We start from the raw sequence: 97148 nt of genomic DNA on the forward strand, positions 1-97148 counted from the left end.
ACCGCGAACGTCTTCCGCTTCGTCACAAGGAATGCACGCCCTTGCCCATACCTGCTTCTGAGGCTTCCATCACGATTTCACCCAACGACGGATGAGCATGAATGGTTGCAGCTATATCCTCCAGAGTACTGCCCATTTCAATAGCCAAGCCGATTTCTGCAATCAGATTGGCAGCCTCGATTCCTACAATTTGCGCTCCAATGATAAAACCCGTGTTTGCTTCTGCGATAACTTTCACGAAGCCCTCCCCTGCATGCAAAGAAAGCGCTCTGCCGTTGGCAGCGTAGGAAAACTTGCCTGTCTTCACTTTGTAATTTTGCTCGACGGCTTCCTTCTCCGACAGACCGATTGTTGCGATTTCCGGATCGGAAAAAATGACGGAAGGGATAGCCTTGTAATCAACTGCACTTGGATGACCGGCAATAGCCTCCGCCGCCACTTTGCCCTCATATGAAGCTTTGTGCGCAAGTGCAGGTCCCTTCACCACATCTCCGATTGCGAATATGCGTGGATTGGACGTCCTGCCTTGGCGGTCCACGTCAATGAAGCCTTTCTGATCAACCTGCACATCCGCGGCTTCCAGGCTCAATGGATCGGTATTCGGCTTTCTGCCAACGGCCACAAAGAGGTAGTCCGCATCCATCTTCTTCTCTTCTCCCGAATGCGTATAAGTAAGTGTCACGCCGCCTTCCGCCTCATACGCCGCCTTGGCGCTTGCGCCGGTAATGATTTGCATCCCGTTCTTCTTCATTTTCTTCTCGACGATAGAAGCAAGTTCGGACTCAAAAGTAGGCAAAATATGCGGAGCATATTCCAGCAATGTCACTTTCGTACCAAACTTTGCAAACGTTTGGCCCAATTCAACGCCAATATATCCGGCGCCGATGATCGCCAAGCTTTGAGGAATCTCTTTCAGCTGAAGGATTTCCTTCGAAGAAACAATCCGATTACCGAACGCAAATCCCTGAAGCTCCACCGGTCGGGACCCTGCGGCAACAATGCAGTGTTCAAACTTGACAATTTTCGAGCGGTTGCCGTCATCGATCCGAACTTCATTCCCGCTCTTGAATTGCGCCCGGCCTTTCACATAGGTAACTTGGTTGCCGCTTAATAAACCTTCGACGCCGTTTTTCAGCTTCTGAATGATTCCATGCTTCCATTGCTGGACTTGAGCATAATCGATGGAAACGGACTGGGCTGCGATCCCCATCTTGTTATGCTTTGAATTCACAAATAACTCATACGTTTTTGCTGCTGAAATTAGCGCCTTTGAAGGAATGCAGCCGCTGTGCAGACAAACCCCGCCGGGCTCGTTCTCGTCTACGACAGCGACGCTTTTTCCTAATTGCGAGGCCCTGATGGCTGCAACGTAACCGCCGGGGCCGGCGCCGATCACCAAGACATCAACGTGATCCGGGCACGATACCGATTCGCTCACTTGAAATTCACTCCTTAACGGCTCTTGCGTTTCCGCAGCATAATAGATGTACCCGACAACGAATGGAATCGTTAACAGGCATGAAACCCGCCATAGCCAAGTGTGGTCATATCCTGGATTGTAATTTTATCTCCAGCCAGGATTCGGGGTAGAAAAACGTCGAATGATGTATAGGGATCATGCATCACACAGCCAGGCAATCCTAGTATAGGAATTTGATCGTAGTAGGAAACAAGCAGCATCGAGCCTGGCAGCATAGGGGTTCCATAACGGACAATATCCGCCCCTATATTTTTAATGGCCAACGGGGTCCTGTCGTCGGGGTCGACGGACATTCCCCCTGTTACTAAGATCAGATCAACGCCTTGATTAAGAAAATAGGTTATTTTTTTCTCTATTTCCTCAGATTGATCGGGGGCAAAGCATTGTTCCACGATTTCCGAACCGAAGTGTTCAACTTTCTGTTTGACCACGGGCCCAAATTTGTCTTCAATTCGTCCTTCATAAACTTCGCTGCCCGTAGTGACTACGCCAACCTTTAACGAACGGAAAGGAATCACTTTTGCAACATAGGCGTATTTTCGACAAATCGACTCTACTTCTCTGACTATACGCTTCTCGATCATAAGAGGAATGGGTCGAATCCCGCCGAGGTGCTGATTCTGCTCAACGGGTCGATTCGTGAACAAAGTCGAAAGAGCTATGCCCTGCAGTTCATTAATTTCATGAACAGCTTTTGGGTTGATCTTAATAAGACCTTGTATCTCGCTCTTAAACGTCATTTTCCCTTCTGAAGGTCCCACGGCATAGACGTTTTCCCCCGCTATCGCATCTGCCATCTGCTGGGCTGCCTCATCCTCATGCGCGTACTCTTCAGGTATATCTAATGTATATATGTGGCCTTTTCCAATATTCAATAAATGGGGAATGTCGGTCTCCCTGATGACGTGACCTTTCTTAAATAAACGCCCCTTGAATTTTCCCGGTATAATTTGGGTGAGATCATGAGCAAGCACCATTCCAATTGCATCTTCAACTTTAATTTCTCTTACAAAAGCATTCGTGCTCAATTGGAAAAACCTCCTTGAACGGTGCTCAGGTTAAATCCGGGTTCATACTGTATATTTGATTCAGATCTTCCTGAGTATCGATATCAAATCCCCAGACGGATTGTTCAAAGTGAACCGTTTTTAACGATTTTGAATGGGACTTTATGATGGATCTCCCCCCTTCATCGCCTTGCAAATGTTGAAATTGCGGATATAGCTCGGCATCAAATACAATCGGGTGTCCGTCTATGCCCTTGTATTGAGGCCTAACTATACGAACCCCTTCGCTTCGATGTCGCTTGTAAGTTTCAAGCAGCTCTTTCACCACGATATCCGGGACCAGCGGTTGATCCGCCAAAAAAATCATCGCCGCCTGAGTCCGATCGGATACAACTTCAATTCCCATTCGCAACGAAGTCGACATGCCTTGGGAATAGAGTTCGTTCGAATAGATTTCTACATTTCTTAAATCATGAATGGATTGTTGAAATGAGCTCGTATGTTCGCCGCTAATGAGTACAATGGGCTCCAATCCAGCGCGAATCGCTTTTTCTACCGTATAACGAAATAAAGGTTTGCCGCTTAAAGACAGCAGCAGCTTCGGCTGACCCATTCGTCTGGACATTCCGGCGGCAAGAATAACGGCACCCAGGTTAAGCATGGATTTTTGCCCTTCCATGCAGCGGTGCGGCATTGCGATTGTTTCGGAGACTCATGAGCTGTGACACAATACTAACGGCCACTTCATCAATGGTTTCGGCGCCCAAGTCCAAGCCGACCGGGGAATAGATCGGAGCCTCTGACATAGGCAACCCTATATTGGCAAGCATTTGCTCCGTTCGCGATAAAGGCCCCAGAACGCCAACGAACTTCGGGCGACTATGTAAAGCAAGCCGTAAGGATGCTTCGTCTCGGTTTAAATGATGATTCATAATGACCCACCAGCCATCCGGAAACATGGACGGATCGGCAGCATCAGGTTCCATAACGACATGCTGCGCGGAGGGAAAGCGATTGATATTGTTAAAGCTTTCTCGCGGGTCCAATACGGTTACGGCAAATCCGGCTTTACTTGCTAGATCGACTACAGGTACGGCATCGTGTCCGGCGCCGGTTACGATCAGACGTTCGCTAGGACGAACCGTATCAATAACAAAACGGCGTCCTTCCACATGCATCACCTCAGCCCGAGTTCTGCTTCCGGCATGCAGAATAGCTTGCTTGCGTACAGCAGTCGGGAGCGAGGCTGTATCCCCAAATTCCGTGTCTTCACCCACAAAGGCAGCCCGTGTTTCCCCGGTACACTCCAGGATGTACGTAATTCGTGCCTCTTGATGGATCCAATAATCAATCTGCGACCAGAACGAATCTGCAGGATCGACCGGGACGATCAAGATTTCTTGAGCCCCTTTGCAGCCAATGCCTAAACCCCACAGCTCATTTTCCGTTAAGTCATACTTGACCGTTAGCGGAACTTGGTCCTGAATCGCTTTCTCGGCCCAACTGAGCAGATCCCCTTCCAGGCATCCACCGCTTAAAGTCCCACACATGGTGCCATCCATGGACATCATCATTTTCGCTCCAGGCCTACGATATGCGGAACCGATAACCGTAATGATCATAAGCATCGCCGCCTGATCCCCGCGTTCCCATGACTGCCTGATCTGCTTAAACACCTTTTTGAACTCTTCGATTTGTGACAATACGGTGCCCTCCCCGCTGCTTCCCGCCTGGATTCAATGTTTACTTGAAATCCGGAATCGTACGGTAACCTAACCGCCTATGTGAAACATTTCAACTTTTTTCTTGTTCAACTCCAGCGTGTTGCTCAGGCGCATTTCTGAATACCGGTCTTCTCTATGTTTCCATACCGTCATAATATGCTCTTTGATCCCGTCATCATCTACCCCTTCCCTCAGCAGCGTACGAAGATCCGTACCGTGAGCACCGAACAAGCACGTATACAAAGACCCTTCGGCGGAAAGTCTTGCCCTTGTACATGTCGAGCAAAATGCCTGCGTAACCGATGAAATAAAACCAATCTCCTGGTTCGATCCAAGGTATCGATACCTGCTCGCCACTTCGCCAACGTAATTCGGCTCCAGAGGTTCAAGCGGCATTTCACGGTGAATCAGCTCTACTATTTTTTTACTCGGCACGACGTGATTCAATCTCCAGCCGTTACTGTTTCCTACATCCATAAACTCGATAAATCGTACAATATGTCCTTTTTCACGGAAATAACGGGCCATAGGCAAAATATCCTGCTCGTTGATACCATTTTGTACAACCATGTTAATTTTGATTTGAAGGCCCGCGCGCGCAGCTTCGTCAATCCCTTGCAGTACAGGCCCTACTCGAAAGCCTTTGCCGTTCATTTGGCCAAACCGTTCGTCATCGAGACTATCGAGACTTACGGTAATTCTTTTTAATCCAGCTTCTTTGAGCTCCCCTGCGTATTTGGCCAGAAGCGAACCGTTAGTCGTCAGAGAGATGTCCCGAATCGATTGAACTTGGTTCATGTGCTGGATTAATTGAGGCAAATTCGGTCTAAGTAACGGTTCACCGCCGGTAATCCGAATTTTCTCTACTCCTAGATCAGCAAATAGATGGACCAATCGGATGATTTCCTGAAAACTAAGAAGTTGATTCCGGTCAAGGAACTTATAATCGGTTCCAAAAAGCTCTTCAGGCATACAGTAGCGGCAACGGAAATTGCACTTGTCGGTAACGGAAATTCTCAAGTCACGCAGCGGCCGGCTTAAACGATCCCATACCTTGGTGTATGCCATATGTAGAATCACCCTTGTCTCCATTCATAGTTTTGAAAAGAGAGGCCTCCAAGGAGGCCCCCACCTTTCCGGTATACAGTTTAGGTTGCCGGTTCGACCGTTTTCATTTTTTGCGCAGCTTCGATGACGGAATCGACGATGTTCTGGTACCCGGTGCAGCGGCATATATTTCCGGATATCGCTTCACGAATCTCGTGTTCTGAAGGGTTAGGATTCTCGGCAAGATAGGCGGAGACGGTGATTACAAATCCGGGCGTACAGAACCCGCACTGTAACCCGTGCTTCTCCCGGAAGGCCTCCTGAATAGGATGAAGCTGTTCGGGCGAGCCCAACCCTTCAATCGTAGTCACCGATCGACCGTTTGCCTGTACGGCCAAAGTCAAGCAAGACCGGACGGCCTCGCCATCCAGCAATATCGTGCAAGCGCCGCAAACCCCTTGTTCGCATCCTACATGGGTGCCTGTCAGCCCCAATTCCTGACGAATAAAATCGGACAGCAAAGTGCGGACATTGACTTCCCGCTCGTATTTGACTCCATTGACCGTCACAGCGATTTTTTGTGTAGTAACCGCCTCAACCATTTACTTCGCTCCCTTCAATTGTTCGTAAGCGATCTTTAATGCTCTGACGCTTAAAATGGCCGCCGCTTCTTTCCGGTATTCGGCACTGGCGAGTTCCGATACTCTCCGACCTTGAATACCGGAAAGCTGCTTGATAAACGCCGCCTTTTTATCCGCTTCCAGATCCGGATTGACTTCAGCTTCGATGTCTTTCTGGAGTTGTTCAACCCGTTCAAGATTGAACGTTAAGCCGCGTAATTTCTCCACAGCCCGGACACGGTAAGGCACGCCTTCGCCGCTCACATTCCCCAGAGCTACCCGCACATCGGTAACGGTTTCCTTCTCGTCCAGTTCAAGCGTGGCGGCTGCGGACACGATCGGGATATGGCCGTGACGCCGGGTCACTTCCAGGAAGGAATAGCCGGTATGGCTCGAAAGAAGCGGGAAACGGATTTCGGTCAACACTTCATCCGGCTTGACAACGGTGGTGAAATGGCTTTGAAAAAAGCCGGATGCCGGGACGATGCGTTCGCCTTGCGGTCCTGCGATGACCATCTGAGCGTCGAGCAAACGGGCAACGACTCCGTATTCGGCACCCGGGGCGTTTTGCACAAGGCTCCCGCCGATCGTCCCGCGACTGCGAATCTGAAAATGGGCGATATGCTCAACGGCTTTCCGTAAAATAGGGCAATGTGATGCCACAAGCTCGGAACGTTCAATCGTGCGATGGCGAGTCAGCGCTCCGATGGCCAAACTATCGGAGGTTAGCCGAACATAGTCCAAATCGGTAATTCCATTAATATCTACAATATATGAGGGTTTGGCTTGACGCATATTCATTTCTTGAAGAAGACTCTGACCTCCGGCAATAATGCAGGAATCTGCTCCGTATTTTTGCAAGGCATGAATGGCGTCGCTTACACTGTTCGCTACCACGTATTCGAATGGAGCGGGTTTCATCTTGGTTCACCTGTCCTTCCCGGATAAGAATTCTAGAAATTGGCTAAAGCCGGCTTCGCCGTTTCTTCTTAATGCTTGTCTCCAACAGGGACTCCTTCCGCATACTTCAAAAACTCTTCGTAGTCATGGGAAGGAAGAATAAAATCAGCATCCCTCTTGATCTTCTTCATCGCCCGGTATGTGGCTTCCAAATCGTAATACAGGCCCGGCGGAATCGCCTTGTTGACGTTTTGCTCCACTTTTCGGGCGATATCCCCCAAAATAACGGCGTTACCCGTAGAAGTTTGGACGTAGACGGCTTGACTTCCAGGGGTGTGCGTATTGGCGAATAATACGCATTTGACGCCCGGAGCAATTTCTTCATCCCCCTCGATCAAGCGGACTCTGGACCATAACGGATCAATTAATTCTGCAATGTCTTTACGATCGTAGAAGAGGGCGCCGCCGCCGAATTCGAGCTCGGGAGAAACCAGGGGCGCTGCCGCCGCCTGCAATTCCGTCCGCTGAATAATGAATTTGGCGCGGGGCAGCAGCCCGCATCCCCCCGCGTGATCGTAGTGGAGGTGTGTGAGAATGACCGTTTGGATATCCTCCAAACCGAAGCCGTACTTGGATAGCTGCGCCTGCAGCGTCCATTCAGGCTTGGATCGATGCGGCCCCAGACCTTGTAATTGCACACAACGTTCCGCGTCCCGAAACCCGGTATCGACCAGAATGGGTTCTCCTCCGTGCAGCGGTACTAACAGCCATGCCGCAATCGGAACGCTTATAAGCGATTTTTCGCGGGACAGCGACCAGAACGCGTCCAGAACTTGAGGCACATCGGCTTCTCCGACAAGCAAAGGGTATATTTTCCAATCAGGAGTTGACATAAGCGTATCTCTCACTTTGTTTAATCCATTGCACAATTTTCTCAGGCGAAAGCGGCAAATCTTTCACTCTTACCCCGAATGGTTCCAGCGCGTCCTCCACCGCATTGGCGACGGCGGCAGGCGACGGGATGGCCCCGCCTTCCCCCATCCCCTTCGTGCCTAGCGGAGTAAATGGAGAAGGACATTGAATATGATGGGATTTGATATCCGGCACTTCCATGGCTGTCGGACACAAATAGGTTTGGAAATCAAGATTGAGTAATGAACCGTTTGCATCATATTCCAAATCCTCCATTAAGGCGCCCCCGATTCCGTGAGCGATCCCGCCGGCAATTTGTCCGTCGATGATCATGGGGTTGATAATGGTTCCGCAGTCGTGGGAAACTACAAATTTTTCGATTTGAATTTGCCCCGTCTGAATATCCACTTCAACGACCGCAATGAACACTCCGGTCGGATGGGTCGTATACAGATTGACCCGGCCGTACTCGTCCGGTTCCCATTTGACCACTGGACTCGTCCATGTGTACGTGCATTCCAAATTCACGTCCAAACCTTCGGGAATCGTCCCGTATGGCCCCGGCCACAGATGAATTTTATTTCCAAGCTCTTTGAGGCTGATGGATTCCTCCGGCGAGCTGCTTCCTCTTTTTCTAATAGAACCGTTGTACATTTCAAGCTCGGCCGGATCGATACCGAGCAGATGGCCGGCAATTTTGATTAATTTATCCCGGAGCAGCTTGGCTGCTTCATGTACGGCCGATACGGTGAACGTTGCTCCGCGGGATGAGAACGGTCCCAATCCGTAAGGAGTGACATCGGTATCTCCGTACAAGAACGTAATATCATAAATGTCTACATTCATGATGTCCGCTACGACTTGCGGCAGTGTGGTTTCAACACCCTGTCCAATATTTTGATGACTCGTCAGGATTTGAAAACCTCCCTCCGGCGTCATACGGACCGTAGCCGCCTGGAAACCGTTGAAGATCCCGTTAAAAACCGCTGCTCCAGAAGGCTCGAGCATGGCTGAAATTCCGATTCCTATATATCTGCCCTGCTTGCGCAGTTCCTGTTGCCGTTCTTTCAATTGGTCGTAACCGACCTTCTCCAAAGCCAGACTCATTAATTGATGGAAATCGCCGCTGTCATAAATCGGGCCGGCAATATTCTGGTACGGGTATTCATCCTTCGTAATAAAATTGCGGTTGCGTAATTCGATCGGAGAAATTTTTAGACGCTGGGCCACAATATCCATCATGCGCTCCATAGGGTAGCTCGCGATATCCTTGCCGTAGCCGCGATGGGCGCCATAAGGTCCTTTGTTGGACACGACTCCAACAACTTGGCAATCATAAACAGGAATTTTATAGGCTCCCGGAAAATACGACCCGGCTACCAGCAGGGCGGGCGTACCCGGTCCATGGCAAGTTCCGTCAATCCCAATGTTGGCATACAGTTTGGCTTGAAGACCCGTGATCTTATAATCCTTGTCCAGACCAATCTTCAGCGTGCAAGAATAATCGCGCGATTGCATGCCGGACAACAAATTTTCCACCCGGTCTTCGGTCCATTTCACCGGCTTGCCCAGCATTCGCGCCATGATGCAAACGATGATTTCGGCATCGGCCTGTAATTTGGTCCCATATCCCGCCCCCACATCAGGCGCAATCACTCGAATATTGTGCTCAGGCATATTTAGCGTTTGGGCGATCAAGGTACGTACCTGATGCGGAGCTTGTGTCGAACAGGTGACGGTCATTCTCTGGGAACCGGGGTTGTAATCCGCAATACATGCGCGTGATTCGATCGGGGTCCCGGTATAACGGCTGTGAGTGATGGTCTCTTCAAAGACGTATGCCGAATTCTTGAAGGCTTCCTCAATGTCGCCGATGGTGCTTCTCCAATCCTGTTGGAGATTATGGCCCCATTCTTCATAGAGAAGCGCAGTAGGCTTCAAGGCGTCTTCGATCGTCACGACCGCGGGAAGAGGATCGTATTCCACTTGAATTAACTCCACCGCATCTTCCGCAATATACCGGTCAACCGCCGCCACTACAGCGACTGCCTCGCCAACAAAGCGGACCTTCTTGTAGGCAATCGGATACACTTCCGGCACTTTATTGGCGATATCGATCGTCGTCGCCAATTTCCCCGTGTACTTCAGCGATTCTTCACCCGTCAGAACCGCTACGACACCGGGCAATTTTAGGGCTTGGCTGGTATCGATGCTTCGAATATGAGCATGAGCATGGGGACTTCTCAAGATCGCCAAGTGAAGCATGCCTTTCACTTCAATGTCATCCGTGAAACGGCCATAACCGGTTAACAATCTCGGGTCCTCTTTACGTTTATAACTGACTCCCAATCCAGTTTTCGTTTCTGTCATGACAATATCGCCTCCTCAGAACTTATATTTAAATTCCTGATCCTGATGACCTGCCGGCCATGCTCAGATGGATAGAACAAGGTACAATCTACCTCTCCATGTAAACGGTTGCATTTTGCATTGAAAGACAGTTCCGTTAGTCTTTCAAGATGATTTCCAGAGAATCCATCAGGCAGTCTAACGGATGAAGCTACGATACGCTGCATTTACAATATGGATCTGATACTTGGAACAAATCCCAGCCTCTGGGAAATTCTTGATCCCGCTTCCATTAACTCGCGGGTTAATTCGTTCTTATTTTCTATCATGCGGGAAGCAGGACCACCCAGACTAATCGTCCCCACCGACCGTCCGGTGTAGTTATAGATGGGTACCGCATAACAGGTTAAGCCCACTTCGATTTCTTCACGGTCCATGGCATAACCTGCTATGCGTATGTTTCTTAATTCCTCATGAAATTGTTCAAGATCCACAATTGTATTTGGTGTATATCGGGTCATCCCTTTTTCTTGAATAATCCGATCCACTTCTTCTCTTGAATAAGTGGACAGGATGGCTTTGCCTACGGCCGTGCAATGAACAGGCCTCCTCATGCCTAGCTCAGCCCTTATACTAATAGATCTTGAACCCTCAATTTTATAAAGGTAGACGGTTTCACCGCTGTTATAGGTCGCAAGAAAAGAAGTTTCCCCGGTAATCTCTGATAATTCGCGCAAATGTCGGGAGGCGACTTCTACGATTTGCATTTTATGCAGTCCTAATACTCCGATCTCCAGCGTCTTCAAACCAATCGAATATTTTTCAGTATCCGGATCGAATTGAACGTAATTCCGGTTTTTTAAAGTTTCCAAGAGTCTGTAGATCGTAGTCTTAGGTAAATCGACCTCCTTCACTAATTCCGCAAGAGCTACTCCTTCTCCCTTCTCGGATACCAATTCCAAGAGGATTAAGGCGCGCTCCACGGTAGAGTTGACCTGTTGATGCTCAGTCCCTTCCAAAATGACAATTCTCTCCCTTCATGATTAATGGCTCTAAGGTATGTAAGCAGGTTATTAACGTGTGAACAAATGGAACGACGTTCCATTTGTATAATATAACAGGCGAACAAAAAAGTCAATACATGCTACTCCTGCCATATACCACCTTCCTAACACATCGGCGAGTGCCGCTACTCGCCCAACCTTCCGCCAGGTGCGATCACGTCTGATTGATGATAAAACGCTTACATAAATGCTTGTTTTTAATCATCAGCCCCTCTTTACATGGTATACGTCGAAATCAAGCCGTGACAACTTAATTATTGGAACGACGTTCCGATGGAACGCTGTTCCAATAAAAGAATATAACATGGAATCAGGTATGTCAACACATTTCATTTGTGAATATAGTATGACTTTCGCCTCCTTTAGAAATAATTTCCGCATGTTGTAACTAATCTGGCTCGTGCAGCGTCATAAGGAAGAATAAATGAATATATTAGAGGCGGTGCTTGACAAATGAAAATGAGTTGGAAGTCTTTTGTAAGCGGGATGGTTTTAGGTTCCGTCCTATTTTCCGGTATTTCGTATGCCGCTCCCAAAGTGGTAAAGCTGGTCGTTAACGGCAATGACATTCATTCCGAGGTCGCTCCACAGATTATTGACGGCAGTACCATGATCCCGGCAAGAGCCTTGGCGGAAGCCTTGGGAGCCCGCGTATTTTGGGACGAAGACAATCAAACTGTAGTTGTTGAAAATGAGGAATATCGCCGGCTGCAGCGGAAACAAGCCGACATCAGCGAGCGGGATGCCGCAGGCTTAGCGGCAGATGCGCAGCATCACTTCTGGCAAATGATGATCGGCGGAGGCGGCGATCATAAAGATGGTTCCTTTGACGTCAAAGGGAATGATTACCGGTGGATGGGCACTGAATTGGATACAAAGACTAAGTATATCGAATACCTCGAGCTTCTGTATACGCCTGAACAAGCCCAGGCCTACTGGAAACAGCAAACGGAGAACGGGTCCATTGTGGAAATCGAAGGCAAACTGGCTCAGCCTAACGCTGACGGCGGAAGCCGGATGGAATGGGAGAACGCCCAGGCAACATTCATTCAAGAAGGCAACGGAGTAAAGACCTTCCGGTTTTCTGTGCCGATCGAAGATTCGTTCGAGGTTAAAGAAATAAAATTACGCTTTGTTGAAGGAAAGGGCTGGCGCATTGATGAGCCGGTGGACACGATCCGGTAAACCAACGGACCATCCATCCGCTTCTGCCGGGGTCACCCGGTCCAGCCCCTTTCCGATTGAAAATAGGAATGATGGGAACAGACATAGTTTACATATTATATATTATGCAAACTATGTCTTATTTCAAACTTCAAGGTACCGGAAAACCTGTCAATCAGTGGCTGACGAAGGGCTGCGACAACCGCCGAATAAAATACGCATCCTCAAGGCTCGGTCTTTCCTGCTTAAATCCGGGCGGCGGGAGCTCCCCGATCATCCGAATATGCGCCTTTCCTTCCCGGATGGAGCAGCGGACAAGATTTCGTTCCTCAATCCCGGCCAGCTGCTCCGCAGCTATAATGCCGGAGTAGACGTTCAGCGGCAAGCCTGCGGTCCACTCCTTCTGCGTTCCGTGAAAACAAACGCGTCCTGAATCGAGCAAAAGAATCCGATCCGCCCTTTGATCCCACTCCCCCAGCTCATGCGTCACGACGACAACGAGCCGATCCGCCGCATATTGGGTTAGTAATGCCATTAAACATTTACGCTCTAAACTATCCAGGTGGCTTGAAGGCTCATCGAGCAGCAGCGCGAGGGGACGGCCCAGACAAGCCTGCGCTACAGCAACGGACTGCTTCTGCCCCTGGGACAGTCTCCCGATAGGCTTACGGGAGATGTCTTCGATGTGAAGCTTCTTTAACCATTCCCCCGTCTCGCTAATATCTCCCAAGCCCTTCAAGCCGGCCATATATTGCAGAAAGCCCCGCGGCGTCATGTCCTCGTACAGCTCCATCTCGGATGGAGCAAAACCGATATTCCGCCTGATGAGGGGAAGATGCTCTTTCACGGTCATCCCCCCATACCTGATTTCACCCGAATCCGGTTCAATGCCGGTGGAGAGAAGCTCCAGGAAGGTCGTTTTTCCCGAGCCGTTGCGGCCGACCACGACCGTCATGCCGCTCTCCAGCGTAAGGTCATCGATCGCAAGGTCAAAGTCCGGGTAGCGTACGCGAACGTTTGTCATATGAATCATCCGTTGTTCCTCCTCTCCGTCAGCTTATATCTCATACCGGTACAATTTAGCGCTAATCCGGTAGCTGTACATGAGCAGCAGGCAGCCTGCGGCCAATCCGAGCAGCTCCAGGATGGAGGTAAGCGTTGTGGGAACGAATTCGTTAAAGCGGAGCCATTGTTCCCCCGCCAGAAGCATCGCCCAAGCGCCTACGCCAGCGGCAAAGCCGTGCTTTATCCCCCGCCGAAAGGCAACGTAAGCCAGAAGCCCTCCGATCAACAGCAGTTCGCTTAACCAGCGGAGCATGAACGACAGTAAAGACAAGGAAGCATCCGTGCTCAAGACCAGGTACACCGAACCGATCAAGCCGAGCAGTGTCGTCATTCCGATCATAAGCAGAAGCCGGATTAGCATCAATAGGGCCGGTGGAAAAGGCGTGACACTCTCCACCATACGCATCTTCGGATTCCACGTCCGGTAGCCATACAGCAGCGAAGCGAAGAAAAATAACGGCAGGGTCTTTCCGTACAAATTGGAGTCCAGACCCGGCGTACGGTTCCATAGACTGCTGCTCAATGTAAGCAGGACGAAAGCGATAAGGCTGATGATCCAAAACGCTTTACCGAATGTTTGCACTTGCAGCAGGCATTGACGCCAAAACGTCGGCTTGTGCCACACCGCCGGGTTTTCCCATTGCGAGGCATCCTGTTTCTTCCTTAACAGCTCAAACTCAGGCTGCAGCTTGGCCAAGAGCCTCGCCGTATCCTCCATCCGCGGAGCTCGCGCCACATAACCGGCCAGCGGTTCCCTCAGCTCCCGTTCCAATGTATCTAATTCCAGATCGTCGATCGGATGCGTTTTTTTAGGTCGCGCCATTTCCGGTCCCCTCGCTTTCCGTAATAAATGCTGGGCTGGTGACCAGCTTTTTTCTCAGCTTTCGAAGCGCATAGTACAATTGTGATTTAACGATACCGAGCGGCTGATCCACGACCTCGGCGATCTCTTGAAGCTTGAGATCTTGAAAAAAACGCAGCAATACAATATCTCTCTGGATATCCGTAAGCTGATCCAACGACTGAAGCAGTTCCTTGCGGGTTTCCTGACGCTCGTAAATTTCAACAATCGACGGACGGACGTCCACAGGGTCCGGAAGATCCGGCTGCAGCTCTTTTGTTGAGCGATAACTCGGGCTGCGCCAATAGTCCACACACAAATTTTTGGCGACCCTGTACATCCAGGATCGGACCCGTTCGGGCACGCTTCCTTGCCGAAGCTGCCGCAGCAGACGGATGAACGTCTCTTGGACCAGATCCTCCGCCTTTTCCGTATTTCGCAGAGTCCGTTCCAGATAAGACAACAACGGACCATGGTATCGGTGAACGAATGCTTCGAAGGCAGCTTGGTCGCCGTCTGCCATCCTTCGAACGAGCTGCTCGTCTGTAACCAAGCCGTGCCCCTCCTCTCTATTCCAGTTCATCGTGCACGATCCACCGCTCTCTCCGGTTAGCGAGTATGATCGTGAAGCCAACGATCGCAATGGCCGCGGCGGCATGCATCCACCGATTGGCAGTAAAGGTTGCCTCCGGGGGAATATGATGCGTAAACAAAGCGCCGTGCCCCAGAAGCCTGCCTTCCGAAAGAACCTCGGCCAGCCATAGGGCGAACCCTGCCGCGGCGCCGCTGTACAACTTTTTGAACGCCAGTATGAACAGCAAAGACAGCGCCGTCATGGACATATAAGCAGGCCAGGCTTGAAGCAGCAGTTGCAACCATCCGGCCTCCCCGCGCGTGCTTCCGCCGCCTGCATAGGAGAAGATTTCAGTACGAATCTGCCCATACCTGCAAACATACGACCCGACCATCCCTCCATGCAAGGCAAGCAGTGTCGCCGAAATGAGCAGCAGCTTGCGCCATATCATACGAGGGAAGGAAACGGGGAACGTAGCGTAAATTTCAAGCGTACCCCCGAGCTCCCGTTGAAAATAAAGGGTGCAAACCATCGGGACGAGCGGCAAAAACGCCATCTCGTTGTAGGTTGTCATATTTTTGGGAATCTCGGGATCGCCTAACCAAATCGAAATATGGAGGAGCAGCAGGTACAGGGCGGGAACCGCCGCCATCGGGGAGTACAAGCCTTTAAGATCAGAGATCATTTTACTCATGCTTAGCGCCCCCGCTCCAGGCTTGCTCCCAATCGCTCGCTTGTATGATCGGATAGCGGTAGGCCCATTCCCCTTCAATCGAAAGTCCTTTGCTGTAGTAATTGTCCAGCACCCGCTTCACATGATCGAGCCGTCCCTCGCGAATAGCTTTCTGCACCGCACGATCGACCGGATCGCCTGCTGCCTCTCTCCCGGCTCCGACCGGAAATCTCGGATACAGCAGCCCGGCGCCAAGCGACGCTTCCTCTTGTCTCTTCGGATGTTCCGCCTGGTATACTTGATAAAATGCTCGGCGAATCGATCCGACCAGCGAGCTGCCAGGGCCTTCTCCGGGAAAGCCTATCCCTGCATTGCGGTCGCCGAACAACGAAACATGAACCATTTGAGCCAATTGAAAGGCGTCTAAATTCGTATGCAGCGATTCACTGAATACAAACCGGTTTCCCGCAGCCTTATGAATGGAGCGTTCTTGCTGCGCAGCGACCATATGAAGCGGCATATACAGCATCGCTTCCGGCTTCGGAAGCGGCTTGCTCAGCCAGGAATCGTAATAAGCCATAATATCCGAGTAGGCTTTCAGAAATTTCTCCGCCTCGTGTTTATTGGCGGGAGAAGTTAGGATCGCCATCGTCTCGCCGGGTATTCGGATCTTCGTTAAATGACCCGCAAACAGCGTCACCCCGTTCGTTTTGTCTTGTTTGAACGATTGCGTGAAGTCTCCCTGTTCCGGCTGCTTGCGGATCGTACCGAACAGTTCCCCGGTAAATCCTGTCAGTTTCACGTCAAAGTCGGCCAGCAGCTCGTGCCCAGCTTCATAACGGTCGCGAAACGTTCCCGGCGTATCCTGTACGTAGAGCACCTGCTTGCCCGGTATCGGATACCACGCAAGATGTGAAGGCAAATAAACAAGATCCCCCCGCACAAATCCGTTCACCACCTCGCGGTAGCTGGATGCCGGGTACCAGTTAAAGAGCTTGCCCTCATATTCGAATAAAAGGGTTTGACGAGCGGGTCCGTCTTCAAGCGCGGCCCGGTCGAATGTTACGAGATCCCCTGTTTGCTTCGCAGGAACCGGTTTGCCGTTGACCGAAAGCTTCTTCAATACAAAGTCCCGGTTCAGTGTAAACGTCATGGACGTTCCGTCCGTTTGTGGCGGAGCGTCGAGCTGAACCGCCGCCGTTACGTCAAGACGATCGTCAGGGTACCGATGAACCGTCAACTCGTAGCTGCTCACGGAAAAACTGGATTCTCCGTACGAAGTGCGGTCCGCATAATCGGGAGGCGCATCCTGCAGCTTCTTCTCATAAGCGGAGAAGCGTTCCTGCCACATGGCTTCATAAGGAACGAAAGCCAAGACGGAAGCGAGCAGCGCGAGCAGCATCGCGGTGACGGATGAACGGTAAGCGCCGCTCGGCCGCTTTTTATGAATGAGCATGACAACCGTCGCCAGCATCCATAATGTAAAACAGAGCACAAATCTCCGGGACAGCCACAATTCCTCACTGAGCAGGTACGGGCCCCAGACGTCGTTCTCCCATAAGGAATTCGTAAAGAATTGGCTGAGATGAAACGTTTTTAAGTCATACAGCCCGAGCCGGGAAATCAGAAACACATCCAAGAAAAACGTGCCGAATATCCAGGCGCAAAAGCCAATCATATAGCAAACCCGATTCGGTATAAGAACGGCCAGCAGCATGGCCAGCGCCAGCGTCACCATGTAGGAAACCGTATACTGCACCGCGAAGAAGCTTAAGTGGCTTCGAAGCTCCGAAACCGGCAGCTCGGCCAAGATCCCGAACCCCGCATATACCGCGGCTATAGCGAAGGTGAACAAGCTTAAATAAAGCAGCCCCGCCGTATATTTAGCGGCAATGAATGCAGAACTCGATACCGGCAGCCCGCCGCTCCATTCGTAGGAAGGCCTGACTATATCCTTCCGGATCAGCAGCATGCCGATCAACATGGCTATGCCCAAACTAAGCGTGTGCTGCAGCTTGTGAAAATCATAGGCATAGAGATATATATTTTGCGAGACGTCCGGCTCAATCGCGGTCAACGTATAGGCGAACCAAAGACCGAACAGCGGAGGCAGCGGCCACAACAGCCGGTTCGTGAACAGCAGCCGGCATTCCAGTTGAAGCTGGCGGCTCCATTTACGCATGGCGCACACCTCCGAGCAGCGCCAGGTATCCGTCTTCAAGCGTGGGCTTGACCGCCGCGGCATAAAGGCCCGGACATGATGCAGATACCACCCGGCATACGATCCCATGCTCCGTACGGCTTGTCGAGACGATCTGCGACGGAGAGAAAGCGGCGAATTCCTGCTCAGATACTTCCAACTCCCAAACCGAGCCTTCGGCATAGGCCCCCAATTCGTGAACGGAACCGGTTAACGCGACCTCCCCGCGATTCAATACGGCAAGCTTCCGGCAGCTCGTTTCGATATCGGCCACAATATGCGTAGATAAGAGGACGGTGCGGTCTATGCTGAATTGGGTGAGCAGGTTGCGAAAGCGGACGCGTTCCTCCGGGTCGAGCCCTGCAGTCGGTTCATCCACAATAAGCACTCTGGGGCTGCCGAGCAGCGCTTGAGCAATGCCAAGACGCTGCTTCATACCGCCGGAGAACGTTTTGACCTTGGACTTCCCCTTGTTGGCCAAGTTTACCTTCTCCAGCAAATGCTCAATTTCTTCTTTCCGTTTGCGCTTGTCGTCCAGCCCCTTCATGACGCCGACGTAATCGAGAAATTCGAAGGCGGTCAACTGCGGATACACTTGAAAGTACTGCGGCAAATAGCCGAGCATGCCGCGGACCCGATGCGGTTCTGTCAACGGAACTCCATGCAGAAGCACGTCCCCTTCCGTCGGATGAAGAAGCGTTGCCAGGATGCGCATGAGCGTCGTCTTGCCTGCGCCGTTCGGCCCGAGAAGCCCGAACATACCGTTTTCGATAGACAGGTTAATGTGCTGAAGGGCCCATTCGCCATTCTTGTATTGTTTGGAAAGATTGCGAATTGTAATCATCGGTAATCAACCTCATAGCTTTCATTTTTTTGATGACGGCCGGTTCATCATTTTATATAACGAGATGACTGGGCAAAAGGATGAAAGCTATTTTAATCTCGCGGGCGCAAGCCAAACAAACGTAGTCGGACCGTACCGCAGCAGTCCGACTACGTTTGTTGGTGCTGACGCACTTGTTTATGCGTTTCAGAAGGCTTCGGCCAGCAGTTCATAAGAGCGAAGCCGCTTCCGGTAATCCGGAATCATCGTGACGATGATGAATTCATCCACACCGTACAACAGCGACAACTGCTCCAGCCGGGCCTTCACCTCGTTCGGCGTCCCGACCAGCAGCTTACGGTCTGCGAGCGGAGACGGCTCCAGCGTGTCGCCCTCGTTGCGGAACAAGGCGTCGCCCGCCCCCGCGAGCTGCTTCGCCTCGTCCTCCGTGTCGGCACAAACGACACCTAAGGCAACGATGGCGCGGGGTTCGGGACATAGGCGGGAAGGAACGAAAGCTTCCCGGTAAGCGGGCAAAACATCCTCCCCGGCCAAATCGCTCATGAATTGGCCGAACACGTAGCCCGTTCCAAATTCGGCGGCGTATGCCGCGCTCTTACGGTTCGTTCCCAGCATCCAGGGCTCGGGCGTTACGGGCGGAGTCGGCCGGGCGGTGACCGGCTCCCCTTCCCATTCGTAGTTCCCTTGCAGCAGCTCGGTGATTCCGCGCAGCGATTCCGGCAGCTTCCGGACATTCTCAAGGAAGTTGCCGCTCAGCGCCATACTCACGTGAGCCGAACCGCCTGGCGCCCGGCCGAGGCCTAGATCCACGCGCCCCGGGTATAGGCTGGCGAGCATGTGAAACGACTCGACGACTTTCAACGGTTTATAATGCGGCAGCAGCAGCGCCCCTGAACCGAGACGAATGCGTTCCGTCCGCGCTCCGATATGCGCCAGCAGCACTTCCGGGGATGTGCACGCAAGCCCCGGCATGTCATGATGCTCGGCGACCCAGTAACGGGTATAGCCGAGCCGTTCTGCGGCTTGAGCAAGCTCAAGCGCTTGTCCCAGGGCATACGAGGCATCCGCCCCGCCGAACACGGGCACCAGATCCAATACGCTAAGCTTCAAAGGTTGTAGGTTCAAAGGCTGTATGATGGATGACCCCTCCTGTTTATTTAAACCGTAGTCTTAACCGGTATTCGTACAAACGATTAGCTGTATTGTAACTGTTCTAACACGATTTGATCAAATAGGCAAGTTTAGAGACCGAGACAAAATCCGCACATACTGGACAAACGAACAAGCGCTCGGAGTAGGTCCCACATATACAGGTAATGTATTGAAAACTTATCCGACGAGGTGAATGTACAATGCATTGCCCGAAATGTCCGGCTAGTCAGATTTTTGACCCGCCTAGAGTGATTTTCCAAGATTTTTTCCACCCGCAGGTTGTGGAAATCGTCCACCCCATCGAGATCGTCAACCGGCATCATTGCGTCCCCGTTCCTCACCATGTATTTACGTTTACGGTTAAAGATGAATTTTGCCCAAGCCCGGGTATTGGCCCAGGTCCACTGGGCGTAGCCGCAGCTCAAGTCAAAACCCGCAAGAAAAAAGCCCCGAAATGATCATGGAGCTGCCGAAGGTCAAGCTTTAATCAACATGACTAAGCAGGAACGTTTGTGCGCTTAGCCGCAGCACAAATGTTCCTGCTTTAAAGAGAAAGAAGCCTGTGTACCCCGATTGACGCCCTCTGCCCTTCCCTTTCCGATGCCTGGGTCCACAACGAAGCCAGAAGTACCCTTCGAGGGGTCTTCGCATTACATAGCGTGACACAGTTGTTCTCAAATTGTGCTGATGGCTCGGTTTACGTCCGACTGGACGGCGGATTTCCCGATAACTGATGCGATGCCTAGGTATCGGTTTCTCTTAATCGGGTCGCTCGGACCAACCCGGACGCGAGCTCAGGCAGAAGCTGCGCCAAGCCAGGCAGCAGCCGGGGCAGAACGGGTGCGTCGAACAGCCATTGAAGCCAACGTCCCCACCGTAGGGGACGCTTGAATTCCCGATGAATGGACTGCGTGTATTCCCGCTCCCAACGGGAAAGTGAAATTTCCCCGCGCAGATAGCGGTCGGCAAGCGGCGTACACAATCGGGCCGAACGCAACGCCATCGACATGCCGTCTCCACAGAGCGGCGGGAGCATGACTGCCGCGTCGCCTACATGGGGAATCAAATCCCAGGCAACCGGCTTGCGGTTTAGATTCACCGGGGCAACCGCCGCCTGCGTACCGGGGACTGGAACGGCTTGCTTCAGCTTTAAGTAAAGCTTCGGGTTGGCGCGGGCCGCGGCGTCAATCATTCCCACAATCGTTGGGTCGGCGCTGCGAGAAGCTTGCCGTTTCAGCAGGGCCGCAACGTTGACGAGTCCGCCTTCAATGGGCGATATGCCCAGGTAACCTCCGGGGAAAAAATAAAGCTCGACCACCTGCTCCATGTCGATCCCCCGATAATGGGATTTCACGCCAATATATGAATGCTTGGTTGAACCGGCCGAGCGGTAACCCGGAAGTCCCGCCCGCCGATTGGCACCCCATGCAGCGATAACCGCGCGAGCCTGGTAGGTGATACTTCCCTCCGCCTGTATCGTCTCCAACGAATATCCCCTGTCATGGGGATACACGGATTTAACCGCTGCAGCGGTCTGCACCTGTACGCCTGCGCCTAGCGCAGCGTGATGGAGAGCCGGGTCCAGCGAATGGCGGCTCACCCCGAGAGCCGTGCCGGGCAGAGGAATGTCTATGGCATCCCCCTGGTTGAAGATTAAGCGTGTCCGGTTAATCAAGCTGGGGTCAAGCGCTTCAACGTGGCTGCGCAACCCAAACGCGTTCAACATCTGTCGGGATTCAGGGGAAAGAAACTCGCCGCAAACCTTATGCCGGGGAAACCGCTGCCGGTCGATTAATACCGTATCCCACCCTCTGTCCGCTAAAGCTTTGGCCAAACTGCTGCCGGCGATCCCCGCGCCAACAACCGCTACATCCCGGATGCGATCCTTCATCCTATTCAACTCCGTCGATGGAATGAGCTCTTCTTGTTCCGATGACGACTACATACCGAAATAACGGCCTCCAGGCATAGAACATGTCCGATACGCCCAGCGCATGCTTAAGTTCCTTCCAATCCGCCGCACGAAACCCTTTGGCTACGGACAACGGTCCGTCTTTTCGAATATACCGGTTATTGGAAATCAATCGCGCCGTAAGCCATACCGCGGCCCACGGGAGCCAGTGCCGATGAATGTCATTGATCACAACGCCCAGCCGGGATGCCTTACACATGCTTGCTACAACCTTGGGCAGCTCGCTTGCCGCAAAATGATGGACAAACTGCGTCCCCGTCGTCACATCCGCACTTGCCTCCGGCAGCTCAAACAAATCACGTCTGATGACCCGTACCCGCGGTTCGTCATGAAAGAAGAGCCTTGCCTCTTCGCAAGCCTCTTCGGTGATATCCACCAACGTGACGCTGAGATCGATCCGGTTCACATCCGCCCATCTCAGCAGATGCTTATTGACATCCCCCGACCCTGCCCCGATATCCAGGATGGATAAGCGGTCCGGTTGGCCCGCTTCCGTCCATAATCGCCGCACGCCGTACAGCGTAGGCGCGGCGGCGGCGAAGATCCGGTTCAGCACGCGAAGATGCTGCAAGGCTTCGCGAAGCTCGGGCCCCCCCATAGACAAGTCATCCATCAACTCGGGCTCTTCGGTCCGCTGACGAAGCGCTTTACACATAGGCACCGCCTGCAAGCTGTTCCTGGATACTGGCGGACGGGACATAAGCGAACTTGATCATCTCCGCGGTCAGACCGGGACCGAAGGCGAGGGCTATCCCGTTCGCTGGTCCGGAGCCGAGGACTTGCAGCTCCCGTCTCATCTCGTTAAGCACGAACAAGATGGTCGCCGAAGACACATTCCCATACTCGCGAAGTACGGTTCGGCTTGAGCGGGTTTGCTCATGGGTAAGCCCCAACTTGTCTTGCAGCGTATCAACAATCCCCCGGCCGCCGGGATGAATTGCCCATAAATCCGGCTTGATCTCTCCGTTCAAAAAACGCTCTACTTCTGCCGGTATCATACGGCCTATCAGCTTGGGAATGTTGCTGGAAAGATAAAGATCAAAGCCATAATCGCCTACTTCCCACACCATTTCTTCGGAGGAGTCCGGCAGCAGGACGGAATGAGGTTCATGTAACCGAAAGATCGATCTATGGTGAGGTCCGGCGGTACCGACAATACAAGCCGATGCTCCGTCGCCAAAGAACGAAGCGGCGTATAGGTGCTCCCGCTCGCTGGAAGGCTGAATATGCAGCGTGCATAACTCCACACACACAATTAATACGTTGGCGGACGGCTGGCCGCCCACAATTTGCCTGGATAGGCAAACAGCCTTCAAGCCCGCCGCACAGCCTAAAAAATGAAGCGCAATCCGGTTCACGGTGGGAGCGAGTCCCAGCTGGCGGACTAATGCGGTATCCATTCCCGGCAGGAATTGCCCGGTGCAGCTGACCGTGATCAGATGGGTAATATCCGAAGCGTCCATGTCTCCATCCGAGAGGGCCAGTCTCGCAGCTTGGAGTCCCAATGGAACGGACTGTCGCTTATAGGTTTCCATACGCGCTTCGGTCGTCGGCACATCTTTGTTGGATGTTCGCGGCAAATAACGGCAATCGGAGGCGGACTCCAGCAGGTTTGGTTCACAAGTGTAACGGGTTTCCACTCCGCATTGCTTGAATATTCGCTTTGCCCAGCGCGCAGAGTCGGGCCTATCCTTCAATGCTTCAGCTAATCTTTGAGCAGCTTCGGCTTGTTCGATGCGATAACCCGGCACAGCGGTACCTATTCCCAAGATCGCAATGATTGGATCTGCGTATTCCATTTCCGGCCTCCATCCCCTCGTGCCATGTTCAATAACATCGTGATAATGACGGATAAGCTGCATGCTTTCCTATGTGTATTCATGCCATTTGCACATTATGACGGTTCTGGTTCCATCTTACGAAAAAAGGCAGCCCCTGTAGTCGGAGCTGCTGATCCATCATTTTACTCGCTCATATATCCAATGCCCTGCCAGAATGGACACGCCTAGAATAAGGTTGAACCATCCGAGTATTTGCGCGACTTTATGTTCCTTCCACATCTTCGCTTGCGCATATCCTTTCACATCAAATTGCAGAATAAACCAACCCGACAGCAGGAGCAAAAAAATCGTAAAATTTTCATAGCCGATCGCAAGGCCCGTAGCCATTGTACCTCCCCCTTATTTTGATGTACGAAAGTCCCTCGCAGCTAGGTAGCCTTCATCCCGATTCGGCGAACATGGATGTTGACCTTGACCTCGACTTGAAGTTCCTTGTATACGTTTTGCCAGGCTTGCTTCGTCTTCACATGCTGGTTCCAATAGGCCGGATTTTTGGCCCTCACGTATTCGCCGAATCCGAAGATGTCGGAGCCTTTCTTCTGGGTATCCGCGATGAATCGCTGATAGCCAGTCAGCAGCTGCGATTCTAGCTGCTGTTCAATTTCATGGATGACGTCATTGCTGAGCTGAACCGATTCGTTCGATTTACTCAGCAGGTTGCCTTCCAGGGAAATCGTGACGTTCATGACGGGCTTCCCGTTTAAGATCCGTACTTTCTTCGTTGATTTCCGGCTTCTGACTTGATACATGAAGTAGTCCCTGGTGCCCGGCACTCTCACGAACGATTGCCCGCCGGCCAGACTGAGGCCCGTGATTCCCATGTATAGCGGAACCTCGATAGGTTTGGAGATGCCAACTAATTTTTCCCCTCTGAAGTAGGCCATGCCGCTAATCTGTATATTTTGTTCCTTCTTCAGTTCCACATACGGCAAAAATCCCTCTCTCCCCTTGGAAGAAGAAGCACTCCAGAAAACGCCTAGAAAATCGTTAGGGAACCGTCCCATCTTGACCGCTTGATCCATTGTTGTCATGAGATAAAGGGAAGGCACACGTTCAAGCTGCGGCGAGGCAAACATAATATCCGAAGCTTCTTGCTTGCAAATGAACATCCAATTCAATCTGCGCACTTCCGGATTACGCCGAAAGTAATCGTTCAAGTTCTGCATGCCGAGTCTGGCCACGGCTTCGGATACGACGATGATGCGAAGATGGCCGAAAAACAACGGCGGCGAGACCCGCTGCTGTAAAGCATTGACGGCATCATCGATGGTAAACCCGACGGCATCCACGACCCAAACCGTCCTTTTTCCTCCGCCCCCGCTTTCTCCAGGTCCAAGCGGTATTCGACCGGGGACGGCGATCTGGACGGTAACCTTCACCATACCGGTATCCGAAGCATGAATCTGTCCTTTCAGGTGAGATATTTCCTCGTCCACCTTTTTCTCCTCCGGATCGGCAGTATCAATGCCAATGCCAAGCACGACGGCCCGCTCCTCAATCTCCTGACGATCCCAGCAGCCCGTGAGCATCGGAATCGTCAGCAGGAAGACGAGCAGCAGGCTAGCCGTTTTGCTCTGTCGGCATACGGTCATGCATCTCCCCCCTCTTCCTTCGGATTACCGCGACCAGCAGCAGGAACATCGGATAGACGATCGTGATCAACAATCCGAACTGTCCGACCCTTACAATAATCTCGTACATATGCAAGATGTTCTGTGGTATCATGGCCAGCACAAACAGGAAGGGCAATATAAATAAGGAGAGCATCTTCTGGTCGCGCAGCCGGAACAGCCTGCTAATCGCGCGGATGGTTAAATAGTAGCTGGAGAACAGCGTTGTAAAAACCGCGGTTACCCAAACCGCAAGAAAGGCCGCGTCCAAGCGTTCAAGAATATTTCCGGGCAGCGCTGTGGTTTTGGCCAGCTCCAGCGTCGGCCATAACAACAGCTTCGTTTCTTCCGGACCGAACACCCCGACCGCTGCGGTTACGATACTGAAATACAGCCCCCCCGCAATGATCATGCCCCAGACGCTCGCCTGCATCGCTTTCTCCGGACGGCGCATGGCTGGAATAACGATCGTATGAATGAAGGAGCCCTGAAACAACCCCGCAATCGTCAACATGCCCGACAGCATGCCGTGGGGCTCGTTGCCCCAAAGAGGCTGCAGATTGGTAAGCTGCGCGTTCTTGAGCGATAACGCCACGATCAGGATACAAGGGAACACGATCAGCGGCAAATAAAAATGATGAATATAGGTAAAGGTCGTCTGGTTGTTTCGTGACGACAGCGTCGCGAGCAGCAGCATGACAATAACCGTAACCTCAAGCGGTGTTTTCCTTAATACGGAAGTGATCACCACCTCCCCGAATTCGCGTGCGGCCAGAGACGTAAGCAGCGAGAAAAAACCGATGATCAGGATGCTGCCAAGCCATGCCGGCCATCTGCCCAAGACGACTTCACTGTATTGAATAATCGATTGATTCGGAAAGCGCATACCGAGCTTCGTCACGGTCCACAAGCCTGTGAAGGCTAGCAAAATACCGAGCAGCGTGACGAGCGGCGCTCCGGTGTCGGCGGCACGAGCCGCAAATAGTGGAAGCGGCAGTACGCCAACACCGATGATGGTGCTAATCAGTACCGCGGTCGCTTGAATGACGGTCACTTGGCGTGGATACTCCATCTGCTTCCCCCCATTTCTCGTTCCCGACTTTTAGCGGATCCAGCGTATTGTGATAAGGTTGATCCAGTTTTTCTTTGACATCATCCCCGAGCCGATTCTGATTGGGCGGATGCAGGAGCGCAGGACGTTTTTTCATTGACCACAGCGGAGCCCTCATCGCCGTGTCCTTCATCCCTTCAAAATTGCCAGGCACGATCGGGCTCAAGTAAGGCACGCCGAACGAGCGGAGGGAAAGCATATGATTGGCAATGAGTATTAATCCGACCATAACGCCGTATAGACCGAACATCCCGGCCAAAACCACAAGCGGAAACCGCAGCAGGCGAAGCGCCAAAGCCGCATTGTAAGCGGGCGTCGCGAAGGAGCCGATAGTCGTGAGCGCAATCGTAACGACCGTGATGGGGCTGACAAAACCGGCCGCGACAGCCGCTTGTCCGATGACAAGAACGCCGACAATCGACAAGGCCCCCCCGATTTGCTGAGGCAGTCGTAAAGTCGCCTCCCTCAACACCTCCATCGACGCCTCCATAACGAGCACCTCGACCACCGAAGGGAAAGGCACGCCCGCACGCCCGCCTGACACGGCAACGGCGAACTCCGTTGGGATCAGCTCCGGGTTGTAGGAAATAATCGCGACATACAAAGAAGGTGTAATCAAAGAGAATGCAAGCGCGAGCAACCGGGCCAATCGAATGAAGCTGACCATGACAAACCGCTCCGAGTAGTCCTCGGTCGTCTGGTAAAACTGGCTAAATACCGTCGGCGCTATTAAGGCAAAAGGCGAGCCGTCCACCATGATGATGACGCGGCCCTCCAGCATATTGGCCACCGCTTTATCGGGCCGCTCCGTATTTTGCACCTGAGGAAACGGGGAATAATGATTATCCTCGATGAATTGCTCCAAATAGCCCACATCCAGCACGCCGTCAATGTCAATGACGGCCAGCCGGTTCTGAACTTCCTGGACGAGAGCGTCGTTCGCGATTCCTTTAAGGTAGCAAATCGCCACCCGTGACTTCGTAATCCGGCCGATTTTTGTCATTTTTATACGAAAGTCCGGCGTCGGCAAGCGGTAACGCAGAAGCGCGATGTTCGTTTCAAGCTGCTCAATGAACCCTTCGCGCGGTCCGCGGATGACCTGCTCCGTCTCGGGTTGATTGACCGTCCGCTTCGTCACGCTAGTCGTATCCAGCAAGATGGCCTCATCGAATCCCTGTACGGCTACAACGGTCTGTCCGCGCAGCACACCGTCAACAATGACGGACACCTTGCTCTCCAAGGTTCCTTTGCTGTGGTGGAGCGAATCGTAAAGCAGCACATGCTTCAAGCGTTCCGGTTGAATTTCCTTACCCTCCAGATGCGATGGCACATACATGAGAGACTTCATAATCTCGCTGTTGATTGCCGCTTGATCCGCCATATTGGAGAAATACATCAGGATGGCCGGGTGATCGCCGAAAATATGAAAACGCCGCATGATGAGATCCTCGTTCTCTCCAAGCAGCGATTCCAGCAAGCGAATCGTATCCTCCAGTTCCGTCTGAATCTTCATTTGGAGCTCCGGCTTATCAGAAACTGCGGACGGGGAACTTGTACCGCGGCTTCCCCTATTGTTTTTTGCCGGTTTTCTATGTTTAAATCTTTGCCAGAAGAACAATGCCCTGCCTCCTCCAGATAAAGATAAGCTTGAACCGATCGACTTTCCATAGTATGACCTGGCTTGAATGGAAATATGTAGAACTTGGAAAAACACAAACAGCCCGCATAGTATGCAGGCTGCCGGAGAACGGATACGGCCCTCGCCGTGATCATTTTAAGGAGTGCGAGGAAGAGCCAGCTTCGTCACTTCTCCCGTAACGGCATTGCAAATCCAATCGCAATCCAGCGTGTAGACCAAGATCGCGCGTTTTGTTTCGTTTGCCGGAACGCCCTCCTCCAATCTGTAATGCAGGTTCAATTCGACTTTTCCTTTCAGTTTACTCCATGCTTCTTCCATTGCAATTCGGGGTTCTTTATATGCAAGGATGTTAGAATTGGAGGCCATCTTCCAAAATTCCAGGCCGTCCATGACATGGTTCAGCTCCCAACTATCGCGATCTATAAACAAACGGACGGCTCCCCCAATGACAGGTATTCCGTTGTACAGGCGTTGGATCTCAACCTGAAGCCGATTTCCCTGCATGCTCCTTGCCACTTCATGTCCTTCCTTGCGAATAAAGGCGTACTGACACGTTTCTTCGCTCATGTGCTGCTGCAAATAGGAGACGGCGATGTCTTTGGCTTTGATCACCTCTTCATCCGACAGTACGGGAAAAAAAGGATGCGGCGCACAAGGATCTACCTCGGTCACATGATCGCTTACCCTTAAAGCCTCATACTGATCCGCGGAAAATATCGGTTTATGCACAAACTTGACCGGTTGACGGCGCTGCGGCTTTGTTGGCTGCAAATCTATCATTTCGGTCAACTCCCCTCGATCCGCGCTGACCAGACGTCCCGAGACGGCCTCGAACGTATCCTCTTTCCACATATAGTAAGGATGTTCCGATGAAAGCATCCTCATATAGCACAGCATCAATTGCTTCGAATCAAACTGCAGCTTGAAGGCATCCGGCGCTATCGGTATTACGCGATCGTCGAAGATGCAAGCATCCCATCTGCAAAATAAATGAACGAGACCGAACGCTTGATCCAGCTTGATGTTGAACGTCCCAAAATTACGCACAGGAATGCCCGCGTACTGCCTGCCGTAATCCAACTCATACAGATCGCCGTCGATGACCTGCTTCCTCTTTAACTCCAGCTCCGATTCCGAAATGGGCAAGCCTAACTTGCCGATCCATTGAAGAACGTACGGAAAGACGACGGCATATAAGGCATTGTCCATTTCTGCCTTCTGGTCTTTGCCGTTCTTCCTGAACTCATGGCGGTAAAATGCGATCATATGGCCTGAGACGGCATCCAATTCGGCTCGTATCGTCTGCTTGTTCACCAAGCCGTCGTCGTCCAGCGCAGGCTCGCCTTGTTTATTCCACTCCAGCTCAACCCGATAATAGGGCGTCTGGTTAGGCTCCGAATTGCGGTAAATACCGCTATGGATCACGTCATGTGTGACTGGAATATGGAACCAGGCGTTGACTTTAGCTATTGCGTCTTGAACCGTTAGAAGCTTCATGCAGCCACCCTTTCCCCATTCCTGAATCGAACTTGTTCTATTGTACTAGCATTTATTTCCTTGAATCAAGCCAGCGTCGAAAAATATAGGTTACATAATATTAGTTATGTTGTCTTTTTTGAGTGCATGGCATTTATCATAATCATAAATGTAAGCGAATACATTTTGGGGTATAGGTGCTTTGTCCAGTCTCAGATTTTTAACCTCTAAGATTCTAGAGTATTACGAAGACGGGCACGCCAGTTCTCAATCCAAAGTCATTTCTAAGGGGGAAGTCCACATGAACATGTGGTTTCGGTCAATGAGCGTTTTGGGCATACTCGGTTTAATCCTCTCCGGCTGCAGCGGCAAAAGTTCCCAAATACCGCAAACCGGCGGGACGAAGCAAGAAGCCAAAGTATTGAACCTTGCAACATCAGTGAATTCACAGCATTCCTTGCATGAAGGCTTGGTCAAGTTCAAGGAAATGGTGGAACAGGAAAGCAATCATAGTATTCAGGTCAAAATTTTTCACAGCGGTCAAATGGGCGGCGACCGTGAGCTCGCTGAAGCGCTTCAGATCGGAACGGTTCAGGCCGCCATCATCTCTCCATCGGCATTAGGCAATTTTGTCCCGGCCTTTACGGCGTACGATTTGCCGTTTTTATTTGCCGACGAACAACAAGTCGACCGCTTTCTCCATGGCCCGGTCGGCATGGAAATTCTGAACAGCGGCGAGGCCAGGGGCTATGCCGGTTTAAGTTATATGGAGCTCGGATTCCGCAATTTGACAAACAACAAGCACGAAATTAAATCGGTTAAAGATTTGCTGGATATTAAGGTCCGGGTAGCGGAGAATCCGTTGACCGTCGACACGTGGAAAGCATTGGGGGCGAAACCGACACCGATGGCCTTCACAGAGCTCTTTACCGCTCTTCAGCAAGGAACGGTCGATGCCCAGGAGAACCCGTATGGACAGATTGCGGCCACCAAATTTTATGAGGTGCAAAAATATTTAACGAAGACCAATCACACCTATAGTCCCGCACCGCTGATGGCCAGCAAGAAGTTTATGGATTCGCTCAGTAAAGCGGACCAACAGATAATCCGTAAAGCGGCCGAGACCGCAGCCGAACAACAGGTCAAGATCAATCGTGAAAGGGAAACCGCTGCCTTGCAGCTGTTGAAGGACAATGGAATGAAGATCACCGAGCTGTCGCCGCAAGAGTTGGATGGGTTCCGTAAAGCGGTCCAGTCCATTAATGAAAAGTATGCAGACAAAATCGGTAAAGATTTGCTGCCGAAAATTATGGATGCAGTGAAATGAAGCTTCGATCCGCCAAGCCATTCAGATAAATCCAAGTTTCGAGGGGTGTCCATATGAAATGGCTAAGTAAGCTTGACCGTTATTTTGAGGAGATTTGGGCCGCCTCCCTCCTATCCGTCATTTCAGTCCTGTTGTTTCTACAAGTCATATTCCGATACTTCCTTACTCTTCCGCTCGATTGGACCGAAGAGCTAGCCAGATATTTGTTCGTCGCGTTAGTCTATCTTTCGGCCAGTTTAGGGGTCAAGTACAACCGGCATTTTCGAGTCGAACTGCTGACGACGCTGCTTCCCCAATCGGCGAATCGTATAGTCGATCTGTTGCGGAATGCGATCTGGCTCCTGTTTGCCATCGTTATGATAAAAATCGGCTGCGAAGTTGCCATAGAGAACATGATTGTCGATCAGCATTCGCCTTCCCTTCAGATCAAGATGGGGTATGTTTATTTCCTCGTGCCATTCGGTTATGCACTCCTATCGCTTCGGATTATGCAAAGGATTTATCGAACGGCTGCCCGTAAAGAACAAACCGGAGGAGAATAGTTATGGAGGCTGTCTGGGTACTGGCTATTTCGCTGTTCATTACATTGCTCCTGGGGATTCCAATTGCCTTCGCCCTGGGGATTTCCGTTCTTCTTTCCTTATGGGCGGGAGGCGTGCCGTTAACCTTTTTGGGACAATTGTCTTTTACGTCTCTGGATTCCTTTCCTATCTTGGCCATTCCCTTGTTTATATTGTCAGGCGCCTTGATGGAAACGGGAGGAATATCGCAAAGGCTCATTGATTTTGTACAAAGCTTTACGGGTCATCTTAGAAGCGGGCTGGGCGTTGCTACCGTGCTGGCGTGCTCCATATTTGCCGCGATCTCCGGATCCAGCCCGGCTACTGTAGCCGCGATCGGAGCGATTATGATACCCGCCATGACTAGCGCCGGATATAAGAAAGAGACAGCCGCCTCCATTTCTGCAACCGGCGGAGGGTTAGGCATCATCATCCCCCCCTCCATTCCGATGATCTTATATGCCATTTCTACAGACACATCCGTTAAGGATATGTTCCTGGCGGGCTTCGGACCTGCCCTCGTCATTATTGTGTTTTTAATCGCGCTTGTCGGCTGGATTTCCAAGAAAGAAGGTGTACGTACCCTTAATCAAGGATTTTCGTTCCGGAACGTGCTCCGTACAGGTTGGTCGGCGAAGTGGAGTTTATTGGGGCCCGTCCTCATATTGGGGGGGATTTACACCGGAATTTTTACCCCGACAGAATCTGCCGCCATCGCAGTGGTATACAGCTTTATCGTGGGCATGTGGATCTACCGGGAACTGACGTGGAAGAAGCTTCCGCAAGTCCTGATCCATAGTTCAATTACGGCGGGTACCGTGTTGATTATTATATGTACGGCCACGGCCTTTGCACAGCTCATCACGCTTTATCAAATTTCGAATGTTTTTGGCGAGTGGATCATTGGCTTATCGAATAACCCCACCGTTTTATTGCTCATCATTGCCCTGTTTTTATTGATCGTCGGCACATTTATGGAAACCGTCACCATCATTATTATTCTCGCTCCTATTTTATTGCCGGTTTTGCAGCCTCTTGGCGTCGATCCTGTTCATTTTGGCATGATCATGGTCATAGGCGCGGAGATCGGCATGCTGACGCCTCCGGTTGGCGTCAACTTATTCGTCGCTTCCAGTATATCCGGCTTGCCGATAGCCAAACTGGATAGAGCCATTATTCCATTCGTTCTATGCATGATCGCCGCTTACTTGGTTATTGTGCTATTGCCGCAAATTTCCTTGCTATTCGTTAAGTAAAACGGCCAATCCCCCTGCTGGCCTTGGTAGCTCGTCCGGAATATGAAAATGAACCGTGGAATTAACGCTCCCACGGTTCATTTTTATTCGAGCAGGCTTTCTAACGGACCCTTTTACAGCTCACGCATGTTGCCGCTGATCTCACTGCTCTCAGCGGCTTGACGATTGACTAGATAAATACCCAAACCGATCAAAACGGAACCGATAAATAAAGATAATGTAACCTTTTCATTCAGCAGAATCGTGCCTAGCAAAATGGAAATCAAAGGAACCGCAAAGGTATAGGAGGAAACGCTGCTGGCCTGGCCCTCGTGAATGAGGACAAACCATAACACCCACGCGAACGCAACCCCGATGATGGCGGTAAATAGAAGGCTGAACCAGAAAGGAAGCGTCCACGCGATGGCGAACCAGGACTCCGCCCACAGGCCTACCAACAGCAGAACCAGTCCGCCAACAATAAATTGGCCCGCTACAAGCCAAAGGATGGAAACCTTCTCTTGCACCGATTTGACATAAACCGTGCCCACCGCCCACACGAATGCGGCTGTGATACCGAGAACAATTCCGGTTAGAGAGGAAGCTTCGCTTACTTCTTTAAAGACGCTGATCATGACAACACCTATAAAGCCTAGCAGCAAGCCTGTAATTTTCTTCGGCGACAGCGCTTCGCCCAGCCATATCCTTGCAATAATTCCGACCAGAATAGGCTGCATATAAATAAGCACCGCGGCTAGACCGGAAGGCAGATAGTCGATGGAGAACGTCATTAGGCCTGTAAATAAAACGACATTAAACATAGCCGATATCCCAATAATGTGCCAAGTCCGGGAGAACGAGATGGCTCCGCCCCAGAGGGCCGCAACCACAGCCATCAGGAGACCGCCGAGAAACATGCGCAATCCGGAAAATAAGATGGGCGGGCAATACTCCAACCCGATTTTAATGATGGGAATGCCGGATCCCCAAATGACAATCAACAAAACAAACATGACCATCGTATAGCGGCGGAACATGAGCATTATACGACACTTCTTTCGTTTCGATATCCGGTTCCTTACGATATTTATCATACATCCCCAGCACAAGATTGTCACCTGCTGTAAGAATCGAGAATAATTGTATCCCTTCCGGGACAAGGCTGATGCCTCTGCGGGCGGCCTCGCACTTCCTTCATCGGTCATTAAACAATCCGGCAAACTCGATAATATGTTCTTCCATCGCAAATCGCGCTCCCTTCTCGTCTTTGTTTTTGATTTTGGCAATAATGACATCGTGCTCCGAGATACTTTGAGCAAGATGGGTTTTGAATTGGAAGGAATTGACCAAATAAAAATCGTTCAAATCCCACATGCTCTTCGTGAACTGCAGCAGTTCCTCCGAGCGGGCCATTCTCAAAATCGCTTCATGCAATTTCCTATTTTCAGCAAAATAATGTTCATACGAAAACGGCGTTGTCGTTATGATGCTCTTCAATGATTCGTTAATCGCGATCAGCTCTTGAACCTCTGTATCTTCTCTTCTTCGTGCGGCCAGTCCGGCTGCAAGTCCTTCCAGACACATTCCGATTTGAAAATGGTTAACCATCTGCTCTTTGGTACAATTGACGACGCGGCAGCCCGTTTGCGGGATGATTTCTACAAAACGCTCCATCTCCAGTTTCTTCAAGGCATCAATGACCGGTCTTCGTGAAAAATTCATTTCTTTCGAAATATCCATGACCAATAATTCATCGCCAAACAACCACTTCCCCGTTTTCAAGCCGCTCTTCACGTACTCATACGCCTGTATCGTTTTAGGTATCATTTTGTCCAAGACCAGAACCTCCACCAAACACTAAGATCTTATTGCGTGCTTGGTATCATTCTATGTATCCATGATCCTATTCATTTCCGTGTTCCGAACTTAACTTAATGGAAACAAACCGATAACTCGCAAATTAGATTACGTAATATATATTATGTATACTATATTTCAAAAAGAATCGCCCCTACAGTATCGGGTCGATTTGTACCGCAGCTTGCTTGCCGCTCAGCTGAATCCCGGTTTTGGGGCGTCCGTACGGCTTCAATTCCTGCAGCAGCGACTGCAGCAGCTCCTTCGCTTTCGGACCTTCCTTTCCTTGAAGACGAACGACCGCCAGCACGGCATCGCCGGATTTCAGGATGCGTTCCGCCTGCTGCTTCTTCGTGTCGAAGTCATGCTCTTCGATGTGCGCAGTTAGACGGATTTCCTTGAATTTCGGCTCCCGTTCGCGTTTGCGGGCTTGTTGCTCTTCCTGTTTGGCCGCTCCCTTGCCGATTAGCTTGCAGGGCGGCGGGCTGCTCATCAGCGAAGTGCATACTAAATCGACCTTCAGCTTGCGGGCTAAAGCGAGCGCTTCCGAGGTGGGGACGATCCCCAGCTCCTCGCCGTTGATACCGGTCAATTGAACTTCGGACGCTTTTATCTTTTCATTCATGATCATTGTGAACTCACCCGAACTTTCGTTATAATGATCCATATTACCCGCCAGAAGGAGATTTTTCAATGAGCCGCAAAGAATTGGAAGAGCAAATCATCCGCAATTATCAGCGCGACGAACAAATGATGATCCTCGTATTCGCGCAGTGGTGCGTCAATCACAATCTGGACCCTTTCGATATTTACTTGCGCGCGTATCCGCAGCAAGAAGGCAATGAAGCGCTCCGACAAGCGGTCGAATTAACGGTGCCCAAGGAAGAATCGGAGGAGATTGGGGATGAGACGCTGCTCGGCGTACTCTCGTTGTTTGGCAACGACGAGCTCGCTTATATCGTCACGGAAGAAATCGCACAGCGCAAGAAGAGCAAACGTTAATCTCCTCATCTCATAACGACAAAGGGCCGCCGCCCCTAACGGTTCGACGACCCTCTAGCGCAAGACCAGGCTCAGCGCCACGTCTCCTGCATCGCCTTCCATGCGGCGATGTCCCTCGGAGGCTTGGCACCGAGTCTTCTGTCAGCGGGCAGCGCCTTCCACAGCTCAACGAGCGCCGGCAGCTCCAATCCGTAAGCGGCCAGCACGTCGGCTTCCGTGAACACGTGCTCCGGCGTACCTTCCATGACGCACGCTCCTTCGTACATGACGAGGATCCAATCGGCCCACGCATAGGCCATGTTCAAATCATGGGTGGCCATCGCCACGGTGATCCCTTGTCCATGAATCCGGTTTAACTCCTCCACCAGCCGATGCTCCGAACGACGATCCAGATAGGCTGTCGGCTCGTCCAGCAGCAGCAGCTCAGGCTCAAGCACGAGCACGCCGGCTAAGGCGACGCGTTTTTTTAGACCCAGACTCAATTGATGAAGCGGAGTCTCCGCCCATGGCGTAAGCCCCATCACATCCAGCATGCGTTCGGTGCGCCGGCGTATTTCCTGCTCCTCCAGACGGGCGTTGCGCAGCCCGTACGATACGTCCTCGTAAGTCGTATGTAAGATCAACTGCTGCTCCGGGTCTTGAAACACAAGACCGACTTGCCGGCGAAGCCGCTGCAGGTCTTCGTTCTTATAAACGTAAGGCGCATCCTTCCAAAGCATCGTTCCGGACTTCGGACGGTGAATACCGACGGCATGCAGGAAGAACGTAGATTTGCCCGAGCCGTTAGGTCCGCAAATTGCCGTGCGTTTTCCTTCAGGTATACGTATATTCAGCTGACGCAGAGAGGGCGTTTGAGCGCCCGGGTACGTGAACGTGACATCTGAAGCTTCCAATATCGGCTTCATCCTCTCACACTCCCCCCACTCGAAGCCAAATACTGAGCAGCGCGAGCGTCGCAGCACCGAGAATGCCTTCGGCTCCGTAACGTCCTGGAATCGGCTTAGGTTCGTAAGGCATAAAGTGAAGCTCTCCGGTAAATCCCCGCGACATAAGACCCTGTGACAACCCCCGATAACGGTGCATTGTCTTGGCAAACAGCTGTACGAGCAAGGCCGCGACGTCCCGCAGCGTGCGCCAGAAGCCTGCGTGTCCGCCCCGTGCCCGCTGCGCGGCGATCATTCCTTGTGCGGCATCCGAAAGGTGGAACAAGAACCGGTAGGTAATCACCATCAGCTCAAGCACGGCTTGAGGCATGCGAAGCCGCTTCATCACCTGCATCAATTCCGGGAACGGAATCGTGAAGACGATGAACAGCAAACACGCTTCACAGGCGGCTATCCGCACGAACACTTCCACCGCCTGAACCAAGGCCGCCGGTGAAATATACAACCACCCGCGAAATACCGGAACAGCCAGCAGCGCATCCGGCCGGACGCTTGCGGCGGACGAAGCCGCCTCGATTACCCACGCCGGCAAGCTGGTCACATAAAAGAAGCACGATGCGCCGAACAACCAGCTGTACGTCTTTAACGGGATACCCGCGTAACCGACCGTCCAGACCAGCATCCAACAGAAGATCACAGCCTGAACCACAGGCTGCGCCGTATACGCAAGCGTCAGCAGCACGGCCGCAAATCCGCATTTCCACATCGGGGAAACGTGCCGCAGCTTATTGGTATACGACAAGCTATCGATCGTATGGATCATCGGTTTTTAGATTTCGCGGCTTTTCCTTTATAAAGCCCGACCGTATACCCGATCACGGCAGCGCCGACGGCGGCCTGCAAAGCGAACAGCATGCTCTCGGTTTCCGCAGGCGGCTCCAGCAGCGGAGCAAACCAAGGCTCGTAGGCCGGCGACAGCTGGCGGATCATATCCTCGGCCGCCCCGTCGGCTCCCCCGAATTCTCCGTCGACAAGAAGCAGCGGAAGCGTGCTCAGCAGCACGACGCCGGCGATAAGCAGCCCGTTTTTCATCCTTTTGGTCATGAATGATCGACTCCTTTCGTTGTATGCCGCACAACCGACAAAGCTTCCGCATGGTGCAACCGCAGCCAGTTCCAGACAAGCACAGTCAACAGTCCTTCGCTAATCGCAAGCGGTACTTGCGTGATGGCGAAAATACCCGAAAATTTCATGAACGAGGCGGCAACGCCCCCTTCTGCAGCAGGGAACGCCAGAGCCAGCTGCACGGAAGTTACCAAATACGTCGACAAATCGGCTAGAGCGGCTGCCGTGAAGACGGCCCACACTTCTTTACCCGTCGTCTTCACCATGAATTTGTAGGCGAAGAACCCGACGATCGGGCCGGCAACCGCCATCGCAAACGCATTGGCTCCCAGCGTCGTCAATCCCCCGTGTGCGAGCAGCAAAGCCTGGAACAGCAGAACGATCGAACCGAGCACGCTCATCGGCAGCGGCCCGAACATCACGGTGCCGAGACCGGTTCCGGTCGGATGAGAGCTGCTGCCTGTAACCGAAGGAAGCTTCAAGGCGGACAGTACGAACGTGAACGCAGCCGCCAGACCGAGCAGCAGCTTCAATTCCGGCGACGTCTTCGTGATCCGGGCAATGGCGCGGACGCCGAGCGCGAAGAACGGGATAAACACCGCCCACCAGAAGATCGCCCATCCTGGCGGCAAGAATCCCTCCATGATGTGCATCGCATTAGCAGATTGCGGCTCGTTCACGACAAAATAAACGATAAATCCGATGATAACCGCGATCATTGACAAGACTTTGGATGATTTCATTTAATCCCCTCCCATGAATTTGTGCAACAAAAAAAGCATTCCCAACCGTAGACGGTTAGAAATGCTTCTTATCCTGATAAACTTTCGGAACGAAAGGGGCCATTCACCCTCCGTACGAAAACCGATCGCAGCAGCTTCCTAACACCTCCCTATCGTCCGTAGGTATATCAGTGTCGTCAGAACAGGCAGGTCTCCTGGCTACCAGCATCGACGCCCGCAAGCTGCCTTCCCGATCCGGTTGCGAATCAGTGGCTTCGTGGCTGCGAACTACGCTGTTACAGTGGCGGGACCGCATCGGATTTGCACCGAACTTCCCTATTAAGCTTCAACCTGAAGTTGAAGCACCTGTTCCCACAATATGCACTTGTGTAAGACTAGCCTTAATGTACACGAACCTGCCTGTGAATTCAACCCCCATATCTAACCGATTTCCTGCAATTGTGATAAAATAACGGGTACAGCGATCGGTTCAAGCAGCTGTCAACCAACAAAACAATACATAATTATAATTATGTTAACTAATTGCTGAATACAGGCAGTTAAGGAGCGTGGCCCGATGAACGTAATCAAAGTCAAAGACCGTTTGGAGCTGGAGAAAAAAATCCCGCTGATGCCCTGGTACGTGGAGAAATTCATTAATTATAAACTGCCCGACTTGTCTCCCTCTTCCCTGCTCGAATATGTGAGGGATTACGAGACATTCTTCGGCTGGCTGCTCGCCGAAGGGTTGAGTACGGCCGGACAAATGAAAGATGTGCCGCTCCTCGATCTCGAGCGGCTGCATATGGAGAGCATCGATCATTACAAGATGTTCCTCGCCATGCGCAAAACGAACGCCAATTCGAAAACGACCATTTCCCGCAAGCTGTCCTCGCTGCGCTCGTTGTTTCATTATTTGAGTCAAATCGCCGAGGACGAGAATTTCTACCCGCTGCTCAAGCGCAATGTCATGGCGAAGGTGGAAATTAAACGGACGCATAAACCGAAAGACTCGGCGGCCAAGCTCGAAGGCAAGCTGCTGCAGGAGGCGGAGATCGCCGAGTTTATCGACTATGTGAAGACGGGCTACGGCCAAGACGTGGCATCGAACAAGCAGGCGACCTATGCTTACGAGATCAATAAAACACGCGATGCCTGTCTCGTGAGCCTCATCCTCAACTCCGGACTGCGCGTGTCGGAGGTCGTTAACCTGAACGTCGAGGACGTCGATTTGAAGAAGAAGCTTATTTATGCGTTCCGCAAAGGCAAGAACGACGAGACGTTCAAAACGCCCGTCTATTTCCGGCAGGACGCGGTAGATGATCTGGCCTGTTATTTGGAGCTTCGCAGCTCTGTCTACAAAGCGCCGAAACGCGAGAAGGCGCTCTTCCTTGCTTTGGCTAACGGCAGACAGGAAGGCGAGCGTATGACCAAACGGGCGATTCAGGAAATGGTGATCAAATATGCCAAAAGATTCGGCAAACCTTACTTATCGGTTCATAAACTGCGCCATTCGTTCGCGACGGACTATTACTTGCGCAACGATCTGTACAAAACGCAGGAGCAGCTCGGTCACGCCTCGCCCGAAACGACACAAATTTACGCCCATCTAACCGATAAAACAATGTCTGAAGCGATCGACAAAGAGAAGAAGGACGGGATATCCGGTGCGTCTTGACGCCCGGAATTCCCGTCCTTCTTCGTCTGCTTAAGGCCCTTTGCTTACCCAGAACGATACATTGTCGCCTTTCTGGAGCGGAGTGCCCGGCGCAGGACTTTGACGAAACACCGTATTTGCCGAATGCGGGTTTTTCTCCAAATAAAACTGGTACCGAAGACCGGCAGCCAGCGCCTGTTTCTCCGCTTCTTCTTTGCTTAGACCGACCAGCTGCGGCGCTGTGACGGCTTGACCTTCTCCGGGTTGCGCCTCCGACGATGACTGAGGCTCAGCCGGTGTCGCGGGTACCGGGTTCGCTGCGGACGGCGTCTCCGGCAAAGCGGAGCTCTGGCCCGATTTCGCGGCGGTTTGCTGCGAGTCCGGAGACTTCCGGCCGATCCCGAGCTCCATAAACAATAGAAACACGCCGACCGCGGTCACGGCCGCCACCGTAAACAAGGCCATGCCGATCAGCGATTTTTTCCAAAAACCGCCGCTCTTAGCTTCTTCCACTTCTTCCACTTCTTCCTCTTCTTCGACGATCTCATCCTTTACGGTTGAACGAACGAGCTCATCCTTGGCCGGTACCGCTGCATGCTCCCGTTTGATCGCGAAGCGCACCTCTTCTTCCTTGTCCGGCATCCCGGCTGCCCCATCCGGCGCCGCCTGTCCGGACAGCTGGCCTAACTGCATGATGAACGACGATAAGGTATGCTGGCCCCTCCATGCACGTCCGAGAAGAACGAGCAATGCGTCCTTACGCTCATCCGTCGTGGCAACGAGAGCCGTACGCAAACGCTGCTCCCTCTGTTCCAGCGACGAAGGAATAGATTCCGTCCCCATAAACAGCTGATAGATCAAGCTGGCAAGTCCTCGAGCGCCCTGCTCGTCGCTCTTCACTTTTTCCCAGCAGTTAATAATTTTAAGGTGACCGTCGTTTCCGATCCAGACGTTGTCCGCCATGACGGAGAAGCCGGCGATGCCTTTTTCCAAGGCGTCTAGCATGCCTTTACTCAGCTCGAACGACATGGCAACGACGTCGGCCAAGGTGAATCCTCGGCGTTGTAGCCTGGCCAACAGCGGTTCCCCGTCGAACGATTTCAGAACGGCGTAAATCGATAAATCTTCGAAGCCGACGTCGAGCACATGCAAGAAGCGGGTATCATTTAAATGAGCTACCTCTTGAATCAAACGCATGTACGCTTGTTGTTCGTCGCGGTTCGGCTGCTCGGATACGAAAATAACGATATCCCGCCGCAGCGACAAATCCGTCCCCTCGAATAAAATACCGTTTTTGGCTGGAATAACCGGTTTTTTGAGTACATAACGGGCACGGAGCGTTTTCTCCATCGTGACCCCCTCCAAGCATTTACTTCTAAGCGATACTCGTTACTAACAGCATTAACCCGATTCGCAGGTTTTTAAACAGAACGGAAGACGGGCGCAAGACGGTTCTTATACGATTCGTACATCATCGTAAATTTGGAGGCGTAATCTGGAAAATCGCTTGCGGGATGCGGATGGGACACCGTTTTATAATTATTAATATTATTAATTATTAGTAATATTAAATATAAGATGACCTTCACATCTGCTTTAAGGTGTATTCGTGGGTAACCGATTCTATACCTGACAAGTTCCATTCCCGTCTCATAGCCGCTTCATGCACGGATGATCTGTCCTGCACGGGAAAACGGCCGAAAAAGACGTTCCCAAGCGACCGTCCTTTTCGCCGCGGCACATGAACAAGCCTACCGTTTAAGCGATGCCTGAAGCAGCGCTTTTACCTTCATCGGCATCTCCCCCTCGCTGTCTTCGTCAGGGCTTGAGCCGGACCATTCGTCCGCACCTACCGGCTCCACGCGCATGCGCTCCGGCGGAAACGGCGATAACAGGCTTTGCAAAAAATCAGGCTCGCCGTTGCGCTTCGAGTCGAGCCACTCCTTCAGCTCCCGTTCCTGTAAAATCGCCGGCATCCGCTCCGTATAATCGTAGAGCAGCCGGTTGGCGGCAGTCGTCATCATGGTGCAAGTCCGAAACTCGCCGTTCTGCTTGTCTTTCCAAATTTCATAAAATCCCGCAACCCCGAAAGTCTTCCGGTCCGTCAACGAAACACGGACATAACGGCGGCGCTTGCCTTCCGCCGCAGATACATAAAACCCGTCGCAAGGAAACACACAGCGGTGTTTGGCAAACAGCTTGCGATACTCGCGTTTTTCCTGAATATCTGCGCCGCTGGTTAATACGGCGTCCTTCGCCCAAAAGGGGATCAGCCCCCAGCGGTACCCTTCCAGCTTGCGCTGTCCCTGCTCGTTCACGATAACCGGCACCGTACGGGTCGGAGCATAGTCCGAACGCGGACGGAGCGACATGCGGATGTCGTTCAACTCGAACCGATCGAATAACTCCGTAACCCCGCTCATGAGCGAGAACCGTTCGCACATGTCCATCCCCCCATCTTTATTCATCGATACATTACCAGTATCTTCTTGGGGTAAAATATTATGCACGCCGTCATCGTGAAGCCTTCTTGAAGCGGCGGCGATGAGCAGGGAATGAATGGCACAGTTTGTCCGGTTTATGATACCATAACGAAGTGTAATGAACGAGGAGGCGAACAAATGAGCGGTTATTCAATTCGAACCTACGAAGATACGTATACAGTTTATGAGTTAAAGGAAGCGGACGGCGACGCCTGGTTTCGCATCGTCCCGGAACGGGGAGGCATCGTGACGAGCTACGGAACGGCCGGAGTCGAGCGGCTTTACCTGGATCGGGCTACGCTGCTTGATCCATCCGCCAATATTCGAGGCGGCATTCCGGTACTGTTCCCGGTTAGCGGCTACATAACCGATAACCGTTACGAATGGAAGGGAACTCCATATTCGATGAAAAATCACGGCGTCGCACGGAACCACCCTTGGCGCGTCGAGAAGACCGGCGACGACAACGGCGTCTATATTACGCTGTCGCTCCGGGCTAACGAAGAGACGCTGGCGTCGTTTCCATTCGATTTCGAGCTGAGCTTCACCTACCGTCTGCTGAACGGGACCTTAACGATCGAGCAGCAGTACAGCAATCATTCCGCAGAACCGATGCCGATGTACCCCGGCTTTCACCCGTATTTCCTGGCGGATCGCAAGGCCGTCCGCTATGACATCGATGCGGATCGCTACTATGATTTCAACGATCATCGGGAGAAGCCGTACGAAGGTGAGATCGATTTGGATCAGCTGCCTGAATCGGTCGTGTTCCTGGATGCGAAGGAACCGCGGATCGGTTTCACGTTCGAAGGCCGGCAAGTTGTCGAAATGACCTACAGCGAGGCGTTCCGATACGTCGTATTATGGTCGATTCAAGACAAGCCTTTCATCTGCGTCGAGCCTTGGATGGCGATGCCCGATGAGCTGAACCGCAAGCAAGAGCTTACGTATGTGCCGGCCGGCGGTGTCGTGCAGGCCGTTCTTGCCATAACGAGCAAATCCGGCGAATAGCAAACACGTGTTCGAAGACGGGCAAGCCGGCCGGGCGCCTTCATGAAACCCTGATGAAAGCCTGCGACATTGCCCGTTTCTCAAATTTCATGAACAGAAGGTAATTTGTCGAAAATGTCTGAAAAATCGAAAAACAAATCATTTCTTGCGCTTACCCGGGAAATGATGATCATTTCTCATCGTTTATTACCCGAACGGCATCGAGCACCATCCGGTAATACGCTTCCGGACGCGGTACGAAATCCGCCGTGGATACGACTCGGTGCGCGGCCGTCAGCTCCCCTGCATCATCCGGCCGGACACCGTGGATCCGCAAGTGATTCAGCTTGCCTGCCGCTAGAGCCTGGACATCCGCGAAGCGAACGGCGTACAAGCCGGTCACTTCGTCCGGTTGAAGCTTATAGGCCGTAAGCGGACGTCCGCTCTTCAACACAAATACGTGGCAAAACTCGCGGTCGATGCAGTCCGGCGCAAGGAGGGCTTCATCGGTATACATACCGCACTTATGCAGCTGATCGAACGATGCTTCGACACCCAGTTCTTCTTCCAGCTCCCGCAGGCCGTCCTCTACGCGTTCCCCCGCCAGCAAATGACCGGCGCACGATATATCGAGCAGTCCGGGATACGTATCTTTACCGGGATGCCGCTCTTGAAAGAGCAGCCACCCCTCCCCTTCCGTCTCGTACCACAGCCAGCATTGAAACGTCTGATGCCATAAGCCTTGCGCATGCACTTCGCCCCTGGATGCCGTTCCAACCAGGTTCATCCGTTCGTCGAATATGTCGAATCGCTCTTCTGATTTACTCATCTTTACCGGCCTCTCTCCGTGTATCGTTTCACTCTATCCGCGATCCGGAGCGACCCTGCTCCTGCTCCGTTCGCGCGGGCAATGTCCGTTGATACTCATAAGATTTCGCTTTTCCGCCTGTTGTCATCGTCATAAGGGATAGTGTATCATGGATTTTATTGAAATGCATGATAACGAAGGAGTTGCAGTCTTCATGAGCGTACATGAAGCCATTACGGCCCATACGTCTAAGCAGCACGCCCATCTGGAGCGATTTCTACAGCTGGAAGAAGCACGCGAGCGGGCCATCGATCAAGCGGCAGCCGACTGTGCGGCCGGGAAACCGTTCAGCGTCGAGGCGATCAATGCGATTACCGCACGCATCAACAGCCACGCGCAGCAGGGGATATCCCCCACCCGCGTTTATGTGACGGAAGCGATGATTCGCGAATTCGTCACGCGTAACAAGTAAATGCGCAGACGCGTCCGGCGTCGCGATCCATTTGGCGGATTCGCGGCGTCGGACGCGTTTTTTTGTCAACCGATAGCAGGCAGTGCCCAAGACGATCCGCCCTAACCCTGCACGAAATTTCTGCCCTCATCCGCGTACACAAGGCACATGACCGCGATATCGAGCCATTGCTCCAGCTCTTCGATGTGGCTTTCGTCGATGCGCTGACGGAATTTCAATTGAATCCGATACGTTTCCGGCGCTTCCGAAGGGCCTTCGTTCGCCTCCGGCTGCAGCAGCACGGTTAATTCGTGGCGAATGTCCGCTTCCTCGCCCCACAGCCGGGTTAAATAATCGTGCAGCTCCGCACAGTGCGCCCGGCGTTCCCGGGGCAGATCGAGCGTCAGCAGCAGGTCCGCTCCCGGCCGCCTGTCGGCAAGCCGGGCAATGCGCCGTTCCGCCGCGAAGTCGGTCAGGCCGCTCGCCAGCGTCACCGCAGCCTGACACGTGCCGCCGTTACGTGCAAAGCGCATACAGAATTTGCGCGACATGGCGGCGAGATCGACGATATCCTCGCGTCCGCTGATGCGGATACGGTTTTCCGCATCCACATCGTACAGGCGCCCTTCCAACACTACTTTCAAATTATCGAAAATCGTAGGATCGAACATCCGTTCCGTTCTCCTTCACTAAAGGTCTCTCAAATCCAAAATATCGCCTTGCTTCCAATCGCCGTTGCGGACAACGCGAATCAGCTTATCCGCCGCCTCTTGCGGGGAGAACAGCTTGCCGGTACGCTTCAGCTCGACAAAGCGCGGCTTCGACGGGAATCGGGCTTCATCCGTTCCGCGAATTTGCTCCTGCATCGCCGTATCGACGACCCCGGGTGCAATCGATACGATTCGGGCCGCATGGGCTCCCTCCCCTTGCTCCGCCGCAACGCATCGGGTCAGCATGTCCATGCCGGCTTTAGCCGCGCAATAGGCGCTCCAACCGATATACGGCTTTTTGGCTGCGCCTGACGAGATGTTCACGATCGTTCTTACCGTTCGCTCCCGCAGCTCCTCCGTCAACCGCAGGAAAGCCGAAGTCATCAGCAGCGGCGCCGTTAAATTGACCTGCACATTGCGGGCCAGTTCGGCTTCGTCTGCAAGGCTAAGCTGCGCGATCGGTCCTAGCACGCCGGCATTGTGGATCAGCGTTAATCGGCCTCCGACGTTCGTTTCCATCCGGACCGAATCGATAATACCCGCCATGCACTCGTAATGGCCATCCGCTCGTCCGAGGTCGAACGGCACGAAATCGAAACGCCCCGGAACCGAACCGGCGAGCTCGGCCAGGCGTTCATTGCTCGTCCGGGATACCCCGACGACGCGGTTATTTTCAAGCAGCAGCCGCTCGGCAAGCGCTTCGCCGAGGCCGCGTGACGAACCGGTAATGATATAGACGTCCAATTACCGTGTACCTCCTTCAAAAAAATATCCCCGAAACCGGGGATTCATCCGTTGTTGCCTTATTCGGTTCAGTTACGGTCCCAGCCTAGGGCTGCATCCAATCATCAGCGGTAATCCCCTGCTCAACGGCGAAATCAAAATCGTAAACATCGTATACTTGAACCGGAATTTCCGCTTGTATGATTTTATCCATGAGTTCAACCTGATCGGTCACGATGGGCGCTTGCTCACGCAGCGAAGTCAGAATAATTTCGGTTTCAATCGGATCGACGGCTTCGCCGTATTGGGCGTTCTCCATGGCATTGACGACGGTAAACGTCACATTGTCATTGATCGGCAGCGGCGGGCTTAAACGCCAAGGCGCCAGCAGCGCACGCTCCAGCTTCTTCTTATTGAACGAATCGTCAAAAAAGGCGATCAATTCACCGATTTTCTGCTTCACGTGAGCGTCGTCGTCGGCTTCCGGCATGACCGGCTCGGGGCTGTCTTTCATCTCGTAGAGCTCCATGATCGTGTTGTACGGGATCAAATACTCGACGGGCTGACTCGGTGCCAGCAATTCTCCATAAATCGCGACCAACACCGCTTCGATTACAAATCGCCGGGACATGCTCGATTCCTCCTTCAAATGATGCGTCCGTCCTTCTTGTCCGGCCTTAACTCTTTCTTAACATAAATGAACGGAAAAGTCCATCCGCAGCCGCACAAAGGGGCGTGATCTTTGACAAATATAGTGATATAATGGACTCTTGCTCACTATCCGACAACAAGATGCATACGAGGAGCGAATGCATATGAAGCCGTCCAAATCTTTTCCATTTCCGATCTCGCTGCTGCTTATCATCGGCATTGTGGCGATTTCATTCTCGTCTATATTTATCCGTTGGTCAAATTCACCTGTCTCGGTCTCGGCGATGTACCGGTTAACGATAACGGCGCTCCTGATGCTCCCGCTGCTGTTCCCATACCGGGCGTCCGTGCGTCGGATGCGCCTGCGCGAATGGTTGGAGCTGTTTGCTTCAGGACTTGCGCTGGGCCTTCATTTCCTGCTGTGGATGGGCTCGCTCCGGCTGACGTCGGTGGCCAGCTCCACCGCTATCACCTCGCTGGAGCCGGTGTTCGTGCTGCTTGGCGCCTGGTTGTTATATCGCCAAAAGACGAGCTGGCCCGCTATCCTGAGCATGGGCCTTGCCATGCTCGGCGCCTTGATGATCGGCTGGGGCGATTGGGGGCTTACAGGCTCGGCGCTGCTTGGCGATGCGTTATCGCTGCTCGGAACCGCCGCGGTGGCGGCTCACATGCTGCTCGGCAAGCGGCTCCTTGCCCACATGCCGCCTTTCGTATACAGCTTCTTCGTCTTCGTGTTTGCCGCCGTTTGTATAGCCGGTTACAACCTCGCGCTTGGCATTCCCTTAACCGGTTATCCGGCGCGGGAATGGGGGCTGTTCCTGCTGCTCGCGCTCGTACCGACGGTATTCGGCCATTATGTGTTCAATTGGCTGTTAACGTACATGCGGCCGGAGACGGTATCCATGAGCGTGCTGGGAGAACCGGTCGGCGCTACGCTGCTGGCGTATTTCCTGCTCGGCGAAGCGATCGGCCCGCGTCAGGCGGCGGCGGGACTGCTGCTGCTGCTCGGCGTATGGTTGTTCATCCGTACCCATGAAAAAGAGCAGCCGTCCATCCAGCCGCCCCTTTCCGTATCAAACGCGAACACGGATCGATCCATGAATTAATGATAGCAAACGAGCAGTCCGCCTTCGCCGGCATACGTGCCGATCACCGGGCCCATCTCCGTCACATACGCTTGCCGGAACGGATACCGCTTGAGAATCCGGTCCTTCAGTGCGATCGCTTCCTCCAGACAGTTGCTGTGTGCGATTCCGAGAACGCGCTCCTCCAGACCGTGACCGATATCTTCGAACTTTTCAATAAGACGGTTGAGCGCGTTTTTGCGCCCGCGCACTTTATCGGTCACCTCGATGGTGCCTTCCGGACTGGCATGCATCACGAGCTTGATGTTGAGGACGGAAGCGATGGCCCCTTTAGCCCGGTCCAGCCTTCCTCCCTTGATGACGTTCTCCAGCGTGTCGAGATAAAAGAACGTTTTCGTTTCCGGCACACGCTGCTGCGCTCTATCTACGATCTCATCGAAGGTACGGCCTGCCTGTACGTCAAGAATAAGCCGGTATAACATCAGGCCTGTGCCCATGGAAGCCGTCTTGGAATCAAGTACGGCGATTTTCCGCTTGGCGGCTCCGCCGCCGGATTCTTCCAGGATCGATTTCGCCATAGAAGCATGCTGATACGTGCTGCTGATATTGGATGATATGGTAATGAGGATGATATCGTCATCCGGATATTGTTCGAAAGCGCGTATAAAATCCTGCGGCGATGGACTAGCGGTTTTGGGTAAATTTGTATGCGTTTTAATTTCCTGGTAAAACACGTTTAAACCCAAGGAGTGATCGAACTCTTTACCGTCGAACGTCACATAAAGAGGAACGGTGCGAATCGGGTCGGTTCCCCCCCACTCCGCGGGAAAATCGACGCCGCCATCGGTTAATAATCGAATTGCCATGCGCTTCACTTCACTCTCTTCTTGGATGCTTTATTTCCTACAGTACGAGGAAAGTAAGATGCAGGTTTCATTATGACACACCCGGGAGGAAGCGACAATAAAAAAATAGGAGCCGTACCCGGATCGATACCGGATACGGCTATGCTTGCTGCAAGATCTTCCAGCGTCATGACGATTCTTCCGCGAGCGGCAGCCTGATTTCGACTTCCGTCCCTCGCGTTTCCCTGCTTCGGATGCGAATGCTGCCGTTATGCCGCTCGACAATTTGCTTCGCGATCGAAAGTCCCAGTCCCGTCCCTCCGCTGGAGCGGTGACGCATTTTGTCCACCCGGTAAAACCGCTCGAACAAATGCGGAATGTCGGCTTCGGGTATGCCGATCCCCTCGTCCTTCACGACAATGACAGCCTCGCTGCGCTCCCGGCTCAACCTGATTCGTACCGGGCGCCGGCTGTACTTGACTGCATTGTCGAGTACGATGACGAACAGCTGCTTCAGCGGTTCCGGTTCTCCCCAGCAAACAATCCGCTCATCCGCCGCATCCACGACCAAATCCCGTTCGAAAGCCACGCTCAACCTTCCGGCGGTCTCACGCATTAAGGCAACCGCCTCGACCGGCTGGAAAGAGATTTCTGCTTCCATACGCTCCAGCTCGGCCAGCCGCAGCAAAGCCTGAATGAGCCCTTTCAGACGGGAGGTCTCGGCTTGTATCGCCTGCAGCGCTTCTTCGCGAAGAGCCGGATCATTCGCTCCCCAGCGGTGCAGCAGCGAGGTATAGCTCTCAATGACGGTTAGCGGCGTACGCAGCTCGTGGGAAGCGTCGGCGACGAATTGCTTCTGCTTCTCGTCGTGCTCGCGAAGCGCTTCAATCATTTCGTTGAAGGTTTGACCGAGCTTGCCGAGCTCGTCCTTCTGCGAGGTGATCTTGGGGCTGAGCGTCACGAAGGTGCGGTTGCGCCGAACCGCCTTCATCGATTCGAGCAATTCCCGGATCGGACGGATAATAATTTGGGTGTAGACGAGCCCGCTGATCAGCGCAAAGGCGAGCACGCCGCCGGTCGCGATTACTAACCCGGTTCCGAGCTGCTTCATCCATTCGCTGACGACGTTCAGCGCCTTGCCCAGCTCCAACTGGCCGATTTGACGGTCATCATCATAAATCGGCACCTGCAGGAACAGCATCCGAAATCCGAAATCGTTGACCATGTCGGTATAATAATTCGAACGAAACACGACCGGATACCCGGACAACTGCACATGGGTCGATATGCCGGCCACGACATCCCGGTTGGGCGCAATGATTCGAACCATCATATCGGGTTCTTTGAAATCTTCGAGCAGCTCCGGCTTCGTCCAATTGGAGCTATCGTGGATTTCCGGATTGCGCAGGATGATCTGCGCTTTCTTCCAGAGCAGCTTCGTTTCGTTAAGCGTCGTTGAAGCCGAGATATAAAAATATAACGATACGTTAAACACGACGACGATCAGTAAAATCCAGAGCGACGACAGTAGGATGAGCCTAGTGCGCAAGCTCATACGTCGGGAACCGATAACGCGTAACCGATGCCCCGCGCCGTCCGGATCAGTTTCGGGCGGTGCCCTTTATCGATTTTCAGCCGCAGATACCGCACGTACACATCTACGATATTCGTATCTCCCGTATGCTCATACCCCCACACATCGGTTATGATTTGCTCGCGGCTCAATACTTGCCCGGCGTGCTTCATCATATAGTGCAGCAGCTCGAATTCGGTGGGGGTCAGTTCAATCGGCCGGCCCCCGCGCATGACCTTCCGGGAGGCCGGCTCCAATACTAAATCGCCGACCGTCAGCGTCTGCTGGTCATCTGTTGCCGGCTCCGTCATTCGGATCAGATTGCGAATCCGTGCCAGCAACTCTTCGATGACGAACGGCTTGGTCACATAATCGTTAGCTCCCTGCTCAAAGCCGCCTACGATGTCTGGCGTCGAATCGCGCGCCGTCAGCAGGATGACGGGTACAAGCCGTCCATCCTGACGCAGGCGGCGCAGCACTTCGAGTCCGCTGCTGCCGGGAAGCATCACGTCCAGCACAATCAAGCTCCACGTCTGACCCAGCGCCAGCTCCAAACCGGATAAGCCGTCACCGGCCACCTTCACCTCGTAGCCTTCGTGCCGCAGTTCCAGCTCAAGCACGCGGGCAATTTGTTGTTCGTCTTCGATCACAAGAATGGAACGCTTCATCCGGGTACATTTCTCCGCTCGTATGCGTTTTCACCTAGGTTCCCCTTGATGAAGTTCCTTTATTCGAGTGACCGTCAAGCATGGATAAACCGCCCGGTTGATGGTCCGGACGGTTCGGGTAGTTCGGGTGGTTCGGTTTACGCTTTCTTTTTCGACGGTTCGGAACGTTCGCTGCCGAACGCCATGATCACGTTTTGAATTTTTTGCAGCCGAATAAATTCGTTCTGCTTCAAGTCGGAGCGGAAATACGCGTACAAGTAGGCGCCCTCCAGAAACGTTAAGGACGGGTAGCAAGCCAAATCTGTATTCGTATACGGATTGTCAATGAGAATCTGCCATTCCCCGGCCCGATCGTCGCCTACTATCGATTCCAGCACGGTTTGCTTAAACTGTGCGATCTGCTCGAACTCGTTCCAGATGTCCACCCAAGAAGGGCTGAACCGTCCCGGCTCGGGAAACAACTGCCTGGCTGCGGCAAGCAGCCGGTTTACGCGCTCGATTTCACCATCCTCAAACCGTTTCAGCATGTCGCGGAATCCTTCCAGAAACAGCCGGAACGCTGTAAATCCGCCTTCAACGACCGTTTGCCGGAACTGCTGCAGCTCCTGATCGGTAGAGGCTTGTTCGAATATGTTAAAAGGGGTCGTTTGGTTCAATAGGTTACCCTCCCCGTTCCCGTCCTGACCCGCCTGCGTGTTTAACGCTGCCGGGTCGTCATCACGCCTTCCAAGCTTAACAGCAGTATTCGTGACGGATCGTTTTTCAATTTAACGTTACAAAGCTTCACGCGGTTCTCGTCGATGGACAGTACGAGCCAATACGGTGCGTCATCACGGCCGATTGCATGCAGAAACGATTCCTTCTGCGTTTCGGCCTCTTCTTCCGTTTCCCATTGCTTGACGCCGTAATAGTCCAAATCATAGTTGTTCTTCTGCAGACAGGCGGCGATTTCACCCGTGTTCGATTGTCTAAGCACAATGGGCATCTGATGAATCCCTCCCTTACCTGCGTCTTTGCGCCGGAAAAAAAGGGCGCAAGCCCATATCGAGTTTGCTCCCGGATTGATCTTACAAATACGGATTTTCGTGTCTGGCCTTCAGCCGGCTCCAGCGGCGCTCGACTTCGTTCTCGAACGATTGCAGCGCTTCGGCATATTCGGGCTTCGTCAAGTGTTTCGTCTTGCCCATGTTCTTCAACCAATCGCCAACCGGAATCCGCTTGTTTTTATCTTCCGGATTGTACGTGATCGTGGTCACGCCGTTCTCGATCTCATACATCGGGAAGAAGCAGGAGTTGACGGCTTCATCGATCAGCGTCTGGCCGATTTGCTCCTCGGACAACCAGTTAAGCGGGCACGTGATTAAGATTTTACCGTACACGAGGCCTTCGTTCTGGGCGTAATATTGAGCTTTTGCCGCTTTCTTCAGCAAATCCTGCGGCAGCGACTCGGAACCGGTGAACACGTAAGGGATGTTCGTGGCCGCCATGATTTGCGGCGTATCCTTATGGTGGAACAGCTTCCCGCCTTGATGCTTGCCGACGTTGGACGTGGACGTCCGGTGGCCGAGCGGCGTCGAGTAGGACAGCTGCGCGCCCGTATTCATATATCCTTCGTTGTCGTATTCCAAAATAATCATTTTATGATTGCGGAGCGCCGCGCCGATCGCAGGACCCATACCGATATCCATCCCGCCGTCGCCGGTAATCATGACGAAGGTGAAGTCGGCCGGCAGGTTATATTGATCGAGTTCGCCTCTTCGTTTGCGTTCCCAGAACATTTCGACCACGCCCGAGAGGGTAGCCGCACCGCTTTGGAACAAGTTATGAATGTATGTCGCTTTGTGTGAAGAGTACGGATAACCGGTCGTCACGACCATCGCGCAGCCGGTATGGAACAGCGCTACGATATCGCCCTCAATGCCTTTGAAGAACAGCTCGAGACCGGAGAAAATTCCGCAGCCCGGACAGGCCCCGTGACCTGGAGCGAGACGTTTCGGCTTCTTGGTCAATTGACGGATCGGCGGCACTTTCACTTTCAGCTGGCCGGTCTCTTCGTCTTTATTGACCGTGATCAGGCCGGTGTTCAAATCTTCGTACTTCATCGGCTCGATCACGCGCTGCGGCTTCTTGGCCGGATCGCCGGCCGTATGGCCATAGTAATCGAACGGCACGGCCACTTTGCCTGCCTCAACCGCCTCAAGTGCCAGTTGGAACAACGCGTGTCCGTCTTCGGCATAGAAATCTTTACCGCCGAGGCCGTAAACGCGGCTGATTACGAGCGTATCAGTGTAACCGGCCGTGTACAGCGCCGCTCTGATCTCGAGCGACATGTTGCCTCCGTGCGCGCCGTACGAATCCGCCCGGTCGCCGATCGTGACCGCCTTCACATTCTTCAACGCTTCGGCGATTTGCTTGGCCGGGAACGGACGAATCATGTTCGGTGCGATCGAACCGGCCTTAATGCCCTTCTCGCGAAGCTGGTCGACAACGTCTTTGATGATCTCGGACGACGAGTTCATCAGGAATACGGCCACTTCCGCGTCTTCCATCCGGTACAGGTCGAGGATCGGGTAGTCGCGGCCCGTCAACACTTTGTACTCCTGCCTGATGCGGTCAAATACTTCGCCCGCGCGGTACATCGCTTCGGACTGCTGGTAACAGTTGTTGATGTAGTCCGGTTCGTTCATGTAAGGACCGACGGTGATCGGGTTGTTGCGGTCCAGCACGTGAGGGAAGTTTTGCGGCTGCTCGCCGATGAACGCATGCACGTCAGCTTTGTGAGCGAAGGTTTGCACCCGGCGCTTCTGGTGGGACGTGAAATAACCGTCGGAAGCGACGATGACCGGCAAGCGCACTTCAGGGTCTTCGGCCAGCTTGATGGCCATGATATTCATATCGTATACGGCTTGCGGATCACGGCTCATCAGAATCGGCCAGCCCGTATTCAGCGCATAGTACAAGTCGGAGTGATCCCCGTGAATGTTAAGCGGTCCGGAGACGGAGCGGCACACCAGGTTCATGACCATCGGGAAGCGCGTACCGGATTGCACCGGCATTTGCTCCAGCATGTACAAGTAACCGTTGGCGCTCGTCGCGTTGAATACGCGGCCCCCCGCGGTCGATGCGCCGTAACAAATGCCTGCGGAACCATGCTCCCCGTCGGCCGGGATCAGTTTAATGTCGTGTTGGCCGTTGGCCTTCATCAGATCGAGGAATTGCGCGACTTCCGTCGACGGCGAAATCGGAAAATAACCCATGACATGATAATTGATCTGGTGCGCGGCATACGCAGCCATCTCGTTCCCGGACTCGTACACCATCCGCTGTTCGACCGTGCCCGTACTCACTTCTTTATTGATCTCAATAGCCATTTGTTTCGTTCACCTCTCCCGAATTTGTATTATTTCACCAAATCAAAGCGATGCGGCACGCGGTTCGCTTCGGCGTAGCCTTCCATTTCGCGGTTGGATGACAGCGCTTCCGTCGGACAGGCGACGACGCACTTGAGACAGCCCTTGCAGTATTGATAGTCAATGCCCTGCAGGAACATCTGCGGTCTGCCCTTCTTGTCCGGCTGCTCATCCCACACGAAACAAAAGTCGGGACAGGCGGTGTCGCACGCGGCGCAATGAATGCATTTCTCATCGTCAAAATGCGGCATCATCCCGTTACGGGAAATGCTCAAGTCTTTCAAAATGCTGTTCCCCGGGTTGGAAACCATCCCGCCGATCGGCTGGGTCAAGTACCCGTATACCGGAATGTCCCAACGCTTCGGCTCCGGCATCGACTCGCCCTCGGGCAGCGCGAACGTCTGGAACCTGACTTCGTCGTAACCGCGTTGGAACGTGCGCAAAGCCGGCTCCACGGCGCCCGGGTATTTTTTCTCCAGACTCTTGCGGATAATGCTCTTCATATGTTCGAAATCCAGAAATTCGCACAGACGGAACAATCCGCCAAGCATCGCCATGTTGACGCGGTTTTTCTCCTCAAGCGCGATCCCTGTAGCATCGACGACGGCCACGGTTCCGCCGATGAGGTTCATCTTCTCTTTCAAATCTTCAGGAGATTTGCCGGAGTTCACGAGCACGACGCTGTCCTCGTAAATGCCGCTGACGACGTTAATCGTCTTGGATAAATTTTCATGAAATACGCCGACCACGTGCGGTCGTTCCACCGGTGTCGTATCGCGGATATTCGTTTGCAAGTCGCAGAATCGAATATGCGCTTTAACCGGAGAGCCTTTTTTCTCGGAACCGTAGGAAGAAAAGCTGACACCGTTGAAACCGCTTCCGACAACGCCCGCTTCAGCAAGCATCTTGCCTGCCAGGTTAGCCCCAAGCCCGCCGATGGATTCTAGCCGAATCTCAAAGAAACCGAGCTCATTCGTTTTCGGGAGAACTCCCATGCTAGTAACGCCCCCTCGTACAATTGGATGGAAGGAATAGGATCCCTTTGCATCAGTATAACAGCTTCTAAGTTTCACGAATAGTGTTTTTATTATCATTTTTTCTGATAAGTGGCTTTCAGAAAGGATATTTTTCAACTTTACGCAGATATTTTTCACGTTGTTTAGTAGTATATAGTAATACTACTAATACAGAATGAAAAGGAGTCTGACGGTGTAATCCTGCGTCCTGTCAGCTTATCCGGACTGGAAATAAATTACATCCGAAGCAGCAAGAGAGCTTATGCGTCCGAGCGTTCAAGATGGATTTGTCCGAAAATGGGGGTACGACCGGCAGCCTTTGCGCTATACATTTAGCCATGAGGGAACGTCAGGGAGCCTTGCGGCAGGCCGGCAGCCTGACATGTTTGGAAGCCCATATTCCGCGGAGATGTAAGAAAAGCTCCTGACCGGAGCCTTTTCGGGGAAGATACATTCGTGTTTTTAAGGAAGCTTTTCTTGCGATACAGCAAGTGTTCAGCTCCGCTGAAAACTAATACTTCCGGTATCTTAAGAAAAGCTCCTGACCGGAGCCCGGATCTTGTCTGCTGCGCTACGGTTTCCGAGCTAAAAAAAACTCCGTCCCGCACGGCAGGACAGAGGCATTCTTCAAACTTCGGTACGATAGCGGCGGAACAGCGTCCACCAGCCGATATACAGCGCGTACACGCCTAAATAGGCCCCGCTGCCCAAAAAAACAGGATCATAGAACACTTTATGCACTTCGGTCATCATCACGGTATCTTTCACGACAATATCGAACACCGCACGGGCCGTACACAATCCGAACCCGTACATCGCTGCAACCCCGACCGCGTCGAAAGCGATGGACGCCCGCGGCGCGAGAAAACGGATGACAAACATGAAGGCCGGAGCAGCGACGGAGCTTGCGGCCAGCAGCAAGAACAACGCGCATCACCTCAACCCTAGCTTGCGCCGGAGGCTGGGCGGCTATGCGCTGCTGTTACATGCTTTCCTCCCGAACATGCCGGACGGCCGAGCGTTTGCTCTTCGCCATAAACCATACGCGGGTCAATACGGCGGCGGTCAGCCCAAGAGCCCCGGCCAAATAAAATCCGCTCTTCAAGCCTCCCCATTCGTTCAAGCCTCCTGCCAGAAAAGGGCCTGCGAACATGCCGATCGCATAGACCGCCTGATAGAAGCCCATGGCAGTCGCTCGTTTCTCATCCGGGATATGTTCGATCGACAGAGCGAGCAGCAGCGGCAGATGCAGCCCCTGCACGCAGCCGTTGATCGCTTGCGTGGCGACGAGCAGTCCGAAACCCGGTACGAGCGTGGTTCCGGCCGAGCATATCGCGCTGACAACGAAGCCGGTCATCACAACCGGCCATGCGCCGAACCGGGGCGCGAGCAGCCGGCCCGAGTAGTAGGCCGTCAAGGCGTGCGGGATCATGAAGGCCAACACGAGCAGGGTCAAGTCGAATTGATCGGCTCCCATACTAAGTGCGTACGAAGGCGTAAACCCGAACATCGTAATAAAGAGGACGCCGTGCGCCAAGATCGAAAGCGTCGACACTTTCAGCAGCAGCCGGTCTTTCATGACCGCGAACAAATCCTCATACCGCATCGGCGCCCGATGCATCTCGCCCTTCGGCTCCTTCAAGGCAAACGCCAGCGCAAATCCGACCAGCCCAATGATGGTCCCGGCCCAGAACGTGGCCGCCCAACCGCCGGTTTCCACCAGCAACCCGCTGACGCTCATGCCGATCAACTGTCCGGCGGCGGTGAGCAGGCTGATCATGCCCATCGCACGCGTCGCCTCCTCTTTCCGGTACAGGCTGGCGTACATGACCGTAAAGGCAACCCATGTCGATGCGGATATACCGGCCATGATCCGCCCGGCAAGCGCCCAACCGAGCTGTTCGCCCATCGCAAAGCAGAGGCAGCTTAACGTGACGGTCAGCATGCCGAGAACCACATACGGCTTGCGGCGTTTCAACCGATCCGACGCGATGCCAAGCGGAAGCCGCAGAATGATTTGCATCAGCCCGTAACTGCCAAGCACGACCCCCATCATCGTATAAGAAGCGCCCAAATGCTCCAAGTACGGCGACAAAATCGGGACGTACACGTAAAGCGAACACCAATATAAAATCGTTACGAGAATGAATATCGCATGGTTAAGACGATGCGAACGCTGGTTATTGTTCATGGCCGGTACCTGTCATTTACAAGCTCATGCGCAATATCGCCAGCACATCATCCGCGCCCAGCTTCCGGAAATAGCCGATCGGACCGAAGCGTACAGCCTCCTCCGCCATGCGCGGCAAGCTTTCCTCTCCGATGTTCAAGTCGCTCAACCGGGACGGCGCGCCGATGCGCGTAAAATATTCACGGGTCGCCTGAATGCCGGCAAGCGCGATTTCCTCGTCCGATTTGCCTTCGGGTTCAATGCCCCATACACGGACGGCAAACTGGACGAAGCGATCGATCCGATCCCGGTATACGTATTTCATCCAGTTCGGGAAAATAATCGATAGCCCTTCCGCGTGGGCGATATCGTAGATCGCGCTAACTTCATGCTCCATGGCGTGCGTCGCCCAATCGCCCTGCATGCCGACGCTGATCATCCCGCCGTTCAGCGCGTAGGTGCCGCACAGCATCAGGTTCGCGCGCGCTTCCGGATGCGCCGGCTCCTGAAGCGCCTTCTCTCCGTTCTCAATGACGGTCTGCAGAATCGATTCGCACAGCCGTTCCTGCAGCGGCGTATCCGTCGTCTGGCTGAAGTATTGCTCCATCACGTGCGACATCATGTCCACAATGCCGTTCACCGTCTGATTCGCGGGCACCGTGTACGTCAACGTCGGATCCAGAATGGAGAACTTCGGAAAAGCGTACGGGCTGCTGAACGATTTCTTCAAATTTTGCTCCCAATCGGTAATGACGGCGCCGCCGTTCATTTCCGAGCCCGTGGCCGATAACGTCAGCACGGTTGCGATGGGAAGCGCCGCTTCAATCTTTGCTTTGCGAAGCAGAAAGTCCCACACGTCCCCTTCGTAAGGAACACCGACCGCTACAGCCTTGGCTGCGTCGATCACACTGCCGCCGCCGACCGCGAGTACCAAATCGACCACTTCGTCGCGGCACAGCTTGATGCCGCGGCGCACGGTCGATACCCGCGGGTTCGGTTCAACGCCGGGCAGCTCGACGATTCGCGCGCCGATCTGGTGAAGCTGCTTAATCACCCGGTCATACAGCCCGGTTCGTTTAATGCTGCCGCCGCCGTAAACCAGCAGCACGGTTTGGCTGCCCAGTTCGGCTACTTGCTGGCCCAGCTGGTCGGCCATGCCTGCCCCGAACAAGATTTTTGTCGGGTTATGAAAAGTAAACGAGTTCATCGTGAAATGCCTCCTTCGTAGATAGAGCGATATCGAATTGCCAATTTTCATTATACGCTTCGAATTGTAAAGATGAAAATTTAGAAAAAACAATGGTATTTTCAAGGGAATTTGATTATGATATTAGCCGACGATACATACAGGCCTAAATTAATTCTACTCGTCAAAGGGGTGCGTCATTTTGTCTCGTATTCGCGAAGTGAAGGTGGGCGAGCGCCCGCCGCTGCTTCAAAGTTTGCCGCTTAGCCTGCAGCATCTGTTCGCTATGTTCGGCGCCACCGTACTCGTGCCGGTGTTGTTCAAGATCGATCCGGCAACTATTCTATTGATGAACGGTATCGGCACGCTGCTTTACTTGCTGCTGTGCAAAGGGAAAATACCGGCTTACCTCGGCTCCAGCTTTGCATTCCTGTCCCCCGTCTTCGCCGTCTTAAGTTCCGGCATGCCGTATCAAGCCGCGCTCGGAGGATTTATCGTATCAGGTCTTATTTTTATCCTCGTCGCGCTTCTTATTCGCGCCGTAGGCACCGGTTGGCTCGATGTGGTTTTCCCGCCGGCGGCCATGGGCGCGATCGTCGCCGTCATCGGGCTTGAGCTTGTGCCCGTCGCCGCGGAAATGGCCGGGTACATCAAGCCGGCGGCTGCCGGCGCCGATTGGCGTATAGACCCGGATGCCGTGCTGATCTCGACCGTCACGCTGCTGATTACGATCGTCGGGAACGTGCTTTTCCGCGGCTTCTTCAAAATCATTCCGATCCTTATCGCGATTGTGTGCGGTTATGCCCTTGCTTACGGGCTCGGCTTCGTTAATCTGGACCCGGTCATCGCCGCCCGGACCTTCACGGTGCCGACGTTCTACGCGCCGCAGTTCGAGCTGTCCGCCATCACGATCATCGCGCCGGCGGCGCTCGTCGTCATCGCCGAGCATATCGGACACTTGATCGTAACGGGAAATATCGTCGGCCGCAATTTGTCGAAAGATCCGGGACTGGACCGCTCTCTGCTTGGAAACGGCATTTCGACGGTTATTTCGGGTTTTGTCGGCTCCACCCCGAATACGACGTACGGTGAAAATATCGGCGTCATGGCGATAACACGCGTCTATTCCGTCTGGGTCATCGGCGGCGCCGCCGTCATCGCGATTGTGCTGTCTTTCTTCGGTAAGCTGGCCGCCTTCATCAGCACGATCCCTTCGCCTGTCATGGGCGGCGTATCGCTGCTCCTGTTCGGTGTCATTGCCGCTTCCGGCATCCGGATGCTGGTGGAAACGAAGGTCGACTATTCGAAGACATCCAATCTGATCCTGACCAGCATCGTGCTCGTCGTCGGACTTAGCGGCGCGACCGTGACCATCGGCAGCTTCAGCTTGAAAGGCATGGCGCTTGCAACGGTGCTCGCCATCCTGCTCAGCCTGTTCTTCAAGCTGCTGGAGAAGCTTAAGCTATCCAATGAAACGACCGACGCGCCGCACTGAACAGGCGTTTGTTACTTGCAAAAAGAGGACCGACCGAAGATAAACTCTTCAGTCGGTCCTTACTTCATTCAAGTCACGGCGTCGAGCCCGCCATATTTGGAGATCGCCAGCAGCAAATCGTTCAAGACCGGAAGGATGAACTGTGCCGTGCCAAGGCTGAACATTCCGCTTCGGTTATGCACAACGGCATCCTTGACATGAATACGGTAATGCTGCATGCCCGTCTGCATGTTGACCGTCTCGCTTACGCTGGAGCTTTCCCGCTTGATCCGCATCGGCTTGGTGCCGACGGGCAGTTCGAACGGGGTAATGCTGATAATGTCTTCCAAGCGGATATGGTAATTGGCGTGCGGCTTCTGATAGATCAGTTCTTTTGTTGAGACCGTCAACCCGAAATCACGCTTCTTGTGGGATAATTTAAGTTCGCCTTCCAGCGCTTTGATTCGAATAAAGTTCTCGTTCAAAGGGCCTTCCTCCTTGGGCCGGCGAGCGGCGGGAATCGTATGGATGCTGCAGCAGCTCATCATACCAATGCCTAAGGCATTAGAACGAGCATACCACATCTTACAGCGATGCGCTACACGCATCCTCCGGCTCCCCGCCGCTTCAATCCTCCTTGCCTTCCGGAGTGCTTCCCCCCGCAGGAACAAGCTCTTGCCGTTCCGCCGGTCGATGGTTATTGTTTCAGGGTTGTTAACAATCGCTTGGCCGCACCGTTTGGCGTCTGAACCGTTTCATAGATGCGGATACTGAGCGGATAGTTGAACTGGTTGTTGTTTACGCTCGCCAGCGTAACGGTCTGCAGCCCGTCGATCAGCTTATTCGCGCCCTGCAGCGAGTAGGTCGTACTGCCGAGGCTGCGGCCGGTCTGATCCGCCAATTCGAATTCGAGCGCCGCCATGGCGTCGTCAAGGATCACCTGCGCCTCTTTCTTGATGCTTAAATCAAGGATAAGTTTATACGACCAGGTGCTGTTACTGTAATTGCCGCTTAAATCCCACTGCTTGATATTCACTTCGTATGGATACATCGCGAGCTTCGTTCCGAACAATTCCGGTTTATCCTCATCCGAAGAACGTACGGCCACTTGAGCCGACGAGATCGGAAGTTTCAGCGCGCTCGCCGTATTTTCCAGGATGTTCAGCTTGAATGTGCCTGTAACGCCAGGCGGCAGCATATAAGAATAGCTGTATACATAGGCCGAACCGGGAATCAGCTGGGTTAGCGTCGTCGTTTGCTTGACGCCCGGATAAGATTTGCCGGACGAATCCTGCAATTCCGTCGCAAATTCAGGCAAATCCAGCGTCTCCTGCCCTTTGATCACGAATTTATATTTCGCGATCACCGACTGGTAGCCGCTCTCCGTGTTCGTGTGGGCATTAATTTCAACTAAAGACATCTCCAAATCGGAATCGATCGTCTTATTGTCCGCTTCGAAGACGAACGGCGTGCCGAAGGTGTACGCGCCGGACGTTATTCCCTCAGAGCTCGAAGCAAGACCGTTGTCCAGGTTCACAGCCGCGACCGGAACGCCAATGGCGCCTGTAACGGCCGAATTGTTCCCGGATGCCGCCGCTTGTCCGCTGCCGGCTGCGTTCGTATTCGCAGCGGCGGCTGCGCTCGTCTGCGACGATTTCTCGGACAAATAAAATTCGTAAGCCTTCGAAACAAGCTCGTCAGGCAACTCTACCGCAAACTGATACGTTGTCGCCTTGCCGGCAGCCGTATATTTCTCGGTGCCGACGATGGTTTCCATCGTTACGGAATGTTGCTGATCTTTCGAGACGAGCAGCCCTATCAAATCAGGGTTGGCTATCGAACGGCTGCTGCCGTTGTGAACGACCGCTGTAAGCAGCGCCAGTCTTTTGCCGGACTGCCTCACTTCCTCCGCCTTCGTCACTTCAACCGACAAGCCTTCTTTTCCCTGACCGTTAAATGCGGCCTTCTCCCCCAATTGCACCAATTGGAACAAGGATTGAAGTCCGATTTCTCCGATTGATTTGCCCGTCGATTTGTTGTTCAATCCGAGGTTCACCTTCCCGAGCTCGGGCTCGGCATCCAACGAAGCATGAAGCAGCAAATGAGTGATCGATGATCCGTCCAGCTTGCTTTCATCCACTTTACTCGCCGTCAAAGCGAACGTTCTCTGCCCGTCTTGCAGCACATAATTCATATTGACCGGATCCCAGCTGTTTGCGCCCGATACTTTCACTCGCGAGTCCAGCGTGATGTTCCATTTGCCGTCTACCGGATAGGCGAAGGCCTTGTCGATTTGTACGGAAACAAACGTATTGCCGGTCACGGTGGAATCTGCGCTCGCAAGATTAAATACAAACTGATGATCGTTCTGCTGAACCGACATCGCTTTTTCAACGGAAAGCGCGCCCAGCTCCATATGATTCCGACTGCGGTCAAAGAAGCTTACCTTTAGCTGATCTACGGTTAAGGCCGAGGGCAGCTTGGAAATGAAGGAGAACGAACGTTCGGAGTTAGGTGCAACGAGGGCGTCCGCCTTTTCGCTCAGCTGCGCATAATAGCTTTTTCCGTCCGTTGTCGTCACCTGGACGCCATAGTTGTTAAAGTCAACCGCGGAACCGCCGGCGTTGTTCAACTGAACCCGGAACTGGATCGTTTGACTGTCCGTTCCCTTCGCTAACGAGACTTCTTCCAATGTGAAATAGACCGAGTTGTTAATAAATACGCCCTCTTTGCCTGCAAACGATACACCCGGATTCAAGGTATATAACAGCAGGCAAGCCACGATCAGCGCCCAGGCGATCAGCGGATATTTCACGCGGTGCGGTCGATTGAATTTTTGTTCTTTATTCAATGTTGTAGCCTCCTTAGAGCTTTTGCCAAAAAATGGGAGTCAATCCGTACGCAAGGCGTCGATCGGACGCAGCTTGGATGCTTTATTCGCCGGATAAATGCCGAACAGGATGCCAACTGCAACGGAAAATAAAAAGGCATAAATGCTGATGTCCCATGAAATGACGGTCATTTGATTCTTGTTGATGTAGGGCCAGGCCAGCGAAATGCCGATCCCCAGAACCAGCCCGATCAAACCGCCCAATCCGCTAATGACGACGGCTTCGACCAGAAATTGCATCAGAATGTTTTTGCGCTTGGCGCCGATCGATTTCCGGATCCCGATCTCTCTCGTTCGTTCCGTAACCGTTACGAGCATGATATTCATGATCCCGATCCCGCCGACCAGCAGGGAAATGCAGGCGACGCTGACAAGCTGGCTCGTCAACGAACTGGTCGCAGCCGTTCGCGCCTCGACCAGCGAATCCTGGTTCAGTACGCGGAAACCGTTCGCGCTCTTATACTTGGTCGTCAAATAATTCGAGAAAGTCTTCTGTGCCGCCGCCATCTGTTCCTTGTCGGCCGCTTCGATATAGGTCGTCCGGATGTTGCCAAGGCCCAGCTGTCTTTGTGCCGTTGACAGCGGGATAACGATCGATTCGTCCACCGAGGTTCCCATCGTAGTCCCTTTCGTCTTTAACGTGCCGATGACCGTAAACTCGTACCCTTTAATATTAATTTTTTTGCCAATCGGGTTCGCCGATTCGAACAGTTCCGTTGCAACCGTACTGCCGAGTACGGCGACATTGGTCCGGAAGCTTTGGTCCGATTCCGAGAGCAATCGACCGGCAGCCAAATTTAATTTCGTAATCGAGAAGTAGCGGTCGTTCGTCCCGATGACATTATAGGACTCCTGCGTGCGGTCATACTTGATGTTCACGCCCGAGGAAGTGACGGTAGGAGCCAAGTAATTGAATTCCTTGAATTGCTCGAACTGCATCACTTCGTCGTAGTTCAGGCTGTTCGCGCGTCCCTGACCCATAATGTTTACGGTGATGAGATTCGTTCCGAGATTTTCATATTGTTTTTCGATGGCAGCCGTAGTTCCGCGTCCGATGGAGACTAGCGTAACGACCGACGCTACGCCGATAATAACGCCCAGCATCGTAAGCAGCGTTCGCATCCAGCTGGCCGTTACCGTTTTGAGCGCCATGGAGATGAGTTCCGATACTCTCATCGCAATACCTCCGCTACCGCCCGGTGAGTGGGCGCAGCATTGCGTTGATCGCTGACAATGTGCCCGTCCCGGATCGTTACAACGCGTTTGGCATTCTCTGCGATATGAAGATCGTGCGTAATCAGAATGATCGTGTTGCCCGCATGGTTCAGCTCGATCATCAGCTCCAGCACTTCCTGGCCGGTGGTCGAGTCCAGCGCGCCGGTCGGCTCATCGGCAAGCAGAATGGCCGGCCCGATTGCGAGCGCCCGCGCGATCGCTACCCGCTGCTGCTGTCCGCCCGACAATTCGCTCGGCCGGTGATGCGAACGCTGGCCCATTCCGAGCGTTTCCAGCATGTGCATGCCGCGCTCTCTTCTCTCTTTCTTGGAAAAACCGGCATATATCATCGGCAGTTCGACATTTTCAATGGCGGTTAATCTCGGCAGCAAATTAAATTGCTGGAAAATAAAGCCGATCTTTTTGTTCCTCACTTCCGCCAATTGATCGTCCTTCAGCTTCTCCGTCACGACGCCGTCCAACACGTAGGAGCCGGATGTCGGGACGTCAAGCAGCCCGATCGTATTCATCAAGGTTGATTTGCCGGAGCCGCTGGGACCTACGATGGCGATAAACTCCCCCTGTTCGACGGAGAGGGAAACGCTCTTCAGTATGGTCAAATCCTCCGTTCCCCGTTTGAATTGTTTGACGATATCCTTCAATACAATCAAGCTCATAACCGCTTCGCCTCTCTCTCCGGCATTATCTGTTGTTGCCGCCTCCACCGCCGCCAAAGCCGCCTCCGCCTCCGCCTGGAAAACCTCCGCCCTGGAAGCCGCCCTGGTTTCCTCCGGAGCCTCCGAATTGTGAAGCGCCTTGTTGGAATTGGTTGCGCATTTGCTCGATTTGCTGCGGGGTTAAATTGTTCGCTCTGGTCGATCCGGCTAGCACGACTTGATCGCCTTCGGCCAAGCCTTCGGTAATCTCGACATGGCTGCTGTCGTTCGCGCCTACCTTGACTTCCTTCCGCTCTAGAGTGCCGTCCGCTTTCTGAATCGAGACTGTATGCCGCCCATTTCTCACTTGAACCGCTTGCGTCGGCAGCAGGAGCACGTCTTTCTTGTCGGTGATAATAATGTCCGCACTCGCGGTCATGCCGTATTTAAGCTCCGGACTGCTCTTCATACTCAGAATGACGCTGTATGTACTGACGCCGTTGGTAGTCGTGCCGACGGTCGATACTTGCGTCACTTCCGCATCGAACGTTTTGCCCGGAATGGCATCGACACGCACCTTCGCCTGCTGCCCGACCTTGACGGAAGGCAGATCCAACTCATCCACGCTAATCGCCAGCTGCAAGGTGTTCAGGCTTGCGACCGCGCCCAATTTAACATCGCTTTTAATGGTCGATCCGACGCGGTAAGAAGCGAGCACATTCGTTTTGGTATCTGCAAAATCCGTAGAGAACACGCCGTCGAACGGCGCGTATACTTTCAAATTCGCGAGCTGATCCTCCAAATCCTGAATCGTCTTCGTTTGCTGCTCGATTTGCTGTTGTTTCGTCGCTATATCTTTGGACAAGCTGTCGTTCACGATCGTGGCAATCAACTCCCCGGCGCGTACGCTGCGGTTTTCCGTAATCTCCAGCTTGCCGATCGTCCCCGTAACGCCTGCGAATACGGTCGTGGTCGTTTTGTATTGAAGCTTGCCTGCGGCCGTCGACTCGACCTTCAATCCATTCACGGACATAGAGCCTTGAACGTTAAGATCCGCATCCAACGTCCCGTCGTTATCCACTCGAATCTTCACATCGCTGATCCGGTTTCCTTTCGAATCCGCCTTGTTCCCGGTCGAAATCGATTCGATCGTGCCCGACTTGGTCAGCAGAAATCCATCGATCGTTAATTCCACCTTATCGCCGGCCCGAGCCTGCGCCGCTTCCTCCTGGATGAACGGCAGCGTGACCGTTAACGTTCCGGTATCCGCTATCGTCGCGATTTTCGTCGTTTTGGAAACGCCGGCGCCTTCGCTGATATTGGCGGCCAAAATCAGCTTTCCGCTCGTCGGCGCCGTCGTCTTCAGCGCCCGCAGCTGCTCTTGAAGATCCTGCAAATCCGTCTGGTATTGATTCAAAGTAATCTTGGCGCTGTCCAATTTCTCGACCAGATTCGTATCGGTGAGCTCCAGCAGCAGGTCTCCTTGCTTAACGGTTTGATTCCGCGCCAGGTTGATCGTTTTGATCATCCCTTCCTTGGGCGGAGTGATCATCTGCAATTGCTCCGCGGCCAGCTGAGAGGTGCCGGTAATCGTAGCCTGAAGATTGCCCCTGGTTACTTTGACGGTTTGTTGCCCGGCTGTCGCTCCGGGCTTCGTCGTTTTGGCGCCTTGGGTGAAATAAACCGCTGTCCCTCCCCCTGCGACGAGCAGTGCAGCCACTACAATGATTAGGGTTTTCTTCTTGTTCACTGGCGATGTACCTCCCGATAAAACTTCTCAAATTCGTTTCCCTGTGATTATTAAATCAGAAGATTATTAAAATAAAATTTGAAAAGCTTAAGAATAGCTTAGTTTAGCCTGAAAAAAATGCAAAAAAAAGACCCCGGATTTTTCAGGATTGAAAAATCCGGCGTCTCTTCTTCAGCAGCTTCGGATTCCATTCGCAGGGAAACCGCATTTGAATGACCGTGCCTTGACCCTCATTGCTTTCCGCACGGATGGAGCCGTGATGGGCTTCCACAATCCACTTCGCAATCGATAAGCCGAGACCTACTCCGCCGTCCGACCGCCTGCGCGCCTTATCCGCTCTGTAGAAACGATCGAACACATGTGGCAAATCTTCCTTCTTGATGCCGATACCCGTATCCGCAATTTCGATGGTGACGTAGCTGCCGTCCGTCTCCGTCCGGATGCTTATCGAGCCTTCGTGTGTATATTTCAACGCATTATCCAGAACAATGACCAGCAACTGATGCAAATAATCCGGATCTCCCGTCATGGACAAAGCCTCGGGCGTATACGTTCGCAAGCGGATGCCTTTCAGTCGGCACAAGTCCTCGAACTCGTTCGCGACCTTAACAATCATGCCGGCCAGCTCCACCTTGGTATATTGAAGCTGGAACTGGTGTGAATCGGAACGGGCGAGCGTCAGCAAGTCTCCGACCATCTTGCTCATGCGCTTTGTTTCATCGATCATCACGGCGATTTTCGCGCTTTCCTGTTCGACCGTTCGCTCCGGATGCCGGAATAGACGCTCCAAGTGAAGCTGCAGCACGGATAACGGCGTACGCAGCTCGTGTGAGGCGTCCGAGACGAACTGCTGCTGCTGCTCCCAAGCCTTCTGAATCGGCACAAGCGCGCGGCTTGCCAGAAACAACCCCGTCATGACGGCGATCAACAGGCTGACAAGGCTGCCCGTTCCGATCAGAAACAGCAGATTGTGCAGCACGTTCCGCTCCGGCTCCAGGTTGTATGCGATCTGCAGCCTTCCGTTCGGAACCGTTTTCGTCAACACCCGATATTCGGAATCCTGGACGGTGATATTGACGAAGGCTCCTTCTACGCCGGCTTGCTTCAACGTTTCGAGCAGCGGTTCTTCCACGCCGTCGCGCGGCGCCTGGAACTGTACGTTGCCATGCGCATCCCATTGGACGAATGTCATTAATTGAGGGGGGCGAAAAGGGAAATTTCTGCCCGGTTGACGGTTGCTGATGAACGTGAAGCCGTTCATTTCGTTCTTCATGGCCCGATCCGTCTGTGCATATAACCGCTTCTCGGTCGAATAGTAGAGAACCGCGCCCAGGCCATTGAACAGCAGAAAAAAAACAAGGGAAAATAACAGGACCAACCGATACCTTGTCTTGTTAAACATGCGCCCCCTCCGCCTTCAGCATATATCCGACGCTTCGCACCGTACGAATATACGACTCGCAGCCGCAAGCGTTCAGCTTCTTGCGAAGGTAGTGCACATACAAGTCGACGGCGGTTTCGTTCGCATTCGAATCGAGTCCCCACACCCGGTTGAAGATTTGATCGCGCTTAACGATCTGCTCCTTATGCTGAATCAAGTAGGCAAGCAGCTCGTACTCTTTGCTCGTCAGCTTGATCAGAGTGCCGTTGCAGGTTGCTTCGCAATCGTCCGGCGACAGAACGAGGCCGCCATAAGTCAGGGGCGTTTCTTCCGCCGGGCCTTTCTTGCGCCGATGGAGCGCGCGCAGCCGCGCCAGCAGCTCATCGATCGCAAACGGCTTCACCAAATAATCGTCGGCCCCGGCATCAAGTCCCTTCACTCTCGCTTCTATCGAATCCCGCGCCGTGAGAAACAGGCAGGGGGTACGTATTCCGTGCTTTCGCAGCGATTGGATCATGCTGAGACCGTCCATGCCCGGCAGCATGATATCCAGTACCAGCAGGTCGTAATATCCTTGCTCTGCGAGCGCATATCCTTCATGACCGTGCTCCGCATAATCGACCTGGTAGTGCTCGTCCTCCAGCACAGCCACGATCGCATCCAATAAATGGGCGTCATCCTCGACAACCAACACGCGCACGTTCAAGCACTCCCATCTGAACTGAATTCCTCGTATGAACTAGTATAACCGCGGTTTTTCACAGGAAGCAAGATCAATCCCGGCGAGCGTGTACATGTTGTCGAACAAACTCGTTTTCCTACCCCGCTTATGCTACAATACTACAATCGAAACTGTATGCTGCAGGAGGACAAGGATCACCATGTTGATTATCGGTATCGCCGGAGGCACGGGCTCCGGGAAGACGACTGTCGCCCGATCGGTTATCGACCGTCTCGGGATGGATAAAGTTACGTTTATTTCACAGGACAACTATTATAAAGACCATTCGCACTTGCCCTATCATGAAAGAGAATCGATCAACTACGATCATCCGCTCGCCTTCGATAACGAACTGCTTCTGGAGCATCTCCGGACGTTGAAGCAGCACCGTACGCCGGTCCAGGCGCCCGTCTACAACTTCTCCATGCACAGCCGTTCGACAACGGAGACGGTCGAGTTGATGCCGAATAAAATTGTCATTATCGAAGGGCTGCACGTATTGTCCGACGAAAAACTCCGCGGCATTCTCGACATCAAGGTGTTTGTCGACACGGACCCGGACGTTCGCATTCTGCGCCGCGTGCTGCGTGATATTCACGAGCGCGGGCGGTCTATCCAATCGATCCACGATCAATATTTACACACGGTCAAGCCGATGCACGAAGCGTTCATCGAGCCATCCAAAAAATATGCCGACATCATCATCCCCGAAGGCGGGCAAAACGAGGTCGGCATTCAGCTGCTCTCCATCTTAACAGAGAAATACTTAACGACGTAAATTATATGTGTTATTAAATATATATCAAGCTAACAGATTCAGATACGGTTTGCGCTTCAGTGCGCAGTGAAAGAGCTTCGCCCATCCGGGCGAAGCTCTTTCATCTCTGCCTTATACAACCGATCGCGCCGCCTCTTCTTCAAGCAGCAATTGCTTTAACCGCTGAACGCAGCTCGGATCGATGCCGCACACATCCGCGACGTAACGGTCCATCGATCCGTGGGTTTGAACGACCTCCTCGAGGACACGTACCAAATATTCCCGCTTTACAACTAACAAATCCTCGAAACGCTCGGGTGGGATTTGGAACAAGGTAACCCAGCGCATGAACCGGATAAAGGGGCGGACCCTCGGTTGAAAATACGCGTTCGTCAATTCATACTCGTCCAGCACCGTAGACATCGGCACCCCGACCAGCAGCTGGATCAAAGCGCTCAAGTAGCCCGTCCGGTCCCGGCCGGCCGTACAATGAATCAATGCGGGCATGTTCGAACGCTCGCTCAACAGCGAGATCACTTCCTGAATTTGAGTCGTGCTTTGATGCGCAATGCTCTGATAGAAAGCCCGGTTGAACGCGTCAAATTCGGATTTGGCGCTTTTGCGGAGGAGCATGCCGATCAGCTTCGCTTGATTGAGCTTCTCCCCCTCTTTAAACGGATAAATCGGGATATGAACGGTTCGCAGCCCTTCGGTCGGAGGAAGCCGATCCGGCTTCTTCTGTCGTTCGTCGGGCGTGCGCAAGTCACAAATCAGCTTCAACCCGTATTGATTCAGCTTGTCTAGGTCCTGCAGCGTCAGACGGGATAAATCGTCGGAGCGGAACAAAACGCCCGCTTTCATCCGGCGACCGTCGGCGGTCGCCAGCCCGCCGATATCGCGAAAATTGAATAACTTGGTAAAGGGTCTTACGATGGGTCTTTCTTCGGTTCCGTTCACGTTGTATACATTCCTCTTTCTACAATCAGTGTTATTCAATCAGGATAAAGCATTCCACTTGCGCACGGTTCGTACAAAACGATTATATCGTTTTTTTCCGTAAACGAATATAGACAAGGAGGCCAGCTTTGCAGCTGCCTCCTTGTCTTTCGGCGGAATGTATCGGCTTACAGACCACTTGCGTTATTCGGCCGCAGGCGGCTCCACGGCTGCCGGCGCCGCAGACGGCGTCACGGATCGCTTCGTGAAGTTTTTGATCAGTTCCTCCACGTCCAAACCGCTGACGTTTTTCAGCATGTCGGGAGCCGTCGCCATCAGCTCGGTCACGTAATTGCTGACGCGCGTCGCCCCTTTGCCGCCGCCCGTATCGACGACGGTCAGCTTGTCGATCGACTTCATCGGCTCCGCGATTTTGCCGGCGAGCTCCGGCAGCATCTTCACGATGATGTCGAGAATCGCGGCTTCGCCGAACTTCTCGAACGCCTCCGCCAATTTCTCCTTCGCCTCGGCCTCCGCCAAGCCGCGCAGCCGTATAACCTCCGCTTCCGCCGAGCCCTTGGCGCGCTCCGCATCCGCGATGGCCATCCCCTCCAGCCGCTTCTGCTCGGCCATCGCCTTCGCTTCGGCTTCGATCCGGTACTGCATCGCGTCGGCTTGCGTTATTTGCTTCGCCTTCTCCGCTTCCGCCGCCTGGATGACAGCATACCGGTCGGCGTCCGCTTTCTTCTTCACTTCCGCATCATACTGCTTCTCCCGGCGTAAAATCTCTTTAGCCTCGAGGTCGATCTCGCGCTCCTTGCGGACGATCTCGACGCGCATTTGCTCTTCGACCACGCTTTGCTTTGCGCGAGCCTCCTGGATGTTGTACGCCTGATCCGCTTCGGCCCGCGCCATCTCTTGATCTTTCTTAAAGGAAGCGACCTTCAGCTCCTTCTCCTTGTTCGCTTCCGCAATGTTCGTATCGCGCAGCAGCTCCGCCTTCTGCCCTTCTTCCTCAGCAAGCGCCTTCTTAATCCGCGAATCCCGCACGGCTTCCGCTTCCGCGATTTCGGCATCGCGCTTCACAGCCGCGATCCGGGGTTTACCCAGCGCGTCCAAATATCCGTGCTTGTCGCGCAAGTCTTTGATGGTGAACGAGACGATTTGCAGACCCATTTTCTTCAAATCTTTGGCCGCGACGCCTTGAACCTCTTGCGCGAATTTATCCCGGTTGCGGTACACTTCCTCTACCGTCATCGAGCCGAGAATCGCCCGCAGGTGCCCTTCGAGCACTTCCTGCGCCTCGCCCTTCAATGCTTCCGTCGGTTTGCCCATGAACTGCTCCGCCGCCGTCGCAACGTCCTCAACCGCGCCGCCGATCTTAATGATCGCCACGCCGTCGGCCATAACCGGCACGCCCTGCTCGGTATACACTTCAGGCGTCGAGACGTCGAGTTTATGCGACAGCAAGGATAAAAACTCGGCCTGCTGGAACACCGGTAATATGAACGATCCGCCACCGCGCACGATTTTAATTCTACGGCCGGTATCGTCCTCCATCACGTTTTTGCTGCCCAGGAAGGAACCGGTTACAATCATCGCTTCATCGGGACTAACCGTCTTATACCGCGCCCAGAACGCAAGTCCCAGCACGACGATCACACCGACAACAATACCCGGAATTACAAATACATCGTTTACATTCATTCCCTTCACTCCCTATTCCAAATTGGTTTCAAGCGGAGATACCCAGACCGAACCTTCACGTACTTCGACTGTGACGACACGCGCCCCGGATGCGATTTCGATGCCGTCAAAGCTCTCCGCGATTTGATTCGTCACGCTGCCGCCCATCCGATACAATACTTCCCCGCAGCCGCGCGCCGGAATCGGGACCGATACTTCCCCGATGCGCCCAACCAGATCGTTCATGGAGAACGCAACGGAATTATCGGTGTTGTTCATCGGTTTAACATACAATAAATAGACCAGAACCGAAGTTCCGACGGCCGCAAGTGACGCCAACGCGAGCACGTACGCCGTGCCGAGAGAGGTGAGCCTCATCAGCATTAGCCCTGAGCCGCCCATAACCGTAATAGCGCTAAACAAGACCATCGGTTGAAAAACATGCAGCAGATCGCCGGACATCCAATCGAACATCCCGTCCAGCGCATTGCTGAGCAAATCTCCTAGCAGCACAGTCACCAGCGCAAACAAAATACCCGTCACCAGCAAGCCCGTATAAACTTCCTGCATCCGAACTCCCCCCTGGCTGTTTAGGAATTACCCAACGGTTAATACGTGAAATTCCGTCAAATAGTTGCACTTTCACCTGAATATTTTACAAATAAAGTATATCAAACAAAACCACCGCCCGAGTAACTTATCGGTCGGTGGCTTTGTTTTTCAACGCCATCATTTGATAGACGGCTCTCGTATCTCCGCGCAGCGTCACCTCGGCGCTGCGCATTTGCGATGAACCGTCGCCGTCCAGGAAGATGCCGTCGACCAGTTGGCCGGGTGCGATCGTCTCCCGAATCGCCGTGCGGAACGCTTCGACGGTGCACGGCTTGTCCGAGACGATCATCCACAACGCTTGCTGCCGGTCGTAGACGGCTGCAGACCGCAGGCGCGGAGCGTCCATCACGGGCATATTCTCTTTCCTTGCCTGCGTCCGCCACCCGGCTTCGTCGTTCAGCGACATGCTGACGCCGCCTTGCGCCCAATACCGTTTCCGGTCCGTGACCTGCAGCCGGTTCGCGGCATCCGTCACCTGGATCGAGAAGCGCTGCGAAGCTTCGTCCCACACCAGCGTCCCTTTCGGCACATCGATATTGGTCCATCCCGAACCGTAGTCGTGCGGTTGGCCTTTGAGCGGACGATCGCCGATGACCGCGATGCTGAGCAGATCCCCGTTCCAGAAGAACCCTCCGTTCATCCCGTATTCGTTCGTATCGGTTACATTCGTAGCGATTGCCCGCAGTTCGACATTAGCGGGGCTCGTACGCAGCGCATGAAGCCGTACGCCATTGGAAGCGCCATACAGGGAGTACGTATAGGGCGGGGGCGGGGCCGGCGCGGGCTTCCGGAACGTCGCAATCGGCAAGCCGAGCTGATGGGCCAGCAGCAGCGACAGCCATAAGCCCAATAGAAATCCGGCGATTAACAGACCGGGAGATACGGTGCGCGTCGTACGCACCATTTTCGGCAGAGCGGTATGCATCGGTGTTCCCTCTCCTTCTCGTTCAGAGCGGCCCGCCATATCGAGCCTCGCAATCTATTCTATGAATCCAAACTAGCGATTATGACGGGACGTCGCATAGAATGCCCTGATGGACGTACCGGTTATGCCGAATAATGGATAAAAAACGCGCTTCCGATCTCATACTAAGTGTTGTGTCATTCCATACCGAATTCAATCCTAGGAGCGCCTCATGAACCTTATATCCGGGCGGTTGTTGTGGCCGCTCACCTGGTTAGACGCACCGACTTATCCGAAGCTCGGACACGATATTGAATGCGACTGCTTGATCGTCGGGGGTGGTGAAGCAGGAATATGAAACGCTCTCCCGATACGGATTTCCTGTGGCCTACTTGGAAGCCGCCAACATCCGGGCGAGATTTCCCTTCGAGAAGCCGGGTGCCATTCTCTCCAACGGGGACGCCGAAATCAATCCGTACAAGAATGCCCACGCCTTGATACAGACCGCGCGCCGCCACGGGCTGCGCGTCTACGAGGAGACGCAGGTCCAGCGGCATGAAGCCGGTAAGGACTACAATATTTTTATCACAACCGACGGCCGGCGTATTCAAGCGAAGAAAACCGTGTTCACGACAGGGTATGAGACGCAGGAAATCAAACCAAATCCCAATGCCGTAATGTCCAGCACTTACGCCATTGCCACGAAGCCTGTCGAAGCACTGGCATACTGGCCCACTCGCTGCATCATTTGGGAGACGGCCCGGCCTTACCTGTTTATGCGGACGACCGCCGATAACCGTGTCATTATTGGCGGCTTGGACGAAACAACGACGGACCCGGACGAACGCGATCGTAAATTGCCGGCCAAGCAAAAGGAGCTGCTGCAGGAGGCGATCAAGCTGTTCCCTGCCTTATCGGGATCTGATGCCGAATACGCGTGGGCCGGGTTATTCGGAGGCACGCACGACGGCTTGCCGTTAATCGGCAGGCAGGCCGGCTTCCCGCATTGTTACTTCGCCTTGGTGTACGGCGGCAACGGTACCCTATACAGCACAATAGCGGCGCGGATAATAGGAGGACTCATCACCGAAGGCAGCCACCCGGACGCGCCGCTGTTCCGGTTCGATCGTCCGAAGCGCGACCCAGGCTTCTCTGTCGGGTGACCGCCTGCTTCTTTTACCACGTAAAAACTGGAATCGTCTCGCCCGATCGGTTACTATGGTAATGAAATGCTATTTCATACTATGAACCTATCGCATCGAGGTGATCGTTAAATGGAAGAAGCCGTCGTGATTGGAGCCGGCCCTTGCGGCTTATCCGCCGCCATCGAACTGCAAAAAATCGGCATCGACCCGCTGGTGATCGAAAAGGAGAACGTTGTTCATTCCATTTATTTATATCCGACGTACATGCAATTTTTCAGCACGCCGGAACTGCTGGAAATCGGCGATTATCCGTTCAGCACCCCCAATGAGAAGCCTACCCGTCAGGAAGCGCTCACTTACTATAGGACAGTGGCAAGCCGCAGGCAGCTGCGCGTACGCCCTTATCAGCGCGTGACCGAAATCGGAACGGCTGGGGACGGCGCCTACAAGCTGACGGTGGCGGACGCAAGCGGACGGGTTAACATCGTCGAAGCGCGCCATGTCATCGTGGCGACCGGCTATTTCGACCAACCGAACCTGCTTGGCATTCCCGGTGAGCAGCTGCCGAAGGTGAGCCATTATTTCCGGGAAGCGCATCCTTATGCAGGAACGAAGGTAACGGTCATCGGCGGCAGCAATTCCGCCGTCGACGCGGCGATGGAGCTGCTCCGCGCGGGGGCGGAAGTCACCGTCGTCTACCGCGGAGATACGTACTCGCCCGTCATTAAGCCGTGGGTGCGGCCGATCTTCGAGAGCATGGTGAACAAGGAACGAATCCGGATGTGGTTCGGCTCCCGGGTTACACGGATCGATGAAGCATCGGTCACCGTCGTCAAGGACGGCCAGGAGCATACGATCGAGAACGATTTCGTGCTGGCGCTTACCGGGTTTCATCCCGACCGCAGCTTACTCAGAGCCGTCGGCGCCGCTTTCCGCGACGACGACGAAGTGCCGCTCTTCGATCCGGAGACGATGGAGACGACTTGCCCGGGCATTTATATCGCCGGCGTCGCCGCGTCAGGCAGGAACGCCAACGAAGTATTTATCGAGACAGGCCGCAATCACGGCGTCTGGATTGCGAGGCATATCGCGAGCAAGCGGTAGCCTTCAAGTGAAGAAAGCCGGGGTCCCCATGGGTTCCCCGGCTTTCTTCGGTACGTGTATCGGTTAAAATATAAGTTCTTTTTCCCTCTGGGTCAAACGACGACCGGCGATATCGACGACGAAGCGCCCGCCCGAAATTCCCCAGATGCGTGAGCCGAATTTCTCGGCGAGCTCGATTTGGTGCAGGCTGCAGAACACGAGCAGCTTCTCTTTACGGCAAATGGACTGCAAATCCTCCATCACGCGGCTGGCCGCTTCGGGGTCGAGACCGGACACCGGCTCGTCCGCGAATATGACTTTCGCGCCTTTAATCAGCGCCCTGCAGATGGCGACGCGTTGTTTCTCGCCGCCGCTTAATTTCTCTATCGGCTCGTGAGCTTTGTCGAGCAGTCCCACCTTGTCGAGATAGTCCATCGCTTCCATATGATCTTCTTCCGAGACGGAGTTCGTCAGAAAGCGCCACCATGATTTTTTGAACAACAGCGCGCCAAGCACGTTCTTCAGCGCCGATTTCCTCGGATTGAACTGCGGCTTCTCCTCCAGATAGGCCCACTGCTTCTGCAGCTTGAATTTCTCCCATGCGTTCAGGGACGTAATGTCTTTACCGTCATAAATATATTGCCCTTCATCCCATTTCTCCTTGAGCATGAGACAACGAAATAACGTCGTCTTCCCGCTGCCGCTGGCGCCGAGCAGGGCAACCAATTCGCCCTCGTCCGCTTGGAAGCTAAGCCGCTGCAGCACGCGATGGTCGGGCTGGAACGTTTTGGATAAATTTCGTACGATGATCATCCGAGCTTTAATCTCCTTTGTGCGCATCCGGTAGTCTACTCCACTATATCACGTCTTTCCACATAAAAACCACATTTCGGAACATCCTATTACAGGTTCAATCCCACTTTATAAAGGAGGTTCACCCGCATGAAACATCAATTGGTGAAATTGGTCAGTGAGCAAGCCGGCATTACCGAGGGTCAAGCGGACAGCGCTGTAGAGGCCGTAATCGGATACTTCAGAACGCGTGTGCCTGCCGACATGGCTGAAGAAATCAACAATTTGGCCGTCGGTCACAATCAGGACGATCAAGGGTAACCCCAGGGGATGGCCTTGCCAAAGAAGCCGAACGCGCAGAGCGTCCGGCTGCTTGCTTGCGGAACGAATCCGCTTATTGCGGGTTCGTTTCCTTTGGAACTTCATTTAAACTCGGTGGCCGTTTTGCGGCTTTATCCGCGTCCACGGGAGTTTCCTCTTCCGTAAATTTATTTTCTCTGAAGTCCGGACTGTTTTTCGTATGTTTTCGTTCGTTATGCATAAGCATTCACCTCCCATTATGTTGGTAATATGCCGCATTCGGAACGTTCGTATTCGAAATTTGTATGATTTTGTCATAAAAATTATGAATCCGTTCGACAACGATTTACAAACTTTACGCATGATTTATATTATAATATTCAAGATCGGACAACTTTATCACGCTGGGAGATGGGGTCAGGAAAGATGGAAGAAGTGGAATTGAAACGTCGCTTGGAGCGGATGCAAATTCAGCTCTATCGGCTAGTTGAACAAAGAGGCAGCTTTGTAGACCCCCAAGTGGTTAAGCTCAGTCAACAAATCGATCGTCTGGTCCTGACCATTCAACGAAGGAAGATGAAGGAACGCGTGCAGTAAACCAAGAGGCCATTCAAAAAAATGCGCCTCTTTTTTGCGCCCGCACTTGTAAAACATTACATAATGTGTTATATTAAAACCGTGGAATATCAAGGGTTTCAGCAAAATGACGACGTTCAGTCCCCCTCTATGCCGCGCTTATGATCGCACCATTCACGAACCTAATAAAGGAGCGATGCAGCATGACTTATGAAGCACAACAACCGCAGGAGAAGAAAATTCTCGTCGAACTGACCCTTAATGAAGCGCTTTCGCTAACCGGCACCCGTTTTCCGCAAAACCATCGTCTGGAAGTCGATGCCATGCACAAGATCAAGAAGCAGTTGGATGAACAACTAATCGATAAGCGTAATAGCCTGCAATAAAGATGATACCTAGCCTTCGGCAGCCGCCGGGGGCTTTTTACTTTGCCTGCCGGTGTGGCGGCTTTCGTTGCTTACCTACAGGTCAATCTCTATAATGGACGTATACCGCTCAACCGGAGGTAAATCTTGTGGACAAACAAACCATTGTAAATCGCATCGATCAACTGGCTTCCGAATTTATTGACATCGCTGCCTTCATCGGGGAGAATCCCGAACTCGGTCATGAGGAATGGAAAGCGTCCGCGCGCTTGAAGGAAGCGCTCGAACGGCACGGCTTTCAAGTACAGTCCCCCGTACTCGATCTGCCTACCGCTTTCCTGGCAACATATAAGGCGGCAAAACCGGGGCCTACGATCGCTTTCCTGTGCGAATACGATGCGCTGCCTGAGCTTGGTCATGCGTGCGGCCATCATCTGATCGCCGTGATGGGTCTTGCGGCGGCCGTCGGTTTGCAAAGCGTCATCGAACAAACCGGGGGCACGATCCGCGTATACGGCACGCCGGCCGAAGAAACAAAAGGCGCCAAAGTAACGATGGCCGCTGCCGGCTTGTTCGACGACGTCGATGCCGCATTAATGGCGCATCCCTACTATGCTTACGAAAAATCCGGCATGTCGCTGGCGATGGACGCGCTGCAGTTTGAATTTCACGGCAAAGCCGCCCATGCCGCGGCCAGCCCCTATGAAGGCGTTAACGCGCTGGATGCGGTGCTGCTGCTGTTCCAAGCGGTCGGTCTGCTGCGGCAGCAGCTGCGCAGCCATGCGCGCATCCACGGCATTATTACGGAGGGCGGGAAAGCCCCGAATATCATTCCCGCGTATGCCGCCGCCCAGTTTTACGTCCGTTCCGCCGATCGGCCGTATACCGATGAAATCGTCCGCAAGGTGCTGAGCTGTGCCGAAGGCGCCGCTTTACAAACGGGCTGTACGATGAAGTGGTCGAATTACGAGTACTCGTACGACGAGCTGATCACGAACGAAGCGTTATCAGAAGCGTTCACGCACAACTTGATCGCAATGGGGATTCCGGAGGCGGACATTCAGCACGGCAAGGATCACGGGTCGCTTGACCTCGGCAACGTGTCCCGTCAATGTCCCTCCATTCATCCGTATGTGAAGGTCGTCGACGAACAGCACCTGCTGCATACGAAGGAGTTTCGCGATCTCGCCATGCAGCCCCGCGCCTTCGAAGGGATGCTTCTCGGCGCGAAGGTACTCGCCCGGACGGCTTATGACGTCGCCTCGTCCCCGGCGCTGCTGCAAGCGATTAAGAGCGAGTTCGAGCGGCGCGTATTGTTCAAATAAAAAGCCGCGGCGCCGGATCATCCGGTTCAGCCGCGGCTTCGTTGTTCAAGCTAAAGCACCTTGCGCAAAAATTCTTTCGTTCTCGGATGCTGCGGGGCGGCAAAGACGTCGGCCGGCGTTCCCTGCTCGACGATCTTCCCGCCATCCATGAAGATGAGCCGAGTACCCACTTCGCGGGCAAAGCCCATCTCATGCGTGACGACGACCATCGTCATGCCCTCTGCGGCCAGCTCCTTCATGACGTCTAGCACTTCGCCGACCATTTCCGGATCGAGTGCGGACGTCGGCTCGTCGAAGAGCATCATCGTGGGCGACATAGCGAGGGCGCGGGCGATCGCAATCCGCTGCTTCTGGCCGCCGGACAGGCTGCCCGGATAACTGCCGGCCTTCTCTGCCAGGCCGATCCGCTTCAGCAGCTGCTGAGCGATCTGCTGCGCTTCGTCCTTCGTCCTCAGCTTGAGCTTCACAGGAGCCAGCGTAATATTCTCCATCACGGTCATGTGCGGGAACAGATTAAATTGCTGGAACACCATCCCCATACGCTGACGCAGCTCGTTGATATTGGACTTCCCGCGCAGCAGTGAGACACCATCGAATTCGATATCGCCGCCGGTCGGCTGCTCGAGCAGGTTCAGGCAGCGCAGGAATGTGCTCTTCCCCGAACCGCTGGGACCGATGATGACGACGACCTCGCCCTTATGAATGTCGAGATCGATTCCGTTCAACACGTGATTGGAACCGAATGTTTTGCTTAATTGGGTTACTTTAATCAGAGGTCTTCATCCTCCTTTCGGCAATGCCGAGCAGCTTGGACAGCGTGAATGTCATGATGAAATAGATGAAGGCCACGACAATCAACGGCTCGAACGGCAGGAACGTATTCCCTTTTACCGTATCTGCGCTGTACATCAATTCCCCGATTCCAATGACGGAAACGATGGACGAGTCTTTAATGATGATGACGAACTCGTTGCCAAGAGCGGGCAGCACATTACGAAGAGCCTGCGGCAAAATAATGTGTCTCATGGCCATCGCATGCGACATGCCAAGCGAGCGGGCCGCTTCCATCTGGCCGCGGTCGATCGCTTGAATCCCGGCCCGAAACGTTTCGGCAACGTAAGCGGAGCTGTTGATCGACAACGCAATAACCGCAGCCATCATATCCGGGAAAGACGATCCGAAGTAAGGCACCTCGGGAAAGTGAATACCGATCTTAGGCAAGCCGTAATAAAACAAGAACACTTGCACGAGCATCGGCGTTCCGCGAATAAACTCGATATACGAAGTCGCGAACAGCCTCAGCGGCCATATTTTGGATATGCGCATTAAGGCAATGAAGATGCCGAGGATAACCCCCAGCACTACGGTGAAGGCCGACAAAATTAAGGTGACCTTCGCCCCGTCGATAAAAAACATATAATATTTCGGTAAGAATGAAAAATCCACGACTCGCCCTCCCTTCCTCTTCTAATATCGGTTGTAAACCGAACAAAAACCCGCCGGAAATGGACTCCGATCAGGTTTTCATTCCAGCGGCAACAGCCGCCTGACCTTCTTATTCCACTAATTCATTCGCTTCTATGACCAATTTATCGATCGTTTTGTCTGCAATCAGCTTGTCCAGCGCCTTGTTCATCGCTTCAACCAGCTCTGGGTTGTTTTTCTTCACGGCAATCGCCGATCCGCTGTCTTCCGTCGTCAGCTTAATGTCCGCAAAAGCAAGATCCTTGTTCTTGCTCAGATATGCGGCTGCAACGGGCTGTTCGACGACCAGAGCTTCCACTTTATTGTTCTTGAGCTCCAGCATCAAGTCGGAAATTTTACCGATAGCCTTCACTTCGGAACCCGGCATTTGCTCTTTGACGATCGCTTCTTGCGTAGCGCCTTTTTGCGCGCCGACCTTCTTGCCCTTCAAAGCTTCGATCGTATTGTACTTGTCCTTGTCGGCCGCGCGAACGACGACCGTTTGAATCGCCGTATAATACACTTTCGTAAAATCGACGGCTTGTTTGCGTTCTTCGGTCGGCGTCATGCCGGAGATGACGAAATCGATATTGCCGGCTTCAAGCGCCGCGAGCAAGCCATCGAATTTCATATCTTTCAGCTCCAAAGTGACCCCTAATTCCTTGGCAATCGCTTTAGCGATTTCAATATCAAAGCCAACGATCTGGTCTTTTTTGTCAATTTCTTTATGAAATTCATATGGCGGATAGTCTGCGCTCGTACCGACGACGATTTTGCCGGCTTTCTTGATTTGATCCAGCTTTGTTTCTTTTTGGACTTCGGCAGGCTTGTCCCCTCCGGTAGTTGTCGTGGCTGCAGGTTTCGTACCGCAAGCGGAAAGTATGAGCAGGAAACATACCAAAATAATAAAGGACACTTTGTTTTTAGGCATTGGTCAATTCTCCTTTCAAGATAACTTCAACATTATATTATACGAGATGTTTTTTTACAATAACTTTGCATGATTGCGGCTGCATAATTCCGTTATACCACGATCCATTTAAGTAAATCTAGCAGCCTATGAACCAGGAAACGAGGTGCTCTACCGGCAAGTTGCAACACTTCCAGCCCTGATAAAAAGGGAAAAAGCGGCAATCCCTCCTAAGAGGATTACCGCTTTTCGATATGAGAAACTACGAACTCCGACAACTGTTTGGTCAAGCCGCCCTTGCCGAACTTGAGATAAACGCCTTTGGAGCGATCTTCCCCCTGCAGCGAGGTCAGAAAATCGACGATTGTCTGCCGCCGGGCAACGATATCCCGAATGCCAAAGCGGTACAACCATTCGTCCACGGTATTATAGATGCCGCGGTTCAATCCGTACTGCTCGAAGCAATACGTGACAAATTGAAAATCGGGAATTTGAAGATCAGGCGACGGTGATGTATTTTCCACTCTGGAGAGCATGAATTTCCCTCCTTACGGATTTGTTCGCTGCTGCTTCGGTTCAATTGTCGTCCGTCTCACTTGCTGTTCCGCCGCTTCAAACCGTTTACGTTCCGTACGTTCAATCTGAACGATTCTACCGTCATGTACGACAATTTGTACGCTGCCGTATTCTAACCCATTCACGCTTTGCAGTATTCGTTTTGTCCAAAGATCATCCACATCAAGCGGCTTCGCCATCATAATCCCTCCGTGACCAAATTTATTTAACCCTATGCGTTAACTCGGCTTTTAATGTATGAAAAGCAGACGATTAATCCGCTTCCCGCTGTTCTTAAATCGTCCAATCATTCCATTCGTTCTTCCGTTTATCGATGTACAGGAGCCAATCCCGCGTCTTCTGAATCAACTGTTCTTTCGCTTGTCCGCCGGAATACGTATGATCGGCCTGAAAAATAACTTCCTTGTCGCACTGCCCTTGACTCCGCAGCCAAAACAGCTTCTGATACAAGAAGCAGTAATCGACCGGGATCACTTCATCGGCCGTTCCATGTACGAGCAGCACGTCTCCGTTAAATTTCCGGAGCTGCTCGAACGGCTGATGCCGGGTCAAGCTTTCGAAAAACACCGGTTGCAGCGCGTAGCCCAAATAGTCGGAAGAGCCGAACTGCACCGCTTGCTCGTACACTTTCTTGCCGGTAATGCCGACAATATCGTTGAAGGGATAAGCCACGGACGACCACATCACCAGCGTCTTCACACGTTTGTCCTTCGCGGCTGTCAATAAGGCTACGGCGCCGCCTAAGCTGTGGCCGAGCAGCACGACCCGCTGCGGGTCGACGCAGTCGATAGCGAGCGCATAATCGATCACGCTGCGCGTCTGGTCGATCATCGCGTCGAGGCCCCCGGCACCGTAATCGCCGGTGCTTTCGCCGCAGCCTCCGAAGTCGAAGCGCAGCACCATGTAGCCGTGACGGGCGAACTCCCGGGCCGACATAACGAACAACCGATCCACGCCGATACGCGTGCCTACAAATCCGTGGGCGATGATGACGATGGGCGTGCGCGCTGTCGCGGAACGGTCCGGCGTCTCGTTCTCCGTGAAAACCGGATAATGTAAAGTTGCCGCTAGCTCAATGTTTCCGCTTTGAATGGTGATGTGATGTTCCATGGCAGGATCCCTCTTTTACAATTAAATGTGAACCGGCATCGGATCGTTCTTCAATCCGTTCTCGAGAATAAGATGCCTCTCCTCGTTAAACAAATACAAGCGGTGAATCAACACGTGTACATCAGTGCCAGGCTTCAGCTCGGGAAGCTCCAGAGAACGGTAAGCGAACAGCCGATCGCCTTCGACCTCCACTTCCACCTGCCAATGTATGCCTCTGAAAAATACGTTTCGAACGATGCCTCGCTCGGCCGCCGACGGATAAGAAACTTCGCCGGGCAATCCGACCTCGATAAATTCCGGCCGAATGATCGCTTTCGACCGGGATAAGACATCCGGATCGAATCCCTTTAAGTTCGAGATGTCGTCCAGCGGATTCGATTCCCCGATAAAACCTGCTACGAATGGTGTCTGCGGGTGCTTATAGATGTCGATCGGCGATCCCTGCTGCTCTAATCTCCCCTGATGAATGATCATGATCTGGTCGGCGACCTCGACGGCTTCCTCCTGATCGTGCGTGACGAAGATCGTTGTGATGCCCACGCGGTCGATCATCTCTTTCAGCCAGGTCCGCAGCTCTTTGCGAACCTTCGCATCAATCGCGGCGAACGGCTCGTCGAGCAGCAGCACTTGCGGTTCCGGCGCAATGGCGCGAGCGAATGCGACCCGCTGCCGCTGACCGCCGGAAAGCTGATGCGGCAGCCTTTTCTCTAACCCTTTCAATCCCGTGAGTTCGATCAATTGTTGAACTCTCTCTTTAATTTGCGCTTTCGTCCGTTTTTGAACCGTTAAGCCGAACGCAATATTGTCGAACACGCTCATATGCCGGAATAACGCATAGTTCTGAAAGACGAAACCGATGCCGCGGCTTTGCGGCGGTTCATTGTTCACGCGTTTGCCGTGAATAAGGATATCGCCGGAATCCGGCTCCTCGAGTCCTGCCAGCATGCGCAGAATCGTCGTTTTTCCGCCGCCGCTCGGTCCGAGCAGCCCGATCAGTTTCCCTTTCTCAACCTCGAAGCTTACATCTTTGGTCGCTTGGAAGCTGCCAAAGCTTTTGGTCAAGTGTTTGGCAACGATATGCATAGGCCTTATTCCCCTTCCCGGCTTTGCTCTTTGGCATGCTTCCATTCGATGACAGACTTGACGACAAGCGTCACGACAGCCAACAGGACAAGCAGCGACGCGATGGCAAACGAGCCGGCAAAATTATATTCATTATACAAAATTTGAATGTGCAGCGGCATCGTATTCGTCTGGCCCCGGATATGACCCGAGACTACGGAGACGGCGCCGAATTCACCCATCGCACGGGCGTTGCACAAAATAACCCCATACAACAGGCCCCACTTGATATTCGGTATCGTGACTTTCCAGAAGATGCGCCAGCCCTTGGCGCCGAGCGTCACGGCCGCCTCTTCCTCTTGCGTACCCTGGGCCTGCATCAACGGCAGCAGCTCCCGGGCGACGAACGGGAACGTAACGAAGATCGTCGCAAGCACCATGCCGGGCAGCGCAAACAATATTTTGATATCGTACTGCTGCAGGAGCGGCCCGAACCAGCCTTTGGCGCCGAACAGCAGCACGAAGATCAGGCCGGCGATGACCGGAGATACGGCGAACGGTAGGTCGATCAGCGTGATAAGCAGGTTTTTCCCTTTAAAACGAAACTTCGTAATCGCCCACGCGGCGGCGACGCCGAACACAAGATTCAGCGGGACGGCGATGGCAGCGACGCTTAAGGTCAACCGGATCGCCGCGGCGGCGTCGGGCTCGGTTAAAGCTGCGGCATACACTTCCCAGCCTTTGCGGAACGCCTCCGCAAACACGCTGATAAGCGGCAAGATCAGCAGCAGTCCGATGAACAGCAGCGCGATTCCGATCAGGATAAATTTGACGAAACGCGATTCGGTAATATGGCGGGGCCGATCTGCGGTCTTGGCCCCGGCCTTGGCAGTTGTCGTGACATAGCCGGCCATGGCGGTCCTCCCTCTCTCGACCTAGACGGTCGTGAAGCGGCGGTTAGCCCGCCACTGGATCAGGTTGATGACGAACAAGGTGACGAAGGAGATCAAGAGCATGACCAGCGCAATGGCCGTCGCCCCCGCGTAATTGTATTGTTCCAGCTTCGTCATGATGAGCAGCGGAGCGATTTCCGTCTTCATCGGCATGTTGCCGGCGATAAACACGACCGAGCCGTACTCGCCGACCCCGCGTGCGAAGGCCAGCGTAAATCCGGTAAGCAGCGCCGGGAACAACGCCGGGAAAATAATGCTGCGAAACGTCCGCCAGCGGCCGGCACCCAAGCTGACCGCGGCTTCCTCTACATCCTTCTCCAGTTCTTCAATGACCGGCTGCAGCGTCCGGACGACGAACGGGATGCCGATGAACGTTAAAGCGAGCGTGATCCCGAGCGGTGTAAACACGATCTTGATGCCATGCGGTTCGATCAGCTTGCCGATCCAGCCGTTCTGGGAATAAATCGTCGTCAAGGCGATCCCCGCCACCGCCGTCGGCAGTGCGAAGGGCAGGTCGACGAGCGCGTCGACGATCTTCTTGCCCGGGAACGTGTACCGGACGAGCACCCAAGCGACGATAAAACCAAAGATGGAATTAATCGCTGCCGCCGCGAGCGACGTGCCGAAGCTGATTTTTAAAGACGCGATGACACGTTCGTCCGCAATCGTTCCCCAGAAGTCCGACCAGCCCATACCGGACGTTTTAATAAAAATAGCGGACAGCGGGAACAGAACAATAAGGCTTAAGTACAATACAGTAAAACCCATCGAAATCCCAAACCCGGGTAAAATACTGCGCTCTTTCCAAGCTTTTCGCATACCGTCGTTCTCTCCCCGTTACGGTTTGTAAATTTTGTCGAACACGCCGCCGTCGTTAAAGTGTGTCGTTTGGGTTTTCGTCCAACCGCCGAACGGCTCGTCGTTAATGGTAAACAGGCTGACTTTGGCGAATTGGTTCTCGTATTTCTTCGCGACCGACTCCAGACGCGGTCGGTAATAGTTTTTAGCGGCGATCTCTTGGCCTTCTTCCGAATACAAATATTCGAGGTAAGCCTGAGCGACTTCGCGGGTGCCCTTCTTGTCGACGACTTTATCGACGACGGCAACCGGCGGCTCCGCCAATACGCTGATCGAAGGTGTCACGATTTCGAATTTGTCTTTACCGAACTCATTGATCGACAAGTACGCTTCGTTCTCCCAGGCGATCAGGACGTCGCCGATCCCTTTTTGCACGAACGTGTTGGTTGAATCGCGTGCCCCGGAGTCAAGCACCGGTACGTTCTTGAACAGCTTCTGCACGAATTCTTGCGCTTTCGCCTCGTCCTTGTTGTTCTTTTGGTAAGCGTAGCCCCATGCGGCTATATAGTTCCAGCGTGCGCCCCCCGACGTCTTCGGATTCGGCGTTATGACTTGAACGCCCGGCTTCACCAGATCGTCCCAATCTTTAATCCCTTTCGGATTTCCTTTCTTCACCAGGAACACGATGGTCGAGGTGTACGGCGTACTGTTATCCTTCAGTTTGCTTTGCCAGCCCTCGTTGATTAAGCCGGCATTTTGAATCGCATCGATATCGTAAGCGAGCGCAAGGGTCGTGACGTCGGCTTCCAAACCGTCGATAACCGAACGGCCCTGCTTGCCGGATCCGCCGTGCGACTGTTTAATCGTCACGTCTTGACCGGTTTTATTTTTCCAATAAGCGGAGAAAGCTTTGTTATAGCTGACATACAGCTCGCGAGTCGGATCATAGGAGACGTTCAGCAGCTCAACCGCCGGTTTGGCCGATGCGGCCGGCTTCGAACCTTCTGCCGGAGCGGCGCCCCCCGTGTCGGCTGTCTTGCCCGATCCTCCGCCGCAAGCGGTAAGACTGACTAATGATAAGGTTAAAGCGCCGAACAAGGACCACTTGCCGAAGGAACGGAACGCTTGTTGATATACGGTTGTCATAACAGTTACTCTCCCCTTGTATAAGTTTCTCTTATGAGTACGTCGTGAGTTTATCGGGCAAGGGTAATTGGCCAATCCCCAAGCATCGTAATCAGCGTTCCGGTGGTCCGGTAACAAACAAATAATTCCGATAAACTTACTATGTTATGGAAGTATATTAGCATCCGTCTTTTCGTCCTGTCAATTGTTTTTTATTTTTTCTTCCTTTTTTTACGTGCAAAAGCCCCGCCTTCCGTCACGGTTATCCGCTGGGAAGACAGGGCTTATAAAGTTACGCCTCGGGGACGAGCGAATCGGTCGTGCCGCCGGATTTGGCCGCCTCGCTGCAATCGCTGCAGTACCCGAGAATGTCGAACCGATGATTCACGACTTGAAAGTCTTGCGGAAAATTGGACATATGCTTCATCGGGCAAAATTCAAAGGGAACCGTCTTTTCGCACTGCATACAGATCAGATGATGATGATGGTGCGATCGGCAGCGGGCGCGAAATTTCAATCCTTCGTTCAAATAAATTTGCTCCAATACGCCCATTTCGCTTAACAAACGGAGGTTGCGGTATACCGTATCGAAGCTGACTCCCGGGTACGACGCCCGCATATATTCGTAGACGTCCTTCGGTGACAAATAGCCTGGCGATTCGGCGAACAAAGCCGCCAATTTTTTGCGCTGGTCGGTGATCCGCCAGCCTTTGGCCGACATCGCTCTGACAATATCCTGAATTGTCTCTTGAACTTCGTGCTTATGCACATGCTCGTGATTTTCCATAGCGACCTCATCTTTCTCTACCGGTAACGCTCCCGAACGATTGGCGTTGCCGGATATCTTATCTCATAATGCCGTATTAGCCAAGGAAGAGTCAAGACTCCGAGCGCTCAAGCGCCGTCAACTCGGTTTCCAGGACGGACCGGTCGAAGTGCTCCCCGATAAAGACGGCGACGCTTGGCACGTTTTCCTTCGGCGCAATTTTCATAAAATCCATTTGCCGGTACGCATACTGGAACATAAACGGACTTGCCGTATCGGTAAACCGCAAAATGCCCTTGGCTCGAAAAATGTTGTCCGGCAGCCTTCCAACCAACGCTTCGAACCGCTCGCTGTCGATGGCCCGGGTGAAAAAGTGCGTATACGCCATGACGTGGTCATGCGAATGATGCGCCGCCTTCGCAGCGTCCTCGCTGTGCCCGCTATGCTCCGCATGGTGTACTGCGCAACCGTGATCATCAGGATGCTCGTGATGCGAATGCCCCTCGGCGCAGGTGCAGCCCAGGGCGTTATCGCGATGGTGCCGAACAACGCCTCCTTCCAGCCGATCGAACAGCGTGAAGTCGATCTCGCTGCGTACGGTTCGCACGATCGGAGCCGTCGGATTCAGCTCGCGGATCAGCGCTTCCAGGCGAAGCCACTCGCTCGGGGGAACAAGATCGGTTTTATTGAACAAAATGAGGGTGGCGCATCGAATTTGGTCAGCCATCAGCCGGTATGTCCGCGATTTCGGCGATTCCGACTTTTCGGCGAACAGCGCCGCATCGACCACGGTCACAACGGAGGCAAGCTCCGCCCGCGTCAGCAGCGAGGCGTCGGTCACACCGTCGAGCATTTCCATCGGATTCGCCGCGCCCGTCGATTCCACGAACACGACATCGGGCTGGTGTTCATCGATCAACTGCTTCAGCTCGAGTCCGAGATCGCCGCGAATCGTACAGCAAATGCAGCCGCCTAGCATTTCCGTCATCGGTACCTCTGCGCTCACCTGCATGCCGTCGAGGTTCACCTCGCCGAGCTCGTTCATAAGCACAGCCGGTTTACGGCCGTTTAATTGATAGTAATCGAGTGCGCGCGTCAGCAGCGTCGTCTTGCCGCTGCCGAGAAAACCGCTTAATATATGGACAGGAATCGTATGTGTATGCTTCATGAAGTTCACTTCCGTTTTTCTTCAAATTGTACGCCGCACGGAACGGAATGTCAATTAAACGGAATATTTACGATTATAATCAAGCGGTATCTGCTTCTATTTGAGCGCGCTTTGGAATACATGCTAATAAAACCGGTCCACCGCAACCGCATGGAAAGAAGGGCTGTTTTGGTGAAGGACGCGAACCCGCTCTGTCAAGCCACCATTCAAATCGACCCCACGTTCGCCTATTACGTGGATCGCTCGGAAGCGAGCGTCGCCGCCGAGCTTGAGCAAGCCGGCTACCGCAGCGTACGTTATTTTGTTACCGATGAAACGAAGATCAACGGACGCCTGGTCCGTGCCCTGCGCGAGCGCGGCATGGAGGTTTGGGCGATGGCGCTGGGCAACGGCGCATATGGAACCGGGCATCTTCCGCCGGCGTGGCGAAGCTGGCAGATGGAGCTGTTGAAGCCGGTGAACGACGGGTACGTCCTGCTCTCCCCGTTCAGCGCGGGATATACCGCCTGGAAAAAATCCGCGTTAGCCCAAGTTGTCCGCGAGCATCCGTTCACCGGCCTGGAAATCGCAGAAGCGTATTTTCCCGAATGGAACGGGCTGGGCACCGGGGTCTACGGGGACGTCGGCCCGTTGGCGCAGGCGGCTTTCCGCCAGTTCAGCGGCGGGGCGATGCCGGAATTCCGTCTTCGCACCTCCCCCCTGTACTATAAGAAAGACCGCGCCCGTTACTTGCTCTGGATCGACTTGCGCGTGCGCGCAGTGAACGACTTTCTGCACGAGGTTATCAACGGCCAGGGCGGCGTGCGCGATGCGAATCCGCGGATTCGCATCGCCACCTGGTCGCTCGCCGTCGATGCGGGCCGCGACCCGGTCGGGGACGTCCGTGAAGCGCAGGGGATCGACGCGGTCGCGATGATCCGGCGCGTCCGGCCCGACGCGCACGTGCTGCAGACGCATTGGCCGGACTGGATGCGGGCCCGTCTGCCGGCGGATTACATCCGCAGATACCGTCCCTTCGCAGAGCCGATTCGTCTCGCTTTTCCTTCCCTGCCGCTTGGCGTACAGACGGACATCGGATCGCTGCGCGGGATGCGCCGGAGCCGGGCCTGGCTGAAGCGGTTCGGAACCGAGGCGCAAGCGCAGGGCTACCGCTTCTGGACCGCTTACGAGCACTCGATCGGGCTGCCGATGTATGCGGAGCCCCCGCTGCCCTTGTCGGCGGCACGCTTAGGCGACGCGCGCCGGGTACGGTTGACGTTCAGCAAGCGGATCGATCCGGCTTCCGCCGCAGGCGGAGCATTCCGCATACGTACGACGAACGGCGGCTTTGGCGGCGAGCTGGCGCCGATCCATGTGGAGGCTGTGGACGGACAGCTCGTCGAGCTGTGGTCGGACGGCTTTCCGCCGGAGGCGTTCGAGCTTGAAGTCATCGGTGTGCGCGATACGCCCGACCGCTGGCTGCTCCGCGATCAGCCGGCCAACACGACGCCGGACGGCACCCGTGTGTCGATCCCCGCATTTCCCGATTGATCATTGGTCATTTATCTCATGAAGGGTTACAATTAAAATAAATCCCATCCATGCCCGAAGGAGTGAATGCCCGTGAATGCCGCCGCTCTTAAACAAGAACGCGCCAACGCTATCAGCCACGGCATCGGAGCCGTGCTCAGCGTGGCCGCTCTCGTCCTGCTGGTCGTCCGTTCTTCGCTGTACGGTACGCCCTGGCACATCGTCAGCTTCGCCATTTTCGGCGTGTCCCTAATCCTGCTTTACGTGTGCTCCACCCTGCTGCACAGCGCCCGCAAGGAACGCTGGATCAACCTCTTCGAGATTATGGACCATGCCGCCATCTATGTCCTGATCGCAGGCACGTACACCCCTTTCCTGCTGGTGACGATTCGCAGCCCGCTAGGATGGAGCTTGTTCGGCGTCGTCTGGGGACTGGCGCTCGCCGGCATCATCTTCAAGCTGTTTTTCGTTAAACGATTCAACGTGCTGTCGACAATATTCTACATCGCCATGGGATGGATGATTATTCTCGCCTTCCGGCCGCTGGTACAGCAGCTGCCCGAGCCCGGCGTCATGTGGCTTGTCATCGGAGGGATCCTGTACACGTTCGGCACCGTGTTTTATTTGTGGAGGAAGATTCCTTATCATCACGCCATCTGGCATACCTTCGTCCTGCTCGGCAGCGTCAGCCACTTCATTTCCGTTTATTTCTACGTCCTGCCGAACTAAGCGGCGAAAAGCGGCAGCATCAATAAATTTGTTGGTGCACAAGGTCCACGAGGACCACAAGGGCAACAAGGAGCACAAGGTCCTCAAGGTATACGAGGGCTACTGGAGCCGCTGATGCTACGGGGGCTGCTGGTGCAACAGGCCCCGCAGGAGCAGCAGGTACTACGGGCGCTGCTGGTGCCACAGGTGCTACGGGCGCTACAGGGGCTGGGCTATCCCAAAAGAAATCTGCCTGGTGTACACCAATAAAATTTTTGACTTTGAGTGGATACATGACTTCACGACTGCTAGAATTTTTCATGCAGCTTGAAAACTGCCGAATTTGTAGACGTCAATATGAATAGTTCCCGCACAAGAAATCATTTTTAGATAAGCAGTTAGCGCTATTCAAAGCAAATAATCAAAAGCCATTCCTCCAGCCGCCGAATGGGCGTCTTGATGGAATGGCTTTACATTTACCTATTATATTAATCCTTCATGTCATTCGTATGATGCTGTTAACGCCGCCGCAACCGTTTAAATTGATAATACAGGAAGCATCCTACGCAAAAGCCGCAAATCGCGACGAAAGCGGCCACGGCTACAAGTGCAGCCGCCACATATCCACTCCAGCCGGAAGGATCCAGCCAGAACGCAATCATGGACACGGTCAGCAGCGTCACCGCGATGGAGTTGTTAAACCGGCTGAGCTCCGCCGCCTCGGTTTGCGCTCCCTGGATGCGATGCTTCAAAAAGGGCGATGCCAGCTGCACGAACACATTGACCCGGATGCCCCGCCATAACGTAATCAATTGCACCGCCCATAACGCCGCAATCAGTGCGGGCTGCTGCAAGACGATTGCCAGCACTACGAAAACGACAATGCCGATTTGATTCGTACGAATGAACGGAATCGGAATTTCTTTCATCATTTTTCCCCTCTTTTCAACCAGAATATTAACGCTCTACGCTTAACTCCCCGGTGCTCGGGTCGCGAAGCACGATGCGGCCTTCAACGGCAACGCCGTTTCCGCCCAATACCTGCATCGTATCCGTTCGCCCCTGCTTCAGCAAGCGCGCAACGGCGGCATCGGTCAGCGCTGCCCCGACGCCTTCCTTCCAGATCACGAACTTGCAGCCGCTCTTATACGCGCTGCAGCCATACCCCCGCTTGCCGCGAATAATATGCCCGCCGCAGCCGGGACGCGGACACGCGCCCAGCGCCTCCCGAGTCGCCGCAGCCGTAGGGGGCACCGTCTCGGTTGCCCGCTGCGGGTGGACCGCCGTCGGCGCCTCGCCCGCGGAGGAGGCGGCGACTGCCGCTTCAAGGGCCGCTGCCGTCCGGCGCGGCGCACGCTTCGGCGCTGCTCCTTCTTCCGCCTCGCTGCGCTTCCGCCTCCCGCGCCCCGCCTGCGACGGCTCGCCCGGCACAGCCGCTTCGCCCGCCGCCTTGCCGCGCGCCGTGCTTTTGCGCTTCGGCTTCTCGCCCTTGGCCGGCTCGGCGTCGGTGCCGAACGCCTGCTTCGCGGCCGGCCGCTGTACCCGCACCTTGTTGACGATCGACAAGGTGAATTTCTTGACGTTCTGCATGAACGTCTCGTCGGAAGCCGCACCGCGCGCAATCTCGTTCAGCCGCCGCTCCCAGTGGCCGGTCATCTCCGGCGAAGTGAGCAGCTCGACGCCGGCCCCGCGGATCAACTCGACGGCCATACGGCCCTTGGTCGTAATTTCGATGCGCTTGCCCTGCATGACGACATAGCCGACCTGCTTCAGCCGCTCAATGATCGCGGCCCGCGTGGCCGGCGTGCCGAGGCCGGAATCTTTCATCGCGTCGCGAAGCTCCTCGTCCTCAATCTGCTTCCCGGCGCTTTCCATCGCTTTCAGCAGCGTGCCTTCCGTATAAGCTTTGGGGGGCTGGGTTTCTTTCTCCTTGGCAATGGCGTTCACGCAGTGTACGCCCTGCGTTCGGTCCAAGTTGAACGGAGTTGTCACTTCCTCTTCCGCCGCTTTCTCGTCATCGTCCTCCTTCTCGGATTTACCGCGGGATTTGGCCGTCGTCTTTTCCTTTTTCTGATCGGCGTATAGGACTTTCCATCCCAAGGAAATCAGCTGTTTCACCGTCGTTTTGAACTTTTCCCGCTCTACTTCCGTGAGCACCGTATGCACCTTATATTCGGCAGCAGGATAAAAATGAGCTAAAAAGCGCCTTACAATCAAATCGTATACTTTAGCCTCATCCGGCGCCAACCCTTTCGCCGTGCGGAGGGTTGGCAGGATGGCGTGATGATCCTCGACTTTGGCCGGATTGCAAACCGCTTTATTGTTTTTGTGCACCAGCTGCGGATTGGCCGCTTCAACAAACGAACGATAGTCCGTTCCGCGCAGCTGCTGAAGCGCCTTGTGCATTTCCGGGATGTTTGACTCGGTCACATAATTGGATGTCGTTCTCGGGTAGCTGATGACCTTATGTTTTTCGTAAAGCGCCTGCGCCACATCCAGCGTTTTCTTGGCCGAAAATCCGAACTTGGCATTCGCTTCCCGCTGCAGAAGGGTCAAATCGTACAGCTTAAACGGGTATTCCTTCGTGTCCTTGACTTCATACGACTGGATCGTGCCCGCTTTGCCTTTTACCTTGTTGACGAGCGCTCCGGCTTTCTCCGGGTCCGTTAGCCGATCCCCCTGCCACAGACCCCGGTATTCCGCAGCCCCTTGCTGAAAATAAGCCTCTACGTCATAAAAGGTATGGGAGCTGAACGCTTCGATTTCCTTCTGGCGATCATACAGCAGCGCCAAGACGGGCGTTTGCACGCGTCCAACGGATAACAGCACCTGATGCTTGGTCGTGAACGCGCGCGATCCGTTCATACCGATCAGCCAATCCGCTTCGCTGCGGGCTCTTGCCGCTTTCGTTAAATTGTCGTACTCCACCCCTTCTTTCAATTCAGCAAAGCCTTTCCTGATCGTTTCAGGGGTCAAATCCGAGATCCACAACCGTTTGACCGGGTGTTTCAATTTTAAATACCGCTGGATGAGGGAGAAAATGTGCTGCCCTTCCCGCCCTGCATCGCATGCGTTGATCAACAAATTGCTTCGCTTGGCCAAGTCCCCGATGACCTTGAGCTGATCCTTTGTTTTGAGATTGGGCAGCAGTTTAAACTGTTCGGGAATGATCGGCAAGTCGTGGATGTTCCACTTCTTATATTTTTCATCATACGCATCCGGTTCGGCCAAACCGACCAAGTGGCCGATCGCCCAAGTAATAATGTATTGTTCACCTTCGAGATAAGACCTGTGATTCTTCGCTTTCGGATCGATCGCGGCGGCAATATTGCGACCCATATCCGGTTTTTCGGCAATGATAAGAGTTTTCAAACCTTGTACGCGCCTCCGTATCCAGAGAACTTTCTTTGCCAATCGTAACGAATAATCGAAGCTTTGTAAACCCGCTGCCGGTAATCCGGCATGCTTCTCGGTCAGGTTTCCCACGCTTGCTTGAAGCGTTCGCGAAGCTGAAAAAGGACACCTTCCCCCTTCTAGAAGAAAGGGAAACGTGTCCTTTGAAGCAACGGGGATTGCAGTCGCACGCCTTGCGTCTTGACGGTTGCCGAACGGGAGACCGCTACTTTTCCGAGCCGGACAGGATCATTTCGAGTTGTTCGGATGAGGCATTCGGCAGTTCATCCTTCAACTTGCTCCAGTTTGACTGCATCTCAGCGTCGGTCAGCAGGCACCGGTCGAGTCCTTCGGTTAGTACGGCCTTGTCCATATTTATGCCGATCAGCACAAGCTTGGTGATCCGGTCGCCGTATACCGGGTCCCAATCCAGCTTGAGCTCGGGTTCTTCGGCCAAGGTCGCCTCCCTTTCCGCTGCCGGAAGGGCGGCAACCCACAAGCCCGCCGGTCCGATTTGAATCGAGGGGCCGGCTTGGCTTAAATTTTGGGCAACCGCGTTTCGAGTAGCCAGCCACAAAATACCCTTCGCGCGGACAACCTCCTCCGGCCAATCGGCCATCCATGCCGTCAGACGTTCCGTATGGAAGGGTCTGCGCCGTTCGTATACGAAAGAAGATATACCGTACTCCTCCGTCTCCGGCGTATGATGGGCGTTCTGCAGCTCCTGCATCCACCCGGCCGACGTACTGGCTTTCTCGAAATTAAACCGTCCGGTATTCAAAATCTCCTTCGGTTCGACCTTCCCGTGAGACGTGCGAACAATCGATGCCCGAGGCTGAAGTTTACGCAGCACCTGCTCCAATTCATTCAATTCGTCCTCCTGGACGAGATCGCATTTGTTCAACAGCAGCACGTCGCAAAACTCAATCTGGCTGATGAGCAAATCTACGACATCACGCGTATCGTCTTCGCCCACGGCCTGCTGCCGCTTCAGCAGCGTCTCGCCGGACGAGAAATCGTGCCAGAACCGGTAAGCGTCAACGACGGTGACCATGGTATCGAGGCGGCAATAGGTAGACAGATCGATGCCGTGCTCTTCATCGATATACGTGAAGGTTTGCGCGACGGGAACCGGTTCGCCTACGCCGGTCGATTCAATAAGGATGTAATCGAATCGGCCATCCTTCGCCAGCCGCTCTACCTCGCGCAGCAAGTCCTCCCGCAGTGTACAGCATATACAGCCGTTAGACATCTCGACCAGCTTTTCTTCCGTGCGGGATAAGCCCCCTCCCTCTTTGATCAGCTCTGCGTCGATATTCACCTCGCTGAGGTCGTTGACGATGACGGCCACCTTCAAGCCTTGGCGATTGTTCAACACATGGTTCAACACGGTCGTTTTGCCCGCTCCTAAATACCCGCTCAACACTGTGACCGGCAGCAGCTTTTCCTTTGAGACGATATGCGCTTCTTGCATGGGACACACTCTCCTTTATTTGGACTACACAAGTAAAACAGTTAGTTAATTATACGTAATATTTACGTATAATGAGCATAAAATAAACTCCAACCCTGGATTTATTCGTAATTATTACTGTCAAAATACATTCTATCTGATTTCGCCCCCTTTGTAAATAGTATTAATTACGATTAAATGATTGGTGCCTCCCCTCACTGCATCCCATCATTTGACATGCAACCTAAAGGTGTCATATAATACATAACGAAACCAAATGGTTTCTTATCGATAAGAGCACAAGCGAACAAACAACCCATTCCGGTATTGGAGGAATTCTCATGGAAAACGACCGTTCACAATCACTGCCCGACATTCGCCAGACGCTGGTGCTGAACGCCCCGATTCGCAAGGTGTGGGACGCCGTTGCTACATCCGAAGGTATTGCGGCCTGGTTCATGCCGAATGATTTTCAGCCTGTAGCCGGCTTTGAGTTTCACTTGGAGGCGGGTCCGTTCGGCAAGTCACCCTGCAAAGTAACGGAAATCGATCCTCCGAACAAGCTCTCCTTCCGATGGGGAGCGGACTGGACGCTGACTTTCGAATTGATCGACCTGGACGGCAAAACGGAGTTTACGCTGATCCATTCCGGCTGGGATGCTGACAAAGTCACTGAATTCGGGGAAACGCACACGCTGGTGCGCGATCGCATGAACAATGGCTGGGCCGGACTTCAGCAGTCGCTGCGCAAGTATGTAGAGGCCTAAGATGGCGGCTCCATCCGCGAAAAACGACGTCTTTCAAGCGATCGCCGATCCTACCCGCCGCAAGCTGCTGAAATTGCTTGTCGACCAGGAAATGCCTGTCACCGTCATCAGCGGACACTTTCCGATAAGCCGGACAGCCGTTTCGAAGCATCTTCGCATTCTGGCCGACGCGGGTCTTGTCAAGGATAGGAAAGTCGGGCGAGAGACGCGATACCGGCTTGAACCGGAACCGCTACTCGAATTGAAGCGATGGCTCGCTTATTACGAGCGCTTTTGGGAAAACAAGCTGTCCACGCTCAAGCGTTTCGTAGAGTCCGGCGATTCGGAGGGGACGAGCCTGTATGGCCCGCTGGAAGTGATCGATCGAAACAGCAAGGACTCCGGGAAGTAAGTGCATGACATGAACCCTTTGCTG

Annotated in this window: 98 protein-coding genes and 1 riboswitch (1 of these 99 only partly in view); of the genes, 22 read left to right on the forward strand and 76 right to left on the reverse strand. The window is 53.5% G+C overall.

Features of this window, described 5'->3' with window-relative positions:
- The 11 genes from JMF85_RS17580 to JMF85_RS17630 form a co-directional block, all read right to left on the reverse strand.
- Positions 1–26, reverse strand: the start of a protein-coding gene (locus JMF85_RS17580) for a thiamine pyrophosphate-dependent dehydrogenase E1 component subunit alpha (protein ID WP_305781548.1). It extends 988 nt beyond the left edge of the window; only the first 26 of its 1014 coding nucleotides appear in the window; it begins with the start codon at positions 24–26; its stop codon lies beyond the left edge, outside the window.
- Entirely contained in the window at positions 23–1438 is a 1416-nt protein-coding gene (lpdA, locus tag JMF85_RS17585; protein WP_201318632.1) for a dihydrolipoyl dehydrogenase, read from the reverse strand. The genes JMF85_RS17580 and lpdA overlap by 4 nt, the downstream gene beginning before the upstream one ends.
- Positions 1439–1509: 71 nt before the next feature.
- Positions 1510–2508: a molybdopterin-binding protein gene (locus JMF85_RS17590; RefSeq protein WP_372812861.1), complete on the reverse strand. Its 999-nt coding sequence runs from the start codon at positions 2506–2508 to the stop codon at positions 1510–1512.
- A gap of 25 nt (positions 2509–2533) precedes the next feature.
- Positions 2534–3148: a nucleotidyltransferase family protein gene (locus tag JMF85_RS17595; protein ID WP_201318633.1), complete on the reverse strand. Its 615-nt coding sequence runs from the start codon at positions 3146–3148 to the stop codon at positions 2534–2536.
- Positions 3141–4190, reverse strand: a complete 1050-nt coding sequence (locus JMF85_RS17600; RefSeq protein WP_201318634.1) for an XdhC family protein — start codon at positions 4188–4190, stop codon at positions 3141–3143. Before JMF85_RS17600 ends, JMF85_RS17595 begins: the two co-directional genes overlap by 8 nt.
- Positions 4191–4259: 69 nt before the next feature.
- On the reverse strand, positions 4260–5279 hold the full coding sequence (gene moaA / locus JMF85_RS17605) for a GTP 3',8-cyclase MoaA (protein ID WP_236595897.1): 1020 nt from the start codon (positions 5277–5279) through the stop codon (positions 4260–4262).
- Positions 5280–5359: 80 nt separating this feature from the next.
- On the reverse strand, positions 5360–5860 hold the full coding sequence (locus tag JMF85_RS17610) for a (2Fe-2S)-binding protein (protein ID WP_201318636.1): 501 nt from the start codon (positions 5858–5860) through the stop codon (positions 5360–5362).
- On the reverse strand, positions 5861–6799 hold the full coding sequence (locus JMF85_RS17615; protein WP_201318637.1) for an FAD binding domain-containing protein: 939 nt from the start codon (positions 6797–6799) through the stop codon (positions 5861–5863).
- 68 nt (positions 6800–6867) lie between these two features.
- Positions 6868–7671 carry an N-acyl homoserine lactonase family protein gene (locus tag JMF85_RS17620; RefSeq protein ID WP_201318638.1) on the reverse strand — a complete coding sequence of 268 codons (804 nt, stop codon included), beginning with the start codon at positions 7669–7671 and terminating at the stop codon, positions 6868–6870.
- Positions 7658–10060, reverse strand: a complete 2403-nt coding sequence (locus JMF85_RS17625; protein ID WP_201318639.1) for a xanthine dehydrogenase family protein molybdopterin-binding subunit — start codon at positions 10058–10060, stop codon at positions 7658–7660. The genes JMF85_RS17620 and JMF85_RS17625 overlap by 14 nt, the downstream gene beginning before the upstream one ends.
- Before the next feature lie 206 nt (positions 10061–10266).
- Positions 10267–11058, reverse strand: a complete 792-nt coding sequence (locus JMF85_RS17630) for an IclR family transcriptional regulator (RefSeq protein ID WP_201318640.1) — start codon at positions 11056–11058, stop codon at positions 10267–10269.
- Between the two features lie 498 nt (positions 11059–11556).
- Between JMF85_RS17630 and JMF85_RS17635 the strand changes: the two genes are divergently transcribed.
- Positions 11557–12288 carry a DL-endopeptidase inhibitor IseA family protein gene (locus JMF85_RS17635; RefSeq protein WP_201318641.1) on the forward strand — a complete coding sequence of 244 codons (732 nt, stop codon included), beginning with the start codon at positions 11557–11559 and terminating at the stop codon, positions 12286–12288.
- Between the two features lie 154 nt (positions 12289–12442).
- On the opposite strand, the gene JMF85_RS17640 is transcribed toward JMF85_RS17635, so the two are convergent.
- From JMF85_RS17640 to JMF85_RS17670, 7 genes are all read right to left on the reverse strand, one after another.
- Positions 12443–13300, reverse strand: coding sequence for an ATP-binding cassette domain-containing protein (locus JMF85_RS17640; RefSeq protein ID WP_201318642.1), 858 nt, complete (start codon positions 13298–13300; stop codon positions 12443–12445).
- A gap of 24 nt (positions 13301–13324) precedes the next feature.
- Positions 13325–14155 carry a hypothetical protein gene (locus JMF85_RS17645; protein WP_201318643.1) on the reverse strand — a complete coding sequence of 277 codons (831 nt, stop codon included), beginning with the start codon at positions 14153–14155 and terminating at the stop codon, positions 13325–13327.
- Positions 14142–14756, reverse strand: coding sequence for an RNA polymerase sigma factor (locus JMF85_RS17650; RefSeq protein WP_236595898.1), 615 nt, complete (start codon positions 14754–14756; stop codon positions 14142–14144). The genes JMF85_RS17645 and JMF85_RS17650 overlap by 14 nt, the downstream gene beginning before the upstream one ends.
- A complete protein-coding gene (locus JMF85_RS17655; RefSeq protein WP_127605938.1) occupies positions 14743–15441 on the reverse strand; it encodes a hypothetical protein in 699 nt (232 codons plus the stop codon). The genes JMF85_RS17650 and JMF85_RS17655 overlap by 14 nt, the downstream gene beginning before the upstream one ends.
- The gene (locus JMF85_RS17660; protein WP_201318644.1) at positions 15434–17602 is read right to left on the reverse strand and encodes a hypothetical protein; all 2169 of its coding nucleotides are present in this window, start codon (positions 17600–17602) and stop codon (positions 15434–15436) included. Before JMF85_RS17660 ends, JMF85_RS17655 begins: the two co-directional genes overlap by 8 nt.
- Entirely contained in the window at positions 17595–18464 is an 870-nt protein-coding gene (locus JMF85_RS17665) for an ABC transporter ATP-binding protein (RefSeq protein WP_054795464.1), read from the reverse strand. The genes JMF85_RS17660 and JMF85_RS17665 overlap by 8 nt, the downstream gene beginning before the upstream one ends.
- Positions 18465–18650: 186 nt before the next feature.
- Positions 18651–19574: an LLM class flavin-dependent oxidoreductase gene (locus JMF85_RS17670; RefSeq protein WP_236595899.1), complete on the reverse strand. Its 924-nt coding sequence runs from the start codon at positions 19572–19574 to the stop codon at positions 18651–18653.
- Positions 19575–19816: 242 nt separating this feature from the next.
- Between JMF85_RS17670 and JMF85_RS17675 the strand changes: the two genes are divergently transcribed.
- Complete coding sequence (locus JMF85_RS17675) at positions 19817–20074, forward strand: hypothetical protein (RefSeq protein ID WP_127605932.1); 258 nt, start codon at positions 19817–19819, stop codon at positions 20072–20074.
- 284 nt (positions 20075–20358) lie between these two features.
- On the opposite strand, the gene JMF85_RS17680 is transcribed toward JMF85_RS17675, so the two are convergent.
- The 8 genes from JMF85_RS17680 to JMF85_RS17715 form a co-directional block, all read right to left on the reverse strand.
- Entirely contained in the window at positions 20359–21507 is a 1149-nt protein-coding gene (locus JMF85_RS17680; RefSeq protein ID WP_201318646.1) for an NAD(P)/FAD-dependent oxidoreductase, read from the reverse strand.
- A 1-nt stretch (position 21508) separates the two neighbouring features.
- Positions 21509–22243: a methyltransferase domain-containing protein gene (locus tag JMF85_RS17685; RefSeq protein ID WP_201318647.1), complete on the reverse strand. Its 735-nt coding sequence runs from the start codon at positions 22241–22243 to the stop codon at positions 21509–21511.
- Positions 22236–23387 carry a type III polyketide synthase gene (locus JMF85_RS17690; RefSeq protein ID WP_201318648.1) on the reverse strand — a complete coding sequence of 384 codons (1152 nt, stop codon included), beginning with the start codon at positions 23385–23387 and terminating at the stop codon, positions 22236–22238. The genes JMF85_RS17685 and JMF85_RS17690 overlap by 8 nt, the downstream gene beginning before the upstream one ends.
- Positions 23388–23546: 159 nt before the next feature.
- Positions 23547–23756 carry a CLC_0170 family protein gene (locus JMF85_RS17695; RefSeq protein ID WP_201318649.1) on the reverse strand — a complete coding sequence of 70 codons (210 nt, stop codon included), beginning with the start codon at positions 23754–23756 and terminating at the stop codon, positions 23547–23549.
- 41 nt (positions 23757–23797) lie between these two features.
- Positions 23798–25021 (reverse strand): Ger(x)C family spore germination protein, encoded by a 1224-nt coding sequence (locus JMF85_RS17700; protein ID WP_201318650.1) that lies wholly within the window; start codon positions 25019–25021, stop codon positions 23798–23800.
- Entirely contained in the window at positions 24990–26111 is a 1122-nt protein-coding gene (locus tag JMF85_RS17705) for a GerAB/ArcD/ProY family transporter (RefSeq protein WP_155614017.1), read from the reverse strand. The genes JMF85_RS17700 and JMF85_RS17705 overlap by 32 nt, the downstream gene beginning before the upstream one ends.
- The gene (locus tag JMF85_RS17710) at positions 26059–27663 is read right to left on the reverse strand and encodes a spore germination protein (protein ID WP_201318651.1); all 1605 of its coding nucleotides are present in this window, start codon (positions 27661–27663) and stop codon (positions 26059–26061) included. Before JMF85_RS17710 ends, JMF85_RS17705 begins: the two co-directional genes overlap by 53 nt.
- Positions 27664–27924: 261 nt before the next feature.
- Positions 27925–29286, reverse strand: a complete 1362-nt coding sequence (locus tag JMF85_RS17715) for a hypothetical protein (RefSeq protein ID WP_201318652.1) — start codon at positions 29284–29286, stop codon at positions 27925–27927.
- A gap of 280 nt (positions 29287–29566) precedes the next feature.
- On the opposite strand from JMF85_RS17715, the gene dctP reads away from it, so the two are divergent.
- From dctP to JMF85_RS17730, 3 genes are read left to right on the forward strand one after another with little or no spacing between them, the layout of a single operon-like run.
- The gene (dctP, locus tag JMF85_RS17720) at positions 29567–30592 is read left to right on the forward strand and encodes a TRAP transporter substrate-binding protein DctP (RefSeq protein ID WP_127605916.1); all 1026 of its coding nucleotides are present in this window, start codon (positions 29567–29569) and stop codon (positions 30590–30592) included.
- A gap of 53 nt (positions 30593–30645) precedes the next feature.
- Positions 30646–31134, forward strand: coding sequence for a TRAP transporter small permease (locus JMF85_RS17725; RefSeq protein ID WP_155614014.1), 489 nt, complete (start codon positions 30646–30648; stop codon positions 31132–31134).
- Positions 31135–31136: 2 nt separating this feature from the next.
- Positions 31137–32408: a TRAP transporter large permease gene (locus JMF85_RS17730; RefSeq protein ID WP_155614013.1), complete on the forward strand. Its 1272-nt coding sequence runs from the start codon at positions 31137–31139 to the stop codon at positions 32406–32408.
- A 113-nt stretch (positions 32409–32521) separates the two neighbouring features.
- On the opposite strand, the gene JMF85_RS17735 is transcribed toward JMF85_RS17730, so the two are convergent.
- From JMF85_RS17735 to infC, 3 genes are all read right to left on the reverse strand, one after another.
- Positions 32522–33430 carry a DMT family transporter gene (locus JMF85_RS17735; protein WP_196426819.1) on the reverse strand — a complete coding sequence of 303 codons (909 nt, stop codon included), beginning with the start codon at positions 33428–33430 and terminating at the stop codon, positions 32522–32524.
- A gap of 151 nt (positions 33431–33581) precedes the next feature.
- The gene (locus tag JMF85_RS17740; protein WP_230875960.1) at positions 33582–34214 is read right to left on the reverse strand and encodes a GntR family transcriptional regulator; all 633 of its coding nucleotides are present in this window, start codon (positions 34212–34214) and stop codon (positions 33582–33584) included.
- 184 nt (positions 34215–34398) lie between these two features.
- Positions 34399–34875, reverse strand: a complete 477-nt coding sequence (gene infC, locus JMF85_RS17745; RefSeq protein ID WP_155614011.1) for a translation initiation factor IF-3 — start codon at positions 34873–34875, stop codon at positions 34399–34401.
- 62 nt (positions 34876–34937) lie between these two features.
- Here infC and JMF85_RS17750 point away from each other — a divergent pair, with 62 nt between their 5' ends.
- On the forward strand, positions 34938–35246 hold the full coding sequence (locus JMF85_RS17750) for a hypothetical protein (protein ID WP_054795452.1): 309 nt from the start codon (positions 34938–34940) through the stop codon (positions 35244–35246).
- Positions 35247–35317: 71 nt separating this feature from the next.
- Here the strand turns inward: JMF85_RS17750 and JMF85_RS17755 are convergent, their stop codons facing one another.
- From JMF85_RS17755 to JMF85_RS17770, 4 genes are read right to left on the reverse strand one after another with little or no spacing between them, the layout of a single operon-like run.
- Positions 35318–36151 carry an energy-coupling factor ABC transporter ATP-binding protein gene (locus JMF85_RS17755; protein WP_201318653.1) on the reverse strand — a complete coding sequence of 278 codons (834 nt, stop codon included), beginning with the start codon at positions 36149–36151 and terminating at the stop codon, positions 35318–35320.
- 4 nt (positions 36152–36155) lie between these two features.
- Complete coding sequence (cbiQ, locus tag JMF85_RS17760) at positions 36156–36953, reverse strand: cobalt ECF transporter T component CbiQ (protein WP_201318654.1); 798 nt, start codon at positions 36951–36953, stop codon at positions 36156–36158.
- Complete coding sequence (locus JMF85_RS17765; RefSeq protein WP_155614008.1) at positions 36950–37234, reverse strand: energy-coupling factor ABC transporter substrate-binding protein; 285 nt, start codon at positions 37232–37234, stop codon at positions 36950–36952. Before JMF85_RS17765 ends, cbiQ begins: the two co-directional genes overlap by 4 nt.
- On the reverse strand, positions 37231–37998 hold the full coding sequence (locus JMF85_RS17770; RefSeq protein ID WP_155614007.1) for an energy-coupling factor ABC transporter permease: 768 nt from the start codon (positions 37996–37998) through the stop codon (positions 37231–37233). The genes JMF85_RS17765 and JMF85_RS17770 overlap by 4 nt, the downstream gene beginning before the upstream one ends.
- Before the next feature lie 167 nt (positions 37999–38165).
- Positions 38166–38362, reverse strand: a riboswitch (cobalamin riboswitch).
- 192 nt (positions 38363–38554) lie between these two features.
- Between JMF85_RS17770 and xerS the strand changes: the two genes are divergently transcribed.
- Positions 38555–39655 carry a tyrosine recombinase XerS gene (gene xerS / locus JMF85_RS17775; RefSeq protein WP_127605889.1) on the forward strand — a complete coding sequence of 367 codons (1101 nt, stop codon included), beginning with the start codon at positions 38555–38557 and terminating at the stop codon, positions 39653–39655.
- A gap of 30 nt (positions 39656–39685) precedes the next feature.
- Here the strand turns inward: xerS and JMF85_RS17780 are convergent, their stop codons facing one another.
- Positions 39686–40984, reverse strand: coding sequence for a PASTA domain-containing protein (locus tag JMF85_RS17780; protein ID WP_155614005.1), 1299 nt, complete (start codon positions 40982–40984; stop codon positions 39686–39688).
- 401 nt (positions 40985–41385) lie between these two features.
- On the reverse strand, positions 41386–42078 hold the full coding sequence (locus JMF85_RS17785; protein ID WP_164751740.1) for an SOS response-associated peptidase: 693 nt from the start codon (positions 42076–42078) through the stop codon (positions 41386–41388).
- A gap of 177 nt (positions 42079–42255) precedes the next feature.
- Here JMF85_RS17785 and JMF85_RS17790 point away from each other — a divergent pair, with 177 nt between their 5' ends.
- A complete protein-coding gene (locus JMF85_RS17790; RefSeq protein ID WP_201318655.1) occupies positions 42256–43128 on the forward strand; it encodes an aldose epimerase family protein in 873 nt (290 codons plus the stop codon).
- Positions 43129–43297: 169 nt separating this feature from the next.
- On the opposite strand, the gene JMF85_RS17795 is transcribed toward JMF85_RS17790, so the two are convergent.
- Entirely contained in the window at positions 43298–43936 is a 639-nt protein-coding gene (locus JMF85_RS17795) for an NUDIX hydrolase (protein ID WP_201318656.1), read from the reverse strand.
- Positions 43937–44129: 193 nt separating this feature from the next.
- On the opposite strand from JMF85_RS17795, the gene JMF85_RS17800 reads away from it, so the two are divergent.
- Entirely contained in the window at positions 44130–44387 is a 258-nt protein-coding gene (locus tag JMF85_RS17800; protein WP_054795524.1) for a YpbS family protein, read from the forward strand.
- A 101-nt stretch (positions 44388–44488) separates the two neighbouring features.
- Here the strand turns inward: JMF85_RS17800 and JMF85_RS17805 are convergent, their stop codons facing one another.
- The 3 genes from JMF85_RS17805 to JMF85_RS17815 form a co-directional block, all read right to left on the reverse strand.
- A complete protein-coding gene (locus JMF85_RS17805) occupies positions 44489–45037 on the reverse strand; it encodes a hypothetical protein (protein ID WP_174817561.1) in 549 nt (182 codons plus the stop codon).
- Positions 45038–45055: 18 nt separating this feature from the next.
- Positions 45056–45820: an SDR family NAD(P)-dependent oxidoreductase gene (locus JMF85_RS17810; RefSeq protein ID WP_201318657.1), complete on the reverse strand. Its 765-nt coding sequence runs from the start codon at positions 45818–45820 to the stop codon at positions 45056–45058.
- A gap of 85 nt (positions 45821–45905) precedes the next feature.
- Complete coding sequence (locus tag JMF85_RS17815) at positions 45906–46430, reverse strand: ADP-heptose synthase (RefSeq protein ID WP_127605877.1); 525 nt, start codon at positions 46428–46430, stop codon at positions 45906–45908.
- A 184-nt stretch (positions 46431–46614) separates the two neighbouring features.
- Between JMF85_RS17815 and JMF85_RS17820 the strand changes: the two genes are divergently transcribed.
- Positions 46615–47556: a DMT family transporter gene (locus tag JMF85_RS17820; RefSeq protein WP_127605875.1), complete on the forward strand. Its 942-nt coding sequence runs from the start codon at positions 46615–46617 to the stop codon at positions 47554–47556.
- Here the strand turns inward: JMF85_RS17820 and JMF85_RS17825 are convergent.
- From JMF85_RS17825 to JMF85_RS17870, 10 genes are all read right to left on the reverse strand, one after another.
- Positions 47553–48401, reverse strand: coding sequence for a DegV family protein (locus JMF85_RS17825; RefSeq protein WP_155614000.1), 849 nt, complete (start codon positions 48399–48401; stop codon positions 47553–47555). The two genes, JMF85_RS17820 and JMF85_RS17825, sit on opposite strands and share 4 nt — an antisense overlap.
- 166 nt (positions 48402–48567) lie before the next feature.
- On the reverse strand, positions 48568–49935 hold the full coding sequence (locus tag JMF85_RS17830) for a sensor histidine kinase (RefSeq protein WP_201318658.1): 1368 nt from the start codon (positions 49933–49935) through the stop codon (positions 48568–48570).
- The gene (locus JMF85_RS17835) at positions 49932–50621 is read right to left on the reverse strand and encodes a response regulator transcription factor (RefSeq protein ID WP_054795439.1); all 690 of its coding nucleotides are present in this window, start codon (positions 50619–50621) and stop codon (positions 49932–49934) included. Before JMF85_RS17835 ends, JMF85_RS17830 begins: the two co-directional genes overlap by 4 nt.
- A gap of 137 nt (positions 50622–50758) precedes the next feature.
- Positions 50759–51277 (reverse strand): hypothetical protein, encoded by a 519-nt coding sequence (locus JMF85_RS17840; protein ID WP_127605871.1) that lies wholly within the window; start codon positions 51275–51277, stop codon positions 50759–50761.
- A gap of 41 nt (positions 51278–51318) precedes the next feature.
- On the reverse strand, positions 51319–51606 hold the full coding sequence (locus JMF85_RS17845) for a hypothetical protein (RefSeq protein WP_201318659.1): 288 nt from the start codon (positions 51604–51606) through the stop codon (positions 51319–51321).
- Between the two features lie 82 nt (positions 51607–51688).
- Positions 51689–53992, reverse strand: a complete 2304-nt coding sequence (locus JMF85_RS17850; RefSeq protein WP_127605867.1) for a thiamine pyrophosphate-dependent enzyme — start codon at positions 53990–53992, stop codon at positions 51689–51691.
- A 29-nt stretch (positions 53993–54021) separates the two neighbouring features.
- Positions 54022–55026, reverse strand: coding sequence for a 2-oxoacid:acceptor oxidoreductase family protein (locus JMF85_RS17855; protein WP_201318660.1), 1005 nt, complete (start codon positions 55024–55026; stop codon positions 54022–54024).
- A 648-nt stretch (positions 55027–55674) separates the two neighbouring features.
- On the reverse strand, positions 55675–55974 hold the full coding sequence (locus tag JMF85_RS17860; protein ID WP_230875937.1) for a hypothetical protein: 300 nt from the start codon (positions 55972–55974) through the stop codon (positions 55675–55677).
- 55 nt (positions 55975–56029) lie between these two features.
- Complete coding sequence (locus tag JMF85_RS17865) at positions 56030–57238, reverse strand: MFS transporter (RefSeq protein ID WP_155613999.1); 1209 nt, start codon at positions 57236–57238, stop codon at positions 56030–56032.
- 16 nt (positions 57239–57254) lie between these two features.
- Positions 57255–58424: an iron-containing alcohol dehydrogenase gene (locus JMF85_RS17870; protein WP_201318661.1), complete on the reverse strand. Its 1170-nt coding sequence runs from the start codon at positions 58422–58424 to the stop codon at positions 57255–57257.
- Between the two features lie 181 nt (positions 58425–58605).
- Here JMF85_RS17870 and uraA point away from each other — a divergent pair, with 181 nt between their 5' ends.
- Positions 58606–59898: a uracil permease gene (uraA, locus tag JMF85_RS17875; RefSeq protein WP_141334779.1), complete on the forward strand. Its 1293-nt coding sequence runs from the start codon at positions 58606–58608 to the stop codon at positions 59896–59898.
- Between the two features lie 68 nt (positions 59899–59966).
- Here the strand turns inward: uraA and JMF85_RS17880 are convergent, their stop codons facing one another.
- The 7 genes from JMF85_RS17880 to JMF85_RS17910 form a co-directional block, all read right to left on the reverse strand.
- Complete coding sequence (locus JMF85_RS17880; RefSeq protein ID WP_054795436.1) at positions 59967–60362, reverse strand: hypothetical protein; 396 nt, start codon at positions 60360–60362, stop codon at positions 59967–59969.
- 212 nt (positions 60363–60574) lie between these two features.
- Positions 60575–62728: a hypothetical protein gene (locus JMF85_RS17885; protein WP_201318662.1), complete on the reverse strand. Its 2154-nt coding sequence runs from the start codon at positions 62726–62728 to the stop codon at positions 60575–60577.
- A 39-nt stretch (positions 62729–62767) separates the two neighbouring features.
- The gene (locus JMF85_RS17890; protein WP_201318663.1) at positions 62768–63943 is read right to left on the reverse strand and encodes an ABC transporter permease; all 1176 of its coding nucleotides are present in this window, start codon (positions 63941–63943) and stop codon (positions 62768–62770) included.
- Positions 63940–64659, reverse strand: coding sequence for an ABC transporter ATP-binding protein (locus JMF85_RS17895; RefSeq protein ID WP_127606042.1), 720 nt, complete (start codon positions 64657–64659; stop codon positions 63940–63942). The genes JMF85_RS17890 and JMF85_RS17895 overlap by 4 nt, the downstream gene beginning before the upstream one ends.
- Positions 64660–64684: 25 nt before the next feature.
- Entirely contained in the window at positions 64685–66388 is a 1704-nt protein-coding gene (locus JMF85_RS17900; RefSeq protein WP_141334783.1) for an efflux RND transporter periplasmic adaptor subunit, read from the reverse strand.
- A 142-nt stretch (positions 66389–66530) separates the two neighbouring features.
- Positions 66531–67790, reverse strand: coding sequence for a sensor histidine kinase (locus tag JMF85_RS17905; RefSeq protein WP_054798934.1), 1260 nt, complete (start codon positions 67788–67790; stop codon positions 66531–66533).
- Positions 67783–68469, reverse strand: a complete 687-nt coding sequence (locus JMF85_RS17910) for a response regulator transcription factor (RefSeq protein ID WP_201318664.1) — start codon at positions 68467–68469, stop codon at positions 67783–67785. Before JMF85_RS17910 ends, JMF85_RS17905 begins: the two co-directional genes overlap by 8 nt.
- Before the next feature lie 181 nt (positions 68470–68650).
- On the opposite strand from JMF85_RS17910, the gene udk reads away from it, so the two are divergent.
- Complete coding sequence (udk, locus tag JMF85_RS17915; RefSeq protein ID WP_141334787.1) at positions 68651–69268, forward strand: uridine kinase; 618 nt, start codon at positions 68651–68653, stop codon at positions 69266–69268.
- Between the two features lie 111 nt (positions 69269–69379).
- Here udk and JMF85_RS17920 read toward each other — a convergent pair whose 3' ends face one another.
- From JMF85_RS17920 to JMF85_RS17935, 4 genes are all read right to left on the reverse strand, one after another.
- Entirely contained in the window at positions 69380–70204 is an 825-nt protein-coding gene (locus tag JMF85_RS17920) for a tyrosine-protein phosphatase (RefSeq protein WP_054795432.1), read from the reverse strand.
- 183 nt (positions 70205–70387) lie between these two features.
- Positions 70388–71890 carry a flotillin lipid rafts scaffold protein FloT gene (locus JMF85_RS17925; protein ID WP_127605847.1) on the reverse strand — a complete coding sequence of 501 codons (1503 nt, stop codon included), beginning with the start codon at positions 71888–71890 and terminating at the stop codon, positions 70388–70390.
- Positions 71891–71902: 12 nt separating this feature from the next.
- A complete protein-coding gene (locus JMF85_RS17930) occupies positions 71903–72439 on the reverse strand; it encodes an NfeD family membrane protein (RefSeq protein WP_127605845.1) in 537 nt (178 codons plus the stop codon).
- 127 nt (positions 72440–72566) lie between these two features.
- The gene (locus JMF85_RS17935; protein WP_236595900.1) at positions 72567–73406 is read right to left on the reverse strand and encodes a hypothetical protein; all 840 of its coding nucleotides are present in this window, start codon (positions 73404–73406) and stop codon (positions 72567–72569) included.
- 320 nt (positions 73407–73726) lie between these two features.
- On the opposite strand from JMF85_RS17935, the gene JMF85_RS17940 reads away from it, so the two are divergent.
- Both JMF85_RS17940 and JMF85_RS17945 read left to right on the forward strand, forming a co-directional pair.
- Entirely contained in the window at positions 73727–74548 is an 822-nt protein-coding gene (locus JMF85_RS17940) for an NAD(P)/FAD-dependent oxidoreductase (RefSeq protein ID WP_236595901.1), read from the forward strand.
- Between the two features lie 111 nt (positions 74549–74659).
- Positions 74660–75634, forward strand: a complete 975-nt coding sequence (locus tag JMF85_RS17945; RefSeq protein ID WP_127605841.1) for a YpdA family putative bacillithiol disulfide reductase — start codon at positions 74660–74662, stop codon at positions 75632–75634.
- Positions 75635–75697: 63 nt separating this feature from the next.
- Here the strand turns inward: JMF85_RS17945 and JMF85_RS17950 are convergent, their stop codons facing one another.
- On the reverse strand, positions 75698–76426 hold the full coding sequence (locus JMF85_RS17950; RefSeq protein ID WP_127605839.1) for a phosphonate ABC transporter ATP-binding protein: 729 nt from the start codon (positions 76424–76426) through the stop codon (positions 75698–75700).
- 129 nt (positions 76427–76555) lie between these two features.
- Between JMF85_RS17950 and JMF85_RS17955 the strand changes: the two genes are divergently transcribed.
- The 4 genes from JMF85_RS17955 to JMF85_RS17970 all read left to right on the forward strand — a co-directional run bounded on the left by JMF85_RS17955 (position 76556) and on the right by JMF85_RS17970 (position 78971).
- Complete coding sequence (locus tag JMF85_RS17955; RefSeq protein ID WP_164751739.1) at positions 76556–76726, forward strand: hypothetical protein; 171 nt, start codon at positions 76556–76558, stop codon at positions 76724–76726.
- 405 nt (positions 76727–77131) lie between these two features.
- The gene (locus tag JMF85_RS17960) at positions 77132–77302 is read left to right on the forward strand and encodes an aspartyl-phosphate phosphatase Spo0E family protein (RefSeq protein WP_127605837.1); all 171 of its coding nucleotides are present in this window, start codon (positions 77132–77134) and stop codon (positions 77300–77302) included.
- 182 nt (positions 77303–77484) lie between these two features.
- On the forward strand, positions 77485–77667 hold the full coding sequence (locus JMF85_RS17965) for a hypothetical protein (protein WP_054795428.1): 183 nt from the start codon (positions 77485–77487) through the stop codon (positions 77665–77667).
- Positions 77668–77795: 128 nt separating this feature from the next.
- The gene (locus tag JMF85_RS17970) at positions 77796–78971 is read left to right on the forward strand and encodes a M20 family metallopeptidase (RefSeq protein WP_236595902.1); all 1176 of its coding nucleotides are present in this window, start codon (positions 77796–77798) and stop codon (positions 78969–78971) included.
- Positions 78972–79021: 50 nt separating this feature from the next.
- Here JMF85_RS17970 and JMF85_RS17975 read toward each other — a convergent pair whose 3' ends face one another.
- The 12 genes from JMF85_RS17975 to JMF85_RS18030 form a co-directional block, all read right to left on the reverse strand.
- Positions 79022–79744, reverse strand: coding sequence for an amino acid ABC transporter ATP-binding protein (locus tag JMF85_RS17975; protein WP_127605835.1), 723 nt, complete (start codon positions 79742–79744; stop codon positions 79022–79024).
- A complete protein-coding gene (locus tag JMF85_RS17980; RefSeq protein ID WP_127605833.1) occupies positions 79737–80417 on the reverse strand; it encodes an amino acid ABC transporter permease in 681 nt (226 codons plus the stop codon). The genes JMF85_RS17975 and JMF85_RS17980 overlap by 8 nt, the downstream gene beginning before the upstream one ends.
- A gap of 109 nt (positions 80418–80526) precedes the next feature.
- Entirely contained in the window at positions 80527–81366 is an 840-nt protein-coding gene (locus JMF85_RS17985) for an ABC transporter substrate-binding protein (protein ID WP_155613995.1), read from the reverse strand.
- Between the two features lie 218 nt (positions 81367–81584).
- Positions 81585–81881, reverse strand: a complete 297-nt coding sequence (locus JMF85_RS17990) for an RNA-binding protein (RefSeq protein WP_127605829.1) — start codon at positions 81879–81881, stop codon at positions 81585–81587.
- Between the two features lie 12 nt (positions 81882–81893).
- Positions 81894–82100, reverse strand: coding sequence for a YezD family protein (locus tag JMF85_RS17995; protein ID WP_127605827.1), 207 nt, complete (start codon positions 82098–82100; stop codon positions 81894–81896).
- A gap of 94 nt (positions 82101–82194) precedes the next feature.
- Complete coding sequence (locus JMF85_RS18000; protein ID WP_054795424.1) at positions 82195–83031, reverse strand: alpha/beta hydrolase; 837 nt, start codon at positions 83029–83031, stop codon at positions 82195–82197.
- A gap of 21 nt (positions 83032–83052) precedes the next feature.
- Positions 83053–84114 carry a sulfate/molybdate ABC transporter ATP-binding protein gene (locus tag JMF85_RS18005; RefSeq protein ID WP_201318665.1) on the reverse strand — a complete coding sequence of 354 codons (1062 nt, stop codon included), beginning with the start codon at positions 84112–84114 and terminating at the stop codon, positions 83053–83055.
- A gap of 5 nt (positions 84115–84119) precedes the next feature.
- The gene (gene cysW, locus JMF85_RS18010) at positions 84120–85007 is read right to left on the reverse strand and encodes a sulfate ABC transporter permease subunit CysW (protein WP_127605823.1); all 888 of its coding nucleotides are present in this window, start codon (positions 85005–85007) and stop codon (positions 84120–84122) included.
- Between the two features lie 21 nt (positions 85008–85028).
- On the reverse strand, positions 85029–85865 hold the full coding sequence (cysT, locus tag JMF85_RS18015) for a sulfate ABC transporter permease subunit CysT (RefSeq protein WP_054795422.1): 837 nt from the start codon (positions 85863–85865) through the stop codon (positions 85029–85031).
- An 18-nt stretch (positions 85866–85883) separates the two neighbouring features.
- Positions 85884–86990: a sulfate ABC transporter substrate-binding protein gene (locus JMF85_RS18020; protein WP_201318666.1), complete on the reverse strand. Its 1107-nt coding sequence runs from the start codon at positions 86988–86990 to the stop codon at positions 85884–85886.
- A gap of 271 nt (positions 86991–87261) precedes the next feature.
- Entirely contained in the window at positions 87262–87756 is a 495-nt protein-coding gene (locus JMF85_RS18025; protein WP_127605817.1) for a Fur family transcriptional regulator, read from the reverse strand.
- Positions 87757–87847: 91 nt separating this feature from the next.
- Complete coding sequence (locus JMF85_RS18030; RefSeq protein WP_201318667.1) at positions 87848–88903, reverse strand: CobW family GTP-binding protein; 1056 nt, start codon at positions 88901–88903, stop codon at positions 87848–87850.
- Positions 88904–89074: 171 nt separating this feature from the next.
- On the opposite strand from JMF85_RS18030, the gene JMF85_RS18035 reads away from it, so the two are divergent.
- Together JMF85_RS18035 and trhA are read left to right on the forward strand one after the other, a co-directional pair.
- Positions 89075–90433, forward strand: coding sequence for an N-acyl-D-glucosamine 2-epimerase (locus JMF85_RS18035; protein WP_236595903.1), 1359 nt, complete (start codon positions 89075–89077; stop codon positions 90431–90433).
- Positions 90434–90505: 72 nt separating this feature from the next.
- Entirely contained in the window at positions 90506–91141 is a 636-nt protein-coding gene (trhA, locus tag JMF85_RS18040) for a PAQR family membrane homeostasis protein TrhA (RefSeq protein ID WP_236595904.1), read from the forward strand.
- Positions 91142–91638: 497 nt separating this feature from the next.
- Here trhA and JMF85_RS18045 read toward each other — a convergent pair whose 3' ends face one another.
- From JMF85_RS18045 to JMF85_RS18055, 3 genes are all read right to left on the reverse strand, one after another.
- On the reverse strand, positions 91639–92052 hold the full coding sequence (locus tag JMF85_RS18045) for a DUF4395 domain-containing protein (protein ID WP_230875936.1): 414 nt from the start codon (positions 92050–92052) through the stop codon (positions 91639–91641).
- A 25-nt stretch (positions 92053–92077) separates the two neighbouring features.
- Positions 92078–94492 (reverse strand): type IA DNA topoisomerase, encoded by a 2415-nt coding sequence (locus JMF85_RS18050; RefSeq protein WP_201318668.1) that lies wholly within the window; start codon positions 94490–94492, stop codon positions 92078–92080.
- 247 nt (positions 94493–94739) lie between these two features.
- Positions 94740–95987, reverse strand: coding sequence for a GTP-binding protein (locus tag JMF85_RS18055; protein ID WP_201318669.1), 1248 nt, complete (start codon positions 95985–95987; stop codon positions 94740–94742).
- Between the two features lie 320 nt (positions 95988–96307).
- Here JMF85_RS18055 and JMF85_RS18060 point away from each other — a divergent pair, with 320 nt between their 5' ends.
- Both JMF85_RS18060 and JMF85_RS18065 read left to right on the forward strand, forming a co-directional pair.
- The gene (locus tag JMF85_RS18060; RefSeq protein ID WP_141335814.1) at positions 96308–96733 is read left to right on the forward strand and encodes an SRPBCC family protein; all 426 of its coding nucleotides are present in this window, start codon (positions 96308–96310) and stop codon (positions 96731–96733) included.
- 1 nt (position 96734) lies between these two features.
- Complete coding sequence (locus tag JMF85_RS18065; RefSeq protein ID WP_201318670.1) at positions 96735–97124, forward strand: ArsR/SmtB family transcription factor; 390 nt, start codon at positions 96735–96737, stop codon at positions 97122–97124.
- The last annotated feature ends 24 nt before the right edge of the window (positions 97125–97148 follow it).

It is taken from the genome of Paenibacillus sp. EPM92 (genome assembly GCF_016586185.1).
Classification (GTDB): Bacteria; Bacillota; Bacilli; order Paenibacillales; family NBRC-103111; genus Paenibacillus_G; species Paenibacillus_G validus.

Coding starts and splice junctions, on each gene's coding strand:
- JMF85_RS17595 (WP_201318633.1), bottom strand. CDS start 3,148: ATGCTTAACCTGGGTGCCGTTATTCTTGCCGCCGGAATGTCCAGACGA.
- moaA (WP_236595897.1), bottom strand. CDS start 5,279: ATGGCATACACCAAGGTATGGGATCGTTTAAGCCGGCCGCTGCGTGAC.
- JMF85_RS17610 (WP_201318636.1), bottom strand. CDS start 5,860: ATGGTTGAGGCGGTTACTACACAAAAAATCGCTGTGACGGTCAATGGA.
- JMF85_RS17615 (WP_201318637.1), bottom strand. CDS start 6,799: ATGAAACCCGCTCCATTCGAATACGTGGTAGCGAACAGTGTAAGCGAC.
- JMF85_RS17620 (WP_201318638.1), bottom strand. CDS start 7,671: ATGTCAACTCCTGATTGGAAAATATACCCTTTGCTTGTCGGAGAAGCC.
- JMF85_RS17625 (WP_201318639.1), bottom strand. CDS start 10,060: ATGACAGAAACGAAAACTGGATTGGGAGTCAGTTATAAACGTAAAGAG.
- JMF85_RS17635 (WP_201318641.1), top strand. CDS start 11,557: ATGAAAATGAGTTGGAAGTCTTTTGTAAGCGGGATGGTTTTAGGTTCC.
- JMF85_RS17640 (WP_201318642.1), bottom strand. CDS start 13,300: ATGATTCATATGACAAACGTTCGCGTACGCTACCCGGACTTTGACCTT.
- JMF85_RS17645 (WP_201318643.1), bottom strand. CDS start 14,155: ATGGCGCGACCTAAAAAAACGCATCCGATCGACGATCTGGAATTAGAT.
- JMF85_RS17650 (WP_236595898.1), bottom strand. CDS start 14,756: ATGAACTGGAATAGAGAGGAGGGGCACGGCTTGGTTACAGACGAGCAG.
- JMF85_RS17655 (WP_127605938.1), bottom strand. CDS start 15,441: ATGAGTAAAATGATCTCTGATCTTAAAGGCTTGTACTCCCCGATGGCG.
- JMF85_RS17660 (WP_201318644.1), bottom strand. CDS start 17,602: ATGCGTAAATGGAGCCGCCAGCTTCAACTGGAATGCCGGCTGCTGTTC.
- JMF85_RS17665 (WP_054795464.1), bottom strand. CDS start 18,464: ATGATTACAATTCGCAATCTTTCCAAACAATACAAGAATGGCGAATGG.
- JMF85_RS17675 (WP_127605932.1), top strand. CDS start 19,817: ATGCATTGCCCGAAATGTCCGGCTAGTCAGATTTTTGACCCGCCTAGA.
- JMF85_RS17680 (WP_201318646.1), bottom strand. CDS start 21,507: ATGAAGGATCGCATCCGGGATGTAGCGGTTGTTGGCGCGGGGATCGCC.
- JMF85_RS17685 (WP_201318647.1), bottom strand. CDS start 22,243: ATGTGTAAAGCGCTTCGTCAGCGGACCGAAGAGCCCGAGTTGATGGAT.
- JMF85_RS17690 (WP_201318648.1), bottom strand. CDS start 23,387: ATGGAATACGCAGATCCAATCATTGCGATCTTGGGAATAGGTACCGCT.
- JMF85_RS17695 (WP_201318649.1), bottom strand. CDS start 23,756: ATGGCTACGGGCCTTGCGATCGGCTATGAAAATTTTACGATTTTTTTG.
- JMF85_RS17700 (WP_201318650.1), bottom strand. CDS start 25,021: ATGACCGTATGCCGACAGAGCAAAACGGCTAGCCTGCTGCTCGTCTTC.
- JMF85_RS17705 (WP_155614017.1), bottom strand. CDS start 26,111: ATGGAGTATCCACGCCAAGTGACCGTCATTCAAGCGACCGCGGTACTG.
- JMF85_RS17710 (WP_201318651.1), bottom strand. CDS start 27,663: ATGAAGATTCAGACGGAACTGGAGGATACGATTCGCTTGCTGGAATCG.
- JMF85_RS17715 (WP_201318652.1), bottom strand. CDS start 29,286: ATGAAGCTTCTAACGGTTCAAGACGCAATAGCTAAAGTCAACGCCTGG.
- dctP (WP_127605916.1), top strand. CDS start 29,567: ATGAACATGTGGTTTCGGTCAATGAGCGTTTTGGGCATACTCGGTTTA.
- JMF85_RS17725 (WP_155614014.1), top strand. CDS start 30,646: ATGAAATGGCTAAGTAAGCTTGACCGTTATTTTGAGGAGATTTGGGCC.
- JMF85_RS17730 (WP_155614013.1), top strand. CDS start 31,137: ATGGAGGCTGTCTGGGTACTGGCTATTTCGCTGTTCATTACATTGCTC.
- JMF85_RS17735 (WP_196426819.1), bottom strand. CDS start 33,430: ATGCTCATGTTCCGCCGCTATACGATGGTCATGTTTGTTTTGTTGATT.
- JMF85_RS17740 (WP_230875960.1), bottom strand. CDS start 34,214: ATGATACCTAAAACGATACAGGCGTATGAGTACGTGAAGAGCGGCTTG.
- infC (WP_155614011.1), bottom strand. CDS start 34,875: ATGATCATGAATGAAAAGATAAAAGCGTCCGAAGTTCAATTGACCGGT.
- JMF85_RS17750 (WP_054795452.1), top strand. CDS start 34,938: ATGAGCCGCAAAGAATTGGAAGAGCAAATCATCCGCAATTATCAGCGC.
- JMF85_RS17755 (WP_201318653.1), bottom strand. CDS start 36,151: ATGAAGCCGATATTGGAAGCTTCAGATGTCACGTTCACGTACCCGGGC.
- cbiQ (WP_201318654.1), bottom strand. CDS start 36,953: ATGATCCATACGATCGATAGCTTGTCGTATACCAATAAGCTGCGGCAC.
- JMF85_RS17765 (WP_155614008.1), bottom strand. CDS start 37,234: ATGACCAAAAGGATGAAAAACGGGCTGCTTATCGCCGGCGTCGTGCTG.
- JMF85_RS17770 (WP_155614007.1), bottom strand. CDS start 37,998: ATGAAATCATCCAAAGTCTTGTCAATGATCGCGGTTATCATCGGATTT.
- xerS (WP_127605889.1), top strand. CDS start 38,555: ATGAACGTAATCAAAGTCAAAGACCGTTTGGAGCTGGAGAAAAAAATC.
- JMF85_RS17780 (WP_155614005.1), bottom strand. CDS start 40,984: ATGGAGAAAACGCTCCGTGCCCGTTATGTACTCAAAAAACCGGTTATT.
- JMF85_RS17785 (WP_164751740.1), bottom strand. CDS start 42,078: ATGTGCGAACGGTTCTCGCTCATGAGCGGGGTTACGGAGTTATTCGAT.
- JMF85_RS17790 (WP_201318655.1), top strand. CDS start 42,256: ATGAGCGGTTATTCAATTCGAACCTACGAAGATACGTATACAGTTTAT.
- JMF85_RS17795 (WP_201318656.1), bottom strand. CDS start 43,936: ATGAGTAAATCAGAAGAGCGATTCGACATATTCGACGAACGGATGAAC.
- JMF85_RS17800 (WP_054795524.1), top strand. CDS start 44,130: ATGAGCGTACATGAAGCCATTACGGCCCATACGTCTAAGCAGCACGCC.
- JMF85_RS17805 (WP_174817561.1), bottom strand. CDS start 45,037: ATGTTCGATCCTACGATTTTCGATAATTTGAAAGTAGTGTTGGAAGGG.
- JMF85_RS17815 (WP_127605877.1), bottom strand. CDS start 46,430: ATGTCCCGGCGATTTGTAATCGAAGCGGTGTTGGTCGCGATTTATGGA.
- JMF85_RS17820 (WP_127605875.1), top strand. CDS start 46,615: ATGAAGCCGTCCAAATCTTTTCCATTTCCGATCTCGCTGCTGCTTATC.
- JMF85_RS17825 (WP_155614000.1), bottom strand. CDS start 48,401: ATGGCAATTCGATTATTAACCGATGGCGGCGTCGATTTTCCCGCGGAG.
- JMF85_RS17830 (WP_201318658.1), bottom strand. CDS start 49,935: ATGAGCTTGCGCACTAGGCTCATCCTACTGTCGTCGCTCTGGATTTTA.
- JMF85_RS17835 (WP_054795439.1), bottom strand. CDS start 50,621: ATGAAGCGTTCCATTCTTGTGATCGAAGACGAACAACAAATTGCCCGC.
- JMF85_RS17845 (WP_201318659.1), bottom strand. CDS start 51,606: ATGCCCATTGTGCTTAGACAATCGAACACGGGTGAAATCGCCGCCTGT.
- JMF85_RS17850 (WP_127605867.1), bottom strand. CDS start 53,992: ATGGCTATTGAGATCAATAAAGAAGTGAGTACGGGCACGGTCGAACAG.
- JMF85_RS17855 (WP_201318660.1), bottom strand. CDS start 55,026: ATGGGAGTTCTCCCGAAAACGAATGAGCTCGGTTTCTTTGAGATTCGG.
- JMF85_RS17865 (WP_155613999.1), bottom strand. CDS start 57,238: ATGAACAATAACCAGCGTTCGCATCGTCTTAACCATGCGATATTCATT.
- JMF85_RS17870 (WP_201318661.1), bottom strand. CDS start 58,424: ATGAACTCGTTTACTTTTCATAACCCGACAAAAATCTTGTTCGGGGCA.
- JMF85_RS17890 (WP_201318663.1), bottom strand. CDS start 63,943: ATGAGAGTATCGGAACTCATCTCCATGGCGCTCAAAACGGTAACGGCC.
- JMF85_RS17895 (WP_127606042.1), bottom strand. CDS start 64,659: ATGAGCTTGATTGTATTGAAGGATATCGTCAAACAATTCAAACGGGGA.
- JMF85_RS17905 (WP_054798934.1), bottom strand. CDS start 67,790: ATGTTTAACAAGACAAGGTATCGGTTGGTCCTGTTATTTTCCCTTGTT.
- udk (WP_141334787.1), top strand. CDS start 68,651: ATGTTGATTATCGGTATCGCCGGAGGCACGGGCTCCGGGAAGACGACT.
- JMF85_RS17925 (WP_127605847.1), bottom strand. CDS start 71,890: ATGAATGTAAACGATGTATTTGTAATTCCGGGTATTGTTGTCGGTGTG.
- JMF85_RS17930 (WP_127605845.1), bottom strand. CDS start 72,439: ATGCAGGAAGTTTATACGGGCTTGCTGGTGACGGGTATTTTGTTTGCG.
- JMF85_RS17935 (WP_236595900.1), bottom strand. CDS start 73,406: ATGCATACCGCTCTGCCGAAAATGGTGCGTACGACGCGCACCGTATCT.
- JMF85_RS17945 (WP_127605841.1), top strand. CDS start 74,660: ATGGAAGAAGCCGTCGTGATTGGAGCCGGCCCTTGCGGCTTATCCGCC.
- JMF85_RS17950 (WP_127605839.1), bottom strand. CDS start 76,426: ATGATCATCGTACGAAATTTATCCAAAACGTTCCAGCCCGACCATCGC.
- JMF85_RS17955 (WP_164751739.1), top strand. CDS start 76,556: ATGAAACATCAATTGGTGAAATTGGTCAGTGAGCAAGCCGGCATTACC.
- JMF85_RS17960 (WP_127605837.1), top strand. CDS start 77,132: ATGGAAGAAGTGGAATTGAAACGTCGCTTGGAGCGGATGCAAATTCAG.
- JMF85_RS17965 (WP_054795428.1), top strand. CDS start 77,485: ATGACTTATGAAGCACAACAACCGCAGGAGAAGAAAATTCTCGTCGAA.
- JMF85_RS17985 (WP_155613995.1), bottom strand. CDS start 81,366: ATGCCTAAAAACAAAGTGTCCTTTATTATTTTGGTATGTTTCCTGCTC.
- JMF85_RS17990 (WP_127605829.1), bottom strand. CDS start 81,881: ATGCTCTCCAGAGTGGAAAATACATCACCGTCGCCTGATCTTCAAATT.
- JMF85_RS17995 (WP_127605827.1), bottom strand. CDS start 82,100: ATGGCGAAGCCGCTTGATGTGGATGATCTTTGGACAAAACGAATACTG.
- JMF85_RS18000 (WP_054795424.1), bottom strand. CDS start 83,031: ATGGAACATCACATCACCATTCAAAGCGGAAACATTGAGCTAGCGGCA.
- JMF85_RS18005 (WP_201318665.1), bottom strand. CDS start 84,114: ATGCATATCGTTGCCAAACACTTGACCAAAAGCTTTGGCAGCTTCCAA.
- cysW (WP_127605823.1), bottom strand. CDS start 85,007: ATGGCCGGCTATGTCACGACAACTGCCAAGGCCGGGGCCAAGACCGCA.
- cysT (WP_054795422.1), bottom strand. CDS start 85,865: ATGCGAAAAGCTTGGAAAGAGCGCAGTATTTTACCCGGGTTTGGGATT.
- JMF85_RS18020 (WP_201318666.1), bottom strand. CDS start 86,990: ATGACAACCGTATATCAACAAGCGTTCCGTTCCTTCGGCAAGTGGTCC.
- JMF85_RS18025 (WP_127605817.1), bottom strand. CDS start 87,756: ATGGAAAATCACGAGCATGTGCATAAGCACGAAGTTCAAGAGACAATT.
- JMF85_RS18030 (WP_201318667.1), bottom strand. CDS start 88,903: ATGAAGCATACACATACGATTCCTGTCCATATATTAAGCGGTTTTCTC.
- JMF85_RS18045 (WP_230875936.1), bottom strand. CDS start 92,052: ATGATGAAAGAAATTCCGATTCCGTTCATTCGTACGAATCAAATCGGC.
- JMF85_RS18055 (WP_201318669.1), bottom strand. CDS start 95,987: ATGCAAGAAGCGCATATCGTCTCAAAGGAAAAGCTGCTGCCGGTCACA.
- JMF85_RS18060 (WP_141335814.1), top strand. CDS start 96,308: ATGGAAAACGACCGTTCACAATCACTGCCCGACATTCGCCAGACGCTG.
- JMF85_RS18065 (WP_201318670.1), top strand. CDS start 96,735: ATGGCGGCTCCATCCGCGAAAAACGACGTCTTTCAAGCGATCGCCGAT.